Origin of the sequence: Octadecabacter sp. SW4 (assembly GCF_008065155.1) — a bacterium.
Taxonomy (GTDB): domain Bacteria; phylum Pseudomonadota; class Alphaproteobacteria; order Rhodobacterales; family Rhodobacteraceae; genus SW4.
In genome coordinates this window covers 1,871,355-1,983,067 of sequence record NZ_CP042819.1, presented here as the reverse complement: position 1 = coordinate 1,983,067, position 111,713 = coordinate 1,871,355, and the positions used below count along the sequence as shown (strand labels likewise).

At 61.2% G+C, this 111,713-nt stretch carries 116 protein-coding genes, 1 tRNA gene and 1 pseudogene (2 of these 118 cut by a window edge); 66 read left to right on the top strand and 52 right to left on the bottom strand.

Annotated elements, in window-relative coordinates; all coding sequences use genetic code 11:
* A protein-coding gene (locus tag FTO60_RS09795) for an SDR family oxidoreductase (protein ID WP_148055789.1) crosses the window boundary here: on the top strand, window positions 1-336 show its end. It extends 444 nt beyond the left edge of the window; only the last 336 of its 780 coding nucleotides appear in the window; its start codon lies off the left edge, out of view; the stop codon is at window positions 334-336.
* A gap of 86 nt (window positions 337-422) precedes the next feature.
* A complete protein-coding gene (locus FTO60_RS09790; RefSeq protein ID WP_148055788.1) occupies window positions 423-1,502 on the top strand; it encodes an ABC transporter ATP-binding protein in 1,080 nt (359 codons plus the stop codon).
* On the opposite strand, the gene FTO60_RS09785 is transcribed toward FTO60_RS09790, so the two are convergent.
* Window positions 1,499-2,149 carry a YafY family protein gene (locus FTO60_RS09785; RefSeq protein ID WP_148055787.1) on the bottom strand — a complete coding sequence of 217 codons (651 nt, stop codon included), beginning with the start codon at window positions 2,147-2,149 and terminating at the stop codon, window positions 1,499-1,501. The two genes, FTO60_RS09790 and FTO60_RS09785, sit on opposite strands and share 4 nt — an antisense overlap.
* Window positions 2,150-2,341: 192 nt before the next feature.
* Between FTO60_RS09785 and FTO60_RS09780 the strand changes: the two genes are divergently transcribed.
* Genes FTO60_RS09780 through FTO60_RS09765 form a run of 4 tightly spaced genes read left to right on the top strand, consistent with a single transcriptional unit; the run spans window position 2,342 to window position 4,887 of the window.
* Complete coding sequence (locus FTO60_RS09780; RefSeq protein WP_148055786.1) at window positions 2,342-2,554, top strand: twin-arginine translocase TatA/TatE family subunit; 213 nt, start codon at window positions 2,342-2,344, stop codon at window positions 2,552-2,554.
* Window positions 2,555-2,585: 31 nt separating this feature from the next.
* Complete coding sequence (tatB, locus tag FTO60_RS09775) at window positions 2,586-3,146, top strand: Sec-independent protein translocase protein TatB (RefSeq protein ID WP_148055785.1); 561 nt, start codon at window positions 2,586-2,588, stop codon at window positions 3,144-3,146.
* Entirely contained in the window at window positions 3,143-4,051 is a 909-nt protein-coding gene (gene tatC / locus FTO60_RS09770; protein WP_148055784.1) for a twin-arginine translocase subunit TatC, read from the top strand. Before tatB ends, tatC begins: the two co-directional genes overlap by 4 nt.
* Window positions 4,048-4,887, top strand: coding sequence for an ATP-binding protein (locus FTO60_RS09765; RefSeq protein WP_254696774.1), 840 nt, complete (start codon window positions 4,048-4,050; stop codon window positions 4,885-4,887). The genes tatC and FTO60_RS09765 overlap by 4 nt, the downstream gene beginning before the upstream one ends.
* On the opposite strand, the gene FTO60_RS09760 is transcribed toward FTO60_RS09765, so the two are convergent.
* The 20 genes from FTO60_RS09760 to pyrC all read right to left on the bottom strand — a co-directional run bounded on the left by FTO60_RS09760 (window position 4,884) and on the right by pyrC (window position 23,767).
* Window positions 4,884-6,080, bottom strand: coding sequence for a M23 family metallopeptidase (locus FTO60_RS09760; RefSeq protein ID WP_254696773.1), 1,197 nt, complete (start codon window positions 6,078-6,080; stop codon window positions 4,884-4,886). The genes FTO60_RS09765 and FTO60_RS09760 overlap by 4 nt on opposite strands.
* Window positions 6,081-6,133: 53 nt before the next feature.
* Window positions 6,134-6,775, bottom strand: a complete 642-nt coding sequence (locus FTO60_RS09755) for a protein-L-isoaspartate(D-aspartate) O-methyltransferase (RefSeq protein ID WP_254696772.1) — start codon at window positions 6,773-6,775, stop codon at window positions 6,134-6,136.
* On the bottom strand, window positions 6,772-7,557 hold the full coding sequence (gene surE, locus FTO60_RS09750; protein WP_148055783.1) for a 5'/3'-nucleotidase SurE: 786 nt from the start codon (window positions 7,555-7,557) through the stop codon (window positions 6,772-6,774). The genes FTO60_RS09755 and surE overlap by 4 nt, the downstream gene beginning before the upstream one ends.
* Window positions 7,558-7,656: 99 nt before the next feature.
* Window positions 7,657-8,301, bottom strand: a complete 645-nt coding sequence (locus FTO60_RS09745; protein WP_148055782.1) for an SDR family oxidoreductase — start codon at window positions 8,299-8,301, stop codon at window positions 7,657-7,659.
* Window positions 8,298-8,912: a hypothetical protein gene (locus tag FTO60_RS09740; RefSeq protein WP_148055781.1), complete on the bottom strand. Its 615-nt coding sequence runs from the start codon at window positions 8,910-8,912 to the stop codon at window positions 8,298-8,300. Before FTO60_RS09740 ends, FTO60_RS09745 begins: the two co-directional genes overlap by 4 nt.
* Before the next feature lie 41 nt (window positions 8,913-8,953).
* Entirely contained in the window at window positions 8,954-9,211 is a 258-nt protein-coding gene (locus FTO60_RS09735) for a pilus assembly protein PilP (protein ID WP_148055780.1), read from the bottom strand.
* Window positions 9,212-9,305: 94 nt separating this feature from the next.
* Window positions 9,306-10,712, bottom strand: coding sequence for an amidophosphoribosyltransferase (purF, locus tag FTO60_RS09730; RefSeq protein ID WP_254696771.1), 1,407 nt, complete (start codon window positions 10,710-10,712; stop codon window positions 9,306-9,308).
* Window positions 10,713-10,881: 169 nt separating this feature from the next.
* On the bottom strand, window positions 10,882-11,442 hold the full coding sequence (locus FTO60_RS09725; protein WP_148055778.1) for a CvpA family protein: 561 nt from the start codon (window positions 11,440-11,442) through the stop codon (window positions 10,882-10,884).
* Window positions 11,443-11,462: 20 nt separating this feature from the next.
* Window positions 11,463-12,830 (bottom strand): DNA repair protein RadA, encoded by a 1,368-nt coding sequence (gene radA, locus FTO60_RS09720; RefSeq protein ID WP_148055777.1) that lies wholly within the window; start codon window positions 12,828-12,830, stop codon window positions 11,463-11,465.
* A gap of 78 nt (window positions 12,831-12,908) precedes the next feature.
* A complete protein-coding gene (locus FTO60_RS09715; RefSeq protein ID WP_148055776.1) occupies window positions 12,909-13,352 on the bottom strand; it encodes a paraquat-inducible protein A in 444 nt (147 codons plus the stop codon).
* Window positions 13,353-13,390: 38 nt separating this feature from the next.
* Window positions 13,391-14,149 carry a DNA repair protein gene (locus FTO60_RS09710; protein ID WP_148055775.1) on the bottom strand — a complete coding sequence of 253 codons (759 nt, stop codon included), beginning with the start codon at window positions 14,147-14,149 and terminating at the stop codon, window positions 13,391-13,393.
* A gap of 409 nt (window positions 14,150-14,558) precedes the next feature.
* On the bottom strand, window positions 14,559-15,305 hold the full coding sequence (locus tag FTO60_RS09705) for an ABC transporter ATP-binding protein (RefSeq protein ID WP_148055774.1): 747 nt from the start codon (window positions 15,303-15,305) through the stop codon (window positions 14,559-14,561).
* Complete coding sequence (locus FTO60_RS09700; RefSeq protein WP_148055773.1) at window positions 15,302-16,078, bottom strand: ABC transporter permease; 777 nt, start codon at window positions 16,076-16,078, stop codon at window positions 15,302-15,304. The genes FTO60_RS09705 and FTO60_RS09700 overlap by 4 nt, the downstream gene beginning before the upstream one ends.
* On the bottom strand, window positions 16,075-17,112 hold the full coding sequence (gene alr / locus FTO60_RS09695; RefSeq protein ID WP_148055772.1) for an alanine racemase: 1,038 nt from the start codon (window positions 17,110-17,112) through the stop codon (window positions 16,075-16,077). Before alr ends, FTO60_RS09700 begins: the two co-directional genes overlap by 4 nt.
* 55 nt (window positions 17,113-17,167) lie before the next feature.
* Window positions 17,168-18,166: an aldo/keto reductase gene (locus FTO60_RS09690; protein WP_148055771.1), complete on the bottom strand. Its 999-nt coding sequence runs from the start codon at window positions 18,164-18,166 to the stop codon at window positions 17,168-17,170.
* 44 nt (window positions 18,167-18,210) lie between these two features.
* On the bottom strand, window positions 18,211-19,002 hold the full coding sequence (locus FTO60_RS09685) for a hypothetical protein (protein WP_148055770.1): 792 nt from the start codon (window positions 19,000-19,002) through the stop codon (window positions 18,211-18,213).
* Window positions 18,999-20,270, bottom strand: coding sequence for a hypothetical protein (locus FTO60_RS09680; RefSeq protein ID WP_148055769.1), 1,272 nt, complete (start codon window positions 20,268-20,270; stop codon window positions 18,999-19,001). Before FTO60_RS09680 ends, FTO60_RS09685 begins: the two co-directional genes overlap by 4 nt.
* 60 nt (window positions 20,271-20,330) lie before the next feature.
* Window positions 20,331-21,821, bottom strand: coding sequence for a replicative DNA helicase (locus FTO60_RS09675; protein WP_148055768.1), 1,491 nt, complete (start codon window positions 21,819-21,821; stop codon window positions 20,331-20,333).
* 197 nt (window positions 21,822-22,018) lie between these two features.
* The gene (locus FTO60_RS09670; RefSeq protein WP_148055767.1) at window positions 22,019-22,696 is read right to left on the bottom strand and encodes an orotate phosphoribosyltransferase; all 678 of its coding nucleotides are present in this window, start codon (window positions 22,694-22,696) and stop codon (window positions 22,019-22,021) included.
* Window positions 22,697-22,714: 18 nt separating this feature from the next.
* The gene (gene pyrC / locus FTO60_RS09665; protein ID WP_148055766.1) at window positions 22,715-23,767 is read right to left on the bottom strand and encodes a dihydroorotase; all 1,053 of its coding nucleotides are present in this window, start codon (window positions 23,765-23,767) and stop codon (window positions 22,715-22,717) included.
* A gap of 106 nt (window positions 23,768-23,873) precedes the next feature.
* On the opposite strand from pyrC, the gene FTO60_RS09660 reads away from it, so the two are divergent.
* A complete protein-coding gene (locus tag FTO60_RS09660; protein WP_148055765.1) occupies window positions 23,874-24,155 on the top strand; it encodes a hypothetical protein in 282 nt (93 codons plus the stop codon).
* On the opposite strand, the gene FTO60_RS09655 is transcribed toward FTO60_RS09660, so the two are convergent.
* Window positions 24,132-25,070, bottom strand: coding sequence for a phosphoadenosine phosphosulfate reductase (locus FTO60_RS09655; protein WP_148055764.1), 939 nt, complete (start codon window positions 25,068-25,070; stop codon window positions 24,132-24,134). The genes FTO60_RS09660 and FTO60_RS09655 overlap by 24 nt on opposite strands.
* 85 nt (window positions 25,071-25,155) lie before the next feature.
* A complete protein-coding gene (locus FTO60_RS09650; RefSeq protein WP_148055763.1) occupies window positions 25,156-26,367 on the bottom strand; it encodes an acyl-CoA dehydrogenase in 1,212 nt (403 codons plus the stop codon).
* A 141-nt stretch (window positions 26,368-26,508) separates the two neighbouring features.
* Between FTO60_RS09650 and FTO60_RS09645 the strand changes: the two genes are divergently transcribed.
* A complete protein-coding gene (locus tag FTO60_RS09645; protein ID WP_148055762.1) occupies window positions 26,509-28,332 on the top strand; it encodes an ABC transporter ATP-binding protein/permease in 1,824 nt (607 codons plus the stop codon).
* 60 nt (window positions 28,333-28,392) lie between these two features.
* Window positions 28,393-29,580 (top strand): multidrug effflux MFS transporter, encoded by a 1,188-nt coding sequence (locus FTO60_RS09640; RefSeq protein WP_148055761.1) that lies wholly within the window; start codon window positions 28,393-28,395, stop codon window positions 29,578-29,580.
* Here FTO60_RS09640 and FTO60_RS09635 read toward each other — a convergent pair.
* The 3 genes from FTO60_RS09635 to FTO60_RS09625 are packed head-to-tail and all read right to left on the bottom strand — an operon-like array spanning window position 29,577 to window position 35,352.
* Window positions 29,577-30,455, bottom strand: coding sequence for a hypothetical protein (locus FTO60_RS09635; RefSeq protein WP_148055760.1), 879 nt, complete (start codon window positions 30,453-30,455; stop codon window positions 29,577-29,579). The two genes, FTO60_RS09640 and FTO60_RS09635, sit on opposite strands and share 4 nt — an antisense overlap.
* The gene (locus tag FTO60_RS09630; protein ID WP_148055759.1) at window positions 30,452-34,135 is read right to left on the bottom strand and encodes an efflux RND transporter permease subunit; all 3,684 of its coding nucleotides are present in this window, start codon (window positions 34,133-34,135) and stop codon (window positions 30,452-30,454) included. The genes FTO60_RS09635 and FTO60_RS09630 overlap by 4 nt, the downstream gene beginning before the upstream one ends.
* Window positions 34,132-35,352, bottom strand: a complete 1,221-nt coding sequence (locus FTO60_RS09625; RefSeq protein ID WP_148055758.1) for an efflux RND transporter periplasmic adaptor subunit — start codon at window positions 35,350-35,352, stop codon at window positions 34,132-34,134. Before FTO60_RS09625 ends, FTO60_RS09630 begins: the two co-directional genes overlap by 4 nt.
* 211 nt (window positions 35,353-35,563) lie before the next feature.
* Between FTO60_RS09625 and FTO60_RS09620 the strand changes: the two genes are divergently transcribed.
* From FTO60_RS09620 to der, 3 genes are read left to right on the top strand one after another with little or no spacing between them, the layout of a single operon-like run.
* Window positions 35,564-36,232, top strand: coding sequence for a tetratricopeptide repeat protein (locus FTO60_RS09620; protein ID WP_148055757.1), 669 nt, complete (start codon window positions 35,564-35,566; stop codon window positions 36,230-36,232).
* A gap of 60 nt (window positions 36,233-36,292) precedes the next feature.
* A complete protein-coding gene (locus FTO60_RS09615; protein ID WP_148057109.1) occupies window positions 36,293-37,573 on the top strand; it encodes a PQQ-like beta-propeller repeat protein in 1,281 nt (426 codons plus the stop codon).
* A gap of 49 nt (window positions 37,574-37,622) precedes the next feature.
* The gene (der, locus tag FTO60_RS09610) at window positions 37,623-39,083 is read left to right on the top strand and encodes a ribosome biogenesis GTPase Der (RefSeq protein ID WP_148055756.1); all 1,461 of its coding nucleotides are present in this window, start codon (window positions 37,623-37,625) and stop codon (window positions 39,081-39,083) included.
* Here der and FTO60_RS09605 read toward each other — a convergent pair.
* The gene (locus tag FTO60_RS09605; protein ID WP_148055755.1) at window positions 39,080-39,781 is read right to left on the bottom strand and encodes a tryptophan-rich sensory protein; all 702 of its coding nucleotides are present in this window, start codon (window positions 39,779-39,781) and stop codon (window positions 39,080-39,082) included. The genes der and FTO60_RS09605 overlap by 4 nt on opposite strands.
* Before the next feature lie 107 nt (window positions 39,782-39,888).
* On the opposite strand from FTO60_RS09605, the gene FTO60_RS09600 reads away from it, so the two are divergent.
* On the top strand, window positions 39,889-41,115 hold the full coding sequence (locus FTO60_RS09600; protein WP_148055754.1) for a DUF2235 domain-containing protein: 1,227 nt from the start codon (window positions 39,889-39,891) through the stop codon (window positions 41,113-41,115).
* Here FTO60_RS09600 and serS read toward each other — a convergent pair.
* A complete protein-coding gene (gene serS / locus FTO60_RS09595; protein ID WP_148055753.1) occupies window positions 41,112-42,404 on the bottom strand; it encodes a serine--tRNA ligase in 1,293 nt (430 codons plus the stop codon). The genes FTO60_RS09600 and serS overlap by 4 nt on opposite strands.
* 170 nt (window positions 42,405-42,574) lie before the next feature.
* On the opposite strand from serS, the gene yajC reads away from it, so the two are divergent.
* From yajC to FTO60_RS09540, 12 genes are all read left to right on the top strand, one after another.
* Window positions 42,575-42,862, top strand: a complete 288-nt coding sequence (gene yajC, locus FTO60_RS09590) for a preprotein translocase subunit YajC (protein ID WP_148055752.1) — start codon at window positions 42,575-42,577, stop codon at window positions 42,860-42,862.
* A 55-nt stretch (window positions 42,863-42,917) separates the two neighbouring features.
* On the top strand, window positions 42,918-43,073 hold the full coding sequence (locus FTO60_RS17685) for a hypothetical protein (RefSeq protein ID WP_172623857.1): 156 nt from the start codon (window positions 42,918-42,920) through the stop codon (window positions 43,071-43,073).
* 7 nt (window positions 43,074-43,080) lie between these two features.
* The gene (gene secD / locus FTO60_RS09585; RefSeq protein ID WP_148055751.1) at window positions 43,081-44,742 is read left to right on the top strand and encodes a protein translocase subunit SecD; all 1,662 of its coding nucleotides are present in this window, start codon (window positions 43,081-43,083) and stop codon (window positions 44,740-44,742) included.
* Window positions 44,743-44,746: 4 nt separating this feature from the next.
* Window positions 44,747-45,721, top strand: coding sequence for a protein translocase subunit SecF (secF, locus tag FTO60_RS09580; RefSeq protein ID WP_148055750.1), 975 nt, complete (start codon window positions 44,747-44,749; stop codon window positions 45,719-45,721).
* Window positions 45,722-45,785: 64 nt separating this feature from the next.
* A complete protein-coding gene (locus FTO60_RS09575; RefSeq protein WP_148055749.1) occupies window positions 45,786-46,517 on the top strand; it encodes a sulfite exporter TauE/SafE family protein in 732 nt (243 codons plus the stop codon).
* Window position 46,518: 1 nt separating this feature from the next.
* A complete protein-coding gene (locus FTO60_RS09570) occupies window positions 46,519-46,872 on the top strand; it encodes an Mth938-like domain-containing protein (RefSeq protein ID WP_148055748.1) in 354 nt (117 codons plus the stop codon).
* A gap of 44 nt (window positions 46,873-46,916) precedes the next feature.
* Window positions 46,917-47,531, top strand: a complete 615-nt coding sequence (gene ccmA, locus FTO60_RS09565) for a heme ABC exporter ATP-binding protein CcmA (RefSeq protein WP_148057108.1) — start codon at window positions 46,917-46,919, stop codon at window positions 47,529-47,531.
* Entirely contained in the window at window positions 47,528-48,184 is a 657-nt protein-coding gene (gene ccmB / locus FTO60_RS09560) for a heme exporter protein CcmB (protein ID WP_148055747.1), read from the top strand. The genes ccmA and ccmB overlap by 4 nt, the downstream gene beginning before the upstream one ends.
* A gap of 41 nt (window positions 48,185-48,225) precedes the next feature.
* Window positions 48,226-49,041, top strand: coding sequence for a heme ABC transporter permease CcmC (ccmC, locus tag FTO60_RS09555; protein ID WP_148055746.1), 816 nt, complete (start codon window positions 48,226-48,228; stop codon window positions 49,039-49,041).
* Window positions 49,041-49,241, top strand: coding sequence for a heme exporter protein CcmD (ccmD, locus tag FTO60_RS09550; RefSeq protein WP_148055745.1), 201 nt, complete (start codon window positions 49,041-49,043; stop codon window positions 49,239-49,241). The genes ccmC and ccmD overlap by 1 nt, the downstream gene beginning before the upstream one ends.
* A complete protein-coding gene (locus FTO60_RS09545) occupies window positions 49,234-49,770 on the top strand; it encodes a DsbE family thiol:disulfide interchange protein (RefSeq protein ID WP_148055744.1) in 537 nt (178 codons plus the stop codon). Before ccmD ends, FTO60_RS09545 begins: the two co-directional genes overlap by 8 nt.
* Entirely contained in the window at window positions 49,767-51,125 is a 1,359-nt protein-coding gene (locus FTO60_RS09540; protein WP_148055743.1) for a phosphomannomutase, read from the top strand. Before FTO60_RS09545 ends, FTO60_RS09540 begins: the two co-directional genes overlap by 4 nt.
* A gap of 120 nt (window positions 51,126-51,245) precedes the next feature.
* Here the strand turns inward: FTO60_RS09540 and acnA are convergent, their stop codons facing one another.
* Window positions 51,246-53,933, bottom strand: a complete 2,688-nt coding sequence (gene acnA, locus FTO60_RS09535; RefSeq protein WP_148055742.1) for an aconitate hydratase AcnA — start codon at window positions 53,931-53,933, stop codon at window positions 51,246-51,248.
* Between the two features lie 248 nt (window positions 53,934-54,181).
* On the opposite strand from acnA, the gene FTO60_RS09530 reads away from it, so the two are divergent.
* A complete protein-coding gene (locus FTO60_RS09530) occupies window positions 54,182-54,877 on the top strand; it encodes a thioredoxin family protein (protein ID WP_148055741.1) in 696 nt (231 codons plus the stop codon).
* Here the strand turns inward: FTO60_RS09530 and FTO60_RS09525 are convergent.
* Together FTO60_RS09525 and FTO60_RS09520 are read right to left on the bottom strand one after the other, a co-directional pair.
* Window positions 54,874-55,899 carry a FliG C-terminal domain-containing protein gene (locus FTO60_RS09525; protein WP_148055740.1) on the bottom strand — a complete coding sequence of 342 codons (1,026 nt, stop codon included), beginning with the start codon at window positions 55,897-55,899 and terminating at the stop codon, window positions 54,874-54,876. The genes FTO60_RS09530 and FTO60_RS09525 overlap by 4 nt on opposite strands.
* 71 nt (window positions 55,900-55,970) lie before the next feature.
* A complete protein-coding gene (locus FTO60_RS09520) occupies window positions 55,971-56,462 on the bottom strand; it encodes an autoinducer binding domain-containing protein (protein WP_148055739.1) in 492 nt (163 codons plus the stop codon).
* A 146-nt stretch (window positions 56,463-56,608) separates the two neighbouring features.
* Between FTO60_RS09520 and FTO60_RS09515 the strand changes: the two genes are divergently transcribed.
* Together FTO60_RS09515 and FTO60_RS09510 are read left to right on the top strand one after the other, a co-directional pair.
* On the top strand, window positions 56,609-57,217 hold the full coding sequence (locus FTO60_RS09515) for an autoinducer binding domain-containing protein (RefSeq protein ID WP_148055738.1): 609 nt from the start codon (window positions 56,609-56,611) through the stop codon (window positions 57,215-57,217).
* A 113-nt stretch (window positions 57,218-57,330) separates the two neighbouring features.
* Window positions 57,331-57,978, top strand: a complete 648-nt coding sequence (locus FTO60_RS09510) for an acyl-homoserine-lactone synthase (protein ID WP_148055737.1) — start codon at window positions 57,331-57,333, stop codon at window positions 57,976-57,978.
* A gap of 57 nt (window positions 57,979-58,035) precedes the next feature.
* Here FTO60_RS09510 and purB read toward each other — a convergent pair whose 3' ends face one another.
* Window positions 58,036-59,340: an adenylosuccinate lyase gene (purB, locus tag FTO60_RS09505; protein WP_148055736.1), complete on the bottom strand. Its 1,305-nt coding sequence runs from the start codon at window positions 59,338-59,340 to the stop codon at window positions 58,036-58,038.
* Between the two features lie 105 nt (window positions 59,341-59,445).
* On the opposite strand from purB, the gene FTO60_RS09500 reads away from it, so the two are divergent.
* Together FTO60_RS09500 and FTO60_RS09495 are read left to right on the top strand one after the other, a co-directional pair.
* Entirely contained in the window at window positions 59,446-59,844 is a 399-nt protein-coding gene (locus tag FTO60_RS09500; RefSeq protein WP_148055735.1) for a DUF6314 family protein, read from the top strand.
* 67 nt (window positions 59,845-59,911) lie between these two features.
* Window positions 59,912-60,511: a biotin transporter BioY gene (locus FTO60_RS09495; protein WP_148055734.1), complete on the top strand. Its 600-nt coding sequence runs from the start codon at window positions 59,912-59,914 to the stop codon at window positions 60,509-60,511.
* A gap of 119 nt (window positions 60,512-60,630) precedes the next feature.
* Here FTO60_RS09495 and FTO60_RS09490 read toward each other — a convergent pair whose 3' ends face one another.
* Window positions 60,631-61,845, bottom strand: coding sequence for a bifunctional alpha/beta hydrolase/OsmC family protein (locus FTO60_RS09490; protein WP_148055733.1), 1,215 nt, complete (start codon window positions 61,843-61,845; stop codon window positions 60,631-60,633).
* 89 nt (window positions 61,846-61,934) lie between these two features.
* Here FTO60_RS09490 and FTO60_RS09485 point away from each other — a divergent pair, with 89 nt between their 5' ends.
* A complete protein-coding gene (locus tag FTO60_RS09485; RefSeq protein ID WP_148055732.1) occupies window positions 61,935-62,804 on the top strand; it encodes an endonuclease/exonuclease/phosphatase family protein in 870 nt (289 codons plus the stop codon).
* Here the strand turns inward: FTO60_RS09485 and dddP are convergent.
* Complete coding sequence (dddP, locus tag FTO60_RS09480) at window positions 62,801-64,141, bottom strand: dimethylsulfonioproprionate lyase DddP (protein WP_148055731.1); 1,341 nt, start codon at window positions 64,139-64,141, stop codon at window positions 62,801-62,803. The two genes, FTO60_RS09485 and dddP, sit on opposite strands and share 4 nt — an antisense overlap.
* A gap of 123 nt (window positions 64,142-64,264) precedes the next feature.
* Between dddP and FTO60_RS09475 the strand changes: the two genes are divergently transcribed.
* Window positions 64,265-64,966 carry a DUF3445 domain-containing protein gene (locus tag FTO60_RS09475; RefSeq protein WP_148055730.1) on the top strand — a complete coding sequence of 234 codons (702 nt, stop codon included), beginning with the start codon at window positions 64,265-64,267 and terminating at the stop codon, window positions 64,964-64,966.
* A 126-nt stretch (window positions 64,967-65,092) separates the two neighbouring features.
* Here the strand turns inward: FTO60_RS09475 and FTO60_RS09470 are convergent, their stop codons facing one another.
* The 3 genes from FTO60_RS09470 to FTO60_RS09460 all read right to left on the bottom strand — a co-directional run bounded on the left by FTO60_RS09470 (window position 65,093) and on the right by FTO60_RS09460 (window position 68,173).
* Window positions 65,093-66,163, bottom strand: coding sequence for a hypothetical protein (locus FTO60_RS09470; RefSeq protein WP_148055729.1), 1,071 nt, complete (start codon window positions 66,161-66,163; stop codon window positions 65,093-65,095).
* Window positions 66,164-66,391: 228 nt separating this feature from the next.
* Entirely contained in the window at window positions 66,392-67,798 is a 1,407-nt protein-coding gene (glnA, locus tag FTO60_RS09465; RefSeq protein WP_148055728.1) for a type I glutamate--ammonia ligase, read from the bottom strand.
* Window positions 67,799-67,834: 36 nt separating this feature from the next.
* Entirely contained in the window at window positions 67,835-68,173 is a 339-nt protein-coding gene (locus FTO60_RS09460; protein ID WP_148055727.1) for a P-II family nitrogen regulator, read from the bottom strand.
* Window positions 68,174-68,347: 174 nt separating this feature from the next.
* Here FTO60_RS09460 and FTO60_RS09455 point away from each other — a divergent pair, with 174 nt between their 5' ends.
* Window positions 68,348-69,895, top strand: coding sequence for an NAD(P)H-hydrate dehydratase (locus FTO60_RS09455; protein ID WP_148055726.1), 1,548 nt, complete (start codon window positions 68,348-68,350; stop codon window positions 69,893-69,895).
* 80 nt (window positions 69,896-69,975) lie between these two features.
* Here the strand turns inward: FTO60_RS09455 and FTO60_RS09450 are convergent, their stop codons facing one another.
* The gene (locus FTO60_RS09450; protein ID WP_148055725.1) at window positions 69,976-70,443 is read right to left on the bottom strand and encodes a Hint domain-containing protein; all 468 of its coding nucleotides are present in this window, start codon (window positions 70,441-70,443) and stop codon (window positions 69,976-69,978) included.
* Window positions 70,444-70,642: 199 nt separating this feature from the next.
* On the opposite strand from FTO60_RS09450, the gene FTO60_RS09445 reads away from it, so the two are divergent.
* From FTO60_RS09445 to tig, 3 genes are all read left to right on the top strand, one after another.
* Window positions 70,643-71,695, top strand: a complete 1,053-nt coding sequence (locus FTO60_RS09445; RefSeq protein WP_148055724.1) for a Hint domain-containing protein — start codon at window positions 70,643-70,645, stop codon at window positions 71,693-71,695.
* Window positions 71,696-71,784: 89 nt separating this feature from the next.
* A tRNA-Leu gene (locus tag FTO60_RS09440) sits at window positions 71,785-71,869 on the top strand.
* 23 nt (window positions 71,870-71,892) lie between these two features.
* On the top strand, window positions 71,893-73,224 hold the full coding sequence (gene tig, locus FTO60_RS09435; RefSeq protein WP_148055723.1) for a trigger factor: 1,332 nt from the start codon (window positions 71,893-71,895) through the stop codon (window positions 73,222-73,224).
* 247 nt (window positions 73,225-73,471) lie between these two features.
* Here the strand turns inward: tig and katG are convergent, their stop codons facing one another.
* On the bottom strand, window positions 73,472-75,649 hold the full coding sequence (gene katG / locus FTO60_RS09430; protein ID WP_148055722.1) for a catalase/peroxidase HPI: 2,178 nt from the start codon (window positions 75,647-75,649) through the stop codon (window positions 73,472-73,474).
* A 154-nt stretch (window positions 75,650-75,803) separates the two neighbouring features.
* Here katG and FTO60_RS09425 point away from each other — a divergent pair, with 154 nt between their 5' ends.
* The gene (locus FTO60_RS09425; RefSeq protein WP_148055721.1) at window positions 75,804-76,727 is read left to right on the top strand and encodes a hydrogen peroxide-inducible genes activator; all 924 of its coding nucleotides are present in this window, start codon (window positions 75,804-75,806) and stop codon (window positions 76,725-76,727) included.
* 31 nt (window positions 76,728-76,758) lie between these two features.
* Here FTO60_RS09425 and FTO60_RS09420 read toward each other — a convergent pair whose 3' ends face one another.
* Window positions 76,759-77,409, bottom strand: coding sequence for a hypothetical protein (locus FTO60_RS09420; RefSeq protein WP_148055720.1), 651 nt, complete (start codon window positions 77,407-77,409; stop codon window positions 76,759-76,761).
* Window positions 77,410-77,615: 206 nt separating this feature from the next.
* On the opposite strand from FTO60_RS09420, the gene FTO60_RS09415 reads away from it, so the two are divergent.
* Window positions 77,616-78,092 (top strand): hypothetical protein, encoded by a 477-nt coding sequence (locus tag FTO60_RS09415; protein ID WP_148055719.1) that lies wholly within the window; start codon window positions 77,616-77,618, stop codon window positions 78,090-78,092.
* A gap of 72 nt (window positions 78,093-78,164) precedes the next feature.
* Here FTO60_RS09415 and FTO60_RS09410 read toward each other — a convergent pair whose 3' ends face one another.
* Window positions 78,165-80,123: a bifunctional 2',3'-cyclic-nucleotide 2'-phosphodiesterase/3'-nucleotidase gene (locus FTO60_RS09410; RefSeq protein ID WP_148055718.1), complete on the bottom strand. Its 1,959-nt coding sequence runs from the start codon at window positions 80,121-80,123 to the stop codon at window positions 78,165-78,167.
* A 287-nt stretch (window positions 80,124-80,410) separates the two neighbouring features.
* Here FTO60_RS09410 and FTO60_RS09405 point away from each other — a divergent pair.
* A pseudogene (locus tag FTO60_RS09405) lies at window positions 80,411-80,536 on the top strand (transposase domain-containing protein); the annotation flags it as partial.
* Between the two features lie 292 nt (window positions 80,537-80,828).
* On the opposite strand, the gene FTO60_RS09400 reads toward FTO60_RS09405, so the two are convergent.
* The 4 genes from FTO60_RS09400 to rpsF all read right to left on the bottom strand — a co-directional run bounded on the left by FTO60_RS09400 (window position 80,829) and on the right by rpsF (window position 82,807).
* Window positions 80,829-81,104: a hypothetical protein gene (locus FTO60_RS09400; protein WP_172623856.1), complete on the bottom strand. Its 276-nt coding sequence runs from the start codon at window positions 81,102-81,104 to the stop codon at window positions 80,829-80,831.
* 445 nt (window positions 81,105-81,549) lie between these two features.
* A complete protein-coding gene (gene rplI, locus FTO60_RS09395) occupies window positions 81,550-82,188 on the bottom strand; it encodes a 50S ribosomal protein L9 (RefSeq protein ID WP_148055716.1) in 639 nt (212 codons plus the stop codon).
* An 11-nt stretch (window positions 82,189-82,199) separates the two neighbouring features.
* Window positions 82,200-82,427 (bottom strand): 30S ribosomal protein S18, encoded by a 228-nt coding sequence (gene rpsR, locus FTO60_RS09390; RefSeq protein ID WP_148055715.1) that lies wholly within the window; start codon window positions 82,425-82,427, stop codon window positions 82,200-82,202.
* 26 nt (window positions 82,428-82,453) lie between these two features.
* A complete protein-coding gene (gene rpsF, locus FTO60_RS09385; RefSeq protein ID WP_148055714.1) occupies window positions 82,454-82,807 on the bottom strand; it encodes a 30S ribosomal protein S6 in 354 nt (117 codons plus the stop codon).
* A gap of 260 nt (window positions 82,808-83,067) precedes the next feature.
* Here rpsF and FTO60_RS09380 point away from each other — a divergent pair, with 260 nt between their 5' ends.
* From FTO60_RS09380 to FTO60_RS09275, 23 genes are all read left to right on the top strand, one after another.
* Window positions 83,068-83,709: a hypothetical protein gene (locus tag FTO60_RS09380; RefSeq protein WP_148055713.1), complete on the top strand. Its 642-nt coding sequence runs from the start codon at window positions 83,068-83,070 to the stop codon at window positions 83,707-83,709.
* A gap of 137 nt (window positions 83,710-83,846) precedes the next feature.
* Complete coding sequence (fabD, locus tag FTO60_RS09375; protein WP_148055712.1) at window positions 83,847-84,782, top strand: ACP S-malonyltransferase; 936 nt, start codon at window positions 83,847-83,849, stop codon at window positions 84,780-84,782.
* A 26-nt stretch (window positions 84,783-84,808) separates the two neighbouring features.
* Entirely contained in the window at window positions 84,809-85,546 is a 738-nt protein-coding gene (gene fabG / locus FTO60_RS09370; protein WP_148055711.1) for a 3-oxoacyl-[acyl-carrier-protein] reductase, read from the top strand.
* 179 nt (window positions 85,547-85,725) lie between these two features.
* Window positions 85,726-85,959 carry an acyl carrier protein gene (locus tag FTO60_RS09365; protein ID WP_148055710.1) on the top strand — a complete coding sequence of 78 codons (234 nt, stop codon included), beginning with the start codon at window positions 85,726-85,728 and terminating at the stop codon, window positions 85,957-85,959.
* Window positions 85,960-86,142: 183 nt separating this feature from the next.
* Window positions 86,143-87,402, top strand: a complete 1,260-nt coding sequence (gene fabF / locus FTO60_RS09360) for a beta-ketoacyl-ACP synthase II (RefSeq protein ID WP_148055709.1) — start codon at window positions 86,143-86,145, stop codon at window positions 87,400-87,402.
* Complete coding sequence (gene mltG / locus FTO60_RS09355) at window positions 87,403-88,563, top strand: endolytic transglycosylase MltG (protein ID WP_148055708.1); 1,161 nt, start codon at window positions 87,403-87,405, stop codon at window positions 88,561-88,563. It begins immediately after the preceding gene.
* Window positions 88,564-88,748: 185 nt separating this feature from the next.
* Entirely contained in the window at window positions 88,749-89,096 is a 348-nt protein-coding gene (locus tag FTO60_RS17905) for a hypothetical protein (RefSeq protein ID WP_254696770.1), read from the top strand.
* A gap of 10 nt (window positions 89,097-89,106) precedes the next feature.
* Window positions 89,107-90,369 carry a DNA-packaging protein gene (locus FTO60_RS09350; RefSeq protein WP_254696769.1) on the top strand — a complete coding sequence of 421 codons (1,263 nt, stop codon included), beginning with the start codon at window positions 89,107-89,109 and terminating at the stop codon, window positions 90,367-90,369.
* 226 nt (window positions 90,370-90,595) lie between these two features.
* Complete coding sequence (locus FTO60_RS09345) at window positions 90,596-91,783, top strand: phage portal protein (protein ID WP_148055706.1); 1,188 nt, start codon at window positions 90,596-90,598, stop codon at window positions 91,781-91,783.
* Window positions 91,773-92,006, top strand: a complete 234-nt coding sequence (locus FTO60_RS09340) for a hypothetical protein (RefSeq protein ID WP_148055705.1) — start codon at window positions 91,773-91,775, stop codon at window positions 92,004-92,006. The genes FTO60_RS09345 and FTO60_RS09340 overlap by 11 nt, the downstream gene beginning before the upstream one ends.
* 13 nt (window positions 92,007-92,019) lie before the next feature.
* Window positions 92,020-92,571: an HK97 family phage prohead protease gene (locus FTO60_RS09335; protein WP_148055704.1), complete on the top strand. Its 552-nt coding sequence runs from the start codon at window positions 92,020-92,022 to the stop codon at window positions 92,569-92,571.
* Between the two features lie 29 nt (window positions 92,572-92,600).
* Window positions 92,601-93,794, top strand: a complete 1,194-nt coding sequence (locus FTO60_RS09330) for a phage major capsid protein (protein ID WP_148055703.1) — start codon at window positions 92,601-92,603, stop codon at window positions 93,792-93,794.
* Window positions 93,795-93,957: 163 nt separating this feature from the next.
* Entirely contained in the window at window positions 93,958-94,557 is a 600-nt protein-coding gene (locus tag FTO60_RS09325) for a hypothetical protein (protein ID WP_148055702.1), read from the top strand.
* Window positions 94,554-94,892, top strand: coding sequence for a head-tail adaptor protein (locus FTO60_RS09320; protein WP_148055701.1), 339 nt, complete (start codon window positions 94,554-94,556; stop codon window positions 94,890-94,892). Before FTO60_RS09325 ends, FTO60_RS09320 begins: the two co-directional genes overlap by 4 nt.
* Window positions 94,889-95,299, top strand: a complete 411-nt coding sequence (locus tag FTO60_RS09315; RefSeq protein ID WP_148055700.1) for a DUF3168 domain-containing protein — start codon at window positions 94,889-94,891, stop codon at window positions 95,297-95,299. The genes FTO60_RS09320 and FTO60_RS09315 overlap by 4 nt, the downstream gene beginning before the upstream one ends.
* 30 nt (window positions 95,300-95,329) lie before the next feature.
* Window positions 95,330-95,746 (top strand): phage major tail protein, TP901-1 family, encoded by a 417-nt coding sequence (locus FTO60_RS09310; RefSeq protein ID WP_148055699.1) that lies wholly within the window; start codon window positions 95,330-95,332, stop codon window positions 95,744-95,746.
* Window positions 95,746-96,060 (top strand): gene transfer agent family protein, encoded by a 315-nt coding sequence (locus FTO60_RS09305; RefSeq protein WP_148055698.1) that lies wholly within the window; start codon window positions 95,746-95,748, stop codon window positions 96,058-96,060. The genes FTO60_RS09310 and FTO60_RS09305 overlap by 1 nt, the downstream gene beginning before the upstream one ends.
* A complete protein-coding gene (locus tag FTO60_RS09300) occupies window positions 96,057-96,260 on the top strand; it encodes a rcc01693 family protein (protein ID WP_148055697.1) in 204 nt (67 codons plus the stop codon). The genes FTO60_RS09305 and FTO60_RS09300 overlap by 4 nt, the downstream gene beginning before the upstream one ends.
* Window positions 96,247-96,909 (top strand): phage tail tape measure protein, encoded by a 663-nt coding sequence (locus tag FTO60_RS09295; protein WP_148055696.1) that lies wholly within the window; start codon window positions 96,247-96,249, stop codon window positions 96,907-96,909. The genes FTO60_RS09300 and FTO60_RS09295 overlap by 14 nt, the downstream gene beginning before the upstream one ends.
* An 11-nt stretch (window positions 96,910-96,920) precedes the next feature.
* On the top strand, window positions 96,921-97,553 hold the full coding sequence (locus FTO60_RS09290; RefSeq protein ID WP_148055695.1) for a DUF2460 domain-containing protein: 633 nt from the start codon (window positions 96,921-96,923) through the stop codon (window positions 97,551-97,553).
* Window positions 97,550-98,428, top strand: coding sequence for a DUF2163 domain-containing protein (locus tag FTO60_RS09285; protein ID WP_148055694.1), 879 nt, complete (start codon window positions 97,550-97,552; stop codon window positions 98,426-98,428). The genes FTO60_RS09290 and FTO60_RS09285 overlap by 4 nt, the downstream gene beginning before the upstream one ends.
* Window positions 98,425-98,853 (top strand): NlpC/P60 family protein, encoded by a 429-nt coding sequence (locus FTO60_RS09280; RefSeq protein WP_148055693.1) that lies wholly within the window; start codon window positions 98,425-98,427, stop codon window positions 98,851-98,853. The genes FTO60_RS09285 and FTO60_RS09280 overlap by 4 nt, the downstream gene beginning before the upstream one ends.
* 3 nt (window positions 98,854-98,856) lie before the next feature.
* Window positions 98,857-102,762, top strand: coding sequence for a glycoside hydrolase TIM-barrel-like domain-containing protein (locus tag FTO60_RS09275; RefSeq protein ID WP_148055692.1), 3,906 nt, complete (start codon window positions 98,857-98,859; stop codon window positions 102,760-102,762).
* Here the strand turns inward: FTO60_RS09275 and FTO60_RS09270 are convergent.
* Both FTO60_RS09270 and FTO60_RS09265 read right to left on the bottom strand, forming a co-directional pair.
* Window positions 102,720-102,908, bottom strand: coding sequence for a hypothetical protein (locus FTO60_RS09270; RefSeq protein WP_148055691.1), 189 nt, complete (start codon window positions 102,906-102,908; stop codon window positions 102,720-102,722). The genes FTO60_RS09275 and FTO60_RS09270 overlap by 43 nt on opposite strands.
* Window positions 102,909-103,044: 136 nt before the next feature.
* On the bottom strand, window positions 103,045-103,383 hold the full coding sequence (locus FTO60_RS09265; RefSeq protein ID WP_148055690.1) for a TraR/DksA C4-type zinc finger protein: 339 nt from the start codon (window positions 103,381-103,383) through the stop codon (window positions 103,045-103,047).
* Window positions 103,384-103,468: 85 nt separating this feature from the next.
* Between FTO60_RS09265 and cysE the strand changes: the two genes are divergently transcribed.
* The gene (gene cysE / locus FTO60_RS09260; protein WP_148055689.1) at window positions 103,469-104,278 is read left to right on the top strand and encodes a serine O-acetyltransferase; all 810 of its coding nucleotides are present in this window, start codon (window positions 103,469-103,471) and stop codon (window positions 104,276-104,278) included.
* 174 nt (window positions 104,279-104,452) lie between these two features.
* On the opposite strand, the gene FTO60_RS09255 is transcribed toward cysE, so the two are convergent.
* From FTO60_RS09255 to pdhA, 3 genes are read right to left on the bottom strand one after another with little or no spacing between them, the layout of a single operon-like run.
* The gene (locus tag FTO60_RS09255; RefSeq protein WP_148055688.1) at window positions 104,453-105,763 is read right to left on the bottom strand and encodes a pyruvate dehydrogenase complex dihydrolipoamide acetyltransferase; all 1,311 of its coding nucleotides are present in this window, start codon (window positions 105,761-105,763) and stop codon (window positions 104,453-104,455) included.
* Between the two features lie 12 nt (window positions 105,764-105,775).
* Window positions 105,776-107,137 carry a pyruvate dehydrogenase complex E1 component subunit beta gene (locus FTO60_RS09250; protein WP_148055687.1) on the bottom strand — a complete coding sequence of 454 codons (1,362 nt, stop codon included), beginning with the start codon at window positions 107,135-107,137 and terminating at the stop codon, window positions 105,776-105,778.
* Window positions 107,138-107,140: 3 nt separating this feature from the next.
* A complete protein-coding gene (gene pdhA / locus FTO60_RS09245; protein ID WP_148055686.1) occupies window positions 107,141-108,151 on the bottom strand; it encodes a pyruvate dehydrogenase (acetyl-transferring) E1 component subunit alpha in 1,011 nt (336 codons plus the stop codon).
* Window positions 108,152-108,304: 153 nt separating this feature from the next.
* On the opposite strand from pdhA, the gene FTO60_RS09240 reads away from it, so the two are divergent.
* A complete protein-coding gene (locus tag FTO60_RS09240; RefSeq protein ID WP_148055685.1) occupies window positions 108,305-108,796 on the top strand; it encodes a GNAT family N-acetyltransferase in 492 nt (163 codons plus the stop codon).
* Here the strand turns inward: FTO60_RS09240 and FTO60_RS09235 are convergent.
* Window positions 108,786-109,085, bottom strand: coding sequence for a septum formation initiator family protein (locus tag FTO60_RS09235; protein ID WP_148055684.1), 300 nt, complete (start codon window positions 109,083-109,085; stop codon window positions 108,786-108,788). The genes FTO60_RS09240 and FTO60_RS09235 overlap by 11 nt on opposite strands.
* A gap of 109 nt (window positions 109,086-109,194) precedes the next feature.
* On the opposite strand from FTO60_RS09235, the gene FTO60_RS09230 reads away from it, so the two are divergent.
* Window positions 109,195-110,130 (top strand): LysR family transcriptional regulator, encoded by a 936-nt coding sequence (locus FTO60_RS09230; RefSeq protein WP_148055683.1) that lies wholly within the window; start codon window positions 109,195-109,197, stop codon window positions 110,128-110,130.
* 132 nt (window positions 110,131-110,262) lie between these two features.
* Complete coding sequence (locus FTO60_RS09225) at window positions 110,263-111,099, top strand: YdiY family protein (protein WP_172623855.1); 837 nt, start codon at window positions 110,263-110,265, stop codon at window positions 111,097-111,099.
* Between the two features lie 153 nt (window positions 111,100-111,252).
* Here the strand turns inward: FTO60_RS09225 and FTO60_RS09220 are convergent, their stop codons facing one another.
* Window positions 111,253-111,713 carry the 3' portion of an AraC family transcriptional regulator gene (locus FTO60_RS09220; RefSeq protein WP_148055681.1) on the bottom strand. 433 nt of this gene lie beyond the right edge of the window, so 461 of the gene's 894 nt are visible here — the last part of the coding sequence; its start codon lies off the right edge, out of view; the stop codon is at window positions 111,253-111,255.

Here is a 111,713-nt window from a genome sequence, read left to right as displayed (position 1 = left end):
GTGCTGGGCCTGTCCAATGCCGCGCGTGCGGGGCTGACGGGCTATGTGGCGGGCACCTCGCGGCAGGTGGCGCCCGATGGCGTGACGATCAACAACATGCTGCCGGGGATTCATGCAACGGACCGCGCGATCAGCCTTGATACAGGGGTCAGCACGCAGCAGGGCATTTCGATGGACGAGGCCCGCGCGCAGCGTCAGGCAACGATCCCCGCGCGCCGCTATGGCACGGCCGATGAGTTTGGCGCGATGTGTGCGTTCTTGTGTTCGCAGCACGCGGGATTCATCGTCGGGCAGAATATATTGCTTGATGGTGGCGCGGTGAATGCCACGCTGTGACCTTGGCGTTTGGCTTGCCTTGGGGGGCGTGGGTTGATACCACGCCCCGTGATACCCGATAAGATCACTCGGAATTAGGCGGCAGTGTGACCCAGACCCCCAGATTGCAAATCACCAACCTGCGGCGCAGCTTTGACGGGCGCGCGGTGGTCGATGATGTGTCGCTGTCGGTGATGCCGGGGCAGGTGACCTGTTTGCTGGGCCCTTCGGGATGCGGCAAATCCACGACCCTGCGGATGATCGCGGGCGTGGAAATGCAGGACAGCGGCGCGATTTACGTCGATGGCAAGCTGGTATGTGACACGGTGTTCCGTGTCCCGCCCGAAGCGCGCTCGATCGGGTTGATGTTTCAGGATTTCGCGCTGTTTCCACATCTTGATGTGGCCCGCAACGTGGCGTTTGGCCTGCACGGCCCGCGCGCCGAAACGCAGGCACGGGTCGCGGCGCTACTGGATCGTGTGGGGATGACGCGACATATGAATGCCTATCCGCACCAGCTTTCGGGGGGCGAGCAGCAGCGTGTCGCGCTGGCCCGTGCGCTGGCCCCGCGCCCCCGTATCATGCTGATGGACGAGCCGTTCAGTGGTCTTGATGACCGTCTGCGCGATGATATCCGCGATGAAACGCTTGAGGTGCTGAAAGACGAAGGCACCGCCGTGCTGCTGGTTACCCATGAACCGGGCGAAGCCATGCGCATGGCCGACGAAATTGCGCTGATGCGGGATGGCAAGATCGTGCAACAGGGCGCGCCCTATAATATCTACAACACGCCGACCGACAAGCAGGCGGCAGCATTTTTCAGCGATATCAATGTGATATCAGGCGTTGTTCACGGAGCGTTGATCCAGACGCCGTTTGGCCAGTTTCTTGCGCCCGGTGTGGCTGATGATACGGCGGTGGATATTGTCACCCGACCGCAGCACTTGAAAATCGACTTTGACCGTGACGGGCGTGGCCCCAATCCGACCATCGCCGAAGGCACACCGGCGCGTGGCATTGTCGAACGCGCGCGTTTTATGGGCAGCGAAAGCCTGGTGGAATTTCGGATGGATTACGACGGGTCGCGGCTCAAGGCGGTGGTGCCGTCGGTGTTTTTGCCGCAGGTCGGCACCCCGCTGTGGATCATGATCCGGCGGGACCGCTGTTTTGTCTTTCCCAAGTCCTAACCGTCGTAATCGGCCAGTGATTTGCCGGTCTCGTTGACGAACAGGCTGGGCAGGACACGCAGGGCGCTGATCTGGTCGATGCGCAGGTCGGCAAATCCCTTGGTGGTTTCGCACCAGACCACGCAGGTCCACAACCGCCCCCAGTAATCCAGCTTGAGCGGGCGCACGGTGCGGTCCGTGCCATCATGGGTGATCGCCAGTTTCTGGCGCGACCGGATTGCCTGGCGCATGATCGGCAGGTGCCGGAACCCGCGCGCGGCGTCGGCAAACGGGTAGACCGCAAAGCCAAAGCTGGCGGGTGCCTTGCTGCGGTCCTCGGGCAGCACCGCCCCGATCTTGCCGGACAGGCTTTGCCCGGCGCTGCGCAGGTCCGGATCACTGGCCTGTCCAAGGGCGGCAATGGCCAGATGCAGCGCCTCGACCTCGGCCATTGTCAGGTTCAGCGGGGGCAGGGTGATGGCGGCGGTCACGCGATAGCCGGTGCCACGTTCCCCTTCGATCGGCACGCCCGAGGCGGCCAGTGTTTCCATATCACGATAAATCGTGCGCAGGGACACGCCCGTAGCGCGGGCGATGTCGCCGGCGCGGTGCAGGTCACCATCACGCAAAAGCTGCACGATTTGCATGAGTCGGTCGGCGCGGCGCATGGGTTGTCTCCTTTGGGGAAGTTTTGACAGAAAACTGACAGTTGACAAGTTTTTGTCACTAATTCTGGCAAACCCTTGCAAAAAAGGGGTTTGCGGGGCGTTTTCGGGCTTCCATTGCCGCGCCGCAGCGCCTATCTACGTGACTGACTTAGACTTGGGCCGGACATTCCGCCCCCTACGGGAGAGTTTCACATGCTTAACAATATTGGCCTTCCGGGCCTCCTTTTGATCGCAGTTGTCGTGCTGGTGCTGTTTGGGCGCGGCAAGATTTCTTCGCTTATGGGCGAAGTGGGCAAAGGTATCACCGCCTTCAAGAAGGGCGTGGATGATTCCACAAAAGAGATCGAAGAGCAGGCAGACGCCGCGCGCGACGTCACCCCGGAAGAAGAAAAAGACGAGGCCTGAGCGCCTGTGATCTAAGCAAAAGGGAACGCCTATGTTCGGCCTTGGCTGGAGCGAATTAATGGTGGTCGGCATCGTGGCGCTGATCGTGGTCGGCCCCAAGGATTTGCCCGTGCTGTTCAAGACGGTCGGGCAGTTCGTGGGCAAGGCCAAGGGCATGGCGCGCGAGTTTTCCAGCGCCATGAACGCCGCCGCCGATCAGGCAGGCGTCAGCGAAATTCAGAAAACCCTGAATGCAGCCGCCAACCCCAAGAAATTTGGTGTCGACAAAATCCGTGAAGCCAGCGGCATGGGGCCGGCAACAACGGCCCTGTCCAAGGAACGCGAAGAAGCCCGCGCCAAGATCAGCGAGGCCACTGCCAAAGCCGCCACAGATCGCAAGGCGCGCGAAGCAGCCGAGGCCGACGCGGCGGCCGCTGAAACAGCCAAGCCTGTAGCCAAGAAGCCTGCCGCCAAGAAGCCCGCCGCCAAGGCTGCTGCGAAGAAGCCCGCTGCAAAACCTGCCGCCAAGAAGCCAGCCGCCAAGGCTGCGGCCAAAAAACCTGCGGCCAAGAAACCTGCCAAAAAGCACGCAGCCCCCAAAGGTGACGTATGAGCGCGACGGACGAGATCGAAGACTCCAGCGCTCCGCTGATCGAACATCTGGCGGAACTGCGCACGCGTTTGATGCGCTGCGCACTGGCGTTTTTTATCGCCATGATCGTGGCTTTCAGCTTTGGCGGGATTATCCTCGACTTTCTGTTGATGCCCATCGAAAAGACCATGCGCAGTCTTGGAAATCCCAATCCTGTGATGCAATACACTGCCCCGCAGGAGTATTTCTTTACGCTGATCCGCATTTCGATGGTTGGCGGTTTGATGCTGTCGTTTCCTGTGCTGGCGCATCAGATGTGGCGCTTTGTGGCGCCCGGCCTGTATCGCAATGAAAAGTCCGCGTTCCTGCCATTTATCATCGCATCGCCCGTTTTGTTCCTGCTTGGTGCGGCCTTTGCCCATTACGTGGTGATACCGCTGGCGATGGCGTTTTTCCTTGGCTTTGCCGATTTGCCGTCCTTTGTGTCGGCCATGCTTGCGGGCGAGGATCCAAGCCTCGCGCGTGAAGGCGGGATTGACATCGTTTTTAATGGCAAGGTCAATGAAAGCCTTGATATTACACTGAAAATGATCGTTGCCTTTGGCTTGTGCTTTCAGCTTCCGGTGCTGCTGACGCTGATGGGCAAGGCTGGATTAGCCTCCTCGCGCGGGTTGCGGCGCACCCGCAAATACGCCGTCGTTGGCATTCTTGTGGTCGCCGCTTTGGTGACGCCCCCCGATGTCACCACGCAGTTGATCCTGTTCGTGGTGGTTTTCGGGCTTTACGAGATTTCGATCCATCTGGTCGCCTATGTCGAGCGTGGCAAGGATAAGCGCGCCCGCGAGGAGGGTGTGATTGGTGAAGGCGAGAGCCTGTTTGATGACTATGACGACGACGAGGAGCTGCAAGAGGAGCCGGAGCCGTGAGCAAATCGGTCTTGCGCCGCATCGCCAATGCGCTGGATCGCATGGCGCCTGCACCGCTTGATGCCCCTGATTTCGCTGCGGCCCCCGCCTTTGTCTGGCATACCGATCCTGATCGTCTGGAACCCGTGCAGCAGGTTAACCGCGTGGACCTGTCGCTGTTGGTGGGGGTGAACCGCGCACGCGATACCCTACTGGAAAACACGGTGCAGTTTGCCGGTGGATTACCCGCCAACAATGCCCTGTTATGGGGCGCACGCGGCATGGGAAAATCAAGCCTTGTCAAGGCGATACATGGCGCACTTTATCCAAAACATGAGCAGTTGAAAATCGTCGAGGTGCAGCGCGAAGACCTGCCCAGTATCGGCCGCTGTCTGGCCCTTCTGCGCGGCCGCAGTGAACGGTTCATCATGTTTTGCGATGATCTGTCATTTGGCCATGACGATGCGCATTATAAATCGCTCAAGGCTGTACTGGATGGCGGGATTGAGGGGCGGCCCGAGAATGTCGTGCTCTATGCCACATCGAACCGCCGCCACCTGATGCCGCGCGACATGATTGAAAACGAACGCTCGACCGCGATCAGCCCGTCCGAGGCCGTGGAGGAGAAGGTTTCGCTGTCAGACAGGTTTGGTCTGTGGCTTGGTTTTCACCCCTGCGATCAGGATGAATATCTGGCGATGATCCGTGGGTATTGCGATGCCTACGGCGTTGAAATTACGGATGAAACCCTGCGCGCCGAGGCAATTGAATGGCAGGCCACGCGCGGGTCCCGGTCGGGGCGCGTGGCCTGGCAGTATTTCATTGATCTGGCGGGGCGTCAGGGCGTCAGGATTTAAGGCAGATAATCCATCGGATCGACGCTTTCCAACCCGTCACGCACTTCAAAATGCAAGAAGCTGGGGGTGCCGTCGCGCACGGTGGCGATGGTTTGCCCCTGACTGACGCTGTCGTCCTTGGACACGCGCAGCCCATCAAGGTTGGTGTAAACTGTCAGGATGCTGCCGGTGTGTTTGATCACGACGATGGCGATGCCGTTGGTGTCGGTCGTCACTGCGGCGACGGTGCCTGCGGCGGCGGCCTTGACGGCGGTGCCGGCGGGCGCGCCGATGTCGATCCCTTCGTTACGGCCATTGGCGTATTCACGGATGATGCTGCCCTGCACGGGGTAGATAAACGGCGCGCTGGTCGCAGGTGTCGCCGTGCGCTCGCCCAGATCGGGCGCGGGTGGGGCCACCACGGGTGCGGCTGCCACGGCGGTATCATCTTCGGGCAGGGGATCGGCGGCGCTTGGCGGCACGGGTGTTGCGCTGCCCGTGCCCGGTTGTTCAACGACCTGCGCGGTGGCGGGGGGCGTCGCGCCTGCAACGGGGATCAGCACGAACTGGCCTTCGCGCAGGGTCAGATCAGCGCCGAGTCCGTTCCATTCCGACAGGCTGCGCACCGGCACATCATAAAGGCGGGCGATGGAGTAGACGGTTTCGCCGCGCGCGACGCGGTGGCGGATCGGTTCGCTGCCGGTTTGGGCGGCGGCGGGTGTTTCAGGCTGGGCCACGGGCTGTTGCGGACCAGCACGGTCAATCGCCGCCCCCGCGAGGGTTGTCACATCAATCGTGGAAGGTTGAATCGGGCCGGAGCTGATCGCACCTGTTGCGGGCGAGGGTTCGGCGACCCGGTTCGGCAGGGCGATGATTTCATCGCGGCGCAGCGGCACATCGGGGTTGATCCCGTTATAGCGCGCCAGCTCTTCGGCGTTCAGCCCAAGGCGGGCCGCGACCATGCGCGCGGTCTCGCCGCGTTCGGCCACAACCACCTGATAATTCGGATAAGAAATCACGCCACGATCATCCGGGCGTGGGCGCGCAGCGATATTTTGCGCCGCGGCCGAGGTATCAAGCCCGCCACCCCCAAGATCGCGCAGGTCGATGTCGAAATTACCATTGGCGTCGCAGGCGGCAATAAAGAGCGCTGCACTGCCAGCCAGCATCAGCTTGGCCTTGGACGTTATGGGGCGGGGCGTGAATGTCGCCATGTTCTGCTATCCTCATCTACGCGACCTTTATGGGCCGTCGTTTTTCTAAGCCGTCAATCCTGCCCGATGCCTTCCAGCAGGGGCACGAACCGAACGGGTCGCAATTCGTCATACTCATAGCCCGAGTCCGTGCGTGTCACACGGATCAGGCTTTGGACCGCGTCAGACTGGCCGACGGGTAAAACCATGATACCCCCGATCCGCAGTTGCGCCAAGAGGGGGCCGGGCGGGTCTTCGGCGGCGGCCGTTACAAGGATGCGGTCAAAGGGGGCCTGATCGGGCAGACCAAAGCTGCCATCGGCGGTAAAGGCGGTGATATTGGTGATATCGGCTGCGTCGAAAATGGCGCGCGCGTCATTCACCAGACGCTTGTAGCGGTCGACCGTGTAGACGCGGCGCGCAAGGTGGGACAGGATCATCGCCTGATAGCCTGACCCGGTGCCAACCTCGAGAACCTTGTCACGCGGCTGCACGTTCAGCGCCTGCGTCATCAGCCCAACAACCGACGGCTGGCTGATCGTTTGGCCGCAGGCAATCGGCAGGGGCATGTCCTCGTAGGCGCGTTTGGCGAAGTGGCCGCGCACGAACAGCGCGCGGTCGGTCTTTTCCATCGCCGTCAGGGTGCGCTTGTCGGTGACGCCCTTGGAGCGCAGCTTGAACAGGAACTGCATTTTGCTTTCGGCGGTATGGCTCACCCCAGTCGCTCCTGCAGGGTTGTGATGGTGTCATGGGCCGTAAGATCAGCGCGCATTGGGGTTATGGCGATATATCCGTCCAGACATGCGGCGCTGTCGGTGCCTTGCGCGGTCGGGATATGTTGCGGGCCACCCTTGACCCACAGGAACTTGCGCCCCGAGGGCGCGTGGTGTGGTTCAACGCTGAAAAAGGTGTCTTTGCGATACCCTTGGGTGGTGATCGCGCGCCCCTTTACGGCCGCCGCAGGCACGGGTGGAAAGTTGACGTTGTAGAACAGGCGGTAATCCTCGCCGTCCCAGATGCCATGATCCAGCAGGGCGCGCACGGTGGCTGTCCCGTGCTGCACCGCCGCCTCGAAGGGATCATCAAGGCTGGCGTTGTCAGGCCCGAAAAACTGCGACAGCGCGATGGCGGGCAGGCCTTGCAGGGCCGCCTCGATCGCGGCCCCGATCGTGCCGGAATAAAGCGTGTTTTCGGCGGCGTTATTGCCGCGGTTGACGCCCGACAGGACCAGATCGGGCGCTCCGTCAGACATCACGTCATAAAGCCCGGCCAGCACGCAATCGGCGGGCGATCCTTCGGCGGCAAACCGCTTATCGGACAGTTCGGCGATCATCATCGGGTGAGTATAGCTGATGCAATGGCCTACGCCGCTTTGCTCAAAGGCGGGGGCGACGACCCAAACCTCGCCATTCGCGCCGGCAATCTCGCGGGCGATGGCCTCGAGCACGATCAGGCCGGGGGCATTGATCCCGTCGTCATTTGTCACAAGAATACGCATGGTGTTGCCCCTTTCCCCCTACCTAAGCGAGGGCGCGCAGGGCGGCAAGCAATCGCGCGCCTGCACCGCACTTGCGCCCCAAAGCGTGGCCTGTGGGACTCAGGCCGGGTCAAGGATTTCGGGCAACAGGCGCGCGGCCTCGGTATGGATATCGGACAGCGGCGCGCGATCCTCGCCCGGATAAAACCGCGCACGGGTGCCGGTGGGCATGGGCTTGGGTGACAGAATGCGCACATCGGGGCCGGTTTTCACTGATTCAGCCTGCCAGGACCGGGCCAGCGCAATCTGCGCGCCCTTGGTTGTGCCGTAGCTGCCAAAGAACGGCTGGCCCGCGTGCGGATCGTCAAAGAACACCGCACGGCCCGTTTCGCCCAGCAAGGGCGTGACATAGGAAATCAGCCGCGATGTGGCCGTGAGGTTGATCGCCACGCTTTTTTCAAAGTCTTTTTCGGCGATATGGGATGCGGGCGACAGGGGCGCGCCGTGGATCGCCGTGTGCACCCAGAGATCAAGGCTGCCCCAACGATCATAGATCGAACGGCAAAGCTGCTGCATGGCCGCATCCGTGGAAATATCCATCGGCGCAAGCGTGGATTGCCCGCCTGCCTCCTTGATCCGGTCGTCGAGTTCTTCAAGTGCGCCGGTGGTGCGGCCCACGGCGATGATGTGATGGGTCGGGGCCAGCGCCAGCGCGAGCGCCGCGCCAAGGCCACGCGATGCGCCGGTGATTAATGCGGTTTTCATAAGAGTCCCTTTTTGGCGGGTTTACGGGGTTTGCTGGGCAGGGTTGCGTTATGTTGCACGTGCAGTTCGGCGCGCGCGGCCTCCAGATCGCCGGTTGCGCCGATCCAGTTGCACATCCGGTCAAAATCAGGGCCGATGTTTTCCAGCGTCATGTCCATTTTGTGGGTCTTGTCGCGCAGGAACAGGTCAATGTTCTGCGTTACCGTATCCACATAGTCGCGGCAGTATTCGATCAGTTTGGTCTTTGGTGCGCGCTGTTTGGAGCGGGCAAGGATATCGTTGCGATAGGCCTTGAGGATGCCCTGATTGGCCCGTTTGGCGAAACTTTGCGCGGTGGCTTCGGGCGCGCGGGTCAGGTGGATATAGGCGGCATTATCGCCCCATTCCCGTTCCAGCCGGCCCAGCAACCAGGCAAGGCGGTTGTCGATTTCGATATGGTGTTCGGGGATGTTGAACCGGTCCGGCCCCGTGCGATGTGTCATCGCCTCGTGATCCGAGGTGTAGTTATCCAGATGTGCGGTTGCGCGTGACAGTGTCATCGAGCCGCACCGCCCCGTGCATAGCACAAAGATGCGGGTCGGTGTGGGGGCGGGTTTTGACTTGCGAAACATGGCAGATGAATAGGACGCCGCGCGCAGGGCGGCAACCCCGTCTAGGCACCCGGAAGTTCAAGCGACCAGCTTTCGGCCCTGCGCGCGAAAATGACCCGGGTTTCGTCGATCGCGACGATTTCCCCACCGTTCATCCGGTCGCCCAAGGTCAACCGACGCACGTTGCCATTGGCAAGCCGGATCAGCGCCAACGGCCCATCCGCGCGCAGCACCGTGCCAATCAGCACAGCGCGGTCAAGCGGGATCGGGGCGTCCGCGTGGGCAAGTGCTGCGACGTTGGCAGGGGTATCGTTCGACATCGGTCCATCCTTCAAAGAAGGCGGGCAAATGTCAGGAATGCTGCACCGCAGCAAGCATGGCGCGGTGCGGCGTGTAAAATCGGCGAAAGCGCGCCTATTCGGCGGCGGTTTTCATCTGGAACCCGGCTTCCAGCATGTCGGTGGGTGCCACGGGATATTCCCCGCTAAAGCAGGCGTCGCAGTATTGCGGCTGGTTCGGGTCGCGGCCCTTTGCCTCGCCCACGGCGCGATAAAGCCCGTCAAGGCTGATGAATTTGAGGCTATCGACCTGCAGGTGGTCGCGCATCTCGTCCTCGGACATGGTGGCGGCCAGCAATTTTTCGCGCTGCGGCGTGTCGACACCATAAAAACAAGGCCATGCGGTGGGTGGACTGGCGATCCGGAAATGCACTTCGGCGGCCCCTGCATCCAGGATCATTTCCTTGATCTTGCGGCTGGTGGTGCCGCGCACGACGCTGTCATCCACAAGGATCACCCGCTTGCCCTTGATCAGCGCGCGGTTGACGTTGAGTTTCAGACGCACACCCATGTTACGGATCTGTTCGGTCGGTTCGATAAACGTCCGGCCCATATATTGGTTGCGGATGATGCCCATCGCATAGGGAATGCCGCTTTGCAGCGAATAGCCGATGGCGGCGGGGGTGCCACTGTCGGGAACCGGGCAGACCAGATCGGCGTCAACCGGTGATTCCTTGGCCAGTTCGCGGCCGATCGCCTCGCGGGTTTCATAGACCGAACGCCCGCCAAGGATGCTGTCGGGGCGGCTGAAATAGACGTGTTCAAAGATGCAAAAGCGTGGCTTGGCAGGGCGAAAGGGAAAGTGGCTTTCGACGCCCTTGGCGGTGATGACCACCATTTCGCCCGGCTTGATTTCGCGCTCGAACTCGGCACCGATGATATCCAGCGCGCAGGTTTCCGACGACAGCGCCCAGCCGTCACCGATGCGGCCAAGCACCAGCGGGCGCACGCCCAAGGGATCGCGGCAGCCGATCAGTTTGGTGCGGGTCATGGCGACCACGGAAAATGCGCCTTCGACCTTGCGCAGGGCTTCTTCCATGCGGTCGGGAATCTGGCGCCCCATGGAACGGGCCATCAGGTGAATGATACATTCGCTGTCGCTGGAGGATTGAAAGATCGATCCACGCTCGATCAACTCGCGGCGCAGGGCGACCGCATTGGTGATATTGCCGTTATGGGCAATCGCCGCCCCACCCATCGAAAATTCGCCAAAAAAGGGCTGCACATCGCGGATTGCGGTCGGGCCCTTTGATCCGGCGGTGGAATAGCGCACATGGCCGATGGCGATTTCGCCGGGCAGGGTTTCCATCAGTTTCTGGCTGGTAAAGTTGTCGCGCACATAGCCGAAACGGCGCGCCTGGGAAAATCCGGCCTCGGGGTCGTGCGACACGATCCCGCCGGCCTCTTGCCCGCGATGTTGCAGGGCGTGCAGGCCAAGGGCGACAAAATTGGCGGCATCCGCCACGCCGACAACGCCGAACACGCCGCATTCCTCTTTCAGTTTGTCGTCATCAAAAGGATGGGCGGGGGCATTTGCAGCGCGTCATGGTCACTTGGCACGGGAGGGCAGCTCCGAATCCGAGGGTTTCGCTTGGTCCGTCTTAGTCGGTTGGCGGGGCTATGTCACCCGCCGATCCGTGCGACCCTGTCAATTACTGAGCCGCGCCGCAGCCGCCGACCAGTTGTTCGTATTGGGTGGTGATCCAGCCAAGGGCGGCTTCGGGGTCGCGGTCGCCGATCTGGCCGGTCATGCGGGCAAATACGGCCTTGGCGCGGCTATCCTCGACCATTGCGATGTCCTGGGCTGTCAGGACCGTTTCATAGACAAAGAAGGCGACCGCAACGAGAAGAACACCGCGCAACACACCGAACAGAAATCCGACACCCTGATCAAGGCCACCCAGGGCCGAGCGTTGCACAAGGCTCGAAAATAGCGGCGTAAAGATCGAAAAGACCACCAGCGCCACAGCAAAGACGGCGGCAAAGGCGGCAATGATGCTGAGCTCGCAACTGTCACCGATAAAATCGCCCACGACGGGAATTTGCCGGATCAGCGGCTGCACCTGATCGGCAAAGATGAAGGCTAGGATGGTCGCCCCGATCCAGCCGGCAATCGCCATCGCTTCGCGCACGAACCCGCGCGAATAGGCCAGAAGCGCGGAAAGGACGATGATTATGGCAACGACGCCGTCAATGAGGGTGAAGCTATCCATATGTCTTTCCTTGCGCGGCGTTAGCGTTCGCCAAAAATCTGTTCCACGAATGCGGGCAGATCCTCCATCGAGCGAAGGGTCAGGCCCGCGTCCCCGCTGCGTTTCTTTTGCGACGGGGTGATGGCTTGGGTAAAACCAAGTTTTTGCGCCTCTTTCAATCTATTTTCGGTCTGTGACACCGGACGAAGTGCCCCTGAGAGGCTAATTTCGCCAAAAACAACACAGTCTGGCGGCAAAGCGGCGTCTTCCCGCGCAGAAATCAACGCCGCGGCCACCGCCAGATCGGCTGCAGGTTCACTCACGCGCAAGCCCCCCGCGACGTTCAGATAGACGTCCAATCCGGTGAAGGGCACGCCGCAGCGCGCCTCGAGCACTGCCAATATCATCGCCAGCCGCCCGCCGTCCCAGCCGACAACCGTGCGCCGGGGTTGCGAATGGGGCGAGGGGGCGACCAGCGCCTGAAATTCGCACAAGACAGGCCGCGACCCCTCGATCCCGGCAAAAACCACCGATCCGGGGGCCGGTTTGCCGCGTTCGGACAAGAACAGGGCAGAGGGGTTCTTGACCTCGGCCAGACCCTTGCCAGTCATTTCAAAGACGCCGATTTCGTCGGCCGGGCCAAAGCGGTTCTTGACGGATCGCAGGATGCGGAACTGGTGGCCGCGCTCGCCCTCGAAATAAAGCACGGTATCGACCATATGTTCGACCACGCGCGGCCCGGCAATTGCACCTTCCTTGGTGACATGGCCGACCATGACCACGGCGATCCCCTTGCGTTTGGCGAAGGTCGTAAGTTCATGGGCCGAGGCGCGCACCTGACTGACAGAGCCCGGCGCGCTTTCGACGTTATCGGCCCACATGGTCTGGATCGAATCGATGATCGCCAGATCGGGCTTTTCGGTTTCCAGCGTGGTGAGGATATCGCGCAGGTTGGTTTCGGATGCGAGCATGACAGGGCTTTCGGTCAACCCCAGACGACGCGCCCGCATCTGCACTTGCGCCGCCGATTCTTCGCCCGAGATATAGATCACCCGCAGACCGTTGCGCGCGAACCGTGCCGCCGCCTGCAACAACAGGGTGGATTTGCCGATCCCCGGATCGCCGCCCACCAGCAGGGCGCTTGCGGGCACCAAGCCACCGCCCAGCACGCGGTCAAGTTCATCGACGCCCGACATGGTGCGGGGCGGTTCGGCCTCTTGCGTGGCAAGATCGGTCAGTTTGATCGTTGTGCCACGCTTGCCGCCCAGGGTTTTCTTGGCAGGGCCGGCTGCGGACAGGGGCTGGGATTCTTCGATGGAATTCCACGCGCCGCAGCTTTCGCAGCGCCCGGACCATTTGGTGAAACTTGCCGCGCATTTGGCGCAGGTGAATGCAGGTTCTTTTGCCATGTTCTACTTTTGTCCCAAGGCTGCGCGCGAGGCAAGGGCGGGATGCCTCCGGCGGGAGTTATTTTGCCAAGATGAAGATTATTTGCGCAGCGCGCGCATGGTCAGCGTTGAAATGGCGATGCTGGCAAGGATGCAGGCGGTGAACAGATACAGCCCCCATGCCACTTCGACCTTGGCCCAGCCCACGCCCTTGACCACGACAATATAGAGCGCGATCAAAAAGATATCGGCCATCGCGAGTTTGCCCATATAGGACAGGACCGGCAGCACCTTGCGCCGCAACAGGCCGAAATGGACCAGCGCCAGGCCGATGGTTTTGAGGTAGGGCGCAAAGAGCGCGAATGCGGTGACCAGCAGGGCCAGGGCCACATCGCTTTCCCACAGGGATTGCAGCCCCGAGATGACGCTGATTTCCGACAGGCCGAACAATGGCAGCAAGCCAGCGCGCAACAAGGGTGCGAACCACGCGATCGGGAACAGGACCAGGAGGGACAGGTTGAGATAGCGCAGCGCGGTCATCATGATGCCTGTGTGGCGGCCTTCGCGGCGGTGCGCAAGGGTTACTCGGCGGCGGGGCGTTCGCCCAGCGGTACGACATTGGCGCTGTCACGGCCAAGAGTGTAGCCAAGGGCGGGCAGGGTGGCCGCGAGCTGTTCTTCGAGTTGCGATAACTGGCTGGCGACAACGCTTTCTTCCAGTTCGACCTGCTGCGACCACTTGCGGATTTCGCGGCAGGCGTGCAGGGCTTCGACGATCTTTTGCTGCTGGTTTTCCGCTTCTTCCTGACGTTGGCGCAGGAAGGTCTTGGCGCGGGCGACCTTTTCGTCAGAGTAGATATCGGCCAGATGGCGTGATTGCTTGCTCATTTGCGCGGCCAGTTCAAGGACCTCGTTTTCAAGGCTGCCAAGTTCGGGGTGGTCGCGCAGGTAGGCAAGCCGTTCGCGCACCGCGTCAAATTCGGAACTGAGTGTAAACACGCCCGCGCGATCCGCCGTGTGGCACAGGTGATAGGCGCGCGCCACATCATCCATCGAGAGATTGAAATCGCGGTGGGTCCGCTCGAGCGCGAGGATACGACGCGAGCTGGGAATAAAGAACACCAGCGAGACCAGAAGGAAGGTCAGGGCGATCTGCGCGATCAGGCCGGCGGCTGGCACATTCCACGCGCCGAACTGGGCTTGAAAGGTCAGCCACGGGGCCAGACCAAGCGCAGAGGCCATCGTGTAGCCAACCACCACCAGCGCCAAGGCGATGATGCTGAACAATGCGAGCCCGTGAAGCGCGCGTTGAATGCCGAACAAGGCAGATCGTAAAGACACCGGTCAGTCCCCCCAGACAATGACGTGAGCCTTAGGATAGGCGATTAACCATATGTCGCCAAAGGGGAAAATCGCCTGCGGGCGCGCAATTGGGTTTTGATACCTGCGCGGCGGGGCGCGGGTCCGGGCGGATGTGGCCACCGCAGGCGGGCGGTTTTCGGCGAAAAACCGCTTATCTCATTGGGGTTTACGCATGGGCATGGTTTCGCGCGGTTGCGGCGGAGGGCGCGATTTGTGGCGGCATGTCTGGCGCGTGCGGACACATATTTTTGACATGGTCTTGGGGGTAAAAGGGCCGATTGGCACGATAATCCCCGGGTCTACACAGTCATTGTTGCCAATTTGGCAACGCCGCTGATTCGGGCTTGGCCCGGTATGTGCCGGACACTACGGGCCTGGCCGCGCGATCTTAGCGCACCGCCGCAATTGGCCCTTCTGCGCGCCCGTGGATGAATTGCTGCACATAGGGGTCGTCGGTGGCGTCCAGATCGCTGATCGGGCCGCACCATCGCACCTTGCCTGCGTGCAGCATCGCCACCTGATCGGCAATTGCGCGCACGCTAGTCATGTCATGGGTGATGGTGACGGCGGTGGCGCCCATTTCGGTAACGATCTCGCGGATCAGATCGTTGATCACGCCCGCCATGATCGGATCAAGGCCGGTGGTGGGTTCATCGAAAAAGATGATCTCGGGCTGGGCGGCGATGGCGCGGGCAAGGCCGACGCGTTTCTGCATACCCCCCGATAGCTCGGCGGGCAGGCGATCAGCCACATCGGCGTCAAGCCCGACACGACGCAATTTGTCGATGGCGATCTCGCGCGCCTCGCTCCAGGGGCGTTTCAGCGTGCCGCGCAGCAGGCGAAAGGCAACATTTTGCCAGACCGGCAGGCTGTCAAACAGAGCCGCACCCTGAAACAGCATCCCGAAACGGGCGAGAAAGGCATCACGGTCGGCGCGGGTCACATCCTGCCCGTCAACTTCGATGGTCCCGCTGTCGGGGGTCACCAGCCCCAGCACCGATTTGATCAGCACGGATTTGCCGGTGCCCGATCCGCCGATCACCACCATGGATTGCCCCTTGGGGACATGCAGGTTGACGCCGCGCAGCACCTGGTTGCTGTCAAAGGATTTATGAACATCAGTGAGGCGGATCATGCTGAGAAAAACGCCTCTGTCAGGAGGAAATTCGCGGCGAGGATCAGCACGGCGGCGGCGACGACCGATCCTTTGGTGGCGCGGCCCACGCCCATCGCGCCCCGTTGGGATTGCATGCCGTAATAGCAACCCATCAATGCGGCGATAAAGCCGAACACGGCCCCCTTGACCAGCGAGGACACGACATCGCGAAGCTCAAGAAAATCGGCGGTGTTTTGCAGGTAGGTGGCGGCGTTAAAACCCAGCCGTTCGGTGCCAACGATATAGCCGCCAAAGATGCCGATCACATCGCCGACACCCACCAGCACCGGCATCATCAGCGTTGCGGCCAGCACCCGGGGCAGGGTCAGGTATTTCATCGGATGGGTGGAAAGGGTGACAAGGGCGTCGATCTGTTCGGTCACTTTCATGGTGGCGATTTCGGCGGCGATCGAGGAGGTCACGCGCGCCGCGATCATCAGGCCGACCAGCACGGGGCCAAGTTCGCGCACCATGCCGATGGCAACGATCTGGGGTACCACGGCTTCGGCCGAAAAACGCGCGCTACCTGCGTAGATTTGCAGGGCCAGTGCGCCGCCTGTGAAAAATGCCGTCAGGCCCACCACAGGCAGGGAAAAATAGCCGATTTGCAGCAGGGCATGACCAAATTCGCGCGGGTAAAACGGCGGGCGTGCAAGATGGCTAAGGGTTTGGGCGGTGAACATCACCAACCGCCCGACGGCGGCAAGCATCGCCAGAACGGTCGCACCGAGGGAGGCAAGAAACCGCATCATCCGCCCGCGTAGCGGCGTGTATAGCGCGGCCCCAGAGAGGTCAGGATTTCATAGCCGATGGTGCCTGCAAGGGCGGCCAGATCATCGACGGTTTGCGCCGCGTTGAGCAGTGACAGGGCCTGCGGTGCCTCGCTCAGGTCGGTCACATCGACGGTCAGAAGGTCCATCGACACACGCCCCACAAGCGGGCAGGGCTGATCGCCGTGCCACAGGGTCACATTGTCTGACAAGGCGCGCAAAATTCCGTCCGCATAGCCCGTGGACAGGGTCGCGATGCGGCTGTCGCGCGGCGCGGTCCATGCATTGCCATAGCCGACGGTTTCGCCCGCGTCCACATCGCGGATCTGCACGACGGGCAGGTCAAGATGGGCCACGGCGCGCGCATCCGCAAAGGGGGCCCCGCCATAAAGGCCAACCCCGGGACGGGTGAGGTCAAAGTGATACTCTGGCCCTAGCAAAATGCCACCCGTTGCCGCCAGCGACCGCGGCACGGAAACGCCATCGGTCATCAGGTGGAACTGCGCCAGTTGCTGTGCGTTCATCGGATGATCGGGCTCATCAGCGCAGGCCAGATGCGACATCACCAGCATCGGCCCCGCACCAAGCGCCAGTTCGGCAATCGCGGCCCATTCGCCGATTTCCATGCCCAGCCGGTTCATCCCGGTGTCTAGTTGAATGCCGAAGGGATGGCCCGGCAGGCTTTCGAAATGGCGCGTCACCTGACCGACGGTATTGAGCATCGGCGTCAACATCAGGTCTGCGATCATTTCGGTATCGCCGCGCATGTGGCCACTGAACACGCAGATTTCCGGATTGGGGCCGAGCGCTTGGCGCACCACCGCGCCTTCCTCTGCGACGGCGACGAAAAACTTGCGGGCACCGGCGCGGGCCAACGCGCGCGCCATTTTCGCCGCCCCAAGGCCATAGCCATCGGCCTTGACCACGGCGGCGGTTTCAACATCCGACATCGCGTCAAGCGCGCGCCAGTTCGCCACGAGGGCGTCAACATCAACAGTAAGGAACCCGGTACTCATGGGCGTTGTTTTGACAGGCGGGCGGGCAAGGTCAAGCGCAAAGGGTGACGCGGGTCTAACGCGGCCGCGGTGGGCCTTCGGGCGGGCGCTCTATCAGGCGCTCGATCTCGGCCATTGTGTTTGCGGGCAGGGGGCCAAGCGACAGCGCGCCGCATAGGTCGGCCACCTGCTGGGGCGTTCGCATTCCCGGCACCGGGATCGCCCCCGCGTGCCGCGCCCAGAGCCAGCCGATAGCGCCCTGTGCCAATGTGCGCCCGCCCACCGTCAGGCAGGACCGGATCGCATCAAGGCGGCGCGCGTAATGCGGGGTCATGCGCCGCCCGGTGAACCAATCCATGTTGTCGTTTTCGCGGGCGCGCACGTCATCCTTGGGGACTTCGGTGTCAGGTGTGATCCGCCCGCCCAGCAGGCCCATCGCCAACGGTGACCGGATCAGGGCCGTGGCCTTGATGTGTGCCACAGCCGCGCTGATCTGTTCACCGGCAAAGAACACATTGGCCGCGTATTCCACGGCACCAAAGCCCGCGCGGTCTGCATAGGCGCGGGCCTTGTCGGGGAAGTCCGTGCTCCAGCCGAAGGCGCGGATTTGGCCCCGCGCATGCAGATCGCCCAAAACATCGAAGACCGGCGCGGCCTCGGCCACGGAAAATTCGTTGGGGTGCACCAGCGCAAGGTCGATCACATCGCGGCGCAGGCGTTTGCGCGATTCCTCGAATGCGGCGCGGATCGCGGCTGGATCCGTCACAAGACCGGTGATCTGGCGCGTGGCCGGATCAATGCCGATGCCGACCTTGGTGACGATACGGGCCTCGGGTTTGTCGGCCAGAACCTCGCCCAACAGCGACTCGGAATGGCCGGTGCCGTAGGCCTGTGCGGTATCAAACAGCCGCAACCCTGCATCATAGGCAGCGTGGATCGTGGTGCGGGATGTGTCGTCATCAGACGCGCCCCAGCCAACCGGATCATCGCCTGCAAAGAACGGCCCGCCGATTGCCCAGCAACCCATGCCAAGGGCAGGAAGGGAGGTTTCGTTCCAATCTGTCGTGCTGTGCATCCGGTCCTATCCTGTCCCTGATCGCGCGTTTGCGCCGGCGCTGCCTATTCGTCCGGCGGCGTGGTCAGATGATAGTCGATCCGTTCCTGCGGTGTCAGCAGGTAAATTTCATCCGGCGGGGTGGCCATTGCCGGTTGCATGATCCGCAGATCGACGCCCATATCATCAAGATAGCCGACGACTTCGGCCTGACCGCGCTGGATGTTTTCGACCGCAAGAAAGGCGGGCAGGACGGTGTTTTCATCAAAGAAGTGCTGATGCACGCCCAGCCATGCGTCATCATCGGCGATCCGCTGCGTGCCTGCGGCAAAGATATAGGGGCAGGCGGACAGGCAGATATCGCTTTGTGTCAGCCGCGTCGTGACGCCAAGGTCGCGCAGGGTGCGGCCAATGGCCAGTGCATCCATCACCGACCCGCCGGGACTGTTCAAAAAGACGACCTGCGGCGCAGGGTTGAGGGCAAGGGCATCGGCAAAACGGCCCGCGTCACCTGTTTCGATTGTGCCGGTCAGGATCAGCGCGGGGGCATCCTCCCATGTGGTGAACGCGAACGCGAGCCGGTTGGGCATGTCCGTTGTCGCCGGAATCGGGCGGGTGTCGGGATTGGGCGCGCGGGTGGGCACATCGCGCGGGCTGTAGCGCCGCGTTTGATCGCCCGGGCTGGCCGGTTGCGTGAGGGCGGGCGCATCCGAAGGTGCGACCAGCGTCGCAAGACTGGGCAACAAATCGGCGCTGAACAGGATCGCCGCGATCCCCAATTGCACGATCAGCACGGCCTGAATGATCCGTTTGGCCTGAAACGGTGTGTCACGGGGCAGGTCGGGCGGCGCGGTCATGTGTCTTTGGGCTGATCGGCCGGCGGTGTTGTCGGGCGTTCCAGCACGCCTTCGACATCGCGCAGGGCGACGATGGCGGTGCGCAGTTCGGCCAGCGTCATCATGTCTTCGTTTGCCGCCCCTTCGCGGCCCGAGCGGATCGCGGCCTGGGTGACCATGACGATAAACACCAGCACGCCAGGCAGCAGGTCAATCGCGATGGCCCCCGCCCAGCTGGGGACAAAATTTTCGGCGTATTTGATCACCGCATCGGCGGTCGAAATCGGCGTGTAGGTAATCTCGGCGGGTGGGGCCATGCCCAGAACGCCCTGCACGGCCACCTGCAAGGTATCGGCGCGTTGGCCCAGCACGGTCAGCACCGCCGTGATCGTGGCCTGCTGGTCCTGACGGGTTGAATCCGTGCGCCCATCCAGTTCCGGCAGCACGACCGAGGCCGACAGGTCTTGGGCCGCGCGCCCGACCAGCGGGGCCACTGACAACTGGCGCAATTGCGTGATGATATTGGCCAGCCGCACCGCATCTTCGGAAAACTGCACCGAGCGTGCGTCAACGGGGCCGGGCTCGACCGTCAGCGCGCGCATCCGGCTAAGGATCGCGTTGCCTTCGTCAAAGGCGGCGTCGACCAGCGGTTGCTGGCTGGCGATCTGCGCCTCAAGGCCTGCCAGTTCGTCGGATTTCTGGCGCAGCAGCCGGAACACGGCGCCCTGACCGGCAATGCCGGACAACTGCCCCGTGGCCTCTTGTTCGCCAAGGTCTTCGAAGCTTTGACGCACACGGGCCACGTCACGTTCCAGCCCTTGGGCGGCGATGGCCACGGCATTGGCGCGTTCCAGCGCGCCCTGATAATCCTGCACGGTTTTTGCCAGATGCTGTTCGACGGCAGCTGCGCCCGCCAGGGCGGCGGCGTTCAGCCACGAAGACATGGCGATGATCGCGAAACTGCCCAGCAGCATCGAGGCCAGCAGGCCAACGCGCGCGCCCGCCGTGCGCACGGCGGGCAAAAGCCGCATGAGATAGGACCAGAAAACAAAGATCGCCACCGAGACGGCCACCGAATAGGCCATCGCCGCAAAAAAGCTGAGCGCGCCGGTGTCATCTAGCAGGGACGACACGCCAAGATAGGTATAAATGCCCGAGGCGATGGCCAGAATTCCCAGCGCGGTGCCGGTGATCGTATCCAGCCACGACAGGTGGTTTTCCAGCTCGCGGGCATAGCGCACACCGCGCTCCTGGGCGGCAGAGGTGCGGGGATCGTTGTCGTCTGTCATGGGGTTCTCCGGCAGGGTATCCGCAGTTTAGGGGGCAACCCGCCAGATGCAATGCGGCGATCAGAATTTGCTGCTGCCACTGTCCTGCTGCCAGGGTTTGACCAGATTGCCAAAGCGGGTGAACTGCGCCTCGAACGACAATTCCACGGTGCCGATCGGGCCGTGACGTTGCTTGCCGATGATCACCTCGGCCTTGCCGTGCAGGCGGTCCATTTCCTCTTGCCAGACGGCAACCTTGTCCAGCTCGTGGTCGGCGGGTTTTTCCCGCTCTTTGTAATATTCGCCACGATAGACGAACATGACCACGTCGGCGTCCTGCTCGATAGAACCCGATTCACGCAGGTCGGACAGTTGCGGGCGCTTGTCTTCGCGCGATTCCACCTGACGCGAGAGCTGTGACAGGGCGATGACAGGGATTTGCAATTCCTTGGCAATCGCCTTGAGGCCCATCGAGATTTCACCGATTTCCTGCACGCGGTTTTCCGAGGTGCCGCGCACCAGTTGCAAATAGTCGACGATCAGCAGGTCCAGCCCGTGGGTGCGTTTCAGACGGCGGGCGCGGGCGGCCAGCTGGCTGATCGGGATCGCGGCGGTGTCATCAATGAACAGCGGGCAGGCTTCCAGCGATTTGGCGGCGTCGACAAAACGGCGAAATTCGACTTCGTCCATGTCGCCCTGACGGATTTTATGGGAGGAGATTTCCGAGGCTTCGGCGAGGATCCGGCCCGCCAGTTGTTCGGCGCTCATCTCAAGGCTGAAAAATCCGACGACGCCGCCGTCCACCGCCCCTTCGGAGCCATCTGCCAGCTTGCCCTTTTTATAGGCCTTGGCGACGTTATAGGCGATATTGGTCGCAAGCGAGGTTTTCCCCATCGACGGGCGCCCGGCCAAGATCAGCAGATCGGACTTGTGCAACCCGCCCAGCATCCGGTCCATATCGACCAGATCGGTGGCGACACCGGCCAGCCCGCCTTCGCGTTGATAGGCGGCGTTGGCAACATTAACGGCGTCTGTTACGGCCTTGAGAAAGCTTTGAAATCCGCTTTCAGTGGTGCCCTGTTCGGCAAGGCGGTAAAGTTCCTGTTCGGCCTCGACGATCTGTTCGCGCGGTTCGCTGTCGATATCGACGGACGCGGCCTTGGCGGCGATATCGCGGCCCACCTGAATCAGCTCGCGGCGCACCGAAAAGTCATAAATCATCTGCGCATAATCACGCGCAGCAAAGGCTGAAATCGCGGCCCCCGCAAGACGCGCCAGATAGGCGGGGCCGCCCAGTTCCTTCAGTCCTTCGTCGTCTTCCAGAAAGGCCTTGAGCGTGACGGGCGAGGCAAGGTTGTTCTTGGCGATCCGGCTGGCAGCGGTCTCAAAGATGCGGGCGTGGACGGGATCATAGAAATGCTTGGGGCTGATGATGCTGGCGATCCGGTCAAAGATATCGTTGTTGGTCAGGATCGCGCCCAGCAACTGCTGTTCGGCCTCGATCGAATGGGGCATGGAGTCCACGTTCGCGCCTTCAACTCCGGTCGCGTTGAATGTGGTGATCTCGTTCATGCTGCCCTCGCTATTGGTCGTCTTGCCCGTGATGGACCGGATACAACGCCCGCACGGCGGGGGCAAAATGTATAGTTTTGTGGATAGCTTTGCTGCACCCGCCAAGTCCCAGATATTGGGGCGATGCGGTGGGTTTTGTCAATATCTGCGAATAATCGCGGCATTAACCATAGGTAAACACGGGTGACTTTTTTCTGCTACCCCTGCCGCGCGGCGGACCATGCGGCGGGATCGTTGAGATACGATTCGACCTCGGCCAGGGTTTCGGGGGTGAAATGTCCCTGCGCCTTGGCCTCGGCCAGAACGTCCCACCAGGTGCACAGATGCAGCAGTTGCACGCCGTGATCACCAAGCGTTTTTTCCACGCCGTCAAAGATGCCGTAATAGAAAATCACCGCCGTGGCGTTACAGGTCGCGCCGGTTTCGCGGATCGCATCGACAAAGGACAGTTTGGAGCCGCCATCGGTCGTCAAATCCTCGACCAGCAACACGCGCTGGCCTTCGCGCATGACCCCTTCGATGCGGGCGTTTTTGCCGTAACCCTTTGGTTTCTTGCGAACATATGTCATCGGCAGGGCCAAGCGTTCGGCGACCATCGCGCCAAAAGGAATGCCGGCCGTTTCGCCACCGGCGATATTGTCGAAGGCCTCAAAGCCGCATTCGCGCATCACGGTGACGGTCAGAAAATCCATCAAGGTGGTGCGGATACGCGGAAAGGAGATCAGCTTGCGGCAATCGATATAGGTGGGGGCCTGCTTGCCGCTGGCGTGGGTAAAAGGCGCATCGGCGTTGAACGAAATCGCCTCGATCTCGAGCAGCATACGCGCGGTGAGGCGCGCCATTTCTTCTTTGGTCGGAAAAGATGTGGGGATCATGCGAGGCGTCCTGTGGCGTCAGGTCTCCACGTGCCAATGCAGCGGGAAACCGGGATTGAAAAGCGTAACCGGGCCTTCGCCCGTGTCGATCTGGGCGGGATAGTCAACGGGTGCGCCGCGCACCAATGTGATCGTGTCATCAGCGGGGGGCAGGCCATAGAACGCGGGACCGTTGAGCGAAGCAAAGGATTCCAGTTGCGACAATTTACGTGCCGCATCAAAGACTTCGGCCAGGCAAGACATGGTGTTGGTCGCCGAAAAGACGCCTGCGCAGCCACATTCCTGCAATTTGCGCGCATCCGTGTGTGGCGCGGAATCGGTGCCCAGAAAGAACCGTTTGTCGCCCGATATGGCGGCCTGCACCAATGCCACGCGATGCTGTTCGCGCTTGGCCACGGGCAGGCAGTAATAATGCGGGCGGATACCGCCAGCGAGGATATGATTGCGGTTGATGATCAGGTGGTGGGTGGTGATCGTCGCGGCCAGATTTTTTGAACTGTCGCGCACGTAATCCACGGCGTTCTGCGTTGTCACATGCTCCATGACGACGCGCAGATCGGGGGTCTTCTTGCGGATCGGTTTCAGCACCTTGTCGATGAACACGGCTTCGCGGTCAAAAATGTCGATATCGGAGTCGGTGACTTCGCCGTGCACGCAAAGCGGCATGCCGATCTCGGCCATCTTTTCCAGCACGGGGCGGACCTTGTCGAAATCGGCAACGCCGCTGGCGGAATTGGTTGTGGCCCCGGCGGGGTAAAGTTTGACGGCGGTGGCGATGCCGCTGGCGTGGGCCTGCGCCACATCTGCGGGATCGGTGTCTTCGGTCAGGTAGAGCGTCATCAGCGGCTGGAACGTCATGCCCTCGGGCAGGGCGGCCATGATCCGGTCGCGGTAGGCGGCCGCCTGGGCCGCGGTCACAACTGGCGGCACCAGATTGGGCATGACGATTGCGCGGCCAAAGTGGCGGGCCGTTTCAGGCAGAACGCCTTGCAACATTGCCCCGTCACGCAGGTGCAAATGCCAATCGTCAGGGCGGCGGATCGTCAGGCGGTCTATGATCTGTGGGCTCATGGCATCCGATTACACGCAAGCGGGCGTTCTGACCAGAGGCAGAGTCTTTTTCCCCCGCACACCGCGAAACGTTGTGATAGGATGCGTGCAACAAACGGAGAATACCATGTTCGGATTTATCATCGCTCTCGTCGGCGGCTTTGTGACGCCCTATCTTGACGCCCCCGTGGCGCGTCCCCTGGCCAAGCTGGTGTCACCGCTGTTCACCGTTGAAGAAAGCGAGCATCGCTTGCTGAGCTTCATGGTGGTGCTGGTCGCGGTCGGGGTGCTGGCGCGGCTTTTGCTTAGCGGGACGACCTTCTGGATCGCGATTGGGCTGGTGCTGGGGTATTTTGCCACGCGCCTGGTCGAAGGTGCGCAGAAACTACTCGCCAACCGGCGCGGCTAGGGCGTCAAGTTCTTCAAGCTTGCGCCGGAACAGCGGCCGCTTGCGGTCACGCAGCACAAATTCACAGACGCGGCGGGTCAGATCGGGCCGGTCGCGCTGTTCTGTGACATGCAGCAGGCCGCGCAGATAGGGCAGATGGCTTTGACGCTTGCGGAAAAGCTGCGCGAAGGCGGCGGGCGTCAGATTACCGTCCATCGCCGCGGTGATCATCGGGGCCAGCAGATGCATCCCCGCCAGATCCCGTTCAATGGTGTCGCCCAGATTGGGCACGCGCAGTTTCGTGACGTTGGATTTGGTGAACATCGCGGCGTGCATCGCATCCAACTGCTGGCGGGGGTCGTAAACGATTGTCGCGCGATCCACCGCATCTATCATGTCGGGGGCATAGCCGTATCTGTCGGTGAACGAGGTGCGGCGCATCTTGTGAAACCGCGCGTCCCATTCGGTCACGCGCGGATCAAGGGTGGCAAAGGGGCGCAACGCCAGAACCTGTGCGCCGGGTGCTGCAACAGAATAGGCAGCAGCGGCGTAACCACCCATGCCAGCGCCGTAAAACAGCACGGAATCGAAATCCTCGAAGAAGCCGTCGTCGATCAGCCGGTCAAAATAGCCGTAAACATGGCGGTCGCGGAACCAGCTGTTTCTCGTCGCTAGGATCGCCAGATGCGACCAACCTTCCTCGCGCACGAATGCAAAGCCGATTGGCTCTTCGTCGTGGTTCAGTTTATGGGCGGAATTGACCGTTTCAAAGGTCACCAGCAGCTTGGTGCCCTCGTCAATGAAAGCGGCCATGTGATCGGGGCCAAGGTTTTCGAAATAGCCGTATTCCTCGGCGATTTCCTCAAGTTGGGCCAGCCATTCGTCCTGGCCAAGGTCGGTTAGGTCGGCGTCGAACTTGCTGGCAGCGTCTTTCATCACACTCTTTTCCTGTCACGGGCTGCCCCCTTGTCACGCCAATTTGCGGCGAAATTTGGCAAGGGGGACGCCCTTTTTGCGACCGCTAGAAAAAGGCCTGCAATCCGGTCTGCGCCCGCCCCAGAATAAGCGCATGAACGTCGTGCGTGCCCTCGTAGGTATTCACCGTTTCAAGGTTTATCATATGCCGCATCACTTGGAAATCTTCGGAGATTCCGTTGCCGCCATGCATGTCGCGCGCGTGGCGGGCAATCTCGAGCGCCTTGCCGCAATTGTTGCGCTTCATCATGGAAATCATCTCGGGTGCGGCGGCGTGGTTTTCCATCAGCCGTCCGACCCTCAGCGCCCCTTGCAGGCCCAGCGTGATCTCGGTTTGCATATCGGCCAGTTTCTTCTGGAAAAGCTGGGTTTGGGCGATTGGGCGGTTGAACTGTTTGCGATCCAGCCCGTATTGCCGCGCGGCGTGCCAGCAGGCCTCGGCCGCGCCCATGACGCCCCAGCTGATCCCGTAACGCGCGCGGTTCAGGCAGCCGAACGGCCCCTTGAGGCCCTGAACATTGGGCAGCAGGGCATCTTCGCCGACTTCAACGCCGTCCATGACAATTTCGCCGGTGATCGAGGCGCGCAGGGACAGTTTGCCGCCGATTTTCGGCGCGCTTAGCCCCGTCATGCCCTTTTCCAGCACAAAGCCGCGAATTTTGCCCGCGTGGGCGTCGGATTTGGCCCAGATCACGAAGACATCGGCGATCGGACTATTGGAAATCCACATCTTTGATCCGCTGATCCTGTAGCCATTTGCGGTCTTTTCAGCGCGGGTTTTCATGCCGCCCGGATCACTGCCTGCGTCCGGTTCGGTCAACCCGAAACAGCCGATCAAGGTGCCGGCGGCCAGTCCGGGGAGGTATTTTTCCCGTTGTTCGTCAGAGCCATAGGCGTGAATCGGATACATCACGAGGGATGACTGCACCGACATCATCGACCGATAGCCGCTGTCGACACGTTCTATTTCACGCGCGACAAGGCCGTAGGTGACATAGCCCGCGCCCAACCCGCCGTATTCTTCGGGGATGGTCAGGCCCAGCAGGCCTGCATCGCCCATCTCGCGGAAAATGCCGGCATCGGTTTCCGCGTCGCGGTAGGCGGCGGTGATGCGCGGTTGCAGGGTGGTTTGCGCGAATGTGTTGGCCGCATCGCGCAGCATCCTTTCATCCTCGCTCAGTTGCTGTTCAAGCTGGAACGGATCGGCCCAGTCAAAGGGGCCAAGATCGGGCTTGTCGAGGGCGGTTGTGCTGGTCATGGCGCGACTCCGATGAATGAACGTGTCCAAGACCTAGCGGGTCGCTTGGGCAGGGGCAATGCGCCCCAGTTGCATGTCACGACTGGTCATTCGCCAATGGCACCCTTATCTAAACCTATCCGTTCAGAAGAAAGCCGATGTATGCGCCGCCTGCCCAAAACCGCTGCCAACCTTAATAACGATCAACTGAACGGGATGCGCACGATCCGGCGGGTCATCCCCTATCTGTGGCCCGCGGGACAGAATTGGGTCAAACGCCGCGTGGTTCTGGCGCTGGCGGTACTGTTTCTGGCCAAGCTGATCGCGGTGGGCACGCCCCTTTTTTACAAGGGCGCAGTTGACAGCCTCGCGGGCGAGGACGGGGGATCGTCGGCCCTGTTTCTGGCGCTTGGTGCGGTAGGGCTGACGCTGGCCTATGGCATGGCGCGGCTGATGAATGTGGGCTTTCAACAGCTGCGCGATGTGGCGTTCGCGCGGGTCGGGCAGCGCGCGTTGCGGCAACTCGCGCTCGAGACATTCACCCATATTCACCGCCTGTCCCTGCGCTATCACATCACGCGCAAGACCGGCGGGTTAAGCCGGATCATCGAGCGCGGCGTCAAGGGTGTGGACTTTTTGCTGCGCTTTTTGCTGTTCAGTATCGGTCCGCTGGCGCTGGAATTGCTTATGATTTCAGTCGTTTTGTTCTTTTTGTTCGATGTCTGGTATCTGGCCGTCGTGGTGCTGACGATTGCGCTTTATGTCTGGTTCACCTTTCGGGTCACCGAATGGCGCGTGAAAATCCGCAAGGAAATGAACGATCAGGACACTGATGCCAATCAAAAGGCCATCGACAGCCTGCTGAATTTTGAAACGGTCAAGTATTTCGGGGCCGAAGCACGCGAAGCCGCCCGCTATGACGGGGCGATGGCGCAATATGAACAGGCCGCGCTGAAAACCAACTACACGCTGGCCTTTCTGAATTTCGGGCAGTCCTTGTTGATCACCGGCGGGTTGGTCGTGGTCATGGTCATGGCGGCGATTGGTGTGCAGAACGGCGCGCTGACGGTCGGCGATTTTGTTATGGTCAACGCCTATATGATCCAGATTACCTTGCCGCTTAACTTTCTTGGCACGGTGTATCGCGAAATCCGGCAGGCGCTGGTTGATATGGGCCAGATGTTCGATTTGTTAGAGCAACCGTCAGAAGTTACCGATAAACCGGGTGCAGATGTTCTAAATGTGCAAGGCGGTGAGGTGGAGCTTGACGATATCATGTTCGGCTATGACGCTGCGCGCCCCATATTGAAGGGGGTCAGCCTGCGCGTGGGCGCGGGGCAGACCGTGGCGATTGTCGGATCGTCGGGGTCGGGCAAATCAACTATCGGTCGGCTGCTGTTCCGGTTCTACGATGTCAGCGGTGGGGCGCTGAAAATCGACGGACAGGATGTGCGCGACGTCACCCAAGAGAGCCTGCACGCCCAGATCGGCGTGGTGCCGCAGGATACGGTGCTGTTCAACGACACGATTCTTTACAACATCGCCTATGGGCGCGCCGATGCCAGCCGCTCCGAGATCGAGGCCGCCGCCAAGGCCGCCAAGATCCACGATTTCATCCAAGGTCTGCCTGATGGTTATGCAACCACGGTGGGGGAACGCGGGCTGAAACTGTCGGGCGGCGAAAAACAGCGTGTCGGGATTGCCCGCACCTTGCTGAAAAACCCACCGATCCTGCTTTTGGACGAAGCCACCAGCGCGCTTGATACCGAAACCGAGATGGAAATTCAGGCCGAACTCAAGGCGATGGGACAGGGCCGCACCGTGATCACCATCGCGCACCGCCTGTCCACCATTGCCGATGCGGACCGGATTGTCGTGCTGGAAAACGGCGTGATCGTCGAGGAAGGCACCCATGACGCGCTGCTGGCCAAGGGTGATCGCTATGCCCAGTTGTGGAACCGCCAGCAACAGGACGAAGCCGCCTGAGAGTGATTGCCAAGCGACACCTATGGGCGTAGCAGGGCATATCCCATTCTTTAGGTTCCCATGCTGCGCTTTGCCCTGATCCTTGGACTGTTGTCCGCCGTAGGCCCTTTTGCCATCGACATGTATCTGCCCGGGATGCCTATGATCGAGGGTGATCTGGATGCAAGTGTCGCTGCCACGCAGATGACGCTGACCGCCTATTTCATTGTCTTTGGGCTGGCGCAACTGGTCTATGGGCCGTGGTCCGACCAGGTGGGGCGCAAGCCGCCGCTGTATCTGGGACTTGGCATTTTCGCTTTTGCAACAGTGGGTTGCGCGCTGTCCCCGACGATTGGCTGGCTTATCGCGTTCCGCGCGATGCAGGGGTTGGGCGGGGCGGTGCTGATGGTCGTGCCGCGCGCGATTATTCGCGACCGTTACACAGGTGTTGAAGGCACGAAGCTGATGGCGATGGTCATGCTGGTGATTTCGGTTTCGCCTATGCTGGCACCGCTAGCGGGTAGCGGATTGTTGTTGGTGGGCGGGTGGCGCTTGCTGTTCTGGGCGATGTTCGCGGCTGCGGGGGCCAGTTTGTTGGTGACGGCATTTGCGTTTCGCGAAACCCTTACGCCATCCTTGCGCGTGGCGATCAATTTCATGAACCTGCGCCGCGGGGCGCGAGTCTTGCTGCGCGATCCGGTGTTCATGGGGCTGACAATGATCGGCGGCTTTGGCATGGCCAGCTTTTTCGTCTTTCTGGCCAATGCAGCCTTTGTTTACACCGATCAGTTCGGGCTAACACCGACAGGGTTCAGCGTCGCATTCGCTGTTAACGCGATAGGTTTTTTTAGCGCGTCACAGGCGGCAGGGCCGTTGGGCGCGCGCTTTGGCATGGTGGCGGTGATGCGCAGCGCGATCTTTGGATTCGCGGCGATCGCGGCGGCGCTGACGCTGGTCGTCGCGTTGGGGGGTGGCACCCTTTATGTGATCGTCGCCGGGTTGGCGTTGGCCAATGCCTGCCTTGGGCTGGTAATCCCGACGACCATGGTCATGGCGCTGGACGATCACGGTGATATTGCGGGGCTTGCCTCAAGCCTTGGCGGCACGCTGCAAATGCTGGTGGGTGGCGTGATGATGGTGCTGTCGGCGCAGTTTTTCGACGGCACGGCCCTGCCGATGGTCGCAGCAATTACGTTCTGTGCGCTCGCCGCTCTGGCACTGTCGGTCTGGATCATGGGACGGATCGGGCAGTCTGCGCAGGCGTCCTAGTTGCGCAGCGCCCGCCCGATCTGGCGGTGCGCGGCGATCACCGGTTGGGGCAGGTCGCGCAGTCCCTTTTCCCAAGGCCCGTCGATCCCTCCGGCCCAAGTGTAACCCAGCATGATCGACACCTCGGGTGTTGAACGCGCAAGGCGGGCATAGGCGCGCGCGACATCGGCCATGTCAGCCTCGGTCAGGCCGGCGGCGGCGTGGACGGGGGTGTATTGCGCATCCATGATCAGGGCGAGGCTTTGATGGGGTCCAAGGGCCGTGCGGGCCGATGCCAACTGGCGGATGAATGCAGGATCAGCCGCCGGATCGCGCAGGGCATAGGTGTTGAATCCCCAAATATCGACGCCAGCGGGGATGGCCACGGGATCATCGGGCGCAAAGGCCTCGATCATCAGGATGCGCGCGTTGGGGAAGGTGCCTTTGATGACGCGCGCGGCCGCCGATACAGCACTCAGCGGAAGGCGGCGCAGGGTCGGCTCGTCCACAAGGTAAAAGATCAGATCATCGGCGGGTACGTCGCTGGCGGCGATCGTGGCAACCGTATATTCCCACAGCGCGTCGGCATCGGGGTTGGGCCGCAGGCGGCGCGGGCTTTGGGAGAAGAACACCGGTTCGATGTAGAAAACAGGTGTGAACAACGCGGCCGTGCGCGCCAGACGGGCGGCGGTTTCATCGGCGTCGGCGGTGATGCAGACCTGATTGGCGGTGGTAAAATCGGCGACCTCGTCCGCGTAATCCACGCGGTCGGTGGTGTCGTGCGGGTCGTCAAGGCCGCAGGATACGGCGGCATAGCCGAACAGGATCGGGTCGGCGCTGGCGGGCGCGGCGATCAGGGCGGCGCAGAGTGCGACCGCGCTGATCAGGCGTTTCATTCCGCAGCCTTGAGGGAAGTCTCGGGGACCACGACAGGGTCAGGGGCGGTGAACGGGTCTTCACCCCAGAGGATCTCTGGCGCGCGCACCCGTTTGGCATCGCGTTCCAGTGCCCAGTCCTGCGCGGCGCGGCTGCCACGCCCCAGCGACAGTTTTGCCAGCGCTTGCCCGCCCCAACGGGCATAGGTCGTCACCCAGACCCGCAGCGCCAGCATCGAGGGCGTGAACACCAGCGTCAGCACCGTGGCGATCCCCAGGCCAAACACCACCGCCGTGGCCAGTTGTTTCCACCAAAGTGCCGTGGGGCTGTCGATGCTGTAGCCGCCGTTGATGAAATCAAGCGAAAGGCCAAACATCATCGGCGCAAGCCCCGCCATCGTCGTGATCGTGGTCAGCAACACCGGACGAATGCGGTCTTCGGCGGTGCGGGTGATGGCCTCGGTTCGTGGCATGTATTTTTCGTATTCCTGATAGGTGTCAATTAGCACGATGTTGTTGTTCACCACGATCCCCGCCAAGGCGACGATGCCCGTGCCGGTCATGATGATTGAAAACGCCTGATCCATCACCAGCATGCCGATCAGCACGCCGGTGGTGGACAGAACCACCGCCAGCAGCACAAGGACGGAATTGTAAAAGCTGTTGAACTGGGCCAGCAGGATGATGAACATCAACGCCAGGGCACCAGCAAAGGCCGACACCAGGAATTCCTGACTTTCCTCTTGTTCCTGTGCATCACCGGTCCATTCAAAACCGATGCCCGCGGGCAGGTTGCCCGGTGTTTCCAGCCACTGCGTCAGCACCGCGATCCGTTCGTTGGGGTTCACGACCGCCTGCAACAGCGTGCCGTCGGCGATCTGATCCTGCACGCTCTGGTCGGCCTCGGCGGCAGCGGCGGTGGTGACGCGGAAATCGCCACTGTCCGGGTCGGTCAGTTTCACAAGGTCGCTGTCGACATCGGCCTTGACGTCGAAATAGCGTTCCTGATCAATCCGGTTGATCTGCGCCAGTTTCGGCACTGGCGTGCGGGTGATGAAATTGGACAGCGGCACAAGGCCCGCCTGCGTGCGCACTCGCAGGGAATCGAGCGTGGACAACACGCGGTCCTGTTCGGGCAGGCGCACGCGGATGTCGATCTCTTCATCGCCACCATCGGGGGTGTAGCTGCCCAGCATGATGCCGCGCGTGATCAGTTGCACCATGCCGCCGACGGTCGCCACATCGGCGCCATACCGGCCGGCTTTTTCCACATCGACGTTGATTTCCCAATCAATGCCGGGCAGGGGGCGACTGTCTTCGATGACGATCAGCCCGGGGGTGTCTTCGAACAGGGTGCGCGCCGCACCCGTGGCGGCCAGCAGTTGTTCCCAGTCATTGCCCGTCAGGCGCAGGTGCAGCGGTTTTGCCGCCCCCGGACCCATCGACAGGTTCAGGGTTTCGGTGCGGATACCGGGGATCGTGTCAAGTTTTGCCTGAAGGTTGGCCATGACGATATCGCCATCCAGTTCCGCCAGCGAGATTTCATCGGGGTGGTCGCGCGCATAGGCGGGGCGGTCCTCCCACGGGATCAGTTCGATCTGAAGCTGGCCGATCGCATCGCCCGGCCCACTTGCGCCTGCGGTGTTCTGATTCAACCCGCCCGCACCGGCAAAGGCAAATACGGTCTGCACGCCGGGCGTGTCGATCGCCATCTGTTCGGCGAGCATCACCAGCGCGTCCTTTTCGGGCAGGGACAGGTTGCCGCGCGCCTGCACATAGACGATGGCCTGTTCGGGTTCGCTTTCGACAAAAAATTCGACGCCGTTATTGTTTTCGCCAAAGTAGCCAAAGACCGAGATGACGATAAAGATAATCGCGCCGATGCTGACCAGAGGCATGACCGGATTGCCGGTGATGGTGTGGATCACCCAGCCAAAGGGCGAGCGGCGATAGCCCGCCTTGATACGCTTGGCCTGACGTTGGATGCGGATCGACCCGACTGTGATCGACACGGCCACGGCCCCCAGGAAAAACAGGATCATACCCGGCAACGACGCGATGAACCCATCGGTCTGCACGGCCTGACCGGACAGATAGGCCGGGTTCAGCGTCATCATCGCACCGGTAAAGATCATCATGATCGCAGGCAGCACCAGTGCGGCGCGCAGCCACCACGGTGCGATTTGACGCAGCCCATCCGAAGCGCGTCCGAATGTCCGGCTCATCCGGCCGGTGACGCCGCCCAGCACGGGCAGATAGATCAGCGCGACGATCAGTGAAGCCGAGAGGACGAAGATCAGCGTGACGGGCAACATGCCCATGAACTGCCCCGGCACTCCGGGCCAGAACAGCATCGGCAGAAAGGCACAAAGCGTCGTCGCGGTGGAACTGACGATGGGCCAGAACATCCGCTTGGCCGCTTCGACATAGGCGTGCATCGGGCCGACACCTTCGCGGATACGTTTGTCGGCGTATTCAACCACCACAATCGCGCCGTCCACCAGCATCCCCACGGCCAGAATCAGGCCAAACATCACGATGTTGGAAATGGTGATGCCCATCACCGCAAGCAGGGCAAAACACAGAAGGAACGATGTGGGAATCGAAAAGCCGACCAGCAGTGCGGGGCGGGTGCCAAGGGCGGCCAGCACGACGATCATCACCAGCGCGATCGCCGTCAGAACCGAGCCTTCCAACTGGCTGACCATCGAGGCGACGTTGCGGCTTTGGTCATTGGATGTGCCAACCTGAATGGCCGCTTTCAGATCGTCGGGCCAGGTGGCCTGCTCGGCCGCCACGGCCTCGCGCACCAGCGCCGATGTGTCGATCAGGTTGAAGCCGCGCCGCTTCACGACCTGCAAGGCCACCGTGTTGACCCCATCAAAGCGCGCCACGCTTTCGCGGTCTTCAAATGTCAGGCGGATATCGGCCAGATCGCCAAGGGTCACCACACGGTCACCGTTGGTTTTGACGGGCAGGCCGTAAACATCAAGCGCGTTATCGAACGACGATGGAATCTTGACGGAAAAAGCCCCCTGCGGGCTGTCCACTTCGCCTGCAGCAATCAACAGGTTGTTGTTGTTCACAACGTTGATCAATTCGCCTGCGGTGACGTTATAGGCCTCAAGGCGCAGGGGGTCGATGATCACCTCGAGCATCTCTGCGCGCTCGCCGGTCAGAGCCGCGTCAAGCACGGCGTCGATGCCCTCGATCCGGTCCTGCAGGTCTTTGGCGACTTGCAGCAGCATGCGTTCGGGCACATCGCCGGTCAGGTTGACGATGATGATCGGAAATTCGGAAAAGTTGATTTCATTGATTGAATACTGGTCTGCGCCATCTGGAAACTGGGCTTCGGCGTTGCTCATGGCGTCGCGCACATCGGCCATGATCTTGGTCTTGTCCCAGCCAAATTCGAATTCCAGCGCGACACCCGCATAGCCTTCTGCGGCTGTGGCGGTCATGGTTTTCAGCCCGTCCAGATCGACCAGTTCCGATTCCATCGGCTTGACCAGCAGGGTTTCACTGTCTTCGGCGGAAATACCGGGAAAGGGGACCGAGACAAACAGGACCGGAATCTCGATATCCGGTTCGCCCTCTTTGGGCAGACCCACATAAGCAAAGCCGCCCGCCAGAAGCGAAAGGATGATAAAAGCAATGACCATCCGCGCGCGGGACGCGGCGATATCAACAAGTTTGATCATCCGTCCGCCTCCTGCAAGGTCGGCGCGATAGGGACACCGTCGATCACATATTCCTGCCCGACGATAATCACATCAACCGTGTCGGGCAGGCCCGCGACCCAGACACCATCGACCGTATCGCGCAGCAAGGTGACGGGCAGGAACTGCGCTGTATTATCGTCTGCGACCACGCGAATGCCCAACGCGCCATCGTCGTTCAGTGTCAGTGAGGACTGGCGCAGCAGATGCGCCTGTTGCCCGTCCGAGGCGACGATGATTTCCGCCGTCTGGCCATCGCGGATCGCCAGATCGCCGTTCGGCACTTCGATTTCAACACGGAAGGTGCGGGTGGTTTCATCTGCCGAGCGCGACAGGAAGGTGACCCGCCCCGCAATTTCCGCCCCCGTGGCAAGCCGCCCGCCGGCCATTGCGCCGACGGTGACCTTGTTGACGTCGATTTCGGGCACGAAGCCGACCAGTTTGATCGGATCAAGCTGGATGATCGTGGCGCAGGCGGCACCCGGTTGCAGCAGGCTGCCCAGTTCGGCCGTATCGGTTTCCAGCAAGCCGCTAAAGGGGGCCGTGATGGTCAGGTTCTCGATCTCCTTTTGCGCGGCCTGCACGGCCGCCTCGGCCGCTTCGATCCCGGCGCGGGCGGAAATGACGCCGGAATTGGCGCGCTGCACGCCCGCAAGGGCTGCCTCGCGGGTGGCTTCGGCGCTGACAAGGCGTGTTTCCGACGCAAAACCGTCCTCGCTCAGCCGGCGGGCGGCGTTGACGTTGATATCGGCCTCGCGCACGCGCGCCTCCGCCTCGGCCAGTGCGGCCTGGGCTTCGGGAATGCGGCCTTCGGCTTCGCCCAGACGGGCGCGGGCCTCGGCCAGGCGGGATGCACGGGTGCCGGGATCAAGCTCGCACAGGATGTCGCCCTCGTTGACAAATGCACCCTTGCGCAGTGGATCGGAAACCACCTGACCGGTGGTTTCGGCACGCACATCGACTTGCCGCGCCGCTTCGGTGCGGCCACGCATAATGACTGCGCTATCAACGGTTTGCGCGGTTGATGTCATGGCGACAACCGATACGATGCGCGCGGGTTCGGCCGCTTCTGCCACCGTTTCGGTTTCGGCGGTGACAGGCTCTGACTGGGCAAAGGCCAGCAGCGTGTCGCGGTAAAACACCATTAATAACAAAAACGCGGTCACCAGAACGGCGGTGAGGATGGGCATCAGTTTCATTCGGGCCTCGATGTTGTGCAGTCGCGGGCGGTTGTGCCACGGTTTTGATTTATAATAGGTTATACTCTGAACCGGTTAGTTTAGATTAGTCTTATTTGCAAGAATTTGGCAAGGATATACAAACACTGCTGACAGCGGCAGCGGAGGGGTTTGCAAGGGGCCATGCTTCGCGTTAAGACATCCGCTAAATCGCGACGCCGAAGGACAAGAAATGAGCAATAACGAGAGCTTTATCAACGAGGTCACCGAAGAGGTGCGCCGCGATCAGTTGTTCATGTATTTGCGCCGCTACGGCTGGATCGCGGTCGCTAGCGTGCTGATCCTGGTTGGCGGGGCCGCTTACAACGAATATCGCAAGGCATCAGAGGAGGCGACAGCGCAGGCCCTGGGCGATGCGGTTTTCGCCGCGCTTGATAATGACGATGCGCAGGCACGGGTCGCGGCCCTGGCCGAGATCGACGTGACCGGCCCCGCAGGCGCGGTTGCGGCCCTTCTTGAAGCGGCGGCATTGCAGGAAACCGGTGACCTGGAAGGCGCGGCGGCGCGGCTTGATACCATTGCCACCGACCCGGAAGTCGCGCCGATTTATCGCGATCTGGCCAGCCTCAAGTCATTGATGTTGCAGGCCGATACGATGGAGCCGGATGCGCGCCGCGCGGCGCTTGAAGCGCTGGCTGTGCCCGGTGCGCCGTTTCGCCTGCTCGCGATGGAGCAGATCGCCTTTACCCATGTGGCGGCCGGGGACAACGCGGCTGCGATTGAAACCCTCAGGGCGGTTCTTGAAGACGCGGAAGTGACGCGGGGCTTGCGTGATCGCGCGCAAAGCCTGATTGTGGCCTTGGGTGGCAATCTGGACGGAAGCGCAGACCCAGGCCAATAGGTCGCAAACGACGGGCGGAGCAGTAACGTGACAACACGACAAAGATTATTCGGCGCGGTGATGGCCCTTGGCCTTTTGGCCGCCTGTGGCGAACAGGATGTGGTCCTGTCCGGGGAACGCCTTGATATTCGAGATGGAATGGTGGGCGCTCTCGCCGATGAGGCGGTGGCGCAGCGCGCCTTTACGATGCCAGCGGTGCGCGCCAACGCCGATTGGACCCATCGCAATGGCGGGCCAGAGCATCCGGGTGGGCATCTGGCCCTTGGTGGTGCGCTGACGCAGGTCTTTGCCGTCAATATCGGGCAGGGCGATGGCCGCCGCGCGCGTATCACTGCCGATCCGGTGGTTGCTGGCGGTGTGATCTATACGCTTGACGCAGGGGCACAGGTGGCGGCTGTCACGGCCGCAGGTGCGCTGGCATGGACCCGCGATCTGACCCCGCCGACCGATAACACGCGCGATGCATCGGGCGGTGGCCTGGCCGTCGCGGGCGACCGCGTGCTGGTCAGCACAGGATTTGGCGAAGTCAGCGCGCTGGACGCTGCAACCGGCGCCCTAGTCTGGACTCAGGATCTGGACGCCCCGGGCGGGGCGGCCCCGACCGTTGCCAACGGGCTGGTTTATTTGGTCGCACGCGACAGCCGCGTGTGGGCGCTTGAGTTGGACAGCGGGCGAATCCGCTGGCAGTTGAACGGCACTCCGGGGGGCGCGAATTTCTCGGGCGGGGCCGGGGCCGCCGTGACGGACGGCATCGCCGTGTTCCCGTTCCCATCTGGCGAAGTGCTCGCGGCCTTTCCCGAAGGCGGCCTGCGTCGTTGGTCCACGGTTGTCACCGGGCAGCGGCGGGGCCGTGCCGCCGCGACGGTCTCCGATATTTCGGGCGACCCGGTGATCGTGGGCGATACAGTTTATGTGGGGAATTTTTCGGGCCGTGTCGCGGCGCTGGATATCGCGAATGGAGACCGTATCTGGACGGCGACCGAAGGCACGACAGGCCCCGTCTGGGTCGCCGGTAATTCGCTGTTCATGGTCAATGATCTGAATGAATTGCTGCGTCTGGATGCGGGCGATGGCACGGTGCTGTGGCGCGTGTCGCTGCCGCAGTTCGTCGAAGGGCGCACGCGGCGTCAGAAAACGCTCTTTGCCCATTATGGCCCCATTCTGGCGGGTGGTCGTCTGATCGTGGCCTCCTCGGATGGGGTGTTGCGCCAGTTCAACCCCGAAACCGGTGCCTTGATCGGGCAGGTTGCCTTGCCCGGTGGTGCTGCCAGCGCGCCCGTTGTCGCGGGTCAGACCCTTTATGTGGTGAACAAGCGCGGGCAACTTCTGGCTTTCCGTTAGACGCGGAAAGGTGTATCGCCCCCGTCTGATCAACCGGAGCCGGTAGAAGATGAGCTTTACACTCGCCATTGTGGGGCGCCCGAATGTGGGCAAATCCACCCTGTTCAATCGCCTTGTCGGCAAGAAGCTGGCGTTGGTCGACGACCAGCCCGGCGTCACGCGCGACCTGCGGGAAGGGGCCGCGCGTCTGGGTGATCTGCGCTTTACGGTGATTGATACCGCCGGTCTTGAAGAGGCTACCGACGAGAGCCTGCAAGGGCGGATGCGCAAGCTAACGGAACGGGCCGTGGAAATGGCCGATGTCTGTCTGTTCATGATTGATGCGCGCGTCGGCGTCTTGCCTGCCGATCAGATGTTCGCGGAAATCCTGCGCAAGAAGAACGCACATGTGATTTTGGCTGCCAACAAGGGCGAAGGCCGCGCCGCCGACAATACGATCCTCGAGGCTTATGCGCTTGGTCTGGGTGAACCCCTGCGCCTGTCCGCCGAACACGGCGAGGGCATGGGTGAACTTCTGGATATGCTACGCCCGATTTCAGAGGAATTTGCCGAACGCGCCGCTGCGGATGCGCCTGATACCGATGTGGATGTGTCCGAAGATGACGACGAAGGACCGCGCATCCCCACCAAGGCGCGCCCGCTGCAGGTGGCCGTTGTCGGCCGCCCCAACGCAGGCAAATCGACATTGATCAACAAGATCATCGGCGAGGATCGTTTGCTGACCGGCCCCGAGGCCGGGATCACCCGCGACGCCATTTCGGTGATGACCGAATGGGGCGATGTGCCGGTGCGTATTTTTGACACCGCAGGTATGCGCAAACGCGCCAAGGTGCAGGAAAAGCTGGAAAAACTATCGGTCAGCGACGGCCTGCGCGCGGTAAAATTCGCCGAGGTGGTCGTGGTGCTGCTGGATGTGGAAATCCCGTTTGAACAGCAGGATTTGCGGATCGCCGATCTGGCTGAACGCGAAGGGCGCGCGGTTGTCGTCGCTGTCAACAAATGGGATCTTGAGGACGAAAAGCAGGACAAGCTGAAAGACCTGCGCGAAAGCTTTGAACGGCTGTTGCCGCAGTTGCGCGGTGCGCCGCTGATCACCGTGTCGGCCAAAACGGGCCGTGGTTTGGACCGCCTGCAACAGGCGATCATGAAAGCGCACGAGGTCTGGAACCGCCGCGTCACCACGGCGCAATTGAACCGCTGGCTGATTGGCATGTTGGAACAACACCCGCCGCCCGCGCCTTCGGGGCGGCGCATCAAGCTGCGCTACATGACGCAGGTGAAAACCCGCCCTCCGGGGTTCGTGGTGATGTGTAGCCTGCCCGACAAACTGCCCGAAAGCTATTCACGCTATCTGGTCAACGGATTGCGCGAGGATTTCGACATGCCCGGCACGCCGATCCGGCTGCACATGCGCAGCCAGTCCGATGCAAACCCCTATAAAGACAAGAAAAAGAAGAAACCGTCGCGGCTGACCAAACATCTGGACAAATACGGTAACCGCGGCGATTAGACCGCGCGCAGGTTCACCACGTTGAGCGTGAGCAGGATCGCGATGCCGACCAGCGCGGTGCTGCTGACTGTGACTGCGGGCCCGGCAACCATGATCCCGATCAGCGCCCAGATCACCGCAGCGCTGTATTCGGGGGCGGGCTTGCGCATATGTTGCACTGCAATCGCCAGGATGGAAGCACCTGTGATGCCGATCAGCGCCCAGCCAAAGCCGTCTGTCAGCAGACCATACCCTGCCGCCGTGGTGCCCAAGGATACGAACGCCGCCGCTGTTAACCACCCCGCATAAAGCGCGACCGGTGCCTGCGCCCACCAACGATCAGCGTGCGGTGCGCGGATCAGTGCGGCAATCGCAAAGGCGGCCATGCCCCAGATCACCACGGTGGCCCAGATCGCGCTGGCGTTGGCAATCGCCAGCCACGGCGTGCCAAGCGCAAGACTGACATTCAGTGGCGCGCGCATCCTGTCCCATGCGGGATCATCACCGCGTTTCCAGATGCCGAACACCGCCGACACGATCAGCCAGCCATAAATCAGCCCCCAGATGGAAAAGGCATAGCCTGCGGGCTGCACCGGCGGGTCGATCTGGGGATTCGGCAGTTGATCCGCGCGAAACCCGGTGAAGGGGTCCGTAAAGGCGGGGGAGATCACGAAGGTAATCGTCAGGATCAGGGTGGCGAGGGCGTATAACTGCTTCATGTCAGTTATACCCGCGGGCGCGCGGTTTGGTTCAATCATGGTCAGGATTTGCCGACTTGACCCAAGGGCAAGCACTGGGCGAGCCTGTCGTCAAAGGAGCCCACCCCATGAAACGTATCGCCATTTTCATCGACGGCACATGGAACCGCCCCGACGCGGAACATCCGACCAATGTTGTGCGCCTTGCCCGCTGCGTGCGCCACCGCGCGGACGGCGGCATGGCGCAGATGGTGCTTTATTCGCCCGGTGTCGGGTCGGGGCGGGGCAATAATGCGTTGGCGCGGCGGATGGATCGCACCCTGGGCGGCGCGCTGGGCTGGGGGCTGACCGATATCATCGCCGATGCCTATCGCAATCTGGTCTTTGCCTATGAACCGGGCGACGAGGTTTGCGTGTTCGGGTTTTCGCGCGGTGCCTTTGCCGCCCGTTCGCTTGTGGGGATGATCCGGTCTTGCGGCATAGCGCCGCGCGCCCATCTTGCGCGCCTCCCCGAGGCTTTGGCGCGCTACATTTCCCGTGATCCCACGACGCACCCCGGATCGGACGACAGCCATGCCTGGCGCGAAGGTTTTGCGCCCGCTACCGCCACCAGCCGCCGCGAGATGGCATGGCGCGACAAACATGGAAAAGGCAGTGCAGGGGTCATTGACCTGCGCATCGCCTATCTGGGGGTTTGGGACACGGTCAGCGCCTTGGGTCTGCCGGCGTTCATCCCCTTTGCGGATCGGTTCAACCGGCAATACCGGTTCCATGACGCCAAGCTGTCGTCGATGGTGCTGGCCGCGCGCCATGCGATCGCCCTCGACGAAAAGCGGCGCACATTTCCGTCTTATCCGTGGGATAACATGCCGGAATTGAACGAGGAATACGAACATTTCGTGCCGACCTACATGCAGCAGTGGTTTGCAGGCAATCACGGGTCGGTCGGGGGCGGGGGCAGCCGGACGGGGCTGTCCTCGATTGCGCTCAATTGGGTGGCGATGGGGGCCGAGCGCGCAGGGCTGGCGATTGACTGGCAGGAGTTTGACCGCGTCGCCTATGACTTTGATCCGCTTGATCCGCTGGACAATAAGTTTGGTCCGGTGGGCCTGTCAGGGGCCTTGTTGAATCTGATTGAACGGGACCGCGCAGGGCCGGCTGATTTGTCCGACGTCAGTGTCGCGGCGATTGACCGCTTTCGCCAGGACGACAGCTACCGGCCCAAATCGCTGGACCGGGTGTATCATCAACTGTTCGGGATGCCCGATGAACAATATGCGCGGATGCGGGCGGCGCGCGTCACGGCCGAAGGCGGCGACACGCACCGCCTTGGCCAGATTTCGCGGCCCCGTTAGGCCAGATTACCGTCTGCGGCGATGCGGGTCTTGCCGCGCAGATAGGGGTGCAGGACGGCGGGCAGCGTGACTGACCCGTCTTCCTCTTGACCGTTTTCCAGCACCGCGATCAGGCAGCGCCCCACCGCCAGACCGGACCCGTTCAGCGTATGCACGAATTGTGGCTTGCCACCGTCTGCGGGCTTGAACCGCGCGTTCATCCGGCGCGCCTGAAAATCACCCGTGGTCGAGACCGAGCTGATCTCGCGGTAGGTACTCTGGCCCGGCAGCCAGGCTTCGATGTCAAAGGTGCGGCGCGCACCGAATCCGATGTCACCGGCACAGAGGATCACCGTGCGATAGGGAATCTCGAGCCGTTCCAGCAGGTCTTCGGCGCAGCGCAACATGCGTTTTTGTTCGGCGTCGGATTCATCTGGGTGGGTGACGCTGACCATTTCGACCTTTTCGAACTGGTGCTGGCGCAACATGCCCGAAGTGTCACGGCCCGCGCTGCCCGCTTCAGAGCGAAAGCACAGCGAATGGGCGGTGTAGCGGCGCGGCAGATAGCTTTCGTCGATCACATGACCGGCGGCGATATAGGTCAGCGGCACCTCGGATGTGGGGATCAGCCACATGCCGTCCTCGGTGCGGTAACTGTCACCGCCGAACTTCGGGAGCTTGTCGGTGCCATACATCGCCTCGTCGCGCACCAGCACCGGCGGGTTGGTTTCGGTCAGGCCGTTTTCATCTACATGCACGTCGATCATGAACTGCGCCAGCGCGCGGTGAACACGGGCCACAGCACCCGATAACAGCACGAAACGACTGCCCGACATTTTGGCGGCGGTTTCAAAATCCATCGAGGGCAGAACGGCGGGAATGTCAAAGTGTTCGAGGGCTTGGAAGGCGAAGTTGCGCGGTTTGCCCCAGCGGCGCACTTCGACGTTGTCGGTTTCATCGGCCCCGTCGGGTACATCATCGGCCAGCACGTTGGGGATCACCGCCAAAGCAGTGGTCAGGCGTTCATCTTCGGCCTTGGCCTCGTCATTGAGGCGCGCGATCTCGGCCTTTTTATCGGCCACCAGCGCGCGCAGGCGTTCAAATTCAGCCTCATCCCCGCGCCCCTTGGCAGCACCGACGTCCTTGGCGGCCTTGTTGGCCTCGGCCTGGGCGGTTTCGGCGGCCTGGATTTTCGCGCGACGCGCTTCGTCAATCGCCAGCAGCTCGGACGATACAGGCGCATCCCCGCGACGGGACAGGGCCGCGTCAAAGCGGTCGGGGTTTTCGCGGATTGTGCGGATGTCGTGCATCGGATTGCTCCTGAGGATTGCGAATTGCTTGTGCGCCACCATATGCCCCAAAGGAGGCGCGCTGTGAACAGTGAAAACTGCCATCTGCGGCGTTGCCATTCCGACAAGCGCAACCTAATGTGCCGCGACTTTGCGGGGGGTGCCCGCGAACCAGACAAAGGACGACCCGTATGCAAGGCATTGCCCAATTTATTCCGCTTATCCTGATTTTCGCGATCATGTATTTCCTGCTGATCCGCCCGCAGCAAAAAAAGCTGAAAGAACATCAGGCGATGGTCGCGGCCCTGCGCCGTGGTGACCAGATTATCACCCAAGGCGGTGTGTTGGGCAAAGTGACCAAGGTCAAGGACGACGGCGAAGTCGAAGTCGAGATCGCCAAGGGCGTGACGGTGCGCGTTGTGCGCTCCACGATTGCCACGGTCGTCAACAAGACCGAACCGGCAGCGGCCAACAGCTAGGTCTTGGGGGTCGCCGCGTGCGCCAGGCTCTGACGTTGATGAGTGCGAGGCGGGTATGATCACCGGCAATTTCACGACCATTGCGATGGAAAACCATGCGGCAACCCTGCGATTGGCGCCGTTGCCGGTGGACCTTGTGGGCGAAACCATAGAAGAGGTTGCAGCAACGCAGGCAGACCGTGATCTGTGTGCCTTGCAGGCGGCAGAGTAGGACAGACATGTTGCAGATTGATCTTTGGAAACGCGTGACCATCCTTCTGGTCGTCGTGGTGGGCCTTTTGCTGGCCCTGCCCAACGGGTTTTACAACCGGGTCGAGACCCGCAATGATGCCGTGGCGATGATCGAAAATGGCATGACCTCGCCCCAGCTTGAGGCCGAGGCGGGCACATGGCCCAGCTTTCTGCCGTCGGGGCTGGTCAATCTGGGCCTTGATCTGCGTGGCGGTGCGTATTTGATGGCGCAGGTGCAGGTCGAAGATGTTTACGGCCCGCGCATGGATGCCTTCTGGCCCGAGGTGCGCGATGTGCTGGCCACGGAACGCGACACTATCGGCTTTGTCACCCGAGAAGACAGCCCCGTCGACACCCTGCGCGTCAAGATTTCCAATGTAGACGGGATTGCCCGCGCGCTGGAACTGGTGCGCGGGCTGGCGACACCGGTGACGACCCTCACGGGGGCAGGGGCCGCCGATATTGACGTGCTGGCGGATGGGGATGAATTGATCATCACCCTCAGTGATGCCGAAAAAGCCGCCACCGACCAACGCACCGTGCAGCAATCGCTTGAAATCATTCGCCGCCGGATTGACGAGGTCGGCACGCGCGAACCCTCGATCCAGCGCCAGGGCACGGATCGTATTCTTATTCAGGTGCCCGGTGTCGGATCGGCGCAGGAAATCAAGGACCTGATCGGCACGACTGCGCAGCTGACCTTTAATCCGGTTGTGGGGCGCACGACGGATGGATCGGCCGCGCCGGGATCGGGCAATATCATCCTACCCAGCATCGACGAAGAAGGGGTGTTCTATATCGTCGAACGCGCCGCCGTTGTGACAGGCGAAGAACTGGTCGATGCCCAGCCCGCCTTTGACCAGAACGGACGTCCCGCTGTGAATTTTCGCTTTAACGCCACCGGCGCGCGCAAGTTTGGCGATTACACGGCTGAAAACATCGGGTCGCCCTTTGCGATCGTGCTGGATAGCGAAGTGATCAGCGCGCCGACGATCCAGGCCCACATTCCCGGCGGATCGGGCATTATCACGGGCCGCTTTTCGGTCGAGGAGTCGACCAATCTGGCCGTGTTGCTGCGCGCCGGTGCGCTCCCGGCCGAGCTGACCTTCCTTGAAGAACGCACCATCGGGCCGGAACTGGGCCAGGACAGCATTGATGCGGGCAAGATTGCCAGCATTATCGCCTTTGTCGCCGTGCTTGTGTTCATGGTGATGTCTTATGGGCTGTTCGGCGTCTTTGCCAATATCGCCCTGCTGGTGAATGTCGGGCTGATCTTTGGCCTGTTGTCGATGATTGGTGCGACGCTCACGTTGCCCGGTATCGCCGGGATCGTGTTGACCATCGGGATGGCGGTGGACGCCAATGTGCTGGTGTTTGAACGTATCCGCGAGGAGCTGAAAACCGCCAAGGGGCCGGCGCGCGCCATTGATCTGGGCTATGAAAAGGCGCTGTCGGCCATCATCGATGCCAATATCACCACGTTCATCACCGCAGTGATCCTGTTTGTCATGGGCTCTGGCCCCGTGCGCGGCTTTTCGATCACGCTGGGGCTTGGCATCCTCACTTCCGTATTCACGGCCATCTTCGTCACGCGTCTGCTGATCGTGATGTGGTTCGAGCGCCGCCGTCCCAAGACAATCGAGGTTTGATCACATGCGTCTGAGATTAGTTCCGAAAGAAACCAACTGGGATTTCTTTGGCCGCGCCAAGCTGTGGTTGGGGATTTCCGGCCTGCTGATGGTCATTGCCTTTGTGTCTTTCCTTGTTCAGGGGCTGAATTATGGTATCGACTTTTCGGGTGGCACGACGATCCGCGCAGAAAGCACGACCGCCGTGGATGTGGGCGTGCTGCGCGCCGCCCTTGATCCGCTGAACCTTGGCGATGTGTCGATCACCGAAGTGTTCGATCCGACATTTGGCCCCGATCAGAACGTAGTGTCGATCACCATTCAGGCGGCCGAAGGTGCTGAAGCCGTCACCAACGAAATGATCGACGCGGTGGGGCAGGCCCTGCTGGCGGTGGACGAAGGGCTGCAATTGCCGTTCAGTTCGGTCGAGTCCGTAGGCCCGACCGTGTCGGGCGAATTGATCCAGACGGCGGTGCTGGCGGTGATCCTCGCGATTGCGGCGGTGCTGATCTATATCTGGCTGCGCTTTGAATGGCAGTTTGCGCTGGGCGCGGTGATTGCGCTGGTCCACGACGTTATCCTGACGATCGGCGTCTTTTCGGAACTGCAGATCCGCTTTGATCTGGCGATTATCGCGGCGCTTTTGACCATCGTCGGCTATTCGTTGAACGATACGGTTGTCGTCTTTGACAGGGTGCGCGAGAACCTGATCAAATACAAGAAGATGGACCTCAAGGCCGTGTTGAACATGTCGATCAACGAGACCCTGTCGCGCACCTTCATGACCTCGGTCACGACGCTGATCGCGCTGATCGCCCTTTATGTGCTGGGCGGCGATGTGATCCGCGGCTTTGTATTCGCGATGATCTGGGGTGTGATCGTCGGGACGTATTCCTCGATCTTCGTCGCCTCGACCTCGCTGTTGTTGCTTGGCGTGAAACGGGACTGGTCCAAGCCCGATGCGACTGGTGGCACGCAGTTTGGCAATATCGACAGCTAGAGTCTGGCGCTAGGGTCTGTGCTGGCGGTGTCTCAGGCTCGGCGCAGGTCGAGAAGGGCGCGTGATGGTGATTGACGGCTTTTGGTGGATGGCGATGGCCAGCGTGCTGGCGGGGACCGTTTACGGATTTGCCGGCTTTGGTGCTGCGCTGATTTTTATGCCGATAGCTGTCATGGTCGTCGACCCGGTTGTGGCGGTCACGGCCTTGTCTGTTTCGGCTTTATCATCGTTTGTGACGCTTGTGCCGCAGGCTTGGCGCGAGGCCGACAAGAGGGCGGTGCTGACCATGTTGGGCACGGCAATCGCGTTTGTTCCATTGGGTATCTGGTTGCTGCGCACCACTGATCCAACCGTTCTGCGCTGGTCGGTGTCGATTCTCGCGCTTGCCACATTGGTGATCTTGTTGACAGGCTGGCGCCACCGGCAAACGCCCGGCACGCCTGCGTGGCTTGGCGTGGGCGCGGGGGTCGGGTTCTTGGGGGGAGCGACGGGGCTTAACGGACCGATCCTGATTTTGTTCCAGCTGGGTGGGCAGGATGAAATCGCACGCACCCGCGCCAATACAATCGTGGTGCTGACGTGTAGCGGCCTTGCCTATCTGCCGTTTTTGGCCCTGCAAGGCGCGTTGACCCAGTCCAGTTTGATCGCTGGGGCGGCCCAGTTGATCCCCTATGGGGCGGGCGCGCTCGTGGGGCGGCAGCTTTTCAACCCTGGCAAAACTGGTCTATATCGCACCATCGCCTACATCATGATTGGCGCGGCCGCCTTTCTGGGTCTGCCGATTTGGGGAACCTGACATGCGGCTGAACGAAATCAAATACGACAACGCCCGCCCCGTCGAGGGCTATGGCCCCGGCTTTTTTCGCATCGGCGGCGAGGTCGTGAATGGCCCCGTGATCATCGATGCCACGGGTGTCGCGGGCTGGGGCGGATATGACGATACCGCGCCGCTGTTGGCGCTGGCGGATCGCGTTGATGTGCTGTTCATCGGCACCGGCGCGGACACAGCGCATATCCCCGCCGACTTGCGCGACACGTTGGAAGCGGCGGGCATCGGCGTCGAGGCGATGGCGACCCCTGCCGCCTGCCGCACCTATAACGTGCTGCTGTCGGAGGGGCGGCGCGTGGCGCTGGCCGTTATTCCGGTCTGATCCGGCTTTCCTGTGGCCTGCCAATCGGCTAAGCCGTTTGCATGATGTTATCGGTTGAAAATATTACCTGCGCGCGTGGCGGCGTGCCTGTGCTGGCGGGCGTGTCGTTCGCGCTCGAGGCCGGGCAGGCGCTGGTGCTGCGTGGCCCCAATGGCTGCGGCAAGACGACCCTTTTGCGCACGCTTGCGGGGCTGCAACCGCCACTGGCCGGTGCTGTGACCTTGCCCGAGGATCAGGGCGCCTATGCCAGCCACGCCGACGGGATCAAGACTCAGCTGAGTGTGACCGAAAATCTGGCGTTCTGGGCCGATGTGCATGGTCAGCCCTTGCCCGATGACATTTTCACGACCTTCGATCTGGACGATCTGCGCGACCGCGCGGCCGATACCCTGTCGGCGGGGCAAAAGCGCCGCCTTGGGCTGGCGCGTCTGGGGGTGATCGGGCGCAAGGTCTTGTTTCTGGACGAACCAACTGTGTCGCTTGACGGGTTTTCGGTGCGCCTGTTTGCGGATTTTCTGCGTGACCGGCACTTGGCACAGGGCGGGGTGGCCGTGATCGCGACCCATATCGACCTAGGGCTGGACGCGCCAGAGATGGATCTGACCCCGTTCAGGGCCGGACCGGATGCAAGCGGCGGTAGCGACGAGGCATTTTTATGATCGCCCTGCTGCGCCGCGATCTGCGCCTTGCGGTGCGGGCAGGGGGCGGCTTTGGCCTTGGCCTCGCGTTTTTCCTGATCGTGATCGTGCTGGTGCCGTTCGGCGTCGGCCCCGAGGCCAGCGTGCTGACCCGAATTGCGCCCGGTATCTTGTGGGTCGCGGCCCTGCTGGCGGCGCTGTTATCGCTGGACCGGATATTCGCGCTGGATCACGAGGACGGATCGCTGCCATTGCTGGCCACCTCGCCGCTGCCGCTGGAAGGGGTGGCGCTGACCAAGGGCGTGGCCCATTGGCTCACGACGGGGTTGCCGCTGACCTTGGCCGCGCCTGCGCTGGGGTTCCTGTTGAACCTTGCACCCACCGCCTATCCGTATCTGCTCGCCTCGCTGGCGCTTGGCACGCCTGCGCTGTCGATGATCGGCACCTTTGGCGCGGCCCTCACGGTGGGTGTCCGGCGGGGCGGGTTGCTTTTGTCGCTGCTGGTGTTGCCGCTCTACGTGCCAACGCTGATTTTCGGGGCCGAAGCCGTCCGCCTCGGGGCCGAGGGATTATCCGCGAGGGTGCCGATGGCCATGCTTGCGGGGATCACGCTGTTTGCCTTTGCGCTGCTACCCTTTGCCACGGCAGCGGCCTTGCGGGTCAACTTGCGGTGATTGCGCTTGAGGCCAGTGCGACAGATAGGTAATCAGATCATATGTCATTTTGGGAATATGCCAATCCAAAGAAGTTCATCGCGACGACGACACGGATCCTGCCGTGGATGTTTGCGATTGCGGCCGTATGCCTGAGTGTCGGTCTGGTCTGGGGGTTTTTCTTTACGCCTGATGATTTCCGGCAGGGATCGACGGTCAAGATCATCTACCTTCACGTGCCTGCCGCGATGATGGCGATCAACGTCTGGGGGATGATGCTGGTCACCTCGCTGATCTGGCTGATCCGGCGGCATCATGTGTCAGCTCTTGCAGCGCGTGCCGCCGCACCTATCGGGATTACCATGACCTTGATCGCCCTGGTGACCGGCGCGATCTGGGGGCAGCCGATGTGGGGGACATGGTGGGCCTGGGATCCGCGCCTGACCTCGTTTCTGATCCTGTTCCTGTTTTATCTGGGCTACATGGCCCTCTGGGAAGCGATCGATGATCCCGACACCGCCGCCGATCTGACATCGGTGCTCTGCATCGTCGGGTCGGTCTTTGCCTTTCTGTCGCGCTTCGCCGTGCAGTTCTGGAACCAGGGGCTGCATCAGGCCGAAAGCGTGTCGCTGTGGGAATGGACGTTCAACGTGATTGCGCGGTTCTTTGCTTTCGTGTGGAATGCGACCCTTGGCGCGCAGGATGTGATCGAGGTCGCCGCGCGCGAGGAAAACGTTTCAAACGTGTTCTTTGTGCCGCTGCTGATCAGCATGGCCGGGTTTGTGGTGCTGTTCGTCGCGCTGGTGTTCCAGCGCACGAATACCGAAATCCGCCTGCGCCGTATCCGCGCCCTTGAAACGCGCGCAAGGAGGGGCTGATGGAACAGTTTTCAGCGATCGTCGACAGGCTCAGCGCCGTTCTCGGCCTTGGGAAATACGGGCTCGAGGTGCTCAGTTCCTATGTTATTTCGCTCGCGCTGTTGGGTATTCTTGTCTGGCTCAGCGCGCGGCGCTCAAAACGGATCGCAGCGCAGCTTGCCGCGGTCGAAACCCGGGTGAAGGATAAAACCGATGGCTAAACTCTCTCCTCTGATGATCTTGCCGCCGGCGCTTTTTGCCGCGCTCGCAGGGCTGTTCGTTGCCGGAATGCAGCGCGAAAACAGTCAGGAACTCCCGTCGGCTCTGGCGGGCAAAGCAGCCCCGGCGCTTGATCTGACAACCCTTGGCAACCTGACATTGTTCGAGACTTCGATGCTGGCGGATGGCGAAGTGAAACTGGTGAATTTCTGGGCCAGCTGGTGCGCACCCTGCCGTATTGAACACCCGAATTTGACAGCGCTGGCGGCCGAAGGGATCCCCGTTTACGGGATCAATTACAAGGACGCGCCCGAAAATGCCCTGGCCTTCCTCGAAGAACTTGGCGATCCATATCGTGCGATCGGCGGCGATCCCGACGGTGCGGCCTCGCTTGACTGGGGGGTCTATGGGGTGCCGGAAACCTTCGTTGTTGATGGCGATGGCAAGATCGTCTTGCGCGTCGCGGGCACCGTGACACAACGCACCGTCGAAACCCGGCTGCGCCCCGCCCTGGCCGAGGCGATGCGGTGACGCAACCGCTTGGTTGTTTCAAAAGCTACGACGTGCGTGGGCGTCTTGGCATTGAACTGGACGAAAATATCGCAGTGCGGATCGGGCGCGCCTTTGGGCGCGTCATGGGGCCGGGCACATTCGTGACCGGGCGCGATGTGCGTCAAAGCTCGGCCGGTTTGCAAGAGGCGCTGATCGCGGGGCTGATGGCCGAAGGATGCACCGCGCTTGATATCGGGCTGTGCGGCACCGAAGAGGTCTATTTCGCAACCGATCATCTGGGTGCGGACGGCGGACTGATGGTAACGGCCTCGCACAACCCGATCGATTACAACGGTATCAAGATGGTGCGGGCCGGTGCGCGCCCGATTGCGGCTGACACGGGGCTGGCACACATCCAGACGCTGGCCGAAGCCGATGATTTCGGCCCCGCCAGGACCGGAGCGCGTGAAACGATTGACCCGCGCGCGGCGTTTGTGGCCCATGTGGCAGGTTATGTCGATCCCGCCGGGCTGCGCCCCTTGCGCATTCTGGTCAACGCGGGCAACGGGGCGGCGGGGCCGACCTTTGACGCCCTTGCCGCCGCGCTGGATGTGCCGTGGGACTGGGTGCGGATGCATCACACCCCCGATGGCAGCTTTCCCAATGGCATCCCCAATCCGCTCCTGTCGGACAATCAGCCGGCGACGGCAGCAGCCGTGCGGCACGAACAAACGGACCTTGGCATCGCGTGGGACGGTGATTTCGACCGCTGTTTCTTCTTTGACGAAACAGGTGCGTTCATCGACGGCGAATATGTGGTCGCGCTGCTGGCGCAGGCCTTTTTGGCCAAGGAAAGCGGCGCGCGGATCGTCCATGACCCGCGGGTGATCTGGAACACGCAGGCCATTGTCGCGGCGGGCGGCGGGCAGGCGATCATGTCGCGCACGGGGCATGCATACCTCAAGGCGCTGATGCGTGAATGCGATGCAGCCTACGGCGGCGAAATGTCGGCGCACCACTATTTTCGCAGCTTCATGTATTGCGACAGCGGGATGATTCCGGCGCTGCTGGTGGCTGAACTGGTCGCGCGGTCGGACAGGCCACTGTCGCAGATGGTGGCGCAGATGCGTAGCGCGTTCCCGTCTTCGGGCGAGATCAATTTCACACCCGCAGACATCGACGGGGCAATCGCGGCATTCGAGGCGCGCTACCTGCCCGATGCAATCCACAGCGACCGGCTTGACGGGCTCAGCCTTGATATGGGGCAGTGGCGGGTCAACCTGCGCCGCTCCAACACCGAATCCCTGCTGCGGTTAAATCTGGAAACCCGCGGCGACGGGGACCTGCTGACCAAAAAAACCGCAGAAATCGCGCAGTTGATCGCAAGATTCTAACCCTTCATCTTGGCCAGAAAACTCCCGCCGGAGGCCGAAATCTGTGTCAGATTTCGCATCATTTTCGTTGAAAATGGCCCCCGCCAGCGGCAAGGGCCATCATCAGATCAAAAAGACAGTTCAGGCCGCTTTGGCGAGATTGCGCAGCACGTAATGCAACACGCCACCGTGTTCGATATATTCAATCTCGATCGCCGTATCGATGCGGCACTTGAGGGTGATCTCCTTGACGGTGCCATCGGCCATCGTGATGGTGCAGGGCACCTCTTGCAGCGGCTGGATCGTGTCGAGACCTGAAATGGAGACGGTTTCCTCGCCGGTGAGACCCAGCGATTTGCGCGTATCACCGCCAGTAAATTCAAACGGGATCACGCCCATGCCCACAAGGTTGGAGCGGTGGATACGTTCGAAGCTTTCGGCGATCACGGCCTTGACGCCCAGCAGGGCGGTGCCCTTGGCGGCCCAGTCGCGTGACGATCCGGCGCCGTATTGTTCGCCACCAAAGATCACCAGCGGCGTGCCGGCCTCCTGATGGGCCATCGCCGCATCAAAGATACTGGTCTGTTTGCCGTCCGGCCCAAGGGTATAGCCGCCCTCGACCCCGTCGAGCATTTCGTTCTTGATGCGGATATTGGCGAAGGTGCCGCGCATCATGATTTCGTGGTTGCCGCGGCGCGACCCATAGGAGTTGAACTCGCGCGGGGCGACCTGCCGTTCGGTCAGATACTGCCCGGCAGGGCTGGTCGTGGCAAAGGATCCGGCCGGCGAGATGTGATCGGTGGTGATCATATCGCCCAGAACCGCCAGCACCTTGGCCCCTTCGAGGTTGGTGATCACACCGGGGTCTTTGCTCATCCCCTGAAAATACGGCGGGTTTTGCACATAGGTCGAGGTGGCGGGCCAGTCGTAGGTTTCGCTGTCGGTGGTCTTTACACCCTGCCATTTGTCGTCGCCCTTGAAGACGTCGGCGTATTTGCTTTGGAACGCCTCGCGGGTCACGGTTGCCTCGACCAGTTCGGCGACTTCTTGTGATGTGGGCCAGATGTCCTTGAGGTAAACATCCTTGCCATCGGGCGTTTGTGCGATTGGGTCATTTGCCAGGTTGATATCCATTGTGCCTGCCAGTGCGTAGGCCACCACGAGTGGCGGAGAGGCCAGATAGTTGGCGCGCACATCCGGGCTGATGCGCCCTTCAAAGTTGCGGTTGCCAGAGAGCACGGAAGTCGCGACCAGGTCGCCCTCGGCGATGGCCGCGCTGATTTCTTTTTGCAGCGGGCCAGAGTTGCCGATGCAGGTCGTGCAGCCATAACCGACAAGGTTAAAGCCGATCTTGTCAAGGTCGTCTTGCAGGCCGGCGGCCTCAAGATACGCACTCACGACCTGTGATCCGGGAGCGAGCGATGTTTTCACCCAAGGCTTGCGGTCAAGGCCCAGTTCAGCGGCCTTGCGCGCCACAAGACCCGCGCCGATCATCACGTAGGGGTTCGAGGTGTTGGTGCAGGATGTGATCGAAGCGATCACGACCTTGCCGCTTTCCATTGTATAGTCCTCCCCGGCCACGGCCACTTCCTTGCCCATCGGACGTTTGAAGGTTTCGGCCATTTCGTGGGTGAAGGCTTGCTTGGCGTTGGTCAATGCCACGTAGTCCTGCGGCCGTTTGGGGCCGGAAATGGCAGGCACGATTGTGCCCATATCAAGGTGCAGGGTGTCGGTGTAAATCGGTGCGTAATCCGCGCCGCGCCACAGGCCGTTTTCCTTGGCATAGGATTCGACCAGCGCGATGCGGTCCTCGTCGCGCCCGGTGTTGCGCAGGTAGCGCAGGGTTTCGCCATCAATCGGGAAAAAGCCGCAGGTCGCGCCGTATTCCGGCGCCATGTTGGCGATGGTCGCGCGGTCAGCCAGTGGCAAGTGATCAAGACCTTCGCCGTAAAATTCGACGAACTTGCTGACAACCCCTTTGGCGCGCAGCATTTCAACGACTTTCAGCACAAGGTCGGTGCCGGTGGTGCCCTCGACCATGCGGCCCGTCAGCTCAAAGCCGATCACTTCGGGGATCAGCATCGAAATCGGCTGGCCCAGCATCGCGGCTTCGGCCTCGATCCCGCCAACGCCCCAGCCCAGCACGGCCATGCCGTTGACCATCGTGGTATGACTGTCGGTGCCGACAAGCGTGTCGGGATAGGCGACCTGTTCGCCGTTCTGGTCTTTGTCTGACCAGACGGTTTGCGCCAGATATTCAAGGTTCACCTGGTGGCAGATGCCGGTGCCCGGTGGCACAACGCGGAAGTTGTTGAACGCGGACTGGCCCCATTTCAGAAAGGTGTAACGCTCCATATTGCGTTCGTATTCGCGGTCCACGTTCATCTGGAAGGCGCGCGGGTTGCCAAATTCGTCAATCATCACCGAGTGGTCGATCACAAGATCGACCGGGTTCAGGGGGTTGATCTGTTCGGCCTTGCCACCCAGGGCGACAATCCCGTCGCGCATCGCCGCGAGGTCCACAACCGCCGGAACGCCGGTGAAATCCTGCATCAACACGCGGGCGGGGCGGTAGGCAATCTCGCGCGGGTTCTGGCCGCCTTTGGCGCCCCATTCGGCAAAGGCCTTGATATCGTCGAGGCTGACGGTCTTGCCATCCTCGAAGCGCAGCATGTTTTCCAACACGACCTTGAGGGCGGCGGGCAGGCGGGTGAAATCACCAAGACCCGCGTCTTGGGCGGCATTGATCGAGTAATAGGCGATCGACTGGTCGCCGACGGTCAGGGTTTTGCGGGTTTTTGCGGAATCATGGCCAACGGTAATGGGCATAAGGCTCCCTTTCATAACAAGGTGGCTGGGGTCTTGCGGTGCTTTTGCCCCAAGGGAAAGCGTCATTCAAGGGGCGGTTCTGGTTTTTGTATACCATTGCACACAATCTTTTCCAAGGGGGATCGGTGGCCGGGATGCGATGTGCTGACGCAGGCTCGCGAAAACTTGTCACGAACTTCCCAATTGGTTGATTGGCTATCGCATCGGGCCTGCGTTAGGACGGGTGCAGGACAACGCAAGGGGACAACATGCGCAAGGTTTTCATATCGCTCGTCTGGGTTATCACGATGGCCCTTGGCGGCGTTGCCTCGGCGCAAGAAAACCCGGTTGTGGTCGAGCTTTATACCTCGCAAGGGTGTTCGTCCTGCCCGCCCGCAGATGAAATGCTGCGCGATCTGGCGGGACGTGACGGGGTGATCGCCCTCGCGCTGCACGTGGATTACTGGGATTATATCGGCTGGGCGGACAGCTTTGCCGATCCGGCCTATACGGCGCGCCAGCAACGTTACGGTGTGGCGGCAGGGCTTCGCACGATCTATACGCCGCAGTTCATTATTGGCGGGCAGGATCATGTTGTCGGGGCCAAGGCGATGGATGTGGCCGATGCCATTCGCACCCAGGCCGCACGGCCCAGTGGCGTCACATTGCAGATTTCGCGCAATGGCGACCTGTTGCAGATCGCGGGCCAGGCCCGCACGCGCGCGCCGATGGTGGTGCAGGTTGTCCGCTACACGCCGCAGGAAAGCGTGACTATCGAACGTGGCGAAAATGCCGGTCACCGGTTCGTCTATGCCAATATCGTCAATGACTGGCGCGCCGTGGGCGAATGGGACGGTGGAGAACCGCTGGACATGCAGGCCAATGTTGCGGGCACGGCGCCGATCGTCGTGATCGTGCAGGAACGCGGCCCAGGCCGGATACTGGCAGCGGCGGAGTTGCGCTAATCTTCCTCCTCCTCGGTGCTGATGAGGCTGATTTCGCCGCCATCCACCGCGTCGCGGATTGCACCGACGACGGCGTTCATCGCGCTTTCCCCGTCTGATTTCTTTACTTTGCCACGTTCGCCCATTTCCTCGCGCAGGGAATCGGCCATGCGTTGCGACATGTTCGCCAGGATGAAGTCGGCGCTTTCGGCGTCCTGACCGCCTGCGGCTTGCGCGGCTGTCAATGCGGTGACCAGTTCGCCATTATCAACGTTGCGCGTGACCTTGGGCACATCGCCTGCGGCCAATCGCGTGGCGATATCGGGAAAGGTAAAGATCGCCTTGCGCACATCGTCGGCGAAACTGGCGTCTTCATCGACCAGCCCTGCAAGCACGGAATCGCGGGTCGCAGCGCCGACCGAGTTGAGGATCGCACCGACCCGCTGCACGGGCGGCTGGGCAAAGACGGGCGCCTGGGTGCCTGCGTATTGGCTGGCCAGCGCCGCACCGATCCGCGCGACCGCATCTGGCGTGATCGCACTGGTGCGCGAGATCGCAAAGGCGATGCGGCGCGCGCGTTCGCCCGGAATCAGGCCCATCAGTTCAGCGGCCTTGGCAACGGGCAGTTTCGACATCAGCACGGCGCAAACTTCGAGCGCCTCACCGGTGGCGACGGCGCGCAGGTCGGCAGGCGACATGGCAATGACCTGCGCCCAAGGGTCGCCGCCTTGCGATTTTGAGGCTTCTTCGCGCAGGCGCGCGGCGGTGGCGGGGCTGATCTGCCCATCAAGGGCATTCAACGCTTTTTCAACGCCGCCGGGGGCGGTCATCGCCACCGCCTCGAGGTCGCGGGTAAATTCGGCGGCCACTTGCAGCAGTGTCGTGCGGTCAATCGTGCGCATTGCCCCCAATTCGCGGGTCAGGCGCAGTTGCGTTTCTTCGGGCAGGGACGAGAGCGACAGGCGCTGCCCTTCGGCCAAAAGCATTTGCACAACCATCGCCGCCTTGCGGCTGCGGGAAACGGTTTCGTCGATTTGCGTCATTGCGGCGTCCTTTGGGGAACTGCCGACATATCAGCACGATTTGATGAATGAAGTATGATCAGCGCCGGAAATCAGGCGCTGGGATGGGTGAATTTCACAGACATTTCCTGCAGGTAGTCGCGCAAGGCATCGCTCATCCCGTCCTTGTTGGCGGTCAGGGCGTGAAGCTCGGCCAGTGACTCCCCGAGGGTTGCGATCTCGGCGTCGGTAAATTCGCGGTCCGACCGGGCAAAGCCTGCAACGCTGCGGCTGCCGCCGTCCTCGATTGCGCTGGCAATGCCATAGTTCATGTCGAAATCGCGCGACTGGGCAATCACCCCGAATTCGTCATCTTGTTCCAGCTTGGACCAGCGAATCGCACCCGTTTGCCCGAAGCCCCAGCGCACAATGGGGTCTTTCATGACCATGCCCTGTTCGGAATACCGGTCGATCCAGGCCTTTGGATAGGTTTGAAACAGGAAGTCGGGGGTCGTAAAACGGATGTGAAAGGCAATCGCAAACCCAGAGGGGCTCGCGGCTTGAAGTGACGTAAGGATACGTTTTATTTCGGTTTTCTGTTCCATTGACGTAGCGACACTCGCTTTTAGGTTGCCTGTCTTGGCGTGATTGCAATAGTGTATCCCACAGGGGCGCAGTTCAATAGTGTGTAGATGTTTGGCATTCGAATTAATAGCCGTTTCCTAGTTCCCACCCCACCAAGGAGCCCGATATGACTGGTCTGATAAGCCAGACCGATATCGCTGCAATCGCGCCTGCGGGGTATTACATTGCCCTGCGGGTTGGATTTGCATTTCCGCTTGAGGAAGTGAACGCCTTGCCTGCGGATTGGGTCGAACACTACACGACCCAGCGCTTTATGCTGCACGATCCGGTAATCCGTTGGATTTACACCAATACGGGCGCTATTCGCTGGAGTGAGATCACGTTGGACGATCCGATGCGCGTGATGCAACAGGCACATGCGTTCGGGTTGCGGTTTGGCTGTGCGATTGCCTGTTTTGACGGCAATGCCGAAGGGCAGCGATCGTTTGGATCATTCGTGCGCGGTGATCGCGAATTCAACAATGCCGAAATTGCCGTGCTGCGGGCCTATGTGACGCGGCTGCACCATGACAAGGCCCCGCCCACGAACCTGACGAAGGCCGAAATCGAAGCGCTGCGCATGGTCAAGGAGGGTAAGCGGCTCAAGGAAATCGCCCATGTGATCGGTGTTTCCGAAGGGGCGATCAAACAGCGGTTGCGCAATGCCAAGTTGAAACTTGGGGCCAAGACCAGCGCACAGGCGGCCGCAGCGGCAAGTGAATTCGGCCTGATTTAGCGTTAGACGGGAAAATACCCGCCAAAACCTATGAAAATGCACACAACGTATGATTGTGGTTAACAATGTCTAGGCGCGCGGGCTAAATGGACTCTCCATAAAGGAGAGTAAAAATGGAAAATATCACGTTTGAATTGTCAACCGCTCATCAGTTCGGATCGGCCTATTTCGACTATCTTGCCCTGCGCAAGAAATTCTTTGTCGATAATCTGGGCTGGACGATTCCCCATAACGACAGTGTGGAGATGGACCAATACGACAATCCGCTGGCGCGCTACTCGCTGGTGTTGAAGGACGGCAAGGTGATCGCAGGCGCACGCGCCATGTCGACGATGGCCCATTGGGGGGATCACACCTATATGCTGCGCGATGCGCAGATGGGCAAACTGGGCACGATCCCGAAAATGCTGGACGCGGAAATCGCCGATCCGAAAGTCTGGGAATGCACCCGACTGGTGATCGCCGACGAGGTCAAATCCATGCGTGAGCGCACGACCTGTCTGGCGCTGATCCTGGACGGGCTGGTGCAGATGGCCGAACGGGAAGGGGCCGAAACGCTGATTTCGCTGTCAAACCTTTGGCTGCTGCGGGTGTTGCGCAAGCTGGGCTACGACGCGGCCCTGATGTGCGACCCCTACGTGAACGCTGACGATGGCCATAAATACGCGGTGATGAGCATCCAGACGATGCCCACACTGCAAGAGTTGCCGCGCGCCACCCATCGTCCGCAAACCGCCGCCGTGCATGCGCCAGCCGTCTAGGCGCATGACCGATCGACCGGCCTGTCCTCCGGGGGGTGAGACAGGCGCGGCGCGGGATTAATCGCCAAAGACGCGTTTGAAAATCGTGTCGACGTGTTTGGTGTGATAGCCAAGGTCGAACTTTTCGTTGATCGCATCGACGCCAAGGGCCGCGACGACATCCGCGTCGGCCAGCAATTCTTCGCGGAAATCGGTGCGCTCTTCCCAGACCTTGAGCGCGTTGCGCTGCACCATCGCATAGGCGTCTTCGCGGCTGACACCGGCCTGTGTCAGCGCCAGCAGCACGCGCTGGGACATCACGAGACCGGGGTATTTGTTCATGTTCTCAAGCATGTTTTCGGGGAAGATCAGCATCTTGTCGATCACGCCAGTCAGGCGATGCAGCGCGAAATCAAGGGTGATGGTCGTGTCCGGCCCGATGGCGCGTTCGACGCTGGAATGGCTGATATCGCGTTCATGCCACAGGGCGACGTTCTCCATCGCCGGCACCACGGCCATGCGCACAAGGCGCGCCAATCCCGTGAGGTTTTCAGTCAACACAGGGTTCTTTTTATGCGGCATCGCGCTTGAGCCTTTTTGGCCCATCGCAAAGAACTCAGCCCCTTCCAGCACCTCGGTGCGCTGCATGTGGCGGATTTCGGTGGCGACGTTTTCGATGCTGGACGCAATGACGCCGAGGGTCGCAAAGAACATCGCGTGACGGTCGCGCGGGATCACTTGGGTGCTGATCGGTTCGGGGCGCAGGCCCAGCTTTTCGCAGACATGGTCTTCGACGGCGGGGTCGATATTGGCAAAGGTGCCGACCGCGCCGGAAATGGCACCGGTGGCGATTTCCCAGCGGGCCTTTTCCAGGCGGTTCTTGTTGCGGTCCATTTCCGCATAAAAGCGCGCAAAGGTCAGGCCCATTGTCGTGGGTTCGGCGTGAATGCCGTGGCTGCGGCCCACACGTACGGTCATTTTGTGTTCCAGCGCGCGCTTTTTCAGCGCCGCCAGCAGGGCATCCATATCGGCCAGCAATATGTCGGCGGCGCGCACCAGTTGCACGTTCAGGCAGGTGTCAAGCACATCCGACGAGGTCATGCCCTGATGCACGAAGCGGGCCTCGTCGCTGCCCACATGTTCGGCCAGATGAGTGAGAAAGGCGATGACGTCGTGTTTGGTCACGGCCTCGATTTCATCAATGCGGGCCACGTCAAATTCCACGTCCTTGGCTTTCCAGACGGCATCGGCGTTCTCGCGCGGGATCACACCCAGATCGGCCATTGCATCGCAGGCGTGCGCCTCGATTTCATACCAGATGCGGAACTTCGTGGCCGGCTCCCAGATTTGAACCATGTCGGGGCGGGAATAACGGGGGATCATGGGCGTGCCTTTTGATTTGGGTCCAGGGATTGCTTGGGTCATAAGGGGCGCGGGCGTGGGCCACAAGGTGGGGCCGCGCGCCTTGCGGCAATTTGCGAGGGTCACATGCGGGTTTTAACGGATTTCGAGGGCGCGTGGCAGTTTGAGCGCGAGATCACCCATGCCGATGGCACCGTGGCGCGCGCGCGTGGCATGGCGCAGTTCACCCCCGACAACGACGGGCTGGCCTATCGCGAAACCGGCGAGATTGATGTGAACGGGCAGGTTCTGACGTTTGAGAGGGCGTATCAGTGGCAGGCCGATCTGTCGGTGCATTTTGATGATGGGCGGTATTTCCATGCGGTTCCGCCGAACGGCGGGCAGGCGACGCATTTCTGCGATCCCGATACCTATGTGGTGACCTACGACTTCGTGGGCTGGCCGACATGGATAGCCAAATGGGCGGTTTCGGGGCCGAAAAAGGACTATGTCATGCAGACCCGTTACAGCCCCGTTAGCGCTTAGCGCTTGCGTGACTGCTGCCGCTGGGGCAATTAAGGGGCAACGCAATTAACGAACAGGAGAGCGGCACATGGCCCTCACGATGAAGACACAGGTTCTTGGCGAGGCCTTTGGCCCAAGCGCGGGCACGGCCCTGCGCATCAAACAGGTTGCGATGGTGGTGCTTGGGATTGCCGTGCTGGCCATCGCCGCCAAGATCAAGGTGCCGATGTGGCCGGTGCCGATCACGATGGGAACCTTTGCGGTGCTGTCGATCGGGGCGGCCTATGGCACGCGCCTCGGGCTGGTGACGATCCTTGGCTACATGTTGATCGGTGCGCTGGGCTTTGACGTCTTTGCAGGCTCGTCAGCCGAGGCAGCAGGTCTTACCTATATGATGGGTGGCACGGGCGGTTATCTGGTCGGTTATGTGTTGGCCACTTTGGCGCTGGGCGCTTTGGCGCGTGCAGGCTGGGACCGCAGCGCGGGTAAAATGGCACTGGCGATGCTGATCGGCAATGCCCTGATCTATGTTCCCGGCCTGATTTGGCTGGGCGTTCTCTATGGCTGGGACCAGCCGATTTTCGCTTGGGGTTTGACGCCTTTCCTGATCGGTGATGCGATCAAGCTGGCACTGGCCGCCGTTGCCTTCCCGACGATCTGGAAGCTGATTGGCGATGCGCGCCGTTAAGCGGTTCTGAGCGTTGTTGAATAGTGGGGCGCAGCCGATGGTTGCGCCCCGTTTTCGTTGTTTGGTCAGGTGGCGAGTTGAAAGCTGGCCCTCTCGCGGGACGTATTATTGAACAGTCGTCAGGGCGCGAGTTCGGTGGTGATGTGCGATCTGCGTTCCAGTGTGCGGTGCACGGGGCATTTACTTGCGATTTCGAGCAGTTTTTGCCGCTGCATTTCACTAAGGTCGCCGGTCAGGGTGATCAGGCGCGCGAAGTTGTCGACCTTGGTGCCGGTCTGTGCGGCGGCGTCTTGGGCGTGGACCTTGTCATGGGTTACATCGACGCTCACGTGGGTCAGCGGCCAGCCCTTGCGCCGCGCATACATGCGGATCGTCATCGAGGTGCAGGCGCCAAGCCCCGCCCCAAGAAAACCATAGGGTGACATGCCGCGGTTGGTGCCGCCATAAGCCAGCGGTTCATCGGCCAGCATATGGTGGTGCGGGCCGTTCTGGACGTCTTGCAGGAAACCGTCTGGGTCTGCCTCGGAGATGCGCAGCACCCCCTCGGGCGCGCCGATCGGTGGGGCGGGCGCCTTGAGATCAAGGTAGCGTTGTGACCAGCTGGCGATCACCTCGGCGGCGTATTCAGCGTCTTCGGGGTTGGTGATCAGGTGATCGGCGTCATCGAGTGTCACGAAGCTTTTGGGATGGCGCGCGGCAAGGAAGATTTCGGATGCGTTTTCGATCCCCACTGTGTCGTCGATCGGCGAGTGGAGGATGAGGAGTGCCGCCTTGAGCTTTGATATAGCAGGGAGAAGTTCGCCTTTGGATACATCGTCGATGAACTGCTGATCAATCTTGAAAGGCCGTCCCCCAAGGCTGACCTGCGCCACGCCGTGGGTCATGATCTCGGGCAGGGCATCGGCGAAGTTGTGGGTCACATGGGCGGGATCATCGGGCGCGCCGATGGTCACAACGGCCTTGATCCCCGCCATGTCAGGCGCGGCCTTGAGCACCGCGGCCCCACCCAGCGAATGACCGATCAATAGCCCCGGCGCCATGCCCCGTTCATCCAGAGCTGCACAGGCTGCCATGATATCCTGCACATTTGTGGTGAAGTTTGTGTTTGAAAATTCGCCCTTGGAATGGCCCAGCCCCGTGAAGTCGAACCGCAACACCGCGATCCCCATCGCCGCAAGGCGGCCTGATATGCGCCGCGCCGCCGGAATATCCTTGGAACAGGTAAAGCAATGGGCGAAAAGTGCGGTGGCCAGATGCGGCCCCTCGGGCAGGTCAAGGCGCGCGGCAAGGGTGTGGCCGGAATGGCCCTGAAAAGTAAGGCGTTCAGTGGGCATGATGGGTCTTTCGCTGATGTCCGCCCAAACTGGCGGCTGGTGCGGCGCAGGGCAAGACATGTGACGGCTGCGTCACGGGAAGGTGAGAGATGATGCGCGGGTTGGCCCGGATTTCTGTTGTGATCGGTGCGATCGTGTTGATCGCCAGTTTTGGTGGTGATCTGCACCCGATCGGGGATTCGCTTGCGGTGTTTCGTGTGGCGATCCTTGGGGCGGTGCTGTTCCTGGCGGTCACGGTCTGGCGCTGGCGTATTGCGCAGGGGGCGATTGCGATCAGTCTGGTTTTGCTTGGATCAACCCTTGCCCAAGGGATGCCCGACAGGTTGGAGCAGCCTGCCGATCTGGTGCTGTATCAGAAGAACCTGCTGTATCTGACAACTGACAGGGCGGGTTTTGTTGAGGATGTGATCGGCTCGGGTGCGGATTTTGTGACTCTGCAGGAGGTGAGCCCTGCAAACCGATATCTGCTGGACGAATTGCGCGACGCCTATCCTTATCAACTGCCCTGCGACCTGCGCTCGCGTGGTGGCGTCGCGGTGTTGTCGCGTTGGCCCACGGTGGGCGAGGACTGTTTTCGCCGTCGGGGTCTTGTGGCGGGCGTGTTTGATCGTGACGGCGTGCAGGTGCGGGTCATCGGCGTGCATCTGCCCTGGCCCTGGCCCAGGCGGCAGGCGGCGTTTGTCGAAACCATGTTGCCGGATTTTCAGGTCTTTCGCGGCGATGTGACGCTGGTGGGCGGGGATTTCAACATGGTGCCCGCCGGGCGGTCCATCGCGCGGGTGGCACGGGCCACGGGAACGCAGCGAGTGGGCCATATCGAGCGCACGTATCAAGTGCTGGGCTATCCGATTGCGATTGACCATGTTCTGGCCAGCGCAGGGATCACGGGCACGATCGAGGTGCGCCCGCGTCTTGGTTCGGATCATTTTGGTGTGCTGGCGCGGGTCGCCTTGCCCTAACGCCCCATCAATCCGTCATCGAACGGGTAGGTCGTGAGGTTTTCAAAGCCGTCTTCAGTGATCAGCACCTGATCTTCGAGCTTGATCGTGAAATCGCCGCCGACTTCGCCCACCGCCGCCTCGACACAAAGCGTCATGCCCGGTTGCAGGTCGTAATCAAACGCCCCTTCGACCATTTTGTCGGGGTAGGCGATCAGTGGCCATTCATCGCACAGCCCCACGCCATGCATCAGGCAGCCGTATTTTTGCGCCTGAAACTTGTCATCCAGCACGTGCGTGTTGCGCGACAGGTCTTGCATGTTCACGCCGGGGCGCAGCATGTCCATGTTGGTCTGGATGTGTTCGACCGCATGTTGCATGGCATAGATCATGTCGGGGCGGGGTTTGTTTGGCCCGATCCACCATGACCGGCTGATGTCGATGCAGATGCCGTAGGCGCCGATCAGGTCGGTGTCAAAGCTGATCACCTCGTTCTTTTGGGTCACGCGTGGGCCGCATTCCTGAAACCACGGGTTGGTCCGTGGGCCCGAGGCCAGCAGGCGGGTTTCGATCCATTCGCCGCCGCGGCGGATGTTCTCGGCGTGCAGCACCGCCCAGATATCGTCTTCGGTCGTGGTGCCGTTGCCGGCGTTTTCGCGCGCGAAATCCTCCATCAGCCGCACCGTCGTTTCACAGGCGTGATTGGCGCAGCGCATCGCCTTGATTTCGTCCGGTCCCTTGATGGAGCGGGCCTTCTCGGTGAGTTCCTCGCCCTCCATCACGTCGATCCCGGCGGCGATCAGGGCGCGGTAGCCCGGAACCATGATCTTGTCGACGGCAAGGCGCATGTTGCCGCCTGAATGCTCGCGGAGCAGGTCGATAACTTCGGGGACAAAAGCATCTGCGGCCTGATCGTTCCTGTCGCCGTTCGAAAAATAGAACATCGACGCGCCAGAGCGTTGTTCGCGCACCAGCGGGTTGAACGTGGAAAGAAAGGGCGAGTTCTTGTAATCCCAGATCACCATATAGCCATCGGCACAGACCAGCACGGCGCGAAACGGATTGTGGGAGTTCCACAGCTGCATGTTGGTGCTGTCGGTGGCGTAGCGGATATTGAGCGGGTCAAACATCAGCACGCCGCCATAGTCGCGATCGACCACATGCTGGGTCAGACGGGCGTGGCGGTAGGCGCGCATGGCTTGCAGGTCGGGCAGGTCCAGCCCCGCCGCCGCCCATTCCGCAAATGCAAGCGGGGTCGGGCCGATTTCGATCCGGTCGGCGTCATTGGGGGTATTGTCGCCAAGGGTTGCGCCACGGGTCGGGTCGATCTTGCGGGTATCGCGATAGTGGGTATTCATGGCGGTCCTCCCTGATGCAAACATGCTGGGGCGGGGATTTGGCTGTGTCAGGCCTGAAATCGACATTTGGGAGGTTCGTTTTTGACAAATCGCGATCTATTGCGCCCAATTTTGCAATCGGTGATGCCAGAAGACCTGCGCGAAGTGGCGGCGGCGCGGCTGCCAGCGATGCGCCCCGTCGATCTGGGGGATTGGCTGCGGGTCGATGATGCCTACGCGGCGCAACTGGCGCTCAAGGCGGATTTGATTGCCGCGCGGCGGGCTGATGTGATCGCGGTGCGTGACGGGGCAGGGGCCGCGTTGGACGAACTGCTGCGCTATGTTCTGGCGCATTTACCGGATGGGTTTGCCGTATCGGGTGATGCGGTCACGCGCCCGGACGGGGTGACGGTTGCAGTTGATCGGGATGATCCGTTGTTGACCCTGTCGCAGATCGTGCAGGAAGACCTGTGTATCTTGCAAAAGCAGGGCGATGAACATGTGCTGACGGCGGCGCTTTTGTGTTTCCCGTCAAGCTGGACGCTGGCGCAAAAGATCGGCAAGCCTTTGGGGGCAATCCATGTGCCGGTTGCGCAATACGACGACAATATCGCGCGCCGTGTGCAGCGGTTGTTTGACGGGGTGCAAGTGGGGCGGCCCCTGTGGCGCGCCAATTTCCTGCGTTATGATGATGCCGCCCTGTTTCAGCCACGGCGCGAAGACGATCCGCGCCCCGTGGGTGGCCCCGATGCACGGTTTGAACGCAGCGAACGGCAAACGGTGCTGCGCCTGCCTGACACCGGCGCGGTGGTGTTTTCGATCCATGTGACGGTGGTGGCACTCTGACTGACCGGGCTGTTTGGCGGCAAAGTCGGCATGCATAAAAAAGGCGCCCACAACGGGGCGCCTGGTGTTTTGACATGCCTCAAGATTAGCCGCTGCTTGGCGGGATAACGATGCCGCCAACCACAGTCAGACAAACGCACCAAGCACCTGAGCCCCGATTTCGCTCTGTGTTACCCCGGCAAGAGTTCCCGCCAAAGCCATCGCGCGCGATGTGAAGCCCATGCTTTCACCGCCCAAGGCGCTATAGGTCAGAACTGCGGCGCCGACCGGCAGCGAGAATGCGAGCACAGCCGCATTCATGGAATGTATCGCCAAACGGTGCACAAGCGGCTGTGCATATTTTGGTTCAGGCATTTGCGACTCAGGCGGGTAAAGCGCGACACGCAATCTGGTTCGTTCCGCCCAATCCATCTGGTCCGCCGCGCCGCGCAATGCGCGTGCATCCATTGACCGCTTGCCGGCCATGTCCGCGGCAACGCAGGGGTGTGTCGGGCGCACCTTGGGCGTTGGTTCGTGCTGCCGTCGCGCAAAATGCCGCGCGAATTCTGAAAGTCGATGTAGCCTGTCCGCGGCCTGTTCATCGGCACCCTTGATTGTGGGTCCGTGGTCCTCACGCTTTGCCAATTCGGCCTCATAGCGGGCCGAAAGTTCCGGAAGCACATCGTCGGGATCCCGGCGCGCAGACCGCGCTAGAGGTGATGTTTCAAGGGCAGGTGCCGCATCGGCCCCTTCTTGCGAGGCCGCCGATTGAAGCACGGGCCAAATCTTTTCGAGGACGGAATCGTATACATCCTCGGTGAACACTTCGTCCAATTCGATCAGCAGGAACTGATCTGGGGGGTGATGTGCCTCGACCCTGTCAACGAGGCCCTGGCACATATCTGCCCGCCTTTCGAAAAGGGTGCCCGCGTCAGAGGGCTCCGGGCTTGACCCGACAGCAAACACCAGGCTTTCGGCATAATTCTGGAACACTGCGAGATCTGGGAATTCCTTTCGGAAATCGCAGTATGCAAGACAGATTCGCAATCCAGTCAGGTCGAACACGACAAAATCATCGTATTGGGTCGATACACGAACATCCAGATGTGGATTGTCACGCAGCGAGGCTTCAAGTTCCGCTACGAGGGCCTGAAAGTTCAGGTTCGAGGGGTTGGCGTAGCACAATGCCGCAATCGTACTGTTGGGAATACCAGACATGATTTGTCCTCCTGACAACAGTTCCAGCAACATTGAACAAGAAATTATGGTGATAATTTGAGCCAATTGTGCTCTTGGCAGCAACAATTAGGGCAGGATTGTCTTAATTCACGCACCGAAGGCGGGTTATCGTCGCGATTGTTGATCCGGTTCAGCCGTAGATCCACCGTCTGAAACGAGTCAGGGCGCCCCCGAAGAGACGCCCTGAACTGCAAATCAGGTGCCGGGTTAGCAGCTGTAATACATCTTGTATTCGATCGGGTGGGGCGTGTGCTCGTAGGCGTAAACCTCTTCCCACTTCAGACCCATGTAACCTTCGAGCTGGCCTTTGGTGAAGACGTTGCCTGCCAGCAGGAAGTCGTGATCAGCCTCAAGTGCCTCAAGAGCTTCGCGCAGCGACCCGCAAACGGTCGGGATTTCGGCGAGCTCTTCGGGTGGCAGATCATACAGATCCTTGTCCGATGCCGCGCCCGGGTCGATCTTGTTCTTGATGCCGTCAAGGCCTGCCATCAGCAAGGCAGCAAAGCACAGGTAAGGGTTTGCTGCCGGATCGGGGAAACGGGCTTCGACGCGCTTGGCCTTGGGGGATTCAGACCACGGAATGCGCACGCAGCCCGACCGGTTGCGGGCCGAATAGGCGCGCAGCACGGGGGCTTCAAAGCCGGGGATCAGGCGCTTGTAGGAGTTGGTCGCCGGGTTGGTGATCGCGTTCAGCGCTTTGGCGTGCTTCAGGATACCACCGATGAAATACAGCGCCTCTTGCGACAGGTCGGCGTATTTGTCGCCTGCAAACAGGGGCTTGCCGTCTTTCCAGATCGACATATTCACGTGCATCCCGGTGCCGTTGTCGCCGGAGATCGGCTTGGGCATGAAAGTCGCGGATTTGCCATAGGCCTGGGCGACGTTGTGGATGACGTATTTGTATTTCTGCAGCTCGTCTGCCTGATGGGTCAGCGTGCCGAAAATCAGGCCCAACTCGTGCTGGCAAGACGCCACTTCATGGTGGTGCTTGTCGACGTTCATCCCCATCCGCTTCATGGTGGACAGCATTTCGGAACGGATGTCCTGCGCATCATCAATCGGGTTCACGGGGAAGTAGCCGCCCTTGACGCCGGGACGGTGGCCGGTGTTGCCCATTTCGTATTGGGTATCGGTATTCCATGCAGCGTCGATGGCATCGACCTCGTAGGATACCTTGTTCGAGGTCACGGCAAAGCGCACATCGTCAAACAGGAAGAACTCCGCTTCGGGACCGCAGTAGAACGTATCGCCGATACCTGTGGATTTCAGATAGGCTTCGGCCTTTTCGGCGGTGCCGCGCGGGTCACGATCATAGGGTTCCAGGGTGTCGGGTTCGACCACAGTGCAGTGAATGCAAACGGTTTTTTCCGCATAAAACGGGTCGACATAGGCGCTGGATGCATCAGGGATCAGTTTCATGTCGGACTGGTCGATGGATTTCCAACCGGCGATCGAGGAGCCGTCAAACATGAAGCCTTCTTCGAGGAAATCCTCGTCGACTTCATCCTTGATCAGCGTCACGTGCTGCAGTTTGCCTTTGGGGTCGGTAAAGCGGATATCGACGTATTCGATGTCCTCGTCTTTGATCATCTTGATCAGGTCAGCGTTGTTCATTTGGGTCAGTCCCCTTGGATAGGTTTGGGTTGCGGGTTAAAGCGCGTCTTCGCCCGATTCCGATGTCCGGATGCGAATGGCTTGTTCGATGGTGGAAACGAAAATCTTGCCGTCCCCGATTTTGTCGGTCTTGGCCGCGCCGATGATGGCCTCGATAGCGGCGTCGACCTGATCGTCGGCCAATACCACTTCAAGTTTCACCTTGGGCAGGAAATCCACGACGTATTCGGCGCCGCGATACAGTTCGGTGTGGCCCTTCTGGCGCCCGAAACCCTTGACTTCGACAACCGAAAGCCCTTGCACGCCCACCTCTTGCAAGGCTTCCTTGACCTCGTCGAGCTTGAAAGGCTTGATGATCGCTTCGATCTTTTTCATGGCGCGCGACTCCCGATATGCTTGCGTTACTGGCGAAAGATCACTTCCCGAAGGGCGGCACAATTGACTAGGGTCGGGGGAGGGGCGCGACATTTGGTGAAATCCGCCTCGTGCCTAAAAAATGTGCAGATCGCCCGTCAAATACGCAGAATTGAATCGCGGAGTGTTTAAGAAATGACCGACTTGCTGAGCGCTGCCCAAATGCGCGCCATTGAACAGGCCGCAATCGCATCGGGGTCCGTGACGGGGCTGGAGCTGATGGAGCGGGCTGGGCGCGGGGTCGTGGACGCCGTGTTCGAAGAATGGCCGGAACTGGCCGCCACATCGCACCGCGCGGTGATCTTGTGCGGGCCGGGAAATAATGGCGGCGACGGGTTTGTCGTGGCGCGGTTGCTCAAGGAATGGGGCTGGGAGGTTGCGGTGTATCTTTACGGGGACGCAGCGAAACTGCCGCCCGATGCGCGGGTGAATTATGAGCGGTGGTGCGAGATGGGCGAGGTTCAATCCCTGAAGGCATCAACTTGGGAGGACACACCTTTCCCTGGTATTTGCGATCTCGTGATCGACGCGCTGTTTGGGACGGGCCTTGCGCGGGAGGTGGAGCTACCCCTGTCCACCCTGTCCTGTATGCCTGAGGTGGGGCAAACACATCGCTCCTTGTCGGTCGATCTTCCATCCGGGTATTGCAGTGACAGCGGAGTTCCGTTGGGTGACGGTCCAAATGTCGTCAAAGCGGATCTGACCGTATCCTTTCATACCTTGAAGTTGGGACATGTCCTTGCAGCGGGATCAGTTGCCTGCGGGAAATCGGTTGTAAAATCCATTGGCTTGGAGGGCAGCCCGGCACTGCAGCAGGGCGATGTGGTCAAGCTGGTCGAGAAGCCTCAAGGGCTGGGAAAAGGGGATCAGGGGCATAAATATGCCCACGGCCACGCCCTGATCCTGTCGGGGACGCAGGGCAGAACCGGTGCGGCCCGCTTGGCCGCCCGTGGTGCGTTGCGGATCGGGGCAGGGCTGGTGACGGTGGGTGCGCCGTCTGATGCGCTGGCGGAATCTGCGGCGCAATTGACCGCCGTGATGCTGACAGGGGTGCAGGACGGCAATGCTTTGGCGCATGTGCTGCGGGATGATCGAATCAATGCGCTTTGTCTGGGGCCGGGATTGGGGGTGGCGCGCGCGGCGGATCTGGTAGCGGTGGCGCTGGGCGGGGTGAAACCACGCCCGACGGTGTTGGACGCCGATGCGCTGACGGCGCTGGCAGCGGATGCGGCACTGTTTGGCGGGCTGCATGACACCTCTATCCTCACCCCCCACGCGGGCGAATTCGCACGGCTGTTTCCCGATATCGCGGAAAAGCTGAACGCACCCGCGACGACCGGCCCCGCTTATTCCAAGGTGGATGCGACCCGCGAAGCCGCCAAACGCGCGGGCTGTGTGGTGCTGTTCAAGGGCGCGGATACGGTGATTGCCGACCCGGGCGGGCGATGCAGCATTCATTCGGCCGCTTACGCGCGCGCCGCCCCCTGGCTGGCCACAGCCGGGTCGGGGGATGTGCTGGCCGGGTTCATCACCGGATTGCTGGCGCGCGGTTTTGCACCGATGGAGGCGGCAACGACAGCCGCATGGCTGCATGCGGAGTGTGCGCTGTCCTTTGGTGCGGGCTTGATTGCGGAGGATATCGCCGAGGAACTACCGCATGTTTTCAAAGCGTTGGAGCTCTGACTTCATCTTGGCAAGAAAACTCTCGCCGAAGGCAAAACGCCGCCCCCAGGGCGGCGAATTGAGCGAAAAATTCAAGGAATTCAGTGCGGTGTGGTCGCAACTTCAAGTCCGTCCGCGTAGATGATATGCGGGCGGTCAAAGACCAGTTCGTGCAGTTTCACGCGGCGTTTGGCGCCTTCGCTGACAAATTCGCCGTCGATCAGACGACGGGCGGGCACGGTTATTTCCGCCTTGCCAAACAGCGCTTCGGCGCGCCAGTCGCGGATATGAACCAGGGCTTCGGGAGATAAGGTCATGTCGCGGTCGGGGCGGGTATGGCCCAGCGATCCGGCCTTGATGTGGATCGGTGCGATGTCGGCGGTTTTTGTTTCGATGCTCAGCAGAACAGCCATGCCGCTGTCGCGGGTAATCACGCGATCACCGATCGTCAGGTGTTCCACCGGAATTTCGCCGTCCAGTGTCATCACGGTTGTGCCGGATATCAGGCCGGTGAGGCCCGTTGTATTGACAGGCGCGATTGTCTTTGTGTCTTCAAATCCCAGATGCATGGCGTTTTCTCGCTCTCAGTGATTTTGTCTGCCTCAACGTTGCAACAGATTATGGCAAGAAAACGTTACTGTCGTGCCTTTTTGGTGTGATTGCGGGGCAACATGCTGTCCTGTGACCAAAATGACTCCGTGACCGGTCGGGCAAAACCCCGTAGAGTCAAAGACATAATAAAAACGGGGCCGGGCAGGCTGAACCGACATGGCAAAATTCGATTTCTGGGCGCTGGGCGAAGCCTCGGTCACCGTGTCCGGTGGCGGGCAGCTTGATGGCGTGACGCAGGGCGATGGGTCGCACCTGATGGGGTTGTCGATCACCCTGACATCGAACAACTGGGAAAGCATCGCCGTCAAGGGCAACAACACGAACTTTGATGACAATGGCACCCAGCAAAAGCTGGACGGGGACCAGACCTTTGACGGGGTAAGTTACAGCAAAAACACCGATATCGAAGCCGAATACCAGATGACCCTGCGCGATCCCGCCACGGGGATCGAATATCAGGCGATCGCGGTCAACTTTCAAAATTCCTCGCCCAGCTACGCCACGATCGAGGGGATCGCCTTTATTGATACCTTTCCGCCGGTCGGGGTTGCGCTGACGGTGGTCGCCACCGCCGAGGGGCCGGGGGATTATGGTCAGCCTTCGGTTGCGGCGGGGGATCTGGCGATCCCGTGCTTTACGCCGGGCACCATGATCGACACGCCGGATGGCCCGCGCGCGGTGCAGGAACTGGCGGCGGGCGATCTGGTCACAACGCTGGATCACGGGGCCCAGCCCCTGCGCTGGGTGGGGCATGCGCCGGTCAGCAGTCTGCGCATGGCCTTGCATCCCGAACTCTGCCCGATCCGGATCAAGGCGCATGCCTTCGGGTGCAATCACCCGAACCGCGATATGCTGGTGTCACCGCAGCACCGTATCCTGATCGAGGGCTGGCGCGCCGAGATGCTGTTTGGCGAACCGCAGGTGCTGGTCGCAGCCAAGCATCTGATCAATGACACGACGGTCCGCCGGGCAGGGGTTGCGATGACAACCTACATCCATCTGCAATGTGACGCCCACGAGGTGCTGATCTCGGACGGGTTGGCGACCGAAAGCTTCAATCCCGGTCCTGTCAGCGTGGCCGCAATGCCTGACGCCAGCCGGGCAGAATTGCAGCTTCTGTTTCCCGATTGCGATTTGCTGACCCGCGCGCCGCTCTCGGCGGCCCGCCCGCTTCTGGGGCGACGCGACGCTGCGCTGCTTATCGCCTGAATTGCGGTCTTTTCCTCTCGCATCCTGCGCGCGCCTTTGCTAAGAGCGGCGCAAGTTTGGGGTGGGCGGTGCCTGCCCCTTAAAGATATGCGGGTGTGGCGGAATTGGTAGACGCACCAGATTTAGGTTCTGGCGCCGCGAGGCGTGGGGGTTCGAGTCCCTTCACCCGCACCAGAGAGATAGAAAAGGACGATAACATGCAGGTCACCGAGACCCTGAACGAAGGCCTCAAGCGCGGCTACACGATCACCGTAACCGCTGCCGAGCTGGAAACGAAAGTCAGCGACAAGCTGAAAGAAGCCCAGCCCGAAATCGAGATGAAGGGGTTTCGCAAGGGCAAGGTGCCTATGGCCCTGCTGAAAAAGCAATTCGGCCCGCGTATCCTTGGCGAAGCGATGCAGGAAAGCATTGATGGCGCCATGAACGAACATCTGGAAAAGTCGGGCGACCGCCCCGCGGCCCAGCCCGAAATGAAGATGACCAACGAGGACTGGAAAGAGGGCGACGATGTTGTCGTTGACGTGTCCTATGAAACCCTGCCCGCCGTGCCGGACGTCGATTTTGGCAAGATCAAGCTGGAACGCATGGTCGTCAAGGCGGACGAGGCTTCGGTCAAGGAAGCGTTGGAAAATCTGGCCGAGACCGTCAAGAACTTCGAGGACCGCAAGAAGGGGTCCAAGGCGAAGGACGGCGATCAGGTTGTGATCGATTTCCTTGGCAAGGTGGATGGCGAGCCCTTTGAGGGTGGCGCGGCCGAAGATTATCCGCTGACCCTTGGCTCCAATTCCTTCATCCCCGGTTTTGAAGAACAACTGGTTGGCGTGAAAGAAGGCGACGAAAAGAACGTCGAAGTGTCGTTCCCCGAGGAATATCAGGCCGAGCATCTGGCCGGCAAAGCCGCCGTGTTCGAATGCAAGATCAAGGCCGTGAAAGAGCCCAAGGCGGCCGAGGTCAACGACGAGATGGCCAAGCAGTTCGGGGCCGAGGATCTGGCCGCGCTGAAGGTGCAGATCGCCGAGCGTCTGGAAACCGAATACACCGGCGCCGCCCGCGCGGTCACCAAGCGCGCCCTGCTGGATGCGCTGGACAAGGCCGTCAAGTTTGAACTGCCCCCGTCGCTGGTGGAGGCCGAAGCGGGCCAGATTGCCCACCAGCTGTGGCACGAGGAAAACCCCGACGTGCAGGGCCATGACCACCCCGAGATCGAAACCACCAAAGAGCACACCAAACTGGCGGAACGCCGCGTGAAGCTGGGCCTATTGCTCGCTGAAATCGGCCAGAAGGCCGAAGTGCAGGTGACGGATGCCGAAATGACGCAGGCGATCATGAATCAGGCGCGTCAGTATCCCGGTCAGGAACGCCAGTTCTTTGATTTCGTGCAGCAGAACCAGCAGATGCAGCAGCAGATGCGCGCACCGATCTTTGAAGACAAGGTCGTGGATCACATCTTTGAGCAGGCCAAGGTGACCGACAAGGATGTCAGCAAGGACGATCTGCAAAAGGCTGTCGAGAAGCTCGAGGAAGAGTAACCCTCTCTCGCTTTGCAAGCATCGGGCCGCTCCTGAACGGGGGCGGCCTTTTTCGTTTGCTGATGTTGGGGAGGCCCGCGATTGCTGTCAGGCACTGTCGCACCGTTGGTTTGTGTGCTCAATCAGGTGTCAGATTGGTTTGGGCGTGACGCATCGCTTTCACGCGCGCTCCTTAGGGCAGTGGGGGCTTGCGTGGAAAAATAACAGCCCCGCGCCTAATGTTGGGCGCGGGGCTGTTTTTTTTTGATTAGCTGCGTTGGTCGAAGCGATCCGCGTTCATCACTTTGACCCATGCGGCGATGAAATCGTTGACGAACTTTTCAGCGTTGTCGTCCTGCGCATAGACTTCGGCATAGGACCGCAGAATGGAGTTTGAACCAAACACCAGATCCATGCGCGTGGCTGTCCATTTGACATTGCCCGATGCGCGATCACGGATTTCGTAAGCGCCGCCGTCAACGGGATGCCAAGCATAGCCCATGTCTGTCAGATTCACGAAAAAGTCGGGCGTCAGCGCGCCGACCCGATCCGTGAACACGCCATGCATCGTGCCGCCGTGGTTAGTGCCCATCGCGCGCATGCCCCCGACCAGAACCGTCATTTCCTTGGCGGTCAGACCCATCAACTGAGTGCGGTCCAGCATCAGTTCCTCGGGGCTGACGGCATAGTCCTTTTTGACCCAGTTGCGATAGCCATCTGCAAGCGGTTCAAGGGGTTCGAAGGATTCAGCGTCTGTCATCTCGGCGCTGGCATCCCCGCGGCCGGGCATGAAGGGCACCTCTACGGCGTGACCGGCCGCCTTGGCCGCTTGTTCGACACCGACATTGCCGGCCAGAACAATCACATCGGCAATGCTTGCGCCGGTTTCGGCTGCGATCCCTTCGAGCACGCTCAGAACCTTGGCCAGGCGGGCGGGTTCGTTGCCTTCCCAGTCCTTTTGCGGGGCCAGACGAATGCGCGCGCCGTTCGCACCACCGCGCATGTCAGAGCCGCGATAGGTGCGCGCACTGTCCCAGGCGGTCGAGACCATTTCGGCCAGCGTCAGGCCCGAGGCGGCAATTCGCGCCTTGACGGCGGCGACATTGTAATCGGAGCGCCCTGCGGGGATCGGATCCTGCCAGATCAGGTCTTCCTTAGGCACATCGGGACCGATGTAGCGGGCCTTGGGGCCCATGTCGCGGTGGGTCAGCTTGAACCATGCACGCGCAAAGGTATCGGCGAAGTAATCCGGATCAGCCATGAAGCGTTCGCAAATCTCGCGGTAGATCGGGTCCATTTTCATGGCCATATCCGCATCCGTCATGATTGGATTGTGGCGGATGGAGGGATCGGTCGCATCGACGGGCTTGTCTTCTTCCTTGATGTCGATGGGCTCCCATTGTTGTGCGCCCGCGGGGCTTTTGCGCAGTTCCCAGTCGTAGCCGAACAACAGCTTGAAATAGCCCATGTCCCATCTTGTCGGGTTCGTGGTCCAGGCGCCTTCGATACCGCTACTGACGGCCTCGCTTGCCTTTTTGGTGCCGTTGGGGTTGCGCCAGCCCATGCCCTGATCCTCGACATTTGCGGCTTCGGGTTCTGCGCCAAGCGTGTCGGCGTTACCGTTGCCGTGGGCCTTGCCGACGGTATGGCCACCGGCGGTGAGGGCGGCTGTTTCTTCGTCGTTCATGGCCATGCGCGCGAAGGTCTCGCGGACATGCAACGCGGATTTCAACGGGTCAGGTTTGCCGTTCACGCCTTCGGGGTTCACATAGATCAGGCCCATCTGCACGGCGGCAAGCGGGTTTTCCATTGTCGCCGGGTTTTCAATGTCGCCGTAGCGGGCATCACTGTCCGCCAGCCACTCTTTTTCAGCGCCCCAATAGGTGTCCATCTCGGGATGCCAGATATCCGCGCGCCCGAATGCGAAACCGAACGTCTTGAGACCCATCGATTCGTAGGCGATGTTGCCTGCCAGGATCATCAGGTCGGCCCAGCTTAGTTTGTTGCCGTATTTCTTTTTGATCGGCCACAACAGGCGGCGCGCCTTATCGAGGCTGACGTTGTCGGGCCAGGAGTTCAGCGGCGCGAACCGCTGGCTTCCGGAGCCGCCGCCACCACGGCCATCGGCAAGACGATATGTCCCGGCCGAGTGCCAGGCCATGCGGATCATGAACCCGCCGTAGTGCCCCCAGTCGGCTGGCCACCAGTCCTGACTGTCCGTCATCAGGGCGTGCAGGTCTTTCTTGAGCGCATCGACATCCAGTTTCTTGACCTCTTTTGCGTAGTCGAAATCAGGCCCCAAGGGATTGGTCTTGGTGTCATGCTGGTGCAAAATATCGAGGTTAAGCGCATTGGGCCACCATGACATCACAGACGCGCTACTGGCCGTGTTTGCGCCGTGCATGACCGGGCATTTGCCCATAGCGCCGTTGTCGTTTCCATCCATTTTTCGCTCCAATCGTGGTTTGTGTTCACGTGCCATGACGCATTTTGCTTGGTCGCGCACCAAAGACTCGGACCACAGCATCTGCACCTAATTATAGACTGGCAAACCGATAATGAAAAATTGCATTTTCTAATGGCGGTGATAACCAGAATGTATGATCGATATCACCATAAAACACCTGCGCTATTTCGAGGCCCTGGCCCGCCATCGCCACTTTGGCCGTGCCGCCGAGGACTGCGGCATTTCGCAGCCCGCGCTGTCCGTGCAGATGAAAGCGCTCGAGGACATGCTGGCGACACCCCTGATCGAGCGCGGGGCAAAGCACCTGCGGCTGACGAGTTTTGGCGAGACGTTTCTTGATCGTGTGCGCGAGATTTTGCAGGCGGTTGACGCTTTGGGTGATCTGGCGCGGGCCTCGCACCAGCCGCTGGTTGGGCGGTTCCGGTTCGGGATCATCCCGACGGCCGCACCCTATTTCCTGCCCCGATTTATCAAGTGTCTGACGCAGAACTATCCCGGACTGGATCTGCGCCCGCGCGAAGCGGTCACGCAAAAGCTGATTGAAGGGCTATTGGGGGGCAGCCTGGATACCGCCATCGTCGCCCTGCCAATGTCCGAGCCATCCCTGCACGAAGAAGCCCTGTTCGACGAGGACTTTGTTCTCGTGCGGGCGCGGGCAGAGGCTGACAGCCCCGTGCCAAGTGCCAAGTTGCTGCGCGAAATGCGGCTGCTTTTGCTTGAGGAGGGGCATTGTTTTCGTGATCAGGCATTGTCCTATTGCAGCACGCCGTCATCCCTGCCGCGCGACCTGATGGAAGGCAGTTCCCTGTCGACATTGGTGCAGATGGTCGGTGCCGGGATTGGTGTGACGCTGATCCCCGAAATGGCGGTGGCGATTGAAACGCGTTCGGCGTCGGTGTCGGTTGCGCGGCTGGCCTCGCCACGGCCATCGCGCACAATCGGCATGGTCTGGCGCAAAACCAATCCTTTGGCTGAGCAACTTGGGGATATTGCGCAGATGGTGCGCCAGGCCTGTCTGGATGCCCCCGCAAATGACGCGGGCAACATCGCGCCTTAGCGCCAGCGCACTGGGTTAACCCGGTCGCGGGTCAGTCAAAGAAGAACGTCACACCCGCAGCCAGTTCCATCCCGCTGACCTCATAGCGGCGCTGTTCGCCATCGCTGTAGGTAAGGGTCAGGGCGGGGCTGGTGTGGTAGCGCAGTTCGCTCCAGACGCGGGTGCTGCCATCGGCGCTGGTGCGCCCCGCACGCATGCTCAGGACGGCGTGGGGCAGGGTATCGCGCTGGCGCGCGGTCGCCTGGCCGTGGCGCAGGGTCACATCTGTTTGCGCGAGGCCTGCGCCGACACCCAGATCAAGCGACCAATTGCCCTGCTGCAAAACCGGTGTGGACAGGGTCACGAGGGCGCGGGTCGTGCGGATACGGGCCGAACGATCAAGGCCCGTGACCCAGGCGCGCCCGTTGCTGGCCGTATCGACAAATTCGGGGCCGCCGAAATGCAGGGACAGGCTGGCGTCAATCGGGCGGCCCGATAGCGTCAGCGCGTCGCGGCGGGTCAGTTCGATCTGCGCGGTGCGACCTTGGCCGTTCAGGCTGTAGTGCGGGCCGCTGCCCATGCCCTGGAACTCGTGCTTGTCAAAACCGATCCCACCCCCAAGCGACAGGGCAATTTCCGCGAAGGCGGGCGATGTTGTCAGGGCGCAGACCAACAGGGCCAGCGCAAGCCGGCGCAATCTCATCTGTTTTCCGATCTGCCCCCGATGTGCGGCGCTACCCGCAAGCTGTGTCTAGCGCAGTCCAATCCGCGGCGCGACGATTTGGTGAACAAATGGTTAAAGGGCGAAAGGGGCGGTTTTCCCGACCCTGCATGGCAAAGAAAATGCTGGTGAGGCGCGCGGGCTTTGGCTTATCCTTGAGTCACATTCAAAGAATGAAGGGGAAATTCATGAAACGTATTTTTATCGCGGTATTATTGTTTCTGGGGTTCGGCACGGCGGCGATGGCCTGTCCCGACTATTCCTTGTGGGGGAGCGAAACCTATAGTTTGACCGGCCAGCAGATGTATCAAGAGCAGGCCTTTCGTGTCACCGCAGGGGGGCAAAACTACATCTGGGATTGTCGCAACATCCGCCCCGGCACCGATACCGGAGCGGGTTACTTTACCACCGCGCCCGACTTTTCGTTCGAGATATCGGGCATGGGCGGCTATCAACTGGCGATTTCAGTGGTCAGCCGCTGTGACAGCGCCTTGCTGGTCAACACGTCCTCGGCCAATTGGTATTATGACGATGATGACAACGGCAATCTTGATCCGCGCATCGTGCTGACACGTCCGGCTAACGGCATTCTGGATGTCTGGGTCGGCACCTATGACGGTGAGTATTGCGATGCGGTGTTATCGCTGGAAACCTTCCGGCGCTAAACGCCCGCTTGGTGAGGGAAGGGGCCGGTCCAGTGGTTGGGCCGGCCTTTTTTGTATGCCGCTGGTTGCGGTCTAGAGCGCGATGCGGAACAGGGCGAAGCCGGTGTCGGAGTTTCCTGCTTCTTCAAGCCGCGCGCCCGGCACATCGGCGGCGTAAGTGGCCCCGGCCGGTCCGGTTTCAAAGATCACCGTGGTGTCGTCCATCGGCAGGAAGGTCCAGTTGCCATCGGCGCGCGGGCTGACGGTGCCCTGATCGACGATATAGCGCACGATCACGTCGCGGTTGGTGTCGGGCCCTTCAAAAATCACCGTATCGCCCATCGCCCCGGGAAAACTGCCGCCACCGCTGGCGCGGTAGTTGTTTGTGGCGATGACGAACTGCTGATCGGGATCAATCGGCGCGCCATCGAACATCAGATCGACGATCCGGTTGGTATCGGCGTTGATCACCGCGCCGTCACGGTCAAACATCGCCGGTTGCGACAGGTCGATACGATAGGTCACCCCGTCGATGATATCAAAGTTGTAGCTGGGAAAATCGGGGTTGAGCAGGGGCGCGTCTGCCGCGCCCGCCGCGACCTGATTGAACATGCCCGCGCTGCGTTCCAGCCAGTTCTTGACCTGCGCGCCCGTCACCAGCACCGCCCGCACGGTATTGGGATAAAGATACAGATCGGCCACGTTCTTGATCGCTACAGCGCCCACGGGCACGTCCGTATAGTAGTCGGGCCCACCACGGCCCCCTGCCTTGAAGGGGGCGGCGGCCGAGAGGATCGGGATGCCTTCATATTCGGTCCCCTCCATCATCTGGGCGATATACCAGGTTTGCGCGTTGGACACGATTTGCACCGATGGATCGTCCGCGACCAGCGCAAAATAGCTGTGCAGGGGGGCGTCGGTCATGCCTACGGCGCGGCGCACATAGGCCAGCGTTTCGTCGTGTTCGGCCTGCACCGAGGCAAGGACAGCGGCGTTGCTTTGGACCAGTGGTGTGATCGAGCGGTCTTCTTCGCGCCGCGAGATGGGGCGCGCCTCGGCAGTGTGGGACAGGATGCGCCAGCTGTCGCCATCGCGTTCCAGCATCAGGTCTAGCAGGCCCATATGACTGCCCCAGAACCCCGCCATCACGGCGGGTTTGCCCATCACCGTGCCTGCACCCACATCAACGCCCGCATAATCGTCATAGGTCGAGGAGGGAAACACAAGGTGGCTGTGCCCGGTCAGGATCGCGTCGATCCCGTCCACGGCGGCCAGTGGCACCGATGCGTTTTCCATGCCCTCCGTGTGATCGGCCGCGCCGATGCCCGAGTGGGACAGCGCGATGATGAGATCGGCCCCCTGTTCCTTCACTTGCGGCACATAGGCGCGGGCGGTTTCGATGATGTCGCGGGCCTGCACGTTGCCTTCAAGGTGCTTGCGGTCCCAGTTCATGATCTGCGGTGGCACAAAGCCGATCAGCCCGATGCGGATCGGGTATTCGTCGCCGTTGCCATCGGTGATCGTGCGATCAAGGATGACATAGGGCGGTAGCAGGGTTTCGTCGGCGGTCGGGCTGGCGCCTATTGATTTGGCGACATTGGCCGAGACAATGGGGAACTGCGCCCCGGCCACGGATTTCATCAGGAAATCGAGGCCGTAGTTGAATTCGTGATTGCCAAGGGTGGAGGCGTCAAACCCCAGCGTGTTCATCGCCTGGATGACGGGGTGGGTGTCACCCTCGGCCATGCCGCGTTCATAGGCGATGTAATCGCCCATCGGGTTACCCTGCAGGAAATCGCCGTTGTCGAGCAGGATCGCATTGGTCGATTCCGCGCGCACATCTTCGATGATCGATGCGGTGCGGGCAAGGCCGACCGTATCGACAGGCTTGTCGGCGTAGTAGTCGTATGGGAAGACATGCACATGCAGGTCCGTGGTTTCCATGATCCGCAGATGTGCCTGATTGGCCTGCGCGCTGACGGAAAACGGGTGCAGTGCGATCAGCCCGGCAGTGCCTGCCAGAAAGCCGCGACGATTGAGTGTGAGTGGCATGGTCGATCCCCCAAAGATGACAGTGATGGGAAAAGTCTAGCGCCCGAGGGCGACAACGGCGTGACATTTGTTAAGACCCCGCCATATCGGCCAAATCTCGCACAAGCGGGGGGACGGCTTCGGCGCGGACATTGCTGCCGTTTGTGGACTCTCCGCAAACGTCAGCTTTCAGGTGTTGAAGTCTCATGGAATCGTTCTCATGAAAGAGACTTGGAGCGGCCATGCCACAACCACTTGTATCTGTTCTCACTGCGAGAGTGAAAATTCGCGAACTGACGGGCAAAGGCCTGATTGAGACGGCCACACTGAACAGCGTCGATCCGCAAGCATGGCTTACCGACACCCTCAACCGGATCGCGGACCACAAAATCAACAGGGTTGATGAACTGCCACCATGGAAATATGTGGGGTGAACCGGGCGCATACGTTTAAGGAAAATTGCCTTGATGTGCCTGAGGCTTAAATACCCGAAGGTAAAAAGTGACGATATGAATGCCGATATTTCGGACATTCATATTAAAGTGAATTATGTTCACGGCTGACAGTTAATGCGGCAAAACCTCCGCCCGAAAGGTTCCCTCAATCGGCCTGCGCATGCCTACCGATGCGCCGCCATTAACCGGGGGATCGTCTGACCTGTCAAAAACGCCGCCTCAGGCGAGGGCAACGGAGGGTGTTTGCTCTGCACGCGCCCTACGGGTTAACTTAGCAGGTGTTCGGCGTGCCCTCGGCGACAATCGCTTCCCAATCCGCGCCGAGCACCTGTCGTGCCGAAAGGCCGTTGTCATAGCCGGGGTCACCCGGGGAGAGCATCTGGATAATCACGTCCTCGTTCGTGCGCGACATTGGCGTCACAATTCCGCCGCCGACATATGGGTTATAGATCGCGCCGCCATCGCTCTGACCGCTTTGGTTGCCCGCTACAATAAACCGATCGCCACCGCGTTTAATGACCTCGATTGCGCCCGCCTGGAACGCCACGTTCCGAGTGGCCGAGGCTGCACAGACTGGTGCACCTTCGGTGGATATTCTGAACGAGGTTGCGGTTAGTGGCTGCACATCGGTGAACGCGCATCCGGTTAAGAAAGTCGAGAGCACAAGCGCTCCGGTCGTAAAAACTCGCATTAAAAATCCCCTCAAATAAATTGAGTAGGTGACGCTAGGGCAGCCTGTGCATTAAAGCAAACAAAATCAGATATCGGATTTCCACCATCACCTGAAAATCCCCGAAATCACCCAGCGCATGCCTGCCGATGCACCTCCGTCAACCCGTACCGTTTCGGCACCATAGGCGACACAGATCGACGCCAGAAGCGGACCTTCGTGCACTGCGCAGCATCCGTTGCTCCGGCTCAACTCCGGCGTTCACAAAACGAAAAAGCCGCGCCCGTGAAGGCGCGGCTTTGATTTTGCAACGGTGGCGCGCTTAGGCGTCTTCGTCGTCCGATGCGGCTTCTTCTTCGGCTGCGGGCGCGGGGGCCGCGTCGTCGTCGCCAAAGTCTTCCATGCCGGCGGCACCGATGTCGTCAAACAGCTCCTGAATTTCAAATTCAGCGGCGGCTTCTTCCTCGGCGGCCAGTTCGGCGATGGATTTGCCAGCGGCTTGCAGTTCGGCCTCTTCGGTCGAGCGGGCGACGTTGAGCTGGATTTCGCACTCGACCTCGGGGTGCAGCGACACGGTGACGGCGTGCAGCCCCAGTTCCTTGATCGCGCCTTGCAGGATGACCTGCTTTTTGTCGACCGAGAAACCTGCGGCAGTTGCCGCTTCGGCGGCGTCACGGGTGGTGACCGAACCGTAAAGGTTGCCACCATCGGATGCGGAACGAATCACGATGAAGGTTTCACCGTCCAGTTTCGCGGCCAGTGCATCGGCTTCTTTTTTGGTTTCAAGGTTGCGCGCTTCCATCTGTGCCTTGTCGGCCTCGAAACGGGCCAGGTTGGCGTCATTGACGCGCAGGGCCTTGCCCTGGGGCAGCAGGAAGTTACGGGCGTAACCTTCTTTGACGTTCACGACTTCGCCCATCTGGCCAAGCTTGGCGACGCGCTCAAGTAGGATGATTTGCATGTGCTTTCTCCTTACTTAACGGCGTAGGGCAGCAGGGCCAGGAAACGCGCGCGCTTGATGGCACGGGCCAGTGCACGCTGGTTCTTGGCGCCAACGGCGGTGATGCGGGACGGCACGATCTTGCCACGCTCGGAAATGTAGCGCTGCAGGGTGCGGGTGTCTTTGTAGTCGATCTTTGGGGCGTTTTCGCCATCAAAGGGATCAGACTTGCGACGGCGGAAAAATGGTTTTGTAGCCATTGGTTATGGTCCTTTCCTGATCTAACTTAGCGGCGTTCACGGCGGTCTGGCCGCTCGTCACGCTTTTGCATCTGAACGCTTGGGCCTTCTTCGTGGGCGTCGACCTTGATGGTCAGCACGCGCATGACATCGTCATGCAGGCGCATCAGACGCTCCATCTCCTGAATCGCCGGTGCGGGTGCATCGGTGCGCAGGAAGGCATAGTGGCCCTTGCGGTTCTTGTTGATCTTGTAGGCCATCGTCTTGACGCCCCAGTACTCGTTCTCGAGAAGTTTGCCGCCATTGTCGGCAAGAACGGTTCCGAAGTGTTCGATCAGGCTTTCGGCTTGCGTGTTGGACAGATCCTGACGCGCAATCATAACATGCTCATACAGCGGCATGCGGTCTCCATTCATTCATATCGGCGCATTTCATAGGGTGGGAGGTTGTCCTTTTGCACCCCACCCACGAGAGACTGCGCAGTTCATAAAACTTTGCAAAAGGTAGCGGCCTTATACATGGGCGCGGGACGGGTGCAAGCCTTGTGACGTCTGTCGTGTTTCGCCCAATCCTTAACGAAACATTACCTTGTCAGCGCCGCGCGCTTGCCCCGTTTCTGCCCCGATTGCCGCCCAGCATGGCGAGAACGTAAAAATGATGGGTGACCGACATGACCGCAATGCCAAGCTTTGAAGCATTTGACCGTTCAGACATGAAAGTGGGCCGCGCACCATCGTCGCGCAACTCCGTCTGTGTCGATGAAACCTACTGGGGCTATATCATCAAACCGACGACCCGCACACCAACCCGCGTGTTGATCGGCCAGGGCGCTGCCTGGTTCATGGCCGTGGTCTTTGCAATTGCCGCGTTAGGCCTGTGGATCATGCCTGGAGCGGCCTTTGGCGGGGACGTCCTGACAATGAAGCTGATCGCATCCATCGTGCTGGCCGGTCTGTCGCTGATGCTGCTGAATTTCGCCAGCCGCGGCACGCAGGTCGAAATCCAGATTGATACGTCGCTTGGTGAAGTGCGCGAAGTTGTGCGCAACCGTGCTGGGCGCAGCAATCTGATTGGCCGCTACGGATTTGACGCAATCGGCGCGGTCTATCTGGACCGTGGCGTAAGCCAAAGCCGCCTGCTGATGGCCTATCGCAATTCGCCCGAAACCATCGAGGTTGTGACCGGTGCCACCCACGAGCTGGATGTGCTGCGCAACCGCTTGGGTCGCGATCTGATCATCACCAACGATGTGCGCCCCGATCATCACCCCAAGGCTGTGCCGACATTTGCCTCGGCGGGCTGAACCAGCATAGACATGTGAGACAAGGGGCGGCCATTGGCCGTCCTTTTTTGTGGCTGCGGCCCGGTGCGGTGGCGCAGTTTCTTGTGCTGTCGGCGCGGGCAGGCTAGGTATTTGCAAAACAAGAGGGAGGGGCCGCGATGCGGGCATTTGTATTTCCGGGGCAGGGTGCGCAAACGATTGGCATGGGCAAGGCATTGGCCGATGCCTATCCGGCCGCGCGGACGGTCTTTGACGAAGTTGACGAGGCCCTGGGCGAAAAACTGTCCGCGCTGATCTGGGAGGGCGATATCGCCGATCTGACACTGACGGCCAATGCGCAGCCCGCGCTGATGGCCACGTCACTGGCGGCGATGCGCGCGCTTGAGGCCGAGGGCGTCACCATCGCGGCGGCATCCTTTGTGGCGGGGCATTCGCTGGGCGAATATTCGGCATTGGCGGCGGCGGGTGCCCTGAGTGTGGCTGATACCGCGCGCCTGTTGCGCATTCGCGGCACGGCGATGCAGGAGGCGGTGCCGGTTGGCCTTGGCGCGATGGCAGCGCTGCTGGGGCTGGATTTCGAGACCGCCAAGGCCGTGGCCGAGGAGGCCGCAGCGGGCGAGGTGTGTCAGGCCGCCAATGACAATGATCCGTCGCAGGTGGTGGTGTCCGGTCATAAGGCGGCTGTTGAGCGTGCCTTGGTGATTGCCAAGGAAAAGGGTGCCAAGCGCGCGCTATTGTTGCCGGTCAGCGCGCCGTTTCATTCGGCCCTGATGGCGCCTGCCGCCGAGGTCATGGCTCAGGCCTTGGCTGACGTTGATATTTCAGCCCCCAAAGTGCCGCTGATTGCCAATGTCAGCGCCGAAGCGGTCAGCGATGTTGATACGATCCGCGCGCTATTGGTCGAACAGGTCACGGGGTCCGTGCGCTGGCGCGAAAGCGTGCTGTGGATGGGGGCGCAGGGCGTGAGCGAGGCCTGGGAGATTGGCGCGGGCAAGGCGCTGTCAGGCATGATCAAACGGATCAATCGCGACATCGAAACACGCGCGGTGGGTGGGCCGGACGATGTTGTCGCTGCGGCTGCCGCACTTGCTTAATACAGAGAATGAAGAAAGAAATGCACATGTTTGATTTAACAGGAAAAAATGCGCTTGTGACGGGCGCCTCGGGCGGTATTGGCGGCGAGATTGCCAAGGTGCTGCACGCTGCCGGCGCGACGGTTGGCCTGAGCGGCACGCGGGTTGAGCCGCTTGAGGCGCTGGCGGCGCAACTGGGCGCGCGCGCCCATGTCCTGCCCTGCAACCTGAGCGACGCCGAGGCCGTGGACAGCCTGCCCAAACAGGCGATTGCCGCGATGGGATCGGTTGATGTGTTGGTGAACAACGCCGGGATCACCCGCGACAATATCTTCATGCGCATGTCCGACGAAGAATGGGCGCAGGTGATCGAAGTCAATCTGACCAGCACGATGCGCCTGTGTCGCGGTGTCATGCGCCCGATGATGAAGGCTCGTTGGGGCCGGATCATTAACATCAGTTCCATCGTCGGGGCCACCGGTAATCCGGGGCAGGCCAACTATGCGGCCTCGAAGGCGGGGATGGTCGGGATGAGCAAATCCATCGCTTACGAGGTTGCCAGCCGCGGTATCACCGTAAATTGCATCGCGCCGGGCTTTATTGCAACGGCGATGACGGATGCGCTGACTGAGGATCAGAAGGACAAGATCAACGTGCAAATCCCTGCGGGCCGCATGGGGACGCCAGAAGAAATTGCGGCGGCTGCGCTCTATCTGGCAAGTCCGCAGGCCGGATATGTCACCGGCGCAACCTTGCATGTGAATGGCGGCATGGCCATGTTGTGACGATCCCCAGCGGGGAATTGAAAGCGTTTGCCTTGGCGGAAATCTCTGCTAAAGGGGGCGCAGATTTGCCGGAACGCGCGTGCGCGCGCAGTCGGTTTCGCCCCAAATGCGGGGTAAAAGAGCCGCCCTGCGGGGCAACGCAAAACGGGCGCAAGCCCAGCACTATGTAAGGAATAAACATGAGCGACGTTGCAGATCGTGTGCGCAAAATCGTAGTTGAGCATCTGGGTGTGGAAGAAGACAAGGTTGTTGAAAACGCCTCGTTCATCGACGACCTGGGTGCTGACAGCCTTGATACCGTTGAACTGGTCATGGCGTTCGAAGAAGAATTCGGGATCGAAATCCCCGACGATGCAGCTGAAACGATCCAGTCGTTTGGCGATGCGGTCAAGTTTATCACCGAAGCGTCCTAAGCCGCTTTGGATCTTATCGGAAAGGGCGGTGCCGCGAGGTGCCGCCCTTTTGCGTTGGTCGGTTGCGCAGGGCAGGGCGCAAGTCACTGCCAATGGGACCATAATGCGCCTGCCTGCCCTTGCCCCTTGGCGGTTGCCTGCGGTATCACGGGCGCAATGAAACCCAAAAGGTAAGGGCAGAATATGCGCCGAGTTGTCGTCACAGGATTGGGATTGGTCACGCCATTGGCAGATGGTGTTGAAGAAAGCTGGAAACGTATTCTGGACGGCCAGTCCGGCGCCGGTCCGATTACCCGGTTTGATCCCGAAGGGTTTGCCACCACCTATGCCTGCGAGGTCAAGCACGGTGATGGCAGTGATGGCACCTTTGATGCGGCCAAATACATGGAGCCAAAAGAACAGCGCAAGGTTGATACCTTCATTCTGTTCGGCATGGCTGCGGCCCAGCAAGCGGTCGAGGATTCCGGCTGGGTGCCGGAAACGGACGCGCAGCGTAATCGCACGGGCGTTCTGGCCGGGTCGGGCATTGGCGGTTTGAACTCGATCGCGCAAACCGCTGTGATGATGAAGGAAAAGGGGCCGCGCCGTGTGTCGCCGTTTTTTGTTCCCGGTGCGCTGATCAACCTGATTTCGGGGCAGATCGCCATCAAATATGGGTTCAAAGGCCCCAACCACGCGGTTGTCACGGCCTGTTCCACAGGTGCCCATGCGATGGGTGATGCGGCGCGGATCATCAAATATGGCGCGGCGGATGTAATGATTGCCGGCGGGGCCGAAGCGACGATCTGCGAGATCGGCATTGCCGGTTTCAACGCCTGCAAGGCCCTGTCCACCAAGCGCGCCGATGATCCAGAGGCGGCCAGCCGGCCCTATGACGCCGACCGTGACGGGTTTGTCATGGGCGAAGGTGCAGGCATGGTCGTGCTGGAAGAATACGAGCACGCCAAGGCGCGCGGCGCCAAGATTTACGCCGAGGTGCTGGGCTATGGCATGTCGGGTGACGCCTATCACATCACCGCACCTTCGGAAGATGGCGAAGGGGGCGAGCGGTCGATGCGCGCCGCGTTGGAGGATGCGGGGCTGGAGCCCAAAGATCTGGATTACATCAACGCCCACGGCACCAGCACGATGGCCGATACCATCGAACTGGGCGCGGTCGAACGGATGATGGGCGAACACGCGGGCAAGGTCACGATGTCGTCAACCAAGTCGATGACAGGCCACCTGCTGGGCGCGGCGGGCGCGATCGAGGGGATTTTTGCGATCCTTGCGATTCGTGATCAGGTGGCGCCACCGACGATCAATCTGGATAACCCTGCCGTTGAGACCAAGGTTGATCTGGCCCCCAACAAAAAGGTGGAGCGCGAAATCAATGTGGCCCTGTCCAATTCGTTCGGCTTTGGCGGAACGAATGCCAGCGTCCTGTTCGGGAAAGTCCGCTAGATGTGGAAGCATATTGCAGCCAACGGGCTGACCTTTCTGATTGTCGCGCTGTTCCTTGCGGGCGGCGTCATCCTTTGGGGCATGAACGAATATTCCGCCGAAGGCCCGCTGGATCAGGCGATTTGTCTGAACGTCAGGGACGGGTCCAACATGCGCCGCGTCAGCGAACAGCTGTCCGAGCAGGGCGCTATCAAATCACCGGCGATTTTTCGCATGGGTTCGGATTATTCCGAACGCACGTCGCAGTTGAAAGCGGGGAATTTTCTGGTGCCGGAGCGCGCCTCGATGGAGGATATCGTCGGCATCGTGACGGGAACCGGGCGCAGCACCTGTGGCACCGAGGTGGTGTATCGCATCGGTGTGGTGCGCAATGTGGTGCAGATCCGCGAGCTTGATCCTGCCACCAACCGTTATGTCGATCTGGCCGAGTTTGAAATGGCAGGTGACAATGTTCCCGCGGTTTACGGCACGGTGCGCGACGAGAGCGATACCCAGTATCGTGTGGTTCTGGCCGAGGGTGTGACCAGCTGGCAAGCGATGACCGCGCTTAATGGCATAGACGTGTTGACCGGCGAGATTGGCGAAACGCCCGCCGAAGGGGCACTTGCACCTGACAGTTATGAATTGGTGCCCGGCGAGGATGTGGCCCAGATTCTGGACGAAATGGTCACGGCGCAGGCCGAATTCCTGGCGCAGGCTTGGGCCAATCGGGTGGATGGTTTGCCGCTGGAAACGCCCGAGCAGGCCTTGATTCTGGCGTCCATCGTCGAGAAGGAAACCGGTGGCCAAGACGAGGTGGGCACGGTTGCCAGCGTGTTCGAAAATCGCCTTCGCCAAGGGATGCCATTGCAGACGGATCCGACGGTGATTTACGGCATCACCAATGGCGAGGGTATTCTGGGGCGCGGTTTGCGCCAAAGTGAATTGCGCGCCGAGACACCCTATAACACCTATGTCATTCCCGGCCTGCCGCCGACCCCGATTGCCAACCCCGGACGCGCCAGCATCGAGGCGGTGATGAACCCCGAGGAGACCGATTATATCTTCTTTGTGGCCAAGACCTTGAACCCTGCCGATGGGCATAATTTTGCAGTGACTCTGGAAGAACATAACGCCAATGTCGCCATTTACCGCGCGCTTGAGGCGGCGGCGGCGGAGTAGCCAGACGTTAACAAAATGTCATGATTGCGGGCGCTTAGCGGGTCCGAAGATTTGACAGAACGCACGGTCCGATGTAGAACCTGTGACATGCTAGAAGAAGCATAACACGGCCTTTGGGGTAGTCCCCCAAGGGCCGTTTTGCGTTTCGCTCGCGTGGCGGATTCCCCAATAGGGATCATCATCACATGACTGAAAACACCGCCGGCCCCGAGGCCGACGCAAAAACCGCTGCTGAACGTGTCGAGGAGGCTAGGCAGCTTTATCGCAGTATCAATACGACGCTTGGCAAGATGCTCAAACGCCTGGAAGCGGGCGACATGAGCGATCTGAACAATCTTTCTGCAAAGTTGCAGGAGTTGGAAAAACAGATGGGGCGTCTTTCAGAATTGGAGCTGAAATATGAACACTCCCATGGAGACGGGACTCCCCGAGACGAGATCGACTTTGACGCGATCCGACGTCAGATCGGGTGCCGCCTTGGTCGCCTCAGCACCTGTTGCGGCGCAGAGGGACTTTCTGGATGCGTTGAGTGAGGCAGAGCTGTTGGCGCTGCCGTATTTGTTTGATTTTTGGGCACTGGACCACCAAGTGCCGCCTGAAGGGGACTGGCGGACATGGGTGATTCTGGGTGGACGCGGTGCGGGGAAAACCCGCGCCGGTGCCGAATGGGTCAGATCTATGGTCGAAGGATCGCGACCCAAGGACGAGGGGGCGTCGCGTCGCGTCGCCCTCATCGGTGAAACGATCGAACAGACCCGCGAGGTGATGGTGTTTGGCGAAAGCGGGATTCTGGCCTGTTCGCCGCCCGATCGCCGCCCCGAATGGATTGCCGGGCGGCGGATGCTGGTCTGGCCGAACGGGGCCGAGGCGCGCATATATTCCGCGCATGATCCCGAGAGTTTACGCGGGCCGCAGTTTGATGCGGTCTGGGCCGATGAATTGGCCAAATGGAAGCGCGCCGAGGAGGCGTGGGATATGTTGCAGTTCGGATTGCGGTTGGGCGATCATCCGCGCGCCTGCGTGACGACGACGCCGCGCAATGTGGGTGTGCTGCGTGATTTGCTGGCGCGTGCCAGCTCGGTTAGCTCCCATGCGCCGACCGAGGCTAACCGCGCCTATCTGGCGGATAGTTTTCTGGAAGAAGTGCAGGCGCGGTATGCGGGCACGCGGCTGGGTCGTCAGGAATTGGACGGTGTCTTGCTGGCCGAGGCCGAGGGTGCGCTCTGGACGTCCGCTGCGTTGCAGGGCGCGCAGGTGGATGCCTTGCCGGAAATGGACCGGATTGTCGTGGCTGTTGATCCGCCGGTGACGGGCCACAAGGGATCGGATGCTTGCGGGATCGTTGTGGTGGGCGCTGTGACCCAAGGCCCGCCGCAGGACTGGCGCGCCTATGTGATCGAGGATGCGACGGTTTCAGCCGTGTCCCCCGCTGACTGGGCCAAGGCAGCGGTGGCAGCGATGCAGCGCCACGGGGCGTCCCGTTTGGTGGCCGAGGTCAATCAGGGCGGCGATCTGGTGGAATCGGTCGTGCGCCAGATTGATCCGATGGTGTCTTATCGCGGGGTGCGCGCCAGCCGTGGCAAGGTGGCACGGGCGGAACCTGTGGCGGCGTTATATGAACAGGGCCGGGTGTTTCATGCGCGCGGTTTGGATGCGCTGGAGGACCAGATGTGCCTGATGAGCGCGCGTGGCTTTGACGGCAGCGGCAGCCCCGACCGCGTCGATGCAATGGTCTGGGCCTTGCAAGAGGTGATGATTGATCCGGCGGCGCATTGGCGTCGGCCGCGATTGCGGGTGCTGGAGTAGGGTATTGCCTTACGGGATATGTCGCCCGGACGCAGGCCGGGCAGCCCCTCGACCGCCCCCATGGGCGGGGGCTTCACCCCCACCCGCGGTCGGGGACTGCCCTTTGCTTGATCACTGCGCAACACCACCGTGCGGTGCCTTTCACGCTTCGTAATCAATTCGATGCATTTTGCTTTCATGGAACGCAGGGACTGTCGGCCAAAGCGACAGGAGCGAGGAGATATTGATGTTTGATTTTCTGAAACGCCCCGACGCTGACAAGGCGGAGATGGCCCCCGAGGCCAAGGCCTCGGCCACGGGCAAGATTGCCGCCTGGGGTGCATCAGGGCGCGTGGCCTGGAGCCCGCGCGACGTGGTGTCCCTCACCCGTACGGGGTTCACCGGCAATCCGATCGGCTTTCGCGCTGTCAAACTGATTGCCGAGGCTGCGGCGGCCCTGCCGCTGGTGTTGCAGGATCGCACGCGCCGCTATGACACGCATCCGCTGTTGGACCTGATCAGCCGCCCGAACGCGGCGCAGGGCCGTGCCGAATTGTTCGAGGCGCTTTATGGTCAGTTGCTCTTGACGGGCAATGCCTACCTAGAGGGTGTCGCCGGCGACGCGCTGCCCGTGGAAATGCACGTGCTGCGCAGTGACCGGATGAGCCTGGTGCCGGGTGCCGATGGCTGGCCCGTGGCTTATGAATACAACGTCAACGGGCGAAAGCATCGTTTTGATCTGGGCGAGGGGCCGTCACCGGTCTGCCATATCAAGAGCTTTCACCCGCAGGACGATCACTATGGCTTTAGCCCGATGCAGGCCGCGGCCAGTGCGGTGGATGTGCACAATGCCGCGTCGCGCTGGTCCAAGGCGCTGCTGGATAATGCGGCGCGCCCCAGCGGTGCGATCATCTATCGCGGGGCAGACGGGCAGGCGGCGCTGAGTGCCGATCAATACGACCGCCTGTTGAGCGAAATGGAAAGCCAGCATCAGGGCGCGCGCAACGCGGGTCGGCCGATGCTGCTGGAAGGTGGTCTGGACTGGAAACCGATGGGCTTTAGCCCCTCTGACATGGAGTTCCAGAAGACCAAGGAAGCCGCCGCGCGCGAGATTGCGATTGCTTACGGTGTGCCACCGATGATTTTGGGTATTCCGGGCGATGCGACCTATGCCAACTACCAGGAAGCCAACCGCGCGTTTTACCGGTTGACGGTCCTGCCGCTGGTGCAACGTGTCACGGGCGCTGTCGGCGATTGGCTGTCTGACTACACCGGCGAATGGGCCGAGTTGCGCCCTGATCTGGATCAGGTGCCCGCCCTTGGCGCCGAGCGCGATGCGCAGTGGCGCCGTGTGGGGGATGCGACATTCCTGACGGATGGCGAAAAGCGCGCGCTGTTGGGCCTGCCAAGTCTTGAGGTTGGCGATGGTGCATGAACCCCGCCGCTATGGACTTGAGAGTTTTGCCTGCGCGCCGGGCATGCGCATCGAGGCGCTGGAGCAGCTGAATACGGTGCAACTGGCGCAGGTTCAGAACCAGGTGGACCGGATCGAGGCGCAGTTGGAACGGATCGAACGGCGCACATGGATTGCGGTGTTCGGCGTGGTGGTGATGGTGGTGATCGCGGTTGCGCGCGCCCTGGCCGATACCCCTGTCTAGGATGGAGAGAACGATGGATTTGGAACATAAATATTGCCAGTTGGGCGGCACGGTGGAAGTGAGCGACGGCACGACGATTTCCGGCTATGCGTCCTTGTTTGGCAAGTGCGACCAGGGCGGTGATGTGGTCGAGGCGGGCGCCTATCTGGGGTCGCTTGAGCGGCTGAAAACCAAGGGTGGCAGCGTCAAGATGCTGTGGCAACACGACCCGTCCCAGCCGATTGGTGTCTGGGACGAGGTCCGCGAGGACGCCAGGGGGCTGTGGGTCAAGGGGCGTATCCTGACGGATGTGGCCCGCGGCCGCGAGGCGGCGGCGCTGATCGGTGCGGGGGCGATTGACGGTCTGTCGATCGGCTATCGCACGGTGCGCGCCACCAAGGGCGACAAGGGCGGACGCCGCTTGTCCGAGCTGGAGCTTTGGGAGGTGTCGCTTGTGACCTTCCCCATGCTTCCCGATGCGCGTGTGGGCGCCAAGGGGGATGACCCTGCGGCCACTGCAATGCGCGAACTGGCAGCGGTGTTTGAAGATGCACGCGGCCTGCTTGGCGGGCCGATGCCCGACTAGCCGAACCCATCAACACGAAGGACAGATTGATGAGCAAACCCGAGACCAAATCTCGGGCCGGGGAAGATGTGTCTCCGGCCAAAGAACTGAAATCCGCGATGGCGGGTTTCATGAACGACTTCAAGGACTTCTCAGACGGCATTCATGCCAAGTTTCAAAAGCAGGACGAACGAATGAACAAGTTGGATCGCAAGACAATGACTGCGGGCGCACGCCCCGCGCTGGCCGCTGCCGCAAGCATCGAAGCCCCCCACCAGAAGGCCTTTGCCGCCTATCTGCGCTCGGGTGACGATGATGCGCTGCGCGGTCTTGAGATGGAAGGCAAGGCGCTGTCCACTGCCGTGGCTGCCGATGGTGGCTATCTGGTGGACCCGCAGACCTCGGAAACCGTCAATGGCGTGCTGAGCAGCACCGCGTCGATCCGTGCCATCGCCAATGTGGTGGCCGTTGATGCGACATCTTATGACGTGCTGGTGGATCACACCGAAATGGGCGCGGGCTGGGCCACTGAAACCGATCCTTCGGTTGAAACAGGCACACCAGTCATTGACCGTATCACCATCCCGCTGCACGAGCTTTCGGCCCTGCCCAAGGCATCGCAGCGTCTGCTGGATGATAGCGCGTTTGACATCGAAGGCTGGCTGGCTGGCCGGATCGCCGACAAGTTCGCCCGTTCCGAAGCAAGTGCGTTCATCAGTGGTGACGGGATCGACAAGCCTGCCGGTTTCCTGACCGCGACTTCTGTGGGTAACGACACTTGGACCTGGGGCAATCTGGGTTACGTTGCGACCGGCACAGATGGCGATTTTGACGCGATCAACCCCGGCGATGCGGTGATTGATCTGGTTTACGCCCTTGGCGCGCAATACCGCGCCAATGCGTCCTTTGTCATGAACTCGAAAACGGCCGGTGCGGTGCGCAAGCTGAAAGACAACGATGGCCGTTTCCTGTGGTCCGATAGTCTGGCGGCGGGCGAACCTGCGCGTTTGCTGGGTTACCCCGTGCTGATCGCCGAGGACATGCCGGATGTGGCGTCTGACGCGGCTGCGATTGCCTTTGGCGATTTCGGCGCGGGCTACACGGTTGCCGAACGCCCTGATCTGCGCGTGCTGCGCGACCCATTCAGCGCCAAGCCGCATGTGTTGTTCTATGCAACCAAGCGCGTGGGCGGCGGGATCAGCGACTATGCCGCGATCAAACTGCTGAAGTTCTCGGTCGCCTAAAGCGCCGAGTGAGGGGTGTCGCTGCCCGCAAGGGGCAGCGGCATAGCCCGGGCGCGTGCCCAGTAAAACGCGCGTTGTCTAGCTGTTCCCTTCCGTCCGAGCAATGCGGGGGGCGCGTGTCCGGGTTCAATCACGAAATCAGGCCGGTTTGCGGAGTAATTCCATGATGTTAGTCGAAGAGACCACAGTGCCACCAAGCGCACTTCCGGTCACCCAATTCAAAGACCACCTACGCCTTGGATCGGGGTTTTCCGACGATGGTTTGCAGGACGGTCTGCTTGAAAGTTTCCTGCGCGCCGCGATGGCTGCGATCGAAGCGCGCACAGGCAAGATCCTGATCGAGCGCGAGTTCAGCTGGACCCTGACGGCCTGGCGTGACACGGGCCAGCAAGCCCTGCCGGTCGCCCCCGTCAGCGCCATCGCCGAGGTCGTGACGATCTCGCGGCTGGGCGATGAGACTGTGGCGAGTGCCGCCAGCTATCGGCTTGAGCCGGATATGCAGCGCCCCTGTCTGGTGGCCACGGGCGGGATGCTGCCCGTGGTGCCGCTGGCGGGGTCGGTGCGGGTCGGGTTTCTGGCCGGGTTTGGTCCTGACTGGTCCGATCTGCCCGCCGATCTGGCGCAGGCTGTCATGATGCTGGCCGCCCATTACCACGAATACCGCCATGAAACGGCGTTTGGCGGCGGCTGTATGCCCTTTGGTGTCAGCGCCTTGATCGAACGCTATCGCACGGTGCGTCTGTTCGGTGGTGGCCGCTCATGAAGGCGCCGCATCTGAACCGCAAACTGGTGCTTGAGACGCCGGTACGTGTGGCCGACGGCGCGGGTGGTTTCACCCAAAGCTGGCAGGCGCTTGGCACCCTTTACGCTGCGGTCACGGCGCGCACGGGGCGCGAAACCGCGGGTGTCGCGGCACCGCTGTCACGGGTGGCCTACCGGATTGTCGTGCGCGCGGCCCGGGTCGGTGCGCCCTCGCGTCCCTTGCCCGAACAGCGCTTTCGCGAAGGTAGCCGCGTGTTCAATATTGTGGCCGTGGCCGATGCCGACAGTGCGGGCCGCTATCTGACCTGCACTGCAGAAGAGGAGAATGTCACATGAGTTATGGCGTGGCAGAGGCCCTTCAGACGGCCGTTTATCAGCACTTGATCGCCGATACGACGCTGGCCGGACTGGTCGGCACCGCGATCTACGACGCACTGCCAACGGGCACGCTGCCGTCGATCTATGTGGCCCTTGGCCCCGAGATTGCCCGCGATCGCTCTGACAAGACGGGCGGCGGGGCAGAGCATGAATTTACCGTGTCCATCGTCACCGATGGCGCCGGATTTGCGGCGGCCAAGACGGCAGCGGCGGCGGTGTCGGATGCGCTGGTCGATGCGGACCTGACCCTGACACGCGGCGTGCTGGTGGCTTGCAATTTCTACAAGGCCACGGCGGCCCGCGTGGGCACAGGTGACATGCGCCGCATCAACATGATTTTCCGCGCCCGCGTCGATGACGTGTAGCGCCAGATTTAACCAACCGGAGATACGGATATGACAGCCCAGAACGGTAAGGATCTTTTGATCAAGATCGACATGACAGGCAATGGTTTCTTTGAAACGGCTGCCGGATTGCGCGCCACGCGCATCAGTTTCAACGCTGAAAGCATCGATGTGACCAGCCTCGAGAGTGCAGGCGGATGGCGTGAACTGCTGGGGGGCGCGGGCGTGAAAAGCGCGGCCATCAGCGGGTCGGGCGTGTTCAAGGACGAAGCCACAGACGAACGCGCGCGCCAGATTTTCTTTGATGGCGAAACGCCCGACTTTCAGGTGATCATTCCTGATTTCGGCACCGTGGAGGGTGCGTTTCAGGTGACATCCATCGAATACGCCGGGTCGCACAACGGCGAGGCGACCTACGAGATGTCGCTGGCTTCGGCCGGGCAGCTGACCTTTACGGCGGCGATCTGATGGCGAACCCCTACGCAGGTGAAGTGGTGCTGCACGTTGATGGTGTGGCGCAGACTTGCAAGCTGACGCTGGGGGCTTTGGCCGAACTGGAGGCCGCGCTTGGTGCCGACACGCTGGTCGCTTTGGTCGAACGGTTTGAGGGGGGTGCGTTTTCCAGCCGCGATGTGATGGCCCTGCTGGTGGCGGGGTTGCGCGGCGGCGGATGGCGCGGTGACGCGGGTGATCTGCTGAGTGCCGAAATCGCTGGCGGGCCAGTGGGCGCCGCCAAGGTGGCGGCGCAACTGCTCGCGCGCGCCTTTGCCCCGCCACCATGAGCAGCTTTGACTGGCCTGCCCTGATGCGCGCCGGGATGCGCGGGGCGGGGTTGAAACCGGCGGAATTTTGGGCGCTGACGCCAGCGGAATTGCTGATTTTGCTGGGCGCGGGGACGGGGGAAGCACCGATGGCCCGCGCCCGTCTGCAAGAACTAAGCCGGGCATTCCCGGACGAAGGAGCACAAGATGGACGAGATTGAACGCCTTGGCGAATTGGATACCGAAGTGGCTGCATTGGAGCAGACGCTGGGAGATGCCAGTCAGATGACGGCGGCCTTTGGCGGTCAGCTGCGCGAGATGCAGGGCACGCTGGGTCAAACCACCCGCGATCTGGGCAATCTGGAGCGCGGTTTTTCCGGCGGGCTGAAACGCGCCTTTGATGGCATGGTGTTGGACGGGATGAAGCTGTCGGATGCGTTGGGTGTTGTCGCCAAGGCGATGGTGGACACCACCTATAACGCCGCCGTGCGCCCAGTGACGGATCGCTTTGGCGGGCTGCTTGCCGATGGGGTCAATTCCATCGTGTCAGGGCTGATGCAGTTTGAAAACGGTGCGCCGTTTTCCCAAGGCCGCGTCATGCCATTCGCGCGTGGCGGGGTTCTGTCAGGGCCGGTGAGCTTTCCGATGCGCGGGGGCACGGGCCTGATGGGCGAAGCAGGCCCCGAGGCGATCATGCCGTTGTCACGCGGGGCCGATGGCCGGTTGGGCGTGCGCGCGGCGGGCGGAGGCGGCGCCGTCAATATCACCATGAATATCAGCACACCGGACGTGCAGGGCTTTCAACGCAGTCAGGGCCAGATTGCGGCGCAGATGTCGCGTGCCTTGGGCCGTGGCCAGCGTAACCGCTAGGGGGAACAGACATGAACTTTCACGAAATTCGCTTTCCGGCGTCGCTTAGTTTCGGGTCAATTGGTGGCCCGGAACGGCGCACCGAGGTCGTCACCCTTGATAACGGCTATGAGGAGCGCAACACGCCCTGGGCACATTCGCGCCGCCGTTACGATGCGGGTCTTGGCCTGCGGTCATTGGACGATGTTGAGGCGTTGATCGCCTTTTTCGAGGCGCGCCAAGGGCAGCTTTACGGGTTTCGCTGGAAGGACTGGGGCGATTTCAAATCCAGCCTGCCATCGGGCGAAGTGACGCCGCTGGATCAGCCGCTTGGGGTCGGCGACGAGGTTGAGGATACCTTTCAGCTGATCAAGTGTTACGGGTCTGCGGGGATTATTTATGACCGTCCGATCACGAAACCGGTGGCGGGCACGGTCAAGGTTGCCGTCAGCGGCGATCCGCAACAGGAATCGATTGATTACGATGTTGATCTGACCACCGGACTGGTCACATTTGCGCATCCGCCAGACGTCGGTGCCGAAATCACCGCAGGCTTTGAATTTGACGTGCCGGTGCGCTTTGACACGGATCGGATCGCGTCGTCTGTGGCCAGTTTCCACGCGGGTGACGTGCCGGATGTTCCGGTGGTCGAGGTGCGGGTATGACCGCGCTGTTGGAGCATCTGGCCAGTGGCCTGACGACCGTTTGCCGGTGCTGGGCTGTGGTGCGCCGCGATGGTGTGACCTTCGGGTTTACCGACCATGACCGCGCGTTGGATTTTGACGGGATCAGCTTTCGTCCCGATGCGGGGATGAGTGCGCGCGCGATCGCGACAGGCACGGGTCTGGCGGTGGATAACACCGAAGCGATGGGCGTGCTGTCAGATAGCGCCATCACCGAAGCCGACATTGACGCGGGCCGTTTTGACGGGGCCGAGGTGCGGGCGTGGCTGGTGAACTGGCGCGATGTCACTGCGCGGATGCTGCGGTTTCGCGGCACGATTGGCGAATTGCGCCGCGTGGGCGGCGCGTTTCACGCCGATTTGCGGGGGCTGAGCGAGGCGCTGAACCAGCCGCAGGGCCGGGTCTATCAAAAGCCCTGCGCGGCGGTCTTGGGCGATGGGGCCTGCCGGGTTGACATGAACACGGCTGGCTATGTGTCTGACCGTCCGGCCGAAATTGTTGATAACGCACAAGAGTTCCGCTTTGCCGGGTTTGATGATTTTTCGCCCGAGTGGTTTACGCGCGGGCGTTTCACGGTGACGTCGGGCGCGGCCACGGGGCTTGTCGGGTTGATCAAGCGCGACCGGTTTGATGGCAGTCAACGGGTGCTGACCCTGTGGCAGCCGCTACGCGCGGATGTCATGACCGGCGATATGCTGCGCATCGAGGCAGGTTGTGACAAACGCGCCGAAACCTGCCGCTTGAAGTTTGACAATTTCGTCAATTTTCAGGGCTTCCCCGATATCCCTGGCGAGGACTGGTTGATGAGTGTCCCAAGCCAGAGTGGCACTAATTCCGGCGGGAGCCTGCGCGGATGAGCGATGCAATCGTCAAAGCGGCGCGTAGCTGGATCGGCACGCCCTATCATCATCAGGCGGCGACCAGGGGCGCGGGCTGTGACTGTCTGGGCCTGATCCGTGGGGTCTGGGCCGAGGTAATCGGCGCGTTGCCCGAAACCGTGCCGCCCTATGTGCCCGATTGGGACGAACCGCAGGGGCGCGAGGTGCTTCTGGCGGCCTGTCGCCGCTTGCTGGTTGCCAAACCCGATGCGGGTTTGGGCGATGTGATCGTCTTTCGTATGCGCGCGGGCAGCGTGGCCAAACACCTTGGCATTCAATCGCAGCTTGGCAGCAATGCGGCGTTTATTCATTCATTTCAGGGGCATGGTGTGGTCGAAAGCGGCCTGACCGCCCCGTGGCAGCGGCGCATTGCGGCGCGGTTTGCCTTTCCGACAAGGGGATAAGACATGGCGACGATCGTTCTTTCTGCGGCGGGTATGGCCATTGGCGGCTCTATCGGCGGCTCGGTTTTGGGCTTGTCTGCGGCGGTGATTGGCCGCGCTGCCGGGGCCTCGCTTGGGCGTATGGTCGATCAGCGTCTGATGGGGGCGGGCAGCGAACCCGTCGAGACGGGCCGGGTGGACAGGTTTCGCCTGACCGGGGCAAGCGAGGGCGCGGGTTTGCCGCAGGTCTTCGGGCGGATGCGGGTTGCCGGGCAGGTCATTTGGGCCACCCAGTTTCAGGAAGATGTCACCCGTTCAGGTGGCGGCAAGGGCGCACCACCGCGCCCCGCAACGGCCAGCTACTCCTATTCGGTCAGCCTTGCGATTGCCCTGTGCGCGGGTGAAATCACCCGTGTGGGCCGTGTCTGGGCAGACGGTGTCGAAGTGGCGCGCGACGATCTGAACATGCGCGTTTATGCAGGGTCAGCTGACCAGTTGCCCGACCCCAAGATCGAGGCCGTCGAAGGCACAGGACTGGCCCCGGCCTATCGCGGCGTCGCCTATGTGGTGTTCGAAGACCTGGGCCTGTCGCAGTTTGGCAATCGCGTGCCGCAGTTCACCTTCGAGGTGGTGCGCAAGGGGGCGGATCCGGCCCCGGACGGCGCGGCGGACCTGGCCCAGGCGGTGCGCGGCGTGGCGCTTGTGCCGGGCACGGGCGAATACGGGCTCGCGACAACCCCGGTCTATCGCAGCGACTCCTTTGGCGCGCAGGTTGCTTTGAATATCAATTCGCCTTCGGGCAAGCCGGATTTCACCACTTCGGTCACGACGATGGAGGAAGAACTGCCCAATTGCGGGTCGGTGTCGCTTGTGGTGTCGTGGTTCGGCGACGATCTGCGCTGTGGCGATTGCACCCTGCGCCCCAAGGTCGAGGCAAGCAGCGGTGATCCAAGCGCAATGCCTTGGGTGGTCTCGGGGCAGGTGCGCAGCACCGCGGCACTGACGCCACAAATTGACGACCGGCCGGTTTACGGCGGCACGCCCACGGATGCCTCGGTGATCGAAGCGATCGAAGACCTGACGGCGCGCAACAAATCGGTCGTGTTTTACCCCTTCATCCTGATGGACCAGTTGGCAGGTAATGGGCTGCCTGATCCGTGGACCGGTTCGGATGATCAGCCAGCCTTGCCGTGGCGCGGACGTGTGACCCTGTCGGCGGCACCGGGGCAGGCGGGATCGCCTGATCAGACGGGCGCGGCAGACACCGAAGTTGCGGCGTTCTTTGGCACCGCGGCCCCGGGCGATTTCACGCCGTCCGGCAGCACCGTCAGCTATAGCGGCCCGCCGGAATGGTCCTATCGTCGCTTTATTCTGCACTACGCCCACCTGTGTGTGATGGCAGGCGGGGTCGATGCCTTTTGTATCGGTTCGGAAATGCGGTCACTGACGCAAATTCGTGGCGCGAACGGCTTTCCTGCGGTTGACGCGCTGCGGGCTTTGGCCGCCGATGTGCGCGCAATTCTCGGGCCCTATTGCAAGATTGGTTATGCCGCCGACTGGTCAGAATACCACGGATATCAGCCGGTCGGGACGGGCGACAAGCTGTTCCATCTTGATCCGCTTTGGGCCGATCCCAACATCAATTTCATCGGCATCGACAACTATATGCCCCTGTCGGATTGGCGTGATGGTGAAGATCATGCCGATGCTGCGGCGGGGTCAATCTATAATCTTGATTATCTGCGCGCCAATGTGGCGGGTGGCGAAGGGTTCGACTGGTATTACCATTCTCCCGAGGCGCGCGATGCGCAAATCCGCACACCCATTTCGGATTTCTGGGAGGAGGATTGGGTCTGGCGCTACAAGGACCTGCAAGGCTGGTGGCGCAACCCGCACCATGACCGCGTGGATGGCGCACGCAGCGAGACTGCCAGCGCCTGGGTGCCGGAAAGCAAGCCGATCTGGTTCACCGAAATCGGTTGCGGTGCGATCGACAAGGGTGCGAACGAACCCAACCGGTTCTACGATCCGAAATCATCAGAAAGCGGTTTGCCTCATTACTCCAACGGGTTGCGCGACGATCTTATGCAGATGCAATACCTGCGCGCAGTTCATTCCTTTTATGGTGACCCCGACAATAATCCTGTGTCGGCCACCTATGGTTACCCAATGGTCAACCTGTCGCGCACCCATGTCTGGGCATGGGACACGCGGCCCTATCCATTCTTCCCCGCTAACCAGGAGCTGTGGTCGGACGGGGCGAATTACGCACGGGGGCATTGGATCAACGGGCGGGCATCGGCGCAGGCCTTGTCTTCTGTGGTGGCGCGGATTTGCATTCAGTCCGGCGTGGAAGCCTTTGATGTTTCGCGTCTTTACGGGCATGTGCGTGGCTATGTCCTGCGGGACGTGGAGGCCGGGCGTGCGGCCCTGCAACCTTTGATGCTGGCCTATGGTTTTGACGCTGTCGAACGTGACGGGGTGTTGCATTTCATCACGCGCATTGCTTCGGGCGGTGTCCCGATTGCGGCGGAAAAACTGGCCGTCACAGGCGAGATTGACAGCGCGATTGAACGTCAGCGCGCGCCGCTGGCCGAACTGGCGGGCCGTATCCGGCTGGGGTTCATCGAAGCCGATGGCGATTACGAAATCCGCGCGAGCGAGGCGATCTTCCCAGACGATGACACGCTGACGGTGTCGCAATCGGAACTGCCGCTGGTCCTGACCCAAGGTGAAGGGCAGCGCATTGCCGAACGCTGGCTAAGCGAGGCACGCGTGGCGCGTGATACAGCCCGTTTTGCCCTGCCGCCCTCGCGCGCGGGTCTTGGTGCGGGGGATGTTGTGGAACTGGACGGCGCGGGCGGCAAGGCGCTTTATCGCGTGGACCGGGTCGAGCTGACAGAGACGCAGATGATTGACGCCGTGCGCATTGAGCCGGAAACCTACCGCGCCCATGATGGCGGCGATACGGTGACCGGGATGCGCCCCTTTGTGGCGCCTGTGCCGGTCGAGGCGATGTTCCTTGATCTGCCACTGCTTGGCGGCGACGAGGTGCCCCATGCGCCCCATGTTGCCATGACGGGTGTGCCTTGGCCGGGGTCTGTCGCGCTTTATAGTGCGGCGCAAGATAGCGATTATGGCCTTAATACGCTGGTGTCGCAGGCATCGATTATCGGTGTGACCGAAACGGCGATGCTGGCCGCGCCCGCGGGGCGCTGGGATCGTGGGTTGGCGCTGCGCGTCAAGCTGGTGTCGGGGGCGCTGACCACCCGCAGCCCGGCGGATGTGCTGGCGGGCGCGAACCTTGCGGCGATTGGCGATGGCGGTGCGGACAATTGGGAAGTGTTCCAGTTTGCCGAGGCCGAATTGGTTGCGCCCGGCATTTATGACCTGCGCTTGCGGTTGCGTGGGCAGGCGGGCAGCGATGGATTGATGCCGGCGGACTGGCCTGTTGGGTCGCGCTTTGTCCTGCTGGACGGGCGACCCGAACAGATTGACCTTGCGGCGGCGGCGCGCGGGGTGGAGCGGCATTTCCGCTATGGTCCGGCGCAAAAGGCGATGGATGATCCGCCCTATCGCTATCGTGTGGATGCGTTTCAAGGCAATGGTTTGCGCCCCTATCCGGTTGCGCATTTGCGCAGTGACGGGGCGGCGGATGCGACCTTTAGCTGGGTGCGTCGCACCCGGGTTGACGGCGATCCGTGGGAGGGTCTGGATGTGCCCCTGGGCGAGGCGAGCGAGCTTTACGCCGTGCAGGTCATCGTCAACGGGGCCGTGGTGCGCGATGTGCAGGTCAGCACACCAAGTTGGACCTATCCAGCGGCGTTGGCGGCGGCTGACGGGGCAACCGGCGCTTACCGCATTGAGGTGGCGCAGGTGTCGGACCGTTACGGTGCGGGACCGGCGCGGGCGCTGGTGATCGGCTCCTGATGCGCGGCGTGTTGGTCGGTGATCTGGAATATGCGGTGGCGGCGCTGCTGGCGCAGGACCGCGCCACCTGGGAGGTCATCGCGGCTGACATGATCGCGCAGGCGCATCTGGCCGACTGCACGCGCAAGCGGCTGGGGCGTGGGCATCCGCAGTTTGGCACCGGGTCGCTCATGTCGGCTGCGTCCAAACGGGTGCGCGCGCGTCGGTCTGATCGCTGCGACATCACCTATTGCGCGGCACTCGATTGCGTCTTGCGTGCCTTGCAGGACTGGCGCGCGGACCCTAGCCGCGGGTGCAGGACAGGCAGCGCGGCACGGTCGGATCGGCGTCCAGACGGGCGCGATCAAGATCATCACCGCACTCCGCGCAATAGCCGTATTCGCCGCCTTCCATCCGCGCCAGCGCAGCCGTGATCCGCTGGCGCTGAACCGCGCGCCGTCCCGCTTGCGCCTTGGCCATCGCCTGATTTTGCAGGGCGTCCATGCGTGACAACCGCCCCACCGCCTGTTGATCCAGCGTCACGGTTTTCTGACCACCGCGGCCAAGCGCATCTTCGCCATCCAAAGCGGCCAATGCCGCGTTCAGGGCAGCGCGATAGTTGGCCAATTCGTTTTCATTCATATCTGTGGCCCTCGTGATCACGGGTTTATTCTTGGCCAAGCGAGCCTATTTGGTCTAAGACAAACATGAAAGTGAGGGCACTGCTATGGCCAATCCGCGCGCGAAACTGAGCGAAGTCGATCCCGTCTGGTCGCAAATCTGCAAAGAGGCCGAGGCCGCGATTGCAGACGAGCCGCTGATGGGCGGGCTTGTGCACACCTCTGTTTTGCACCACGGATCGCTGGAATGCGCGCTGGCCTATCGCATTTCGATGAAGCTTGCCTCGCCGGAAATGTCCGACCAGATGCTGCGCGAAATCGCCGATGAGGCCTACGCCGATGATCACACTCTGGCCGAGGCCGCCCGCGCCGATCTGGTTGCAATTCTGGAACGCGATCCAGCCTGCCACCGGTATTTGCAGCCGCTGCTTTTCTTCAAGGGTTTTCAGGCGGTTCAGGCCTATCGGCTGGGCCATTGGCTCTGGCAAAAGGGGCGGCGCGATCTGGCGTATTACGTGCAGATGCGCGTTTCGGAAATTTTCGGCATTGATATCCACCCGGCGGCAGTAATCGGCAAGGGGCTGATGATTGACCACGCCCACTCCATCGTCATCGGTGAAACGGCTGTGGTGGGCGACAATGTGTCGATGCTGCATTCCGTGACGCTGGGCGGCACCGGTAAGGAAGAAGAAGACCGCCACCCCAAGATCGAAGACGGGGTGCTGATCGGGGCGGGGGCCAAGGTGTTGGGCAATATTACCATAGGTCATTGCAGCCGTATCGCCGCCGGATCGGTCGTGTTGATGGACGTGCCGCCCTGCAAGACGGTGGCAGGGGTTCCTGCACGTATCGTCGGCGAGGCAGGTTGTGACCAGCCTTCAATTTCGATGGATCAATTGCTGCACGACAAGGCCTAAGATCGCTGGATTGTCGCAGGTCGCGCATCGGCAGACCGGAAATCAGGCCGCATGCGCCGGTCTGATCGACGGCCCGCCCATCAGACCGTCTGTCGCTTGGATCAAGTGCCGGTCAGCATCAGGTAAAACCGCCCCCGTCGGAACACGGGGGCGTTATCTGATTGGCGGGCCTGTTCAGGCCAGCATCATCATCGGGTTCTCAAGGTTTTCCTTGATCGCGTTGAGCAGGTTCGCCCCCAGCGCACCGTCAATCACACGGTGATCGACTGACAGTGTGGTGGACATCACCGTGGCCACGGCCAGTTCGCCATCCGCGCCAACAACAGGTTTCTTGACGCCTGCGCCCACGGCCAGGATCGCCCCATGCGGCGGGTTGATGATGGCATCAAAGTTGTCGATGCCGAACATGCCAAGGTTCGAGATCGCAAAGCTGCCACCGACATATTCATGCGGGGCCAGTTTGCCATCACGGGCACGCGTGGCGAGGTCTTTCATCTGTGCCGAAAGCGCCGAAAGCGATTTGTTTTCAGCATCTTGCAGAACGGGTGTGAACAAGCCGCCCTCGACAGCCACGGCCACGGCCACATCGGATGCGGTGAACTTCAGCGTGCGGTCTCCGGCCCAAACGGCGTTGGCTTCAGGCACCGATTGCAGGGCCAGCGCGCAGGCCTTGATCACGAAATCATTGACCGACAGCTTGACGCCTTTGGCCTCTAGCTGCTTGTTGAGTTGGCTGCGGAATTTCAACAGGGCATCCAGATGGATATCGCGGCGCAGATAGAAGTGCGGCACCGATTGTTTGGCTTCGGTCAGGCGGGCGGCGACAGTCTTGCGCATCCCGTTCAGCTTGACCTCCTCGAAGGTGCGGCCCTCGTACATCTTGATGACAGTTTCGGTGCTTGGACCAGCGGCCATCGCGGCACCCTTGGCGGCAGGGGCAGCAGTAGCGGGTGCAGCGGCGGCGGCCTGACCGGGTTTGGCAGCTTCGACATCGGCCTTGATGATGCGGCCATGTGGGCCTGATCCTTGGACATTGGCCAGATCAAGGCCTTTGTCAGCAGCAATCCGGCGCGCCAGCGGGGTCGCAAAGATGCGCTTGCCATCGCCACCCTTGGGGGCGGCAGGGGCGGCGCTGGCCGCGGCAGGCGTTGCCGTCGCAGCGGCGGTTTCGGCCTTGGGCGCTTCCTTGGCGGTGTCGGTTGCGGCAGGCTTGCTGCCCGCGCCGATGTCATCGGCACTTTCGCCCTCTTCCAGCAGGACGGCGATGGGGGTGTTGACCTTGACGCCTTCACTGCCTTCTTCGATCAGGATCTTGCCGACCACGCCTTCGTCCACGGCTTCGAGTTCCATCGTCGCCTTGTCGGTTTCAATCTCGGCCAAAAGGTCGCCGCTGGACACGGTATCGCCTTCCTTGACCAGCCATTTCGCCAGCGTGCCTTCCTCCATCGTGGGGGACAGGGCGGGCATCAGAATTTCTGTTGGCATTGCTCTCTCTCCTTAACGGTAGGTGACTTGCTTGGCCGCATCGACGATTTCATCGACGGTGATCAGCGCATGCTTTTCTAGGTTGGCGGCGTAAGGCATGGGCACGTCCTTGCCGGTGCAATTGATCACGGGGGCGTCCAGATAATCGAACGCTTCCTGCATGATCACATTGCTCACATAGCCGCCGACGCTGCCCTGGGGCCAGCCTTCCTCGACGGTGATGCAGCGGTTGGTTTTCTGCACGGATGCAAGGACCGTGGCCGTATCCATCGGGCGCAGGGTGCGCAGGTTGATGACTTCGGCATTCACGCCGTCCTCGGCCAGCTTTTCAGCCGCTTTCAACGCATGGCCGACGCCAATGCCAAAACTGACGATCGTGACATCATCGCCCGCCCGTTCGATCTTGGCCTTGCCAAAGGGGATCGTGAAATCGTCCAGATCAGGCACATCAAAGGTCTGGCCATACATAAGTTCGTTTTCCAGAAAGATCACCGGGTTCGGGTCGCGGATCGCGGATTTGAGCAGGCCCTTGGCATCTTCCGCCGAATAGGGCATCGCCACTTTCAGACCGGGCACCTGCATATACCAGGAGGCGTAACACTGGCTGTGCTGCGCGCCCACGCGGGCCGCGGCACCATTGGCCCCACGGAACACAATCGGCGCCCCCATCTGACCGCCCGACATATACAATGTCTTGGCCGCCGAGTTGATGATGTGGTCAATCGCCTGCATGGCAAAGTTGAAAGTCATGAATTCGACAATGGGTTTCAACCCGCCAAAGGACGCACCAACAGCGATACCGGTAAAGCCGTGTTCGGTGATCGGCGTATCAATCACACGCTTGGCGCCGAATTCATCGAGCAGGCCCTGACTGATCTTGTAGGCGCCTTGATACTCGGCGACCTCCTCGCCCATCAGGAACACGCTGTCATCGGCGCGCATTTCCTCGGCCATCGCGGAATTGAGGGCTTCGCGCACCGTCATCTGCTTCATCGCCGTGCCTTCGGGATAATCGGGCGAGGCATTGGCCTGCACGGGGGCGGGGGCCGCAGCCTGTGGGGCGGGCGCGGCTTCGGGCGCGGCTTCGGCGGCAGGGGCGCTGGCGGCGCTTACAGCAGCCGAGGCATCTTCGCCCTCTTCCAGCAGCACGGCGATGGGGGTGTTGACCTTGACGCCTTCCGTGCCTTCGTCGATCAGGATTTTGCCTATCACACCTTCGTCGACCGCTTCAAATTCCATCGTCGCCTTGTCGGTTTCGATTTCGGCCAAGATGTCACCGCTTGATACGGTGTCACCTTCCTTGACCAGCCATTTGGCCAGCGTGCCTTCTTCCATTGTCGGCGAGAGGGCGGGCATGAGAATTTCAGTAGCCATGATTCAAGCCTCCTGCGGAATTTCTTTGGCGTAAATGTCGGTCCACAGCTCTTCGAGTTGCGGTTCGGGGCTTTCCTTGGCGAATTCGGCGCTTTCGTTGACGATTGCCTTGATCTCTTTGTCGATCGCTTTCAGGTCGTCTTCGCTTGCGTGTTTGCCGGTCAACAGCATGTCGCGGATGTGATCGATCGGGTCACGTTCCTCGCGCATTTTTTGCACCTCGTCGCGGGTGCGGTATTTGGCAGGGTCCGACATGGAGTGGCCGCGATAGCGGTAGGTTTTCACCTCAAGGATATAGGGGCCCTTGCCTGCGCGGCAGTGGGCCACGGCCTTTTCACCGGCGGCCTTGACGGCCAACACGTCCATCCCGTCAACTTCTTCGCCCTCGATGCCATAGGCGGCACCGCGTTCCCACAATGAAGGCGATTTTGTTGACCGCTTGACCGATGTGCCCATGGCATAGCCATTGTTTTCAATGACGAAAATGACGGGCAAGTCCCAAAGCTCGGCCATGTTGTAGGTTTCATACACCTGGCCCTGGTTCGCCGCACCGTCGCCGAAATAGGCGAATGTCACGCGGTCGTTGCCAAGATACTTGTCTGCGAAGGCAAGGCCCGCACCCAGCGGCACCTGCGCACCGACGATGCCATGCCCGCCATAAAAATGCTTTTCCTTGCTGAACATGTGCATCGAACCGCCCTTGCCGGCGGAATAGCCACCCTCGCGACCCGTCAGTTCGGCCATGACACCCTTGGGGTCCATGCCGCAGGCCAGCATATGGCCGTGATCACGATAGGAGGTGACGCGCTTGTCGCCTTCACTCGCGGCTGCCTCAAGGCCGACAACGACGGCCTCTTGACCGATATAAAGGTGACAGAAACCACCGATCAGGCCCATGCCATACAATTGACCCGCCTTTTCCTCGAATCGACGGATCAACAGCATTTCACGGTAATGCCCCAGCAGTTCTTCGGCGGAAACGTTTGGTTTCTTTGCGGATTTCTTGGTGGCCATAGGTCCTCCCTTTCGGTGACGCAAATATAGTTTAGCGTTAAACTATCTATTACAGCACCCGCACCCATTTTACGAGGGGCAATCTTACCATAGGTCAATGGCCGCGCGAAAACCCGCGTTGCGCTGGGTGCATAGCGGGTGTTTACTGTGCCGATGACATGGAAAATCCGACAGGAAGCCCCCGGCGACGAAGCCGCGATTGCCCGCGTGACGGCGGCGGCCTTTGACGGCCAGCCCTACGCTGATGGGGACGAGGCCGATCTTCCGGCCCGCCTGCGCGATGCGGGCGCTTTGGTGCTGTCACTGGTAGCGGTGCAGGGAAAAACGATCATCGGCCATGTCGCGCTGTCACCGGCACGGATCGGGGACAGCAAATGCCTTGGCCTTGGACCGGTGTCGGTGCATCCCGACATGCAGGGCCGCGGCATCGGGTCAGCGCTGGTCAATCACGCAGTTGCGGTGGCATCGGCCTATGGGCGCGGCGGCGTCGCGTTGACGGGCGATCCGGCATTTTATGGCAGGTTGGGATTTGTGCAGGACAGGGGCGTCACCTATCGGGGCGTGCCGTCACAGTTCGTGCAGGTCGCGGGGTTTACCGAGCCACCCAAGGGCGATCTGCAATTTCACGCAGCGTTTAACGAATAACAATCTCATCGGCGCGGATCATCCCCAGCACGTCGCGGGCCTGCTGATCCAGAAGATCCAGATCAAGGTAGCTGTCAGACAGGCGGCGCGTCAGGTTTTCAAGGCGCGCAACATCGGCCTCAAGCAGCGCCAGCTCTGCGCGCAGCACACGCGCCTCGGCGTCGACTTCGGCGCGCTTGAACACACCGTAATCCCCCTGCACAGCGGCAAAGGTGAAATAAAACGCCAGCATCACCATGCCGGCAAAGAAAAGAAGAACACCCATAGCCGGGCGCGTGCGTCTGGTCATTTATCTGCCTCGCTGTCACCTCTGACGGGCGACTGATCCTAGATTCGCACATCTGATTCGCTTTGTGAATCCCTCTCGTCCATAAATGTGAAAAAATTGCGGGGCACGTATGGATATTACCTTACTCAAGACCTTCCTCGAAGTGGCTGCTTCGGGATCGTTCGTGGCCTCGGCGGATCGGCTATTTGTCACGCAGTCGGCCGTGTCGCTGCGCATTCAGCGCCTGGAGGACTCCCTTGGCAAGCCGCTGTTCACGCGTTCAAGGGCAGGGGCGGAACTGACTAGCGCGGGGCGCGAGTTCGAAAAATACGCCCTGTCGATGATCCGCGTCTGGGAGGAGGCGCGCCAGCAGGTCGCCATCCCCGAAGGCTATACCCGGTCTCTGACTATCGGCGCGCAGTATTCGCTTTGGCCGCGGCTGGGGTTTCGCTGGGTTGATGCCCTGCAGGCTGAAATGCCCGATCTCAACGTGCGCGCCGAACTGGGGATGCCCGATCGTCTGACGCGCTTTCTGATCGAAGGGGTGATGCAGGCTGGCCTGCTTTACATGCCGCAGTTGCGTCCGGGCTTGGTGGCCGAACAGATACTGGCCGAGGAACTGGTCATGGTCGCCACCTATCCCGACGCTGCGGTCGACACGATATTTGATGACTATGTGTTCATCGATTGGGGGCCGGAATTTGTGGTGGCACATGCCAAGGAACTGCCCAGGCTGACCAATCCGGGCCTCACATTCGCCTTGGGCGCGCTGGCGGGCGAATATGTGCTGAACCGGCGCGCGGCGGCCTATCTGCCTGCGCGTTACGTCAAGGTGCACCTTGATAGCGGGCGGATGTTTCTGGTGCCGGACGCGCCGCGCTTTCCCTATCCGGTCTGGGCTGTCTGGCGCGATGACCTTGACCCCGCGATCAAGCAGGCCGCGCGCGCCACCCTATTGACCATCGCCAAAGGGGCCGAGGCCGCAGGTGCGTCCGTGATCGACGCATTGCGCGACATCAGCGAGGATCACGTCGTCGAGGTTCTGGGTGACGATCACCATGAATGAGAAATACTCGCGTAAACCACAATTATTTTGAATTTCACTAATACTAGCGGCGCGCCTATCTCTCCCTCAGCAGAGATGCTCCCGTCTCACAACGAGTGCGGGTCACACCTTCTTTGGGAAAGGAAGACCCCTATGAAACTGAATATCTTTACCGTCGCTGTCATCAGCGCATTCGTGGCCTCCGCAGCGGCGGCCCAAACCACAGCCTTCGATAACGCCGGCGCCGCCGAGGATGCCATCGACGATCTGCAAGACCAGATTGTCGAAGATGCCGAGCGTGACACCAACCGTTTCGGCAACGAAGGCCGCGAAGTGGGCACATACGGTTCGGTCGCCCTGCGCCTGACCTCCACATCCAACGATGGCGACACATCGTCGGACGTTGGCGTGGGCATGCGCTATGGCTGGTATGACGGCCTCAATGGCTTTGACACCAACCTGGCCTATGCCTTTGGCGAAGAAAACGGCGTCACAACCGAAAACACATTGCTGGCCGGTATCGATTACCGCCGCGATCTGTCGCCGGTGCTGTTTGCCTATGGGCAGGCCGATCTTGTTATCGACAAGCTGACAACCACACCTGACGAATACACCCAGGACCTGTTCGTGGGCGCGGGTATCGGCTATCGCTTCTACAACACCCGCGACTTGCAGTGGTCCGTCCAGGCTGGTCCCGGTTATCGTGTTGCCGAAGTTGTCGGCGGCGCAGAAGTGTCCGAAGTGGCCGCGTCGGTTTCAAGCAACCTGTTCTACAGCCTGAGCGATACTGTCTTTATTTCCAATGACACCGACCTGATCTATTCGGAATATGCGACAACCATTTCCAACGATCTGGCGCTGAACGTGGCCTTGACCGATACCCTGTCGCTGCGCACATCCTATGCGACACGGTTCAACGATCTGACCGATACCAGTTTCAAGGACGCTGAAAACACCTTCGGCATGTCGGTGGTCTATAACTTCAACTAAACCCTGGCTTGCATTCCCAGGAGGCATGTCCCTCGCATGCCACGGCCCGGTTGAACGGCAGGAGGGGCGGAGCAATCCGCCCCTTTTGCTTGCGGGGAGGGGTGTGTTGCAGGGCGGTTCGCTTTGCGTTGTCGGATGTCCGCTGTCGCGGCCTCAGGCAACGCCATTTGTGACTTGGTAATCGTTGCGCCACTGTCGCGGTGATTGCCCATACATGCGTTTGAACTCTCGGCTGAATTGGGACGGGCTGATATAGCCCACGCCCATCGCCGCTTCGCTGACTGTCATTCCTATCGCAATTTTCATCGCAGCGTTGTTCAGACGCATCGACTTGACGAACTGGATCGGGGCCATCGTCGTGACCTGCTTGAATTTGCGGTGAAATACCGCGCGGCTCATGCCGGCGCGCGATGCCAGATCATCGATCGAAATCGGCTGATCCAGATGGGATGATACATGTGCGATAGAACGCGCGATGGCGTTGCCCGCGCCAAAGGCCTGCCGCGCAAACATGCCAGCCTCACCCTGAAGGATCGCATAATACAGTTCCCGCAGTCGCGCGTCCCCAAGAACCGCCGTGTCCGTCGGATTGGCCCCAAGCTGCAACAGCCTCA

Coding starts and splice junctions, on each gene's coding strand:
- FTO60_RS09785 (WP_148055787.1), bottom strand. CDS start 2,149: ATGCGCCGCGCCGACCGACTCATGCAAATCGTGCAGCTTTTGCGTGAT.
- FTO60_RS09780 (WP_148055786.1), top strand. CDS start 2,342: ATGCTTAACAATATTGGCCTTCCGGGCCTCCTTTTGATCGCAGTTGTC.
- tatB (WP_148055785.1), top strand. CDS start 2,586: ATGTTCGGCCTTGGCTGGAGCGAATTAATGGTGGTCGGCATCGTGGCG.
- tatC (WP_148055784.1), top strand. CDS start 3,143: ATGAGCGCGACGGACGAGATCGAAGACTCCAGCGCTCCGCTGATCGAA.
- FTO60_RS09760 (WP_254696773.1), bottom strand. CDS start 6,080: ATGGCGACATTCACGCCCCGCCCCATAACGTCCAAGGCCAAGCTGATG.
- surE (WP_148055783.1), bottom strand. CDS start 7,557: ATGCGTATTCTTGTGACAAATGACGACGGGATCAATGCCCCCGGCCTG.
- FTO60_RS09745 (WP_148055782.1), bottom strand. CDS start 8,301: ATGAAAACCGCATTAATCACCGGCGCATCGCGTGGCCTTGGCGCGGCG.
- FTO60_RS09740 (WP_148055781.1), bottom strand. CDS start 8,912: ATGTTTCGCAAGTCAAAACCCGCCCCCACACCGACCCGCATCTTTGTG.
- FTO60_RS09735 (WP_148055780.1), bottom strand. CDS start 9,211: ATGTCGAACGATACCCCTGCCAACGTCGCAGCACTTGCCCACGCGGAC.
- FTO60_RS09725 (WP_148055778.1), bottom strand. CDS start 11,442: ATGGATAGCTTCACCCTCATTGACGGCGTCGTTGCCATAATCATCGTC.
- radA (WP_148055777.1), bottom strand. CDS start 12,830: ATGGCAAAAGAACCTGCATTCACCTGCGCCAAATGCGCGGCAAGTTTC.
- FTO60_RS09715 (WP_148055776.1), bottom strand. CDS start 13,352: ATGATGACCGCGCTGCGCTATCTCAACCTGTCCCTCCTGGTCCTGTTC.
- FTO60_RS09705 (WP_148055774.1), bottom strand. CDS start 15,305: ATGATCCGCCTCACTGATGTTCATAAATCCTTTGACAGCAACCAGGTG.
- FTO60_RS09700 (WP_148055773.1), bottom strand. CDS start 16,078: ATGATGCGGTTTCTTGCCTCCCTCGGTGCGACCGTTCTGGCGATGCTT.
- alr (WP_148055772.1), bottom strand. CDS start 17,112: ATGAGTACCGGGTTCCTTACTGTTGATGTTGACGCCCTCGTGGCGAAC.
- FTO60_RS09690 (WP_148055771.1), bottom strand. CDS start 18,166: ATGCACAGCACGACAGATTGGAACGAAACCTCCCTTCCTGCCCTTGGC.
- FTO60_RS09685 (WP_148055770.1), bottom strand. CDS start 19,002: ATGACCGCGCCGCCCGACCTGCCCCGTGACACACCGTTTCAGGCCAAA.
- FTO60_RS09680 (WP_148055769.1), bottom strand. CDS start 20,270: ATGACAGACGACAACGATCCCCGCACCTCTGCCGCCCAGGAGCGCGGT.
- FTO60_RS09675 (WP_148055768.1), bottom strand. CDS start 21,821: ATGAACGAGATCACCACATTCAACGCGACCGGAGTTGAAGGCGCGAAC.
- FTO60_RS09670 (WP_148055767.1), bottom strand. CDS start 22,696: ATGATCCCCACATCTTTTCCGACCAAAGAAGAAATGGCGCGCCTCACC.
- pyrC (WP_148055766.1), bottom strand. CDS start 23,767: ATGAGCCCACAGATCATAGACCGCCTGACGATCCGCCGCCCTGACGAT.
- FTO60_RS09660 (WP_148055765.1), top strand. CDS start 23,874: ATGTTCGGATTTATCATCGCTCTCGTCGGCGGCTTTGTGACGCCCTAT.
- FTO60_RS09655 (WP_148055764.1), bottom strand. CDS start 25,070: ATGAAAGACGCTGCCAGCAAGTTCGACGCCGACCTAACCGACCTTGGC.
- FTO60_RS09650 (WP_148055763.1), bottom strand. CDS start 26,367: ATGACCAGCACAACCGCCCTCGACAAGCCCGATCTTGGCCCCTTTGAC.
- FTO60_RS09645 (WP_148055762.1), top strand. CDS start 26,509: ATGCGCCGCCTGCCCAAAACCGCTGCCAACCTTAATAACGATCAACTG.
- FTO60_RS09640 (WP_148055761.1), top strand. CDS start 28,393: ATGCTGCGCTTTGCCCTGATCCTTGGACTGTTGTCCGCCGTAGGCCCT.
- FTO60_RS09635 (WP_148055760.1), bottom strand. CDS start 30,455: ATGAAACGCCTGATCAGCGCGGTCGCACTCTGCGCCGCCCTGATCGCC.
- FTO60_RS09630 (WP_148055759.1), bottom strand. CDS start 34,135: ATGATCAAACTTGTTGATATCGCCGCGTCCCGCGCGCGGATGGTCATT.
- FTO60_RS09625 (WP_148055758.1), bottom strand. CDS start 35,352: ATGAAACTGATGCCCATCCTCACCGCCGTTCTGGTGACCGCGTTTTTG.
- FTO60_RS09620 (WP_148055757.1), top strand. CDS start 35,564: ATGAGCAATAACGAGAGCTTTATCAACGAGGTCACCGAAGAGGTGCGC.
- FTO60_RS09615 (WP_148057109.1), top strand. CDS start 36,293: ATGGCCCTTGGCCTTTTGGCCGCCTGTGGCGAACAGGATGTGGTCCTG.
- der (WP_148055756.1), top strand. CDS start 37,623: ATGAGCTTTACACTCGCCATTGTGGGGCGCCCGAATGTGGGCAAATCC.
- FTO60_RS09605 (WP_148055755.1), bottom strand. CDS start 39,781: ATGAAGCAGTTATACGCCCTCGCCACCCTGATCCTGACGATTACCTTC.
- FTO60_RS09600 (WP_148055754.1), top strand. CDS start 39,889: ATGAAACGTATCGCCATTTTCATCGACGGCACATGGAACCGCCCCGAC.
- serS (WP_148055753.1), bottom strand. CDS start 42,404: ATGCACGACATCCGCACAATCCGCGAAAACCCCGACCGCTTTGACGCG.
- yajC (WP_148055752.1), top strand. CDS start 42,575: ATGCAAGGCATTGCCCAATTTATTCCGCTTATCCTGATTTTCGCGATC.
- FTO60_RS17685 (WP_172623857.1), top strand. CDS start 42,918: ATGATCACCGGCAATTTCACGACCATTGCGATGGAAAACCATGCGGCA.
- secD (WP_148055751.1), top strand. CDS start 43,081: ATGTTGCAGATTGATCTTTGGAAACGCGTGACCATCCTTCTGGTCGTC.
- secF (WP_148055750.1), top strand. CDS start 44,747: ATGCGTCTGAGATTAGTTCCGAAAGAAACCAACTGGGATTTCTTTGGC.
- FTO60_RS09575 (WP_148055749.1), top strand. CDS start 45,786: ATGGTGATTGACGGCTTTTGGTGGATGGCGATGGCCAGCGTGCTGGCG.
- FTO60_RS09570 (WP_148055748.1), top strand. CDS start 46,519: ATGCGGCTGAACGAAATCAAATACGACAACGCCCGCCCCGTCGAGGGC.
- ccmA (WP_148057108.1), top strand. CDS start 46,917: ATGTTATCGGTTGAAAATATTACCTGCGCGCGTGGCGGCGTGCCTGTG.
- ccmB (WP_148055747.1), top strand. CDS start 47,528: ATGATCGCCCTGCTGCGCCGCGATCTGCGCCTTGCGGTGCGGGCAGGG.
- ccmC (WP_148055746.1), top strand. CDS start 48,226: ATGTCATTTTGGGAATATGCCAATCCAAAGAAGTTCATCGCGACGACG.
- ccmD (WP_148055745.1), top strand. CDS start 49,041: ATGGAACAGTTTTCAGCGATCGTCGACAGGCTCAGCGCCGTTCTCGGC.
- FTO60_RS09545 (WP_148055744.1), top strand. CDS start 49,234: ATGGCTAAACTCTCTCCTCTGATGATCTTGCCGCCGGCGCTTTTTGCC.
- acnA (WP_148055742.1), bottom strand. CDS start 53,933: ATGCCCATTACCGTTGGCCATGATTCCGCAAAAACCCGCAAAACCCTG.
- FTO60_RS09530 (WP_148055741.1), top strand. CDS start 54,182: ATGCGCAAGGTTTTCATATCGCTCGTCTGGGTTATCACGATGGCCCTT.
- FTO60_RS09525 (WP_148055740.1), bottom strand. CDS start 55,899: ATGACGCAAATCGACGAAACCGTTTCCCGCAGCCGCAAGGCGGCGATG.
- FTO60_RS09520 (WP_148055739.1), bottom strand. CDS start 56,462: ATGGAACAGAAAACCGAAATAAAACGTATCCTTACGTCACTTCAAGCC.
- FTO60_RS09515 (WP_148055738.1), top strand. CDS start 56,609: ATGACTGGTCTGATAAGCCAGACCGATATCGCTGCAATCGCGCCTGCG.
- FTO60_RS09510 (WP_148055737.1), top strand. CDS start 57,331: ATGGAAAATATCACGTTTGAATTGTCAACCGCTCATCAGTTCGGATCG.
- purB (WP_148055736.1), bottom strand. CDS start 59,340: ATGATCCCCCGTTATTCCCGCCCCGACATGGTTCAAATCTGGGAGCCG.
- FTO60_RS09500 (WP_148055735.1), top strand. CDS start 59,446: ATGCGGGTTTTAACGGATTTCGAGGGCGCGTGGCAGTTTGAGCGCGAG.
- FTO60_RS09495 (WP_148055734.1), top strand. CDS start 59,912: ATGGCCCTCACGATGAAGACACAGGTTCTTGGCGAGGCCTTTGGCCCA.
- FTO60_RS09490 (WP_148055733.1), bottom strand. CDS start 61,845: ATGCCCACTGAACGCCTTACTTTTCAGGGCCATTCCGGCCACACCCTT.
- FTO60_RS09485 (WP_148055732.1), top strand. CDS start 61,935: ATGATGCGCGGGTTGGCCCGGATTTCTGTTGTGATCGGTGCGATCGTG.
- dddP (WP_148055731.1), bottom strand. CDS start 64,141: ATGAATACCCACTATCGCGATACCCGCAAGATCGACCCGACCCGTGGC.
- FTO60_RS09475 (WP_148055730.1), top strand. CDS start 64,265: ATGCCAGAAGACCTGCGCGAAGTGGCGGCGGCGCGGCTGCCAGCGATG.
- FTO60_RS09470 (WP_148055729.1), bottom strand. CDS start 66,163: ATGTCTGGTATTCCCAACAGTACGATTGCGGCATTGTGCTACGCCAAC.
- glnA (WP_148055728.1), bottom strand. CDS start 67,798: ATGAACAACGCTGACCTGATCAAGATGATCAAAGACGAGGACATCGAA.
- FTO60_RS09460 (WP_148055727.1), bottom strand. CDS start 68,173: ATGAAAAAGATCGAAGCGATCATCAAGCCTTTCAAGCTCGACGAGGTC.
- FTO60_RS09455 (WP_148055726.1), top strand. CDS start 68,348: ATGACCGACTTGCTGAGCGCTGCCCAAATGCGCGCCATTGAACAGGCC.
- FTO60_RS09450 (WP_148055725.1), bottom strand. CDS start 70,443: ATGCATCTGGGATTTGAAGACACAAAGACAATCGCGCCTGTCAATACA.
- FTO60_RS09445 (WP_148055724.1), top strand. CDS start 70,643: ATGGCAAAATTCGATTTCTGGGCGCTGGGCGAAGCCTCGGTCACCGTG.
- tig (WP_148055723.1), top strand. CDS start 71,893: ATGCAGGTCACCGAGACCCTGAACGAAGGCCTCAAGCGCGGCTACACG.
- katG (WP_148055722.1), bottom strand. CDS start 75,649: ATGGATGGAAACGACAACGGCGCTATGGGCAAATGCCCGGTCATGCAC.
- FTO60_RS09425 (WP_148055721.1), top strand. CDS start 75,804: ATGATCGATATCACCATAAAACACCTGCGCTATTTCGAGGCCCTGGCC.
- FTO60_RS09420 (WP_148055720.1), bottom strand. CDS start 77,409: ATGAGATTGCGCCGGCTTGCGCTGGCCCTGTTGGTCTGCGCCCTGACA.
- FTO60_RS09415 (WP_148055719.1), top strand. CDS start 77,616: ATGAAACGTATTTTTATCGCGGTATTATTGTTTCTGGGGTTCGGCACG.
- FTO60_RS09410 (WP_148055718.1), bottom strand. CDS start 80,123: ATGCCACTCACACTCAATCGTCGCGGCTTTCTGGCAGGCACTGCCGGG.
- rplI (WP_148055716.1), bottom strand. CDS start 82,188: ATGCAAATCATCCTACTTGAGCGCGTCGCCAAGCTTGGCCAGATGGGC.
- rpsR (WP_148055715.1), bottom strand. CDS start 82,427: ATGGCTACAAAACCATTTTTCCGCCGTCGCAAGTCTGATCCCTTTGAT.
- rpsF (WP_148055714.1), bottom strand. CDS start 82,807: ATGCCGCTGTATGAGCATGTTATGATTGCGCGTCAGGATCTGTCCAAC.
- fabD (WP_148055712.1), top strand. CDS start 83,847: ATGCGGGCATTTGTATTTCCGGGGCAGGGTGCGCAAACGATTGGCATG.
- fabG (WP_148055711.1), top strand. CDS start 84,809: ATGTTTGATTTAACAGGAAAAAATGCGCTTGTGACGGGCGCCTCGGGC.
- FTO60_RS09365 (WP_148055710.1), top strand. CDS start 85,726: ATGAGCGACGTTGCAGATCGTGTGCGCAAAATCGTAGTTGAGCATCTG.
- fabF (WP_148055709.1), top strand. CDS start 86,143: ATGCGCCGAGTTGTCGTCACAGGATTGGGATTGGTCACGCCATTGGCA.
- mltG (WP_148055708.1), top strand. CDS start 87,403: ATGTGGAAGCATATTGCAGCCAACGGGCTGACCTTTCTGATTGTCGCG.
- FTO60_RS17905 (WP_254696770.1), top strand. CDS start 88,749: ATGACTGAAAACACCGCCGGCCCCGAGGCCGACGCAAAAACCGCTGCT.
- FTO60_RS09345 (WP_148055706.1), top strand. CDS start 90,596: ATGTTTGATTTTCTGAAACGCCCCGACGCTGACAAGGCGGAGATGGCC.
- FTO60_RS09340 (WP_148055705.1), top strand. CDS start 91,773: ATGGTGCATGAACCCCGCCGCTATGGACTTGAGAGTTTTGCCTGCGCG.
- FTO60_RS09335 (WP_148055704.1), top strand. CDS start 92,020: ATGGATTTGGAACATAAATATTGCCAGTTGGGCGGCACGGTGGAAGTG.
- FTO60_RS09330 (WP_148055703.1), top strand. CDS start 92,601: ATGAGCAAACCCGAGACCAAATCTCGGGCCGGGGAAGATGTGTCTCCG.
- FTO60_RS09325 (WP_148055702.1), top strand. CDS start 93,958: ATGATGTTAGTCGAAGAGACCACAGTGCCACCAAGCGCACTTCCGGTC.
- FTO60_RS09320 (WP_148055701.1), top strand. CDS start 94,554: ATGAAGGCGCCGCATCTGAACCGCAAACTGGTGCTTGAGACGCCGGTA.
- FTO60_RS09315 (WP_148055700.1), top strand. CDS start 94,889: ATGAGTTATGGCGTGGCAGAGGCCCTTCAGACGGCCGTTTATCAGCAC.
- FTO60_RS09310 (WP_148055699.1), top strand. CDS start 95,330: ATGACAGCCCAGAACGGTAAGGATCTTTTGATCAAGATCGACATGACA.
- FTO60_RS09305 (WP_148055698.1), top strand. CDS start 95,746: ATGGCGAACCCCTACGCAGGTGAAGTGGTGCTGCACGTTGATGGTGTG.
- FTO60_RS09300 (WP_148055697.1), top strand. CDS start 96,057: ATGAGCAGCTTTGACTGGCCTGCCCTGATGCGCGCCGGGATGCGCGGG.
- FTO60_RS09295 (WP_148055696.1), top strand. CDS start 96,247: ATGGACGAGATTGAACGCCTTGGCGAATTGGATACCGAAGTGGCTGCA.
- FTO60_RS09290 (WP_148055695.1), top strand. CDS start 96,921: ATGAACTTTCACGAAATTCGCTTTCCGGCGTCGCTTAGTTTCGGGTCA.
- FTO60_RS09285 (WP_148055694.1), top strand. CDS start 97,550: ATGACCGCGCTGTTGGAGCATCTGGCCAGTGGCCTGACGACCGTTTGC.
- FTO60_RS09280 (WP_148055693.1), top strand. CDS start 98,425: ATGAGCGATGCAATCGTCAAAGCGGCGCGTAGCTGGATCGGCACGCCC.
- FTO60_RS09275 (WP_148055692.1), top strand. CDS start 98,857: ATGGCGACGATCGTTCTTTCTGCGGCGGGTATGGCCATTGGCGGCTCT.
- FTO60_RS09270 (WP_148055691.1), bottom strand. CDS start 102,908: ATGCCCACGCCCCAGCCGCTTGCGCGTGCAGTCGGCCAGATGCGCCTG.
- FTO60_RS09265 (WP_148055690.1), bottom strand. CDS start 103,383: ATGAATGAAAACGAATTGGCCAACTATCGCGCTGCCCTGAACGCGGCA.
- cysE (WP_148055689.1), top strand. CDS start 103,469: ATGGCCAATCCGCGCGCGAAACTGAGCGAAGTCGATCCCGTCTGGTCG.
- FTO60_RS09255 (WP_148055688.1), bottom strand. CDS start 105,763: ATGCCAACAGAAATTCTGATGCCCGCCCTGTCCCCCACGATGGAGGAA.
- FTO60_RS09250 (WP_148055687.1), bottom strand. CDS start 107,137: ATGGCTACTGAAATTCTCATGCCCGCCCTCTCGCCGACAATGGAAGAA.
- pdhA (WP_148055686.1), bottom strand. CDS start 108,151: ATGGCCACCAAGAAATCCGCAAAGAAACCAAACGTTTCCGCCGAAGAA.
- FTO60_RS09240 (WP_148055685.1), top strand. CDS start 108,305: ATGACATGGAAAATCCGACAGGAAGCCCCCGGCGACGAAGCCGCGATT.
- FTO60_RS09235 (WP_148055684.1), bottom strand. CDS start 109,085: ATGACCAGACGCACGCGCCCGGCTATGGGTGTTCTTCTTTTCTTTGCC.
- FTO60_RS09230 (WP_148055683.1), top strand. CDS start 109,195: ATGGATATTACCTTACTCAAGACCTTCCTCGAAGTGGCTGCTTCGGGA.
- FTO60_RS09225 (WP_172623855.1), top strand. CDS start 110,263: ATGAAACTGAATATCTTTACCGTCGCTGTCATCAGCGCATTCGTGGCC.